The 113,505-nt window shown below is 69.1% G+C and carries 106 protein-coding genes and 4 pseudogenes (1 of these 110 cut by a window edge); 68 read left to right on the top strand and 42 right to left on the bottom strand.

All coding sequences use genetic code 11. The annotated features are described in order from the left end of the window. Positions 1-1,473, bottom strand: the 5' end (the start) of a protein-coding gene (locus AB0I77_RS10390) for a tetratricopeptide repeat protein (RefSeq protein ID WP_363282083.1). The gene continues 1,740 nt to the left of window position 1, outside the view; the window shows 1,473 of its 3,213 coding nt (coding positions 1-1,473); the start codon lies at positions 1,471-1,473; its stop codon lies off the left edge, out of view. Positions 1,474-1,686: 213 nt separating this feature from the next. On the opposite strand from AB0I77_RS10390, the gene AB0I77_RS10385 reads away from it, so the two are divergent. From AB0I77_RS10385 to AB0I77_RS10365, 5 genes are all read left to right on the top strand, one after another. After that, positions 1,687-3,720 (top strand): thioredoxin domain-containing protein, encoded by a 2,034-nt coding sequence (locus AB0I77_RS10385; protein ID WP_363281978.1) that lies wholly within the window; start codon positions 1,687-1,689, stop codon positions 3,718-3,720. Between the two features lie 238 nt (positions 3,721-3,958). Continuing rightward, complete coding sequence (locus AB0I77_RS10380) at positions 3,959-5,227, top strand: glycosyltransferase (RefSeq protein ID WP_363281977.1); 1,269 nt, start codon at positions 3,959-3,961, stop codon at positions 5,225-5,227. Continuing rightward, a complete protein-coding gene (locus AB0I77_RS10375; RefSeq protein ID WP_363281976.1) occupies positions 5,224-6,882 on the top strand; it encodes a phospholipid carrier-dependent glycosyltransferase in 1,659 nt (552 codons plus the stop codon). Before AB0I77_RS10380 ends, AB0I77_RS10375 begins: the two co-directional genes overlap by 4 nt. Then, positions 6,879-8,117 carry a glycosyltransferase family 2 protein gene (locus tag AB0I77_RS10370; protein WP_363281975.1) on the top strand — a complete coding sequence of 413 codons (1,239 nt, stop codon included), beginning with the start codon at positions 6,879-6,881 and terminating at the stop codon, positions 8,115-8,117. Before AB0I77_RS10375 ends, AB0I77_RS10370 begins: the two co-directional genes overlap by 4 nt. Further along, positions 8,114-10,543, top strand: coding sequence for a galactose oxidase early set domain-containing protein (locus tag AB0I77_RS10365; protein ID WP_363281974.1), 2,430 nt, complete (start codon positions 8,114-8,116; stop codon positions 10,541-10,543). The genes AB0I77_RS10370 and AB0I77_RS10365 overlap by 4 nt, the downstream gene beginning before the upstream one ends. A 23-nt stretch (positions 10,544-10,566) precedes the next feature. On the opposite strand, the gene AB0I77_RS10360 is transcribed toward AB0I77_RS10365, so the two are convergent. From AB0I77_RS10360 to AB0I77_RS10340, 5 genes are all read right to left on the bottom strand, one after another. Continuing rightward, positions 10,567-11,298: a Mut7-C RNAse domain-containing protein gene (locus tag AB0I77_RS10360; protein ID WP_363281973.1), complete on the bottom strand. Its 732-nt coding sequence runs from the start codon at positions 11,296-11,298 to the stop codon at positions 10,567-10,569. 147 nt (positions 11,299-11,445) lie between these two features. Beyond that, the gene (locus AB0I77_RS10355) at positions 11,446-11,700 is read right to left on the bottom strand and encodes a type II toxin-antitoxin system Phd/YefM family antitoxin (RefSeq protein WP_363282082.1); all 255 of its coding nucleotides are present in this window, start codon (positions 11,698-11,700) and stop codon (positions 11,446-11,448) included. A gap of 18 nt (positions 11,701-11,718) precedes the next feature. Beyond that, positions 11,719-12,333 carry a TetR family transcriptional regulator gene (locus AB0I77_RS10350; protein ID WP_363281972.1) on the bottom strand — a complete coding sequence of 205 codons (615 nt, stop codon included), beginning with the start codon at positions 12,331-12,333 and terminating at the stop codon, positions 11,719-11,721. 5 nt (positions 12,334-12,338) lie between these two features. Further along, positions 12,339-13,907 carry a DHA2 family efflux MFS transporter permease subunit gene (locus AB0I77_RS10345; protein WP_363281971.1) on the bottom strand — a complete coding sequence of 523 codons (1,569 nt, stop codon included), beginning with the start codon at positions 13,905-13,907 and terminating at the stop codon, positions 12,339-12,341. A 115-nt stretch (positions 13,908-14,022) separates the two neighbouring features. Next, a complete protein-coding gene (locus AB0I77_RS10340) occupies positions 14,023-14,727 on the bottom strand; it encodes a hemolysin III family protein (RefSeq protein ID WP_363281970.1) in 705 nt (234 codons plus the stop codon). A gap of 322 nt (positions 14,728-15,049) precedes the next feature. Here AB0I77_RS10340 and AB0I77_RS10335 point away from each other — a divergent pair, with 322 nt between their 5' ends. Further along, positions 15,050-16,882: a phosphoenolpyruvate carboxykinase (GTP) gene (locus tag AB0I77_RS10335; RefSeq protein ID WP_363281969.1), complete on the top strand. Its 1,833-nt coding sequence runs from the start codon at positions 15,050-15,052 to the stop codon at positions 16,880-16,882. 161 nt (positions 16,883-17,043) lie between these two features. Continuing rightward, complete coding sequence (locus AB0I77_RS10330) at positions 17,044-19,083, top strand: calcium-binding protein (RefSeq protein WP_363281968.1); 2,040 nt, start codon at positions 17,044-17,046, stop codon at positions 19,081-19,083. A 145-nt stretch (positions 19,084-19,228) separates the two neighbouring features. On the opposite strand, the gene AB0I77_RS10325 is transcribed toward AB0I77_RS10330, so the two are convergent. Next, a complete protein-coding gene (locus AB0I77_RS10325; protein WP_363281967.1) occupies positions 19,229-19,651 on the bottom strand; it encodes a hypothetical protein in 423 nt (140 codons plus the stop codon). An 88-nt stretch (positions 19,652-19,739) separates the two neighbouring features. After that, positions 19,740-20,951, bottom strand: coding sequence for a pyridoxal phosphate-dependent aminotransferase (locus tag AB0I77_RS10320; RefSeq protein WP_363281966.1), 1,212 nt, complete (start codon positions 20,949-20,951; stop codon positions 19,740-19,742). A gap of 126 nt (positions 20,952-21,077) precedes the next feature. Here AB0I77_RS10320 and AB0I77_RS10315 point away from each other — a divergent pair, with 126 nt between their 5' ends. Further along, complete coding sequence (locus AB0I77_RS10315; RefSeq protein WP_363281965.1) at positions 21,078-21,683, top strand: hypothetical protein; 606 nt, start codon at positions 21,078-21,080, stop codon at positions 21,681-21,683. Between the two features lie 122 nt (positions 21,684-21,805). Then, positions 21,806-22,663, top strand: coding sequence for a serine protease (locus tag AB0I77_RS10310; RefSeq protein ID WP_363281964.1), 858 nt, complete (start codon positions 21,806-21,808; stop codon positions 22,661-22,663). A gap of 3 nt (positions 22,664-22,666) precedes the next feature. Here AB0I77_RS10310 and AB0I77_RS10305 read toward each other — a convergent pair whose 3' ends face one another. Further along, positions 22,667-24,274 carry a D-aminoacylase gene (locus AB0I77_RS10305; protein ID WP_363281963.1) on the bottom strand — a complete coding sequence of 536 codons (1,608 nt, stop codon included), beginning with the start codon at positions 24,272-24,274 and terminating at the stop codon, positions 22,667-22,669. 13 nt (positions 24,275-24,287) lie between these two features. Continuing rightward, complete coding sequence (locus tag AB0I77_RS10300; RefSeq protein ID WP_363281962.1) at positions 24,288-25,556, bottom strand: amino acid deaminase; 1,269 nt, start codon at positions 25,554-25,556, stop codon at positions 24,288-24,290. A gap of 134 nt (positions 25,557-25,690) precedes the next feature. Here AB0I77_RS10300 and AB0I77_RS10295 point away from each other — a divergent pair, with 134 nt between their 5' ends. From AB0I77_RS10295 to AB0I77_RS10270, 6 genes are all read left to right on the top strand, one after another. Beyond that, positions 25,691-26,734, top strand: coding sequence for a sugar kinase (locus AB0I77_RS10295; RefSeq protein ID WP_363281961.1), 1,044 nt, complete (start codon positions 25,691-25,693; stop codon positions 26,732-26,734). Beyond that, positions 26,731-27,492 carry an IclR family transcriptional regulator gene (locus AB0I77_RS10290; protein WP_363281960.1) on the top strand — a complete coding sequence of 254 codons (762 nt, stop codon included), beginning with the start codon at positions 26,731-26,733 and terminating at the stop codon, positions 27,490-27,492. Before AB0I77_RS10295 ends, AB0I77_RS10290 begins: the two co-directional genes overlap by 4 nt. After that, positions 27,489-27,899 carry a RidA family protein gene (locus tag AB0I77_RS10285; protein WP_363281959.1) on the top strand — a complete coding sequence of 137 codons (411 nt, stop codon included), beginning with the start codon at positions 27,489-27,491 and terminating at the stop codon, positions 27,897-27,899. Before AB0I77_RS10290 ends, AB0I77_RS10285 begins: the two co-directional genes overlap by 4 nt. 117 nt (positions 27,900-28,016) lie before the next feature. After that, on the top strand, positions 28,017-29,471 hold the full coding sequence (locus tag AB0I77_RS10280; protein WP_363281958.1) for a gluconate:H+ symporter: 1,455 nt from the start codon (positions 28,017-28,019) through the stop codon (positions 29,469-29,471). A 184-nt stretch (positions 29,472-29,655) separates the two neighbouring features. Continuing rightward, on the top strand, positions 29,656-30,204 hold the full coding sequence (locus tag AB0I77_RS10275) for a hypothetical protein (protein WP_363281957.1): 549 nt from the start codon (positions 29,656-29,658) through the stop codon (positions 30,202-30,204). A gap of 146 nt (positions 30,205-30,350) precedes the next feature. Next, the gene (locus tag AB0I77_RS10270; RefSeq protein ID WP_363281956.1) at positions 30,351-30,947 is read left to right on the top strand and encodes a hypothetical protein; all 597 of its coding nucleotides are present in this window, start codon (positions 30,351-30,353) and stop codon (positions 30,945-30,947) included. 10 nt (positions 30,948-30,957) lie between these two features. Here the strand turns inward: AB0I77_RS10270 and AB0I77_RS10265 are convergent, their stop codons facing one another. Beyond that, a complete protein-coding gene (locus AB0I77_RS10265) occupies positions 30,958-32,310 on the bottom strand; it encodes a M14 family metallopeptidase (RefSeq protein WP_363281955.1) in 1,353 nt (450 codons plus the stop codon). Positions 32,311-32,630: 320 nt separating this feature from the next. Between AB0I77_RS10265 and AB0I77_RS10260 the strand changes: the two are divergent. Further along, a pseudogene (locus AB0I77_RS10260) lies at positions 32,631-33,527 on the top strand (AAA family ATPase); the annotation flags it as partial. Here AB0I77_RS10260 and AB0I77_RS10255 read toward each other — a convergent pair. Next, on the bottom strand, positions 33,483-34,646 hold the full coding sequence (locus AB0I77_RS10255; RefSeq protein ID WP_363282091.1) for a hypothetical protein: 1,164 nt from the start codon (positions 34,644-34,646) through the stop codon (positions 33,483-33,485). The pseudogene AB0I77_RS10260 and the gene AB0I77_RS10255 overlap by 45 nt on opposite strands. Here AB0I77_RS10255 and AB0I77_RS10250 point away from each other — a divergent pair. The 4 genes from AB0I77_RS10250 to AB0I77_RS10235 all read left to right on the top strand — a co-directional run bounded on the left by AB0I77_RS10250 (position 34,614) and on the right by AB0I77_RS10235 (position 39,014). After that, positions 34,614-35,954: a LuxR C-terminal-related transcriptional regulator gene (locus tag AB0I77_RS10250; protein ID WP_363282081.1), complete on the top strand. Its 1,341-nt coding sequence runs from the start codon at positions 34,614-34,616 to the stop codon at positions 35,952-35,954. The genes AB0I77_RS10255 and AB0I77_RS10250 overlap by 33 nt on opposite strands. A gap of 147 nt (positions 35,955-36,101) precedes the next feature. Continuing rightward, complete coding sequence (locus AB0I77_RS10245; RefSeq protein WP_363281954.1) at positions 36,102-37,001, top strand: MEDS domain-containing protein; 900 nt, start codon at positions 36,102-36,104, stop codon at positions 36,999-37,001. A gap of 109 nt (positions 37,002-37,110) precedes the next feature. Beyond that, a complete protein-coding gene (locus AB0I77_RS10240; protein WP_363281953.1) occupies positions 37,111-37,593 on the top strand; it encodes an ATP-binding protein in 483 nt (160 codons plus the stop codon). A gap of 107 nt (positions 37,594-37,700) precedes the next feature. Next, entirely contained in the window at positions 37,701-39,014 is a 1,314-nt protein-coding gene (locus tag AB0I77_RS10235) for an Nramp family divalent metal transporter (RefSeq protein ID WP_363281952.1), read from the top strand. Positions 39,015-39,046: 32 nt separating this feature from the next. On the opposite strand, the gene AB0I77_RS10230 is transcribed toward AB0I77_RS10235, so the two are convergent. After that, complete coding sequence (locus AB0I77_RS10230; RefSeq protein WP_363281951.1) at positions 39,047-39,661, bottom strand: helix-turn-helix domain-containing protein; 615 nt, start codon at positions 39,659-39,661, stop codon at positions 39,047-39,049. A 105-nt stretch (positions 39,662-39,766) separates the two neighbouring features. Here AB0I77_RS10230 and AB0I77_RS10225 point away from each other — a divergent pair, with 105 nt between their 5' ends. From AB0I77_RS10225 to AB0I77_RS10140, 18 genes are all read left to right on the top strand, one after another. After that, on the top strand, positions 39,767-40,189 hold the full coding sequence (locus AB0I77_RS10225) for an ester cyclase (RefSeq protein WP_363281950.1): 423 nt from the start codon (positions 39,767-39,769) through the stop codon (positions 40,187-40,189). Positions 40,190-40,460: 271 nt separating this feature from the next. Next, on the top strand, positions 40,461-41,795 hold the full coding sequence (locus AB0I77_RS10220) for a S8 family serine peptidase (RefSeq protein ID WP_363281949.1): 1,335 nt from the start codon (positions 40,461-40,463) through the stop codon (positions 41,793-41,795). Then, complete coding sequence (locus AB0I77_RS10215; protein ID WP_363281947.1) at positions 41,792-42,040, top strand: hypothetical protein; 249 nt, start codon at positions 41,792-41,794, stop codon at positions 42,038-42,040. Before AB0I77_RS10220 ends, AB0I77_RS10215 begins: the two co-directional genes overlap by 4 nt. Positions 42,041-42,270: 230 nt before the next feature. Further along, positions 42,271-43,200, top strand: a complete 930-nt coding sequence (locus tag AB0I77_RS10210; RefSeq protein WP_363282080.1) for a hypothetical protein — start codon at positions 42,271-42,273, stop codon at positions 43,198-43,200. A 98-nt stretch (positions 43,201-43,298) separates the two neighbouring features. Next, positions 43,299-44,006 (top strand): Flp pilus assembly protein CpaB, encoded by a 708-nt coding sequence (cpaB, locus tag AB0I77_RS10205; RefSeq protein ID WP_363281946.1) that lies wholly within the window; start codon positions 43,299-43,301, stop codon positions 44,004-44,006. A gap of 9 nt (positions 44,007-44,015) precedes the next feature. Beyond that, a complete protein-coding gene (locus AB0I77_RS10200) occupies positions 44,016-45,275 on the top strand; it encodes an AAA family ATPase (protein WP_363281945.1) in 1,260 nt (419 codons plus the stop codon). 2 nt (positions 45,276-45,277) lie between these two features. Next, positions 45,278-45,658 carry a TadE family protein gene (locus tag AB0I77_RS10195; protein ID WP_363281944.1) on the top strand — a complete coding sequence of 127 codons (381 nt, stop codon included), beginning with the start codon at positions 45,278-45,280 and terminating at the stop codon, positions 45,656-45,658. Between the two features lies 1 nt (position 45,659). Next, the gene (locus AB0I77_RS10190; RefSeq protein WP_363281943.1) at positions 45,660-46,112 is read left to right on the top strand and encodes a TadE/TadG family type IV pilus assembly protein; all 453 of its coding nucleotides are present in this window, start codon (positions 45,660-45,662) and stop codon (positions 46,110-46,112) included. Positions 46,113-46,121: 9 nt separating this feature from the next. Then, positions 46,122-47,459, top strand: a complete 1,338-nt coding sequence (locus AB0I77_RS10185; RefSeq protein WP_363281942.1) for a CpaF family protein — start codon at positions 46,122-46,124, stop codon at positions 47,457-47,459. 11 nt (positions 47,460-47,470) lie between these two features. Next, complete coding sequence (locus AB0I77_RS10180; protein WP_363281941.1) at positions 47,471-48,421, top strand: type II secretion system F family protein; 951 nt, start codon at positions 47,471-47,473, stop codon at positions 48,419-48,421. 66 nt (positions 48,422-48,487) lie between these two features. After that, a complete protein-coding gene (locus AB0I77_RS10175; protein ID WP_363281940.1) occupies positions 48,488-49,375 on the top strand; it encodes a DUF5936 domain-containing protein in 888 nt (295 codons plus the stop codon). 17 nt (positions 49,376-49,392) lie between these two features. Continuing rightward, the gene (locus tag AB0I77_RS10170) at positions 49,393-50,823 is read left to right on the top strand and encodes a histidine kinase (protein WP_363281939.1); all 1,431 of its coding nucleotides are present in this window, start codon (positions 49,393-49,395) and stop codon (positions 50,821-50,823) included. Beyond that, the gene (locus AB0I77_RS10165; protein ID WP_363281938.1) at positions 50,820-51,581 is read left to right on the top strand and encodes a response regulator transcription factor; all 762 of its coding nucleotides are present in this window, start codon (positions 50,820-50,822) and stop codon (positions 51,579-51,581) included. The genes AB0I77_RS10170 and AB0I77_RS10165 overlap by 4 nt, the downstream gene beginning before the upstream one ends. 133 nt (positions 51,582-51,714) lie before the next feature. Beyond that, positions 51,715-51,912, top strand: coding sequence for a hypothetical protein (locus AB0I77_RS10160; protein WP_363282079.1), 198 nt, complete (start codon positions 51,715-51,717; stop codon positions 51,910-51,912). Beyond that, the gene (locus AB0I77_RS10155) at positions 51,909-52,514 is read left to right on the top strand and encodes a pilus assembly protein TadG-related protein (RefSeq protein WP_363282078.1); all 606 of its coding nucleotides are present in this window, start codon (positions 51,909-51,911) and stop codon (positions 52,512-52,514) included. The genes AB0I77_RS10160 and AB0I77_RS10155 overlap by 4 nt, the downstream gene beginning before the upstream one ends. A gap of 34 nt (positions 52,515-52,548) precedes the next feature. Continuing rightward, positions 52,549-53,127 carry a hypothetical protein gene (locus AB0I77_RS10150; RefSeq protein WP_363281937.1) on the top strand — a complete coding sequence of 193 codons (579 nt, stop codon included), beginning with the start codon at positions 52,549-52,551 and terminating at the stop codon, positions 53,125-53,127. A 7-nt stretch (positions 53,128-53,134) separates the two neighbouring features. Continuing rightward, positions 53,135-53,779, top strand: a complete 645-nt coding sequence (locus tag AB0I77_RS10145) for an OmpA family protein (RefSeq protein ID WP_363281936.1) — start codon at positions 53,135-53,137, stop codon at positions 53,777-53,779. A 31-nt stretch (positions 53,780-53,810) separates the two neighbouring features. Then, positions 53,811-54,092, top strand: a complete 282-nt coding sequence (locus AB0I77_RS10140) for an Arc family DNA-binding protein (protein ID WP_363281935.1) — start codon at positions 53,811-53,813, stop codon at positions 54,090-54,092. A gap of 48 nt (positions 54,093-54,140) precedes the next feature. Here the strand turns inward: AB0I77_RS10140 and AB0I77_RS10135 are convergent, their stop codons facing one another. Both AB0I77_RS10135 and AB0I77_RS10130 read right to left on the bottom strand, forming a co-directional pair. Next, positions 54,141-54,350: a DUF397 domain-containing protein gene (locus tag AB0I77_RS10135; RefSeq protein ID WP_363281934.1), complete on the bottom strand. Its 210-nt coding sequence runs from the start codon at positions 54,348-54,350 to the stop codon at positions 54,141-54,143. 25 nt (positions 54,351-54,375) lie between these two features. Further along, complete coding sequence (locus tag AB0I77_RS10130) at positions 54,376-55,227, bottom strand: helix-turn-helix transcriptional regulator (RefSeq protein WP_363281933.1); 852 nt, start codon at positions 55,225-55,227, stop codon at positions 54,376-54,378. Positions 55,228-55,511: 284 nt separating this feature from the next. On the opposite strand from AB0I77_RS10130, the gene AB0I77_RS10125 reads away from it, so the two are divergent. Then, the gene (locus tag AB0I77_RS10125) at positions 55,512-56,165 is read left to right on the top strand and encodes an ATP-binding protein (RefSeq protein WP_363281932.1); all 654 of its coding nucleotides are present in this window, start codon (positions 55,512-55,514) and stop codon (positions 56,163-56,165) included. A gap of 146 nt (positions 56,166-56,311) precedes the next feature. Further along, complete coding sequence (locus AB0I77_RS10120; protein ID WP_363281931.1) at positions 56,312-56,590, top strand: hypothetical protein; 279 nt, start codon at positions 56,312-56,314, stop codon at positions 56,588-56,590. 263 nt (positions 56,591-56,853) lie between these two features. On the opposite strand, the gene AB0I77_RS10115 is transcribed toward AB0I77_RS10120, so the two are convergent. After that, a complete protein-coding gene (locus tag AB0I77_RS10115; protein WP_363281930.1) occupies positions 56,854-57,642 on the bottom strand; it encodes an SDR family NAD(P)-dependent oxidoreductase in 789 nt (262 codons plus the stop codon). A 70-nt stretch (positions 57,643-57,712) separates the two neighbouring features. Here AB0I77_RS10115 and AB0I77_RS10110 point away from each other — a divergent pair, with 70 nt between their 5' ends. The 3 genes from AB0I77_RS10110 (at position 57,713) to AB0I77_RS10100 (ending at position 60,035) form a co-directional block, all read left to right on the top strand. Further along, complete coding sequence (locus tag AB0I77_RS10110; protein WP_363281929.1) at positions 57,713-58,351, top strand: TetR/AcrR family transcriptional regulator; 639 nt, start codon at positions 57,713-57,715, stop codon at positions 58,349-58,351. A 91-nt stretch (positions 58,352-58,442) separates the two neighbouring features. Next, the gene (locus AB0I77_RS10105; RefSeq protein WP_363281928.1) at positions 58,443-58,922 is read left to right on the top strand and encodes a hypothetical protein; all 480 of its coding nucleotides are present in this window, start codon (positions 58,443-58,445) and stop codon (positions 58,920-58,922) included. 564 nt (positions 58,923-59,486) lie between these two features. After that, positions 59,487-60,035, top strand: coding sequence for a hypothetical protein (locus AB0I77_RS10100; RefSeq protein ID WP_363281927.1), 549 nt, complete (start codon positions 59,487-59,489; stop codon positions 60,033-60,035). A gap of 24 nt (positions 60,036-60,059) precedes the next feature. Here the strand turns inward: AB0I77_RS10100 and AB0I77_RS10095 are convergent, their stop codons facing one another. After that, a complete protein-coding gene (locus AB0I77_RS10095) occupies positions 60,060-60,422 on the bottom strand; it encodes a DUF192 domain-containing protein (protein WP_363282077.1) in 363 nt (120 codons plus the stop codon). Between the two features lie 176 nt (positions 60,423-60,598). On the opposite strand from AB0I77_RS10095, the gene AB0I77_RS10090 reads away from it, so the two are divergent. The 8 genes from AB0I77_RS10090 to AB0I77_RS10055 all read left to right on the top strand — a co-directional run bounded on the left by AB0I77_RS10090 (position 60,599) and on the right by AB0I77_RS10055 (position 66,733). Further along, on the top strand, positions 60,599-60,781 hold the full coding sequence (locus AB0I77_RS10090) for a hypothetical protein (RefSeq protein ID WP_363281926.1): 183 nt from the start codon (positions 60,599-60,601) through the stop codon (positions 60,779-60,781). A 329-nt stretch (positions 60,782-61,110) separates the two neighbouring features. Further along, a complete protein-coding gene (locus AB0I77_RS10085; protein ID WP_363281925.1) occupies positions 61,111-61,764 on the top strand; it encodes a hypothetical protein in 654 nt (217 codons plus the stop codon). Further along, positions 61,752-62,786 (top strand): hypothetical protein, encoded by a 1,035-nt coding sequence (locus AB0I77_RS10080; RefSeq protein WP_363281924.1) that lies wholly within the window; start codon positions 61,752-61,754, stop codon positions 62,784-62,786. The genes AB0I77_RS10085 and AB0I77_RS10080 overlap by 13 nt, the downstream gene beginning before the upstream one ends. Before the next feature lie 126 nt (positions 62,787-62,912). Beyond that, positions 62,913-63,230 (top strand): hypothetical protein, encoded by a 318-nt coding sequence (locus AB0I77_RS10075; RefSeq protein WP_363281923.1) that lies wholly within the window; start codon positions 62,913-62,915, stop codon positions 63,228-63,230. 53 nt (positions 63,231-63,283) lie between these two features. Beyond that, positions 63,284-64,588, top strand: coding sequence for a hypothetical protein (locus AB0I77_RS10070; RefSeq protein ID WP_363281922.1), 1,305 nt, complete (start codon positions 63,284-63,286; stop codon positions 64,586-64,588). 93 nt (positions 64,589-64,681) lie between these two features. Next, a complete protein-coding gene (locus AB0I77_RS10065) occupies positions 64,682-65,302 on the top strand; it encodes a hypothetical protein (protein ID WP_363281921.1) in 621 nt (206 codons plus the stop codon). Continuing rightward, positions 65,302-65,988 carry a hypothetical protein gene (locus tag AB0I77_RS10060; protein ID WP_363281920.1) on the top strand — a complete coding sequence of 229 codons (687 nt, stop codon included), beginning with the start codon at positions 65,302-65,304 and terminating at the stop codon, positions 65,986-65,988. Before AB0I77_RS10065 ends, AB0I77_RS10060 begins: the two co-directional genes overlap by 1 nt. Positions 65,989-66,160: 172 nt before the next feature. Continuing rightward, positions 66,161-66,733: a dihydrofolate reductase family protein gene (locus AB0I77_RS10055; RefSeq protein WP_363281919.1), complete on the top strand. Its 573-nt coding sequence runs from the start codon at positions 66,161-66,163 to the stop codon at positions 66,731-66,733. Here the strand turns inward: AB0I77_RS10055 and AB0I77_RS10050 are convergent. After that, positions 66,718-67,239, bottom strand: a complete 522-nt coding sequence (locus tag AB0I77_RS10050; RefSeq protein ID WP_363281918.1) for a DinB family protein — start codon at positions 67,237-67,239, stop codon at positions 66,718-66,720. The genes AB0I77_RS10055 and AB0I77_RS10050 overlap by 16 nt on opposite strands. 50 nt (positions 67,240-67,289) lie before the next feature. Here AB0I77_RS10050 and AB0I77_RS10045 point away from each other — a divergent pair, with 50 nt between their 5' ends. After that, positions 67,290-68,081: a methyltransferase domain-containing protein gene (locus tag AB0I77_RS10045; protein WP_363281917.1), complete on the top strand. Its 792-nt coding sequence runs from the start codon at positions 67,290-67,292 to the stop codon at positions 68,079-68,081. 55 nt (positions 68,082-68,136) lie between these two features. On the opposite strand, the gene AB0I77_RS10040 is transcribed toward AB0I77_RS10045, so the two are convergent. Continuing rightward, entirely contained in the window at positions 68,137-69,333 is a 1,197-nt protein-coding gene (locus tag AB0I77_RS10040; protein ID WP_363281916.1) for a winged helix DNA-binding domain-containing protein, read from the bottom strand. Between the two features lie 691 nt (positions 69,334-70,024). Here AB0I77_RS10040 and AB0I77_RS10035 point away from each other — a divergent pair. The 4 genes from AB0I77_RS10035 (at position 70,025) to AB0I77_RS10020 (ending at position 75,289) form a co-directional block, all read left to right on the top strand. Beyond that, positions 70,025-70,798: an isoprenyl transferase gene (locus tag AB0I77_RS10035; RefSeq protein ID WP_363281915.1), complete on the top strand. Its 774-nt coding sequence runs from the start codon at positions 70,025-70,027 to the stop codon at positions 70,796-70,798. A 550-nt stretch (positions 70,799-71,348) separates the two neighbouring features. Beyond that, positions 71,349-72,674, top strand: coding sequence for a PhoH family protein (locus AB0I77_RS10030; protein WP_363281914.1), 1,326 nt, complete (start codon positions 71,349-71,351; stop codon positions 72,672-72,674). A 416-nt stretch (positions 72,675-73,090) separates the two neighbouring features. Beyond that, positions 73,091-73,783, top strand: coding sequence for a transglycosylase SLT domain-containing protein (locus AB0I77_RS10025; RefSeq protein ID WP_363281912.1), 693 nt, complete (start codon positions 73,091-73,093; stop codon positions 73,781-73,783). A gap of 135 nt (positions 73,784-73,918) precedes the next feature. Beyond that, positions 73,919-75,289, top strand: a complete 1,371-nt coding sequence (locus tag AB0I77_RS10020) for an AI-2E family transporter (RefSeq protein WP_363281911.1) — start codon at positions 73,919-73,921, stop codon at positions 75,287-75,289. A 70-nt stretch (positions 75,290-75,359) separates the two neighbouring features. Here the strand turns inward: AB0I77_RS10020 and AB0I77_RS10015 are convergent, their stop codons facing one another. The 5 genes from AB0I77_RS10015 to AB0I77_RS09995 all read right to left on the bottom strand — a co-directional run bounded on the left by AB0I77_RS10015 (position 75,360) and on the right by AB0I77_RS09995 (position 80,202). After that, positions 75,360-77,705, bottom strand: coding sequence for an FtsX-like permease family protein (locus tag AB0I77_RS10015; RefSeq protein WP_363281910.1), 2,346 nt, complete (start codon positions 77,703-77,705; stop codon positions 75,360-75,362). Further along, positions 77,702-78,391 carry an ABC transporter ATP-binding protein gene (locus tag AB0I77_RS10010; RefSeq protein ID WP_363281909.1) on the bottom strand — a complete coding sequence of 230 codons (690 nt, stop codon included), beginning with the start codon at positions 78,389-78,391 and terminating at the stop codon, positions 77,702-77,704. Before AB0I77_RS10010 ends, AB0I77_RS10015 begins: the two co-directional genes overlap by 4 nt. Then, positions 78,388-78,912, bottom strand: coding sequence for a PadR family transcriptional regulator (locus AB0I77_RS10005; protein WP_363281908.1), 525 nt, complete (start codon positions 78,910-78,912; stop codon positions 78,388-78,390). The genes AB0I77_RS10010 and AB0I77_RS10005 overlap by 4 nt, the downstream gene beginning before the upstream one ends. A 94-nt stretch (positions 78,913-79,006) precedes the next feature. Next, the gene (locus tag AB0I77_RS10000; RefSeq protein WP_363281907.1) at positions 79,007-79,261 is read right to left on the bottom strand and encodes a hypothetical protein; all 255 of its coding nucleotides are present in this window, start codon (positions 79,259-79,261) and stop codon (positions 79,007-79,009) included. Beyond that, entirely contained in the window at positions 79,258-80,202 is a 945-nt protein-coding gene (locus tag AB0I77_RS09995) for an SPFH domain-containing protein (RefSeq protein WP_363281906.1), read from the bottom strand. The genes AB0I77_RS10000 and AB0I77_RS09995 overlap by 4 nt, the downstream gene beginning before the upstream one ends. A gap of 267 nt (positions 80,203-80,469) precedes the next feature. Here AB0I77_RS09995 and AB0I77_RS09990 point away from each other — a divergent pair, with 267 nt between their 5' ends. Next, positions 80,470-82,857: a transglycosylase domain-containing protein gene (locus AB0I77_RS09990; protein ID WP_363281904.1), complete on the top strand. Its 2,388-nt coding sequence runs from the start codon at positions 80,470-80,472 to the stop codon at positions 82,855-82,857. Between the two features lie 88 nt (positions 82,858-82,945). Here the strand turns inward: AB0I77_RS09990 and AB0I77_RS09985 are convergent, their stop codons facing one another. From AB0I77_RS09985 to AB0I77_RS09970, 4 genes are all read right to left on the bottom strand, one after another. Beyond that, a complete protein-coding gene (locus AB0I77_RS09985; protein ID WP_363281903.1) occupies positions 82,946-85,141 on the bottom strand; it encodes a SpoIIE family protein phosphatase in 2,196 nt (731 codons plus the stop codon). 298 nt (positions 85,142-85,439) lie between these two features. Beyond that, positions 85,440-86,135: a DUF402 domain-containing protein gene (locus AB0I77_RS09980; RefSeq protein WP_363281902.1), complete on the bottom strand. Its 696-nt coding sequence runs from the start codon at positions 86,133-86,135 to the stop codon at positions 85,440-85,442. 83 nt (positions 86,136-86,218) lie between these two features. Further along, positions 86,219-87,604 carry a class II fumarate hydratase gene (locus tag AB0I77_RS09975; protein ID WP_363281901.1) on the bottom strand — a complete coding sequence of 462 codons (1,386 nt, stop codon included), beginning with the start codon at positions 87,602-87,604 and terminating at the stop codon, positions 86,219-86,221. A 1,098-nt stretch (positions 87,605-88,702) separates the two neighbouring features. Next, positions 88,703-90,370 (bottom strand): fumarate hydratase, encoded by a 1,668-nt coding sequence (locus AB0I77_RS09970; protein ID WP_363281900.1) that lies wholly within the window; start codon positions 90,368-90,370, stop codon positions 88,703-88,705. A 215-nt stretch (positions 90,371-90,585) separates the two neighbouring features. Between AB0I77_RS09970 and AB0I77_RS09965 the strand changes: the two genes are divergently transcribed. Then, positions 90,586-91,230 carry a DUF1707 domain-containing protein gene (locus AB0I77_RS09965; RefSeq protein WP_363282076.1) on the top strand — a complete coding sequence of 215 codons (645 nt, stop codon included), beginning with the start codon at positions 90,586-90,588 and terminating at the stop codon, positions 91,228-91,230. A gap of 174 nt (positions 91,231-91,404) precedes the next feature. After that, positions 91,405-91,782, top strand: coding sequence for a WhiB family transcriptional regulator (locus AB0I77_RS09960; RefSeq protein WP_363281899.1), 378 nt, complete (start codon positions 91,405-91,407; stop codon positions 91,780-91,782). Between the two features lie 117 nt (positions 91,783-91,899). Here AB0I77_RS09960 and glpX read toward each other — a convergent pair whose 3' ends face one another. After that, positions 91,900-92,934, bottom strand: a complete 1,035-nt coding sequence (gene glpX, locus AB0I77_RS09955; RefSeq protein WP_363281898.1) for a class II fructose-bisphosphatase — start codon at positions 92,932-92,934, stop codon at positions 91,900-91,902. Positions 92,935-93,059: 125 nt separating this feature from the next. On the opposite strand from glpX, the gene AB0I77_RS09950 reads away from it, so the two are divergent. Further along, a complete protein-coding gene (locus tag AB0I77_RS09950; protein WP_363281897.1) occupies positions 93,060-93,581 on the top strand; it encodes a DUF4245 domain-containing protein in 522 nt (173 codons plus the stop codon). Between the two features lie 80 nt (positions 93,582-93,661). Here the strand turns inward: AB0I77_RS09950 and AB0I77_RS09945 are convergent, their stop codons facing one another. The 3 genes from AB0I77_RS09945 to xseA all read right to left on the bottom strand — a co-directional run bounded on the left by AB0I77_RS09945 (position 93,662) and on the right by xseA (position 95,864). Next, positions 93,662-94,252: a malonic semialdehyde reductase gene (locus AB0I77_RS09945; RefSeq protein ID WP_363281896.1), complete on the bottom strand. Its 591-nt coding sequence runs from the start codon at positions 94,250-94,252 to the stop codon at positions 93,662-93,664. Between the two features lie 139 nt (positions 94,253-94,391). Next, entirely contained in the window at positions 94,392-94,646 is a 255-nt protein-coding gene (locus AB0I77_RS09940) for an exodeoxyribonuclease VII small subunit (protein ID WP_363281895.1), read from the bottom strand. 9 nt (positions 94,647-94,655) lie between these two features. Beyond that, complete coding sequence (gene xseA, locus AB0I77_RS09935) at positions 94,656-95,864, bottom strand: exodeoxyribonuclease VII large subunit (protein WP_363281894.1); 1,209 nt, start codon at positions 95,862-95,864, stop codon at positions 94,656-94,658. Between the two features lie 45 nt (positions 95,865-95,909). Here xseA and AB0I77_RS09930 point away from each other — a divergent pair, with 45 nt between their 5' ends. Then, complete coding sequence (locus tag AB0I77_RS09930; protein ID WP_363281892.1) at positions 95,910-96,935, top strand: 4-hydroxy-3-methylbut-2-enyl diphosphate reductase; 1,026 nt, start codon at positions 95,910-95,912, stop codon at positions 96,933-96,935. A 29-nt stretch (positions 96,936-96,964) separates the two neighbouring features. After that, positions 96,965-97,711: a polyphosphate--glucose phosphotransferase gene (gene ppgK / locus AB0I77_RS09925; RefSeq protein ID WP_363281891.1), complete on the top strand. Its 747-nt coding sequence runs from the start codon at positions 96,965-96,967 to the stop codon at positions 97,709-97,711. Here ppgK and AB0I77_RS09920 read toward each other — a convergent pair. Further along, positions 97,708-98,277, bottom strand: coding sequence for a DUF6542 domain-containing protein (locus AB0I77_RS09920; RefSeq protein ID WP_363281890.1), 570 nt, complete (start codon positions 98,275-98,277; stop codon positions 97,708-97,710). The genes ppgK and AB0I77_RS09920 overlap by 4 nt on opposite strands. A 208-nt stretch (positions 98,278-98,485) precedes the next feature. On the opposite strand from AB0I77_RS09920, the gene ychF reads away from it, so the two are divergent. Next, the gene (gene ychF, locus AB0I77_RS09915; RefSeq protein WP_363281889.1) at positions 98,486-99,574 is read left to right on the top strand and encodes a redox-regulated ATPase YchF; all 1,089 of its coding nucleotides are present in this window, start codon (positions 98,486-98,488) and stop codon (positions 99,572-99,574) included. A gap of 960 nt (positions 99,575-100,534) precedes the next feature. Here the strand turns inward: ychF and AB0I77_RS09910 are convergent. Further along, positions 100,535-101,134, bottom strand: coding sequence for a helix-turn-helix domain-containing protein (locus AB0I77_RS09910; protein WP_363281888.1), 600 nt, complete (start codon positions 101,132-101,134; stop codon positions 100,535-100,537). A 94-nt stretch (positions 101,135-101,228) separates the two neighbouring features. Between AB0I77_RS09910 and AB0I77_RS09905 the strand changes: the two genes are divergently transcribed. Beyond that, positions 101,229-101,918: a nitroreductase gene (locus tag AB0I77_RS09905; protein WP_363281887.1), complete on the top strand. Its 690-nt coding sequence runs from the start codon at positions 101,229-101,231 to the stop codon at positions 101,916-101,918. A gap of 73 nt (positions 101,919-101,991) precedes the next feature. On the opposite strand, the gene AB0I77_RS09900 is transcribed toward AB0I77_RS09905, so the two are convergent. Together AB0I77_RS09900 and AB0I77_RS09895 are read right to left on the bottom strand one after the other, a co-directional pair. Beyond that, the gene (locus AB0I77_RS09900) at positions 101,992-102,534 is read right to left on the bottom strand and encodes a transposase (RefSeq protein ID WP_363281886.1); all 543 of its coding nucleotides are present in this window, start codon (positions 102,532-102,534) and stop codon (positions 101,992-101,994) included. Then, positions 102,531-103,070 carry a winged helix-turn-helix domain-containing protein gene (locus tag AB0I77_RS09895; RefSeq protein WP_363281884.1) on the bottom strand — a complete coding sequence of 180 codons (540 nt, stop codon included), beginning with the start codon at positions 103,068-103,070 and terminating at the stop codon, positions 102,531-102,533. The genes AB0I77_RS09900 and AB0I77_RS09895 overlap by 4 nt, the downstream gene beginning before the upstream one ends. A 101-nt stretch (positions 103,071-103,171) precedes the next feature. Between AB0I77_RS09895 and AB0I77_RS09890 the strand changes: the two genes are divergently transcribed. Beyond that, positions 103,172-104,113 carry a nuclease-related domain-containing protein gene (locus AB0I77_RS09890; RefSeq protein WP_363281882.1) on the top strand — a complete coding sequence of 314 codons (942 nt, stop codon included), beginning with the start codon at positions 103,172-103,174 and terminating at the stop codon, positions 104,111-104,113. On the opposite strand, the gene AB0I77_RS09885 is transcribed toward AB0I77_RS09890, so the two are convergent. Together AB0I77_RS09885 and AB0I77_RS09880 are read right to left on the bottom strand one after the other, a co-directional pair. Beyond that, a complete protein-coding gene (locus AB0I77_RS09885; protein ID WP_363281881.1) occupies positions 104,062-104,553 on the bottom strand; it encodes a transposase in 492 nt (163 codons plus the stop codon). The genes AB0I77_RS09890 and AB0I77_RS09885 overlap by 52 nt on opposite strands. 953 nt (positions 104,554-105,506) lie before the next feature. After that, positions 105,507-106,199, bottom strand: a complete 693-nt coding sequence (locus AB0I77_RS09880; RefSeq protein WP_363281880.1) for a restriction endonuclease — start codon at positions 106,197-106,199, stop codon at positions 105,507-105,509. 1,004 nt (positions 106,200-107,203) lie between these two features. On the opposite strand from AB0I77_RS09880, the pseudogene AB0I77_RS09875 reads away from it, so the two are divergent. Then, positions 107,204-108,437 (top strand): annotated as a pseudogene (locus tag AB0I77_RS09875) (IS110 family transposase). Positions 108,438-108,508: 71 nt separating this feature from the next. Here the strand turns inward: AB0I77_RS09875 and AB0I77_RS09870 are convergent. The 4 genes and pseudogenes from AB0I77_RS09870 to AB0I77_RS09855 all read right to left on the bottom strand — a co-directional run. Next, on the bottom strand, positions 108,509-109,048 hold the full coding sequence (locus tag AB0I77_RS09870) for a GNAT family N-acetyltransferase (RefSeq protein ID WP_363281879.1): 540 nt from the start codon (positions 109,046-109,048) through the stop codon (positions 108,509-108,511). Between the two features lie 525 nt (positions 109,049-109,573). Next, entirely contained in the window at positions 109,574-110,971 is a 1,398-nt protein-coding gene (locus tag AB0I77_RS09865) for an FAD-dependent monooxygenase (RefSeq protein ID WP_363281878.1), read from the bottom strand. Continuing rightward, entirely contained in the window at positions 110,964-112,154 is a 1,191-nt protein-coding gene (locus AB0I77_RS09860; RefSeq protein ID WP_363281876.1) for an MAB_1171c family putative transporter, read from the bottom strand. The genes AB0I77_RS09865 and AB0I77_RS09860 overlap by 8 nt, the downstream gene beginning before the upstream one ends. After that, positions 112,151-112,276, bottom strand: a pseudogene (locus tag AB0I77_RS09855) (toxin); the annotation flags it as partial. The gene AB0I77_RS09860 and the pseudogene AB0I77_RS09855, both read right to left, overlap by 4 nt. A gap of 216 nt (positions 112,277-112,492) precedes the next feature. On the opposite strand from AB0I77_RS09855, the gene AB0I77_RS09850 reads away from it, so the two are divergent. Continuing rightward, positions 112,493-112,657: a hypothetical protein gene (locus tag AB0I77_RS09850; RefSeq protein ID WP_363281875.1), complete on the top strand. Its 165-nt coding sequence runs from the start codon at positions 112,493-112,495 to the stop codon at positions 112,655-112,657. Between the two features lie 84 nt (positions 112,658-112,741). Further along, positions 112,742-113,107 (top strand): annotated as a pseudogene (locus AB0I77_RS09845) (ISAzo13 family transposase); the annotation flags it as partial. Between the last annotated feature and the right edge of the window lie 398 nt (positions 113,108-113,505).

The raw sequence follows: 113,505 nt of genomic DNA, 5'->3' as shown, positions 1-113,505 counted from the left end.
GGCCAGCAGGGCGGCCGCCGCCGCGGCGCCGAGCGAGGCGCGGCCGGCCAGCGCGAGGCGACGCAGCAGCCGGCGCGCGGTCTCCGACTGGTCGGTGTAGCGCAGCCACAGGACCCGCTCGGCAGGATCGACCGGGCCGTACGCGCCCAGGTCCGCGGCCAGCTGACGGGGTGAGCGCGGGCCCAGGGACGAGCCCGCGATGCGCAGCGCCAGCGGCAGCCCGCCGCACAACTGGCCGATCCGGTCGGTGGATTCGGCGTCGTAGGGCCCGGTGCTGTCCTGCGCTGCCGCGCCCAGCAGCTCCTCCGCGCCGGCCGCGTCCAGGGTCTCGACGGGCAGCTCGTGCACCCAGGCCGGCAGGTCGGCGGGCAAGGCCATGGGCTCGCGCGCGGTGACCAGGACCAGGCTGTCGGAGCGCTCGGGCAGGAGCGTGCGGACCTGCTCGGGGTCCGAGGCGTCGTCCAGGACGACGGTGACCGGCAGGCCGGTCAGATGCTGGTGGTACAGCTCGCTCAGCCGCTTGACCTGCTGGTCGGCGGAGGAACGCTCACGGAAGAGCAGTTGTTCGCGGGGTGCGCCGAGCCGGTTCAGCAGGTGCATCAGCGCGTCGCGGGTGGACAGCGGCTGCTCCTGAGCGCTGCCGCCGCGCAGGTCGACCACGCACGCCCCGCGGAAGTAGTCCTTGAGGTCGTGGGCGGCGCGCACCGCGAGGGTGGAACGGCCGCTGCCGGGCGCCCCGTGCAGGACGACGACCGTCGGCCGGGTCTCGGTGCTCGCACGGGCCGCCTGCACCCACTGCCGGATCCGCGCCATCTCCTCCCGGCGGCCCGCGAACGACCCGACCGGCTCGGGGAGTTGACCGAAGGACTGCTCGAGCACGCTCCGGCCGCGCGCCGCCGCGCTCTTGTCCGCCCCCTTCAGCCGCGGCCCCGTCTTCTTCGGCCCGGTGGAGGCGCTCAGCACCCGCTGCTGGTCCAGGAACGGCCGGATGCCGCGCACCTCCAGTGCCGTCAGCCACTGCAACCGCAGCTGCTCGGGGCCGCCGGGCTGGCCGATCGCGCCCGCGCGGTGATGCGCGGCGGGCAGATGGGAGCCGGCCACCTTCACGACGGTCGCCGTGGCGGCCACGACGCCCACCGAGACGCCCGCTCCCAGCGCCGTGCCCGTGTCGGTGCCGAAGGCCAGGTCGGCCACGACCGCGGCGACCGCCGCCACGGCCGCCACCAGCAGCGGAGTCCCGCCGCCCTCCTTCGCGTACCGCTGCCCGAAGGTGAGCTGACCGGCCTTCGCCTCGTCCAGGGCGCGGGTGTAGGCCTCGTACTCCTCGGCGGCGGTCTGCGCCATGGAGTCCAGCGACCCGCGCGCCCGCGACAGCAGCACGTTCCCGTCGGTGCGCCCGCCCGAGCGCCGCACCTCTTCCTCCACGGCCCGCGCCAGCAACCGCTCGGCCTCCGCGCGATGACTGTCCCGCATTGTCATGTCCCCCTCCGGCGCCTCGGCTCTTCCTCGATCGTTCGTTGGTCAAGTGTGCTGCGGACGGCGCATTGGGGCGAGGGGGCGTGCGCGCTCCGATCGCCTTTCGGCGGGCGGGAATTGGTGCGAAGGAGGGGCGCGGGAAAGCTCGAGGTCACCGTCCGGGACACGTCTGGGGCCTGACGGGATGGGTACTGCGGCAGGATGGACTCCATGCCGAACCGACTGGCGCACGAGACGTCCCCGTACCTCCTTCAGCACGCCGACAACCCCGTCGACTGGTGGCCCTGGTCGGAGGGGGCCTTCGAGGAGGCGGGCAAACGGAACGTGCCCGTGCTGCTCAGCGTCGGCTATTCGAGCTGCCACTGGTGCCATGTGATGGCCCACGAATCCTTCGAGGACCAGGAGACGGCCGACTACCTCAACGCGCACTTCGTCAGCGTCAAGGTCGACCGCGAGGAGCGCCCCGACGTCGACGCCGTCTACATGGAGGCCGTGCAGGCGGCCACCGGGCAGGGCGGCTGGCCGATGACCGTGTTCCTCACGCCGGAGGCCGAGCCCTTCTACTTCGGGACCTACTTCCCGCCGGCGCCCCGGCAGGGCATGCCCTCCTTCCGGCAGGTGCTGGAAGGGGTGCACAGCGCCTGGGCCGACCGGCGGGACGAGGTCGCCGAGGTCGCCGGGAAGATCGTCCGGGATCTGGCGGGACGCGAGATCTCCTACGGCGACAGCCGGGCCCCCGGCGAGGAGCAGCTCGCCGCGGCCCTGCTCGGGCTCACCCGGGAGTACGACGCGCAGCGCGGCGGATTCGGCGGGGCGCCCAAGTTCCCGCCGTCCATGGTGATCGAGTTCCTGCTGCGACACCACGCCCGCACCGGGGCCGAGGGCGCCCTCCAGATGGCTCAGGACACCTGCGAGCGCATGGCCCGCGGGGGCATCTACGACCAGCTCGGCGGCGGCTTCGCCCGCTACTCCGTCGACCGCGACTGGATCGTGCCGCACTTCGAGAAGATGCTGTACGACAACGCGCTGCTGTGCCGCGTCTACGCCCACCTGTGGCGGGCCACCGGCTCGGAACTCGCCCGCCGGGTCGCCCTGGAGACCGCCGACTTCATGGTGCGCGAACTGCGCACGAGCGAGGGCGGGTTCGCCTCCGCGCTCGACGCCGACAGCGACGACGGGACGGGTAGGCACGTCGAGGGCGCCTACTACGTGTGGACGCCGCGGCAGCTCGCGGAGGTCCTCGGAAGCGACGACGCCGAGCTCGCCGCCCACTACTTCGGCGTCACCGAGGAGGGCACCTTCGAGGAGGGTGCCTCGGTCCTCCAACTGCCGCAGCGGGACGTGGTCTTCGACGCCGACCGGATCGCGTCGGTCAAGAGCCGTCTCCTCGAGGCACGCGCCGAACGCCCCGCCCCCGGCCGTGACGACAAGGTCGTCGCCGCCTGGAACGGCCTCGCCATCGCCGCGCTCGCCGAGACCGGCGCCTGCTTCGACCGCCCCGACCTGGTCGAGGCCGCGCTCGGCGCCGCCGACCTCCTCGTCCGGCTGCACCTGGACGACCATGCCCGCCTCGCTCGCACGAGCAAGGACGATCACGCCGGTGCCAACGCGGGCGTGCTGGAGGACTACGCCGATGTGGCGGAGGGCTTCCTCGCGCTCGCCTCGGTGACCGGCGAGGGAGTCTGGCTGGAATTCGCCGGGTTCCTGCTCGACCACGTGCTCGTGCAGTTCGCCGACGAGGAGTCAGGCGCCCTGTACGACACGGCCGCCGACGCCGAGAAGCTGATCCGCCGCCCGCAGGACCCCACCGACAACGCCACCCCGTCCGGCTGGTCCGCCGCCGCGGGCGCCCTGCTGAGCTACGCGGCGCAGACCGGCGCCGAGCCGCATCGCACCGCCGCCGAAAAGGCGCTCGGCGTGGTCAAGGCCCTCGGCCCGCGCGTCCCCCGCTTCATCGGCTGGGGGCTCGCCGTCGGGGAGGCGCTGCTGGACGGGCCGCGCGAGGTCGCGGTCGTGGGACCCGCGCCGGACGACCCGGGCACCAGGGCGCTGCACCGTACGGCGCTTCTGGGCACGGCACCGGGCGCGGTGGTCGCCATGGGGACGCCGGGGAGTGACGAGTTTCCGCTCCTCGCCGACCGGCCGCTGAGCAACGGTGAGCCCACGGCGTACGTCTGCCGTAATTTCACCTGTGACGCCCCGACGACCGATTCCGACCGGTTGCGCTCGCAACTTGGCGGCTGACGACAGTCGACAACAGGGCGCTGAGCGGCCCTTATCCGGAGCGGAGGGCTTCGCTCAGGCTGCAAAAATGGGGTAGGTGTTCGGATACTTCCCGTTAGTCGTCCTACCGTTCGGAAACATGTTATTTATCAGAACACCTCCCGCACTTCACAGTTCCCCCCTAATCTCTGCACAGTGACGCGACGGAGGGGGCATTCCGTCGCGCCAGGGGGTTTTTCGGGGATCCTGGGGGGATCTGTTGCTGACGTCTGTCTTCATCGCTGCCGTTTCACTGGCCTTGTTCTGGATGGCGGCCTTCACGTTGTGGTGGCAAATGCACGCCTGGCGTACGCCAGAGGTGCTCGCTTCCACCCGCTTCCACCGACCGGACGGCGGGGAGAGCCTGTCGTTCTCGCTGCTGCTTCCGGCTAGGCACGAACAAGCCGTTCTCGATCACACCATCCAGCGGCTGCTGGAATCGAGCCACACCCACTTCGAGATCATCGTGATCGTCGGGCACGACGACCCGGAGACCACGGCGGTCGCCACGAACGCGGCCGATCGCGATCCGCGCGTCCGTGTCGTCGTCGACACCCACGAGAAGAAGAACAAGCCGAAGGCCATGAACACCGCGCTGCCGTACTGCCGTGGTGACGTGGTCGGAGTCTTCGACGCCGAGGACCAGGTCCATCCGGAGCTGCTCGCGCACGTCGACCACGCGTTCCGGACGACCGGGGCGGATGTCGTGCAGGGCGGTGTCCAGCTGATCAACTTCCACTCCAGCTGGTACAGCCTGCGCAACTGCCTGGAGTACTTCTTCTGGTTCCGCTCCCGGCTGCACCTGCACGCGCAGAAGGGCTTCATCCCGCTCGGCGGCAACACCGTCTTCGTCCGCACCGACGTGCTGCGGGAGGCCGACGGCTGGGATCCCGACTGCCTCGCCGAGGACTGCGACCTGGGCGTGCGGCTGTCCAGCGTCGGCAAGAAGGTCGTCGTCGCCTACGACTCCGACATGGTGACCAAGGAGGAGACCCCGGGCTCGCTGATGTCGCTGCTGAAGCAGCGCACCCGCTGGAACCAGGGCTTCCTCCAGGTGTACCGGAAGAAGGACTGGAAGCAACTCCCGGGCTTCGGGCAGCGGTTGCTCGCCCGCTACACCCTGATGACGCCGTTCATGCAGGCCTTCACCGGCGTCATCATCCCGCTCAACGTGGCGATCGCGCTCTTCCTCGACGTGCCCGTGGGCATCGCCTTCATCACCTTCCTGCCGCTCGTCACCGCCATGGTGACCTTCGTCTTCGAGCTCGTCGGACTGCACGACTTCGGCAAGCAGTACGGGCTTCGCGTCCGCTTCGTCCACTACCTCAAGCTCGTCGTGGGCGGCCCCTTCTACCAGGTCCTCCTCGCCGGGGCCGCCGTTCGCGCCGTGTGGCGTGAGCAACGCGGCCGCAACGACTGGGAGTTGACCACTCATGTCGGCGCGCATCTCACATCGTCCGAAGTGACCCGAGAGGACGTCCCTGCGTGACCTCCACCCTTTCCGCGGTGACCACTTCCAAGGTCCCCGCGCAGCGGCAGCCTGCGCCTGAAACCGGTTCGGCCGGTCGAACAACGCCGCCGAGCCGACTGCGTTCCTCCCGGTCCGACCTCCTGCTGTGCGGCGCGCTCCTCGTCGCGATCCTGGTCGTACAGGGCTGGAACATCGCCGACTACCCGACACTCAGCGACGACGAGGGCACCTACCTCGCCCAGGCCTGGGCGGTCCAGGAGGGCAAGGGCCTGGCCCACTACACCTACTGGTACGACCACCCGCCGTTCGGCTGGATCCAGATAGCCGCGCTGACCTGGATACCCTCCCTGCTCAGCCCCGACTCGATGACCGTCGGCTCGATGCGGGCGACGATGCTGCTGGTCAGCGGCATCAGCGCGATCCTCGTCTACGTCCTCGGCCGTCGCCTGTCGCTGCCGCGCTGGGCCGCCGGGCTCGGCATGGTGTTCTTCGGGCTCTCGCCGCTCTCCGTCGTCCTCCAGCGCGAGATCTTCCTCGACAACCTCGCGGTGATGTGGACGCTGGTGGCGTTCACCCTCGCCGCCTCGCCCAGCCGCCACCTCTGGCACCACTTCGGCGCGGGCATCGCCGCCGCCACGGCGGTCCTCACCAAGGAGACGATGCTCGTCATCCTGCCCGCCCTGCTGGTGACGATGTGGCGCCACAGTCACCGCGACACCCGCAAGTTCGCGGTCACCGGCGCCATCACGGCCTGCGCGCTGATCGGCCTCGCGTACCCGCTCTTCGCCCTCCTCAAGGGCGAGCTGCTGTCCGGCGGCGGCCACGTCTCCCTCTGGGACGGCGTCAAGTACCAGATGACCAGGCCCGGTTCGGGCTTCATCCTCGACCAGGGCTCCGGCTCCTACGGCGTCCTGCAGTCGTGGCTCTACTACGACCGCGTCCTGCCGCTCGGCGGCCTCGCCGGGGCGCTGTTGCTGCTGGTCACCTGGCGTTGGTCGGTCACCGCCCGCGCGCTGGCCGGACCGGCCCTGACGGTCGCGATCCTCGCCGCGCTGGCCCTGCGCCCCAACGGCTACCTGCCCGCGATGTACGTCATCCAGGCGCTGCCCTTCCTCGCCCTCGTCCTCGCCGGAGGCACCGCCTCCGTCGCCCACGCGGTGCTGCGCAGGCGGCGGCGGCCCGATGAGCGGCAGTGGAGGACGGGCGGACGGTACGCGCTCGCCGCCGTCCTCGCCGTCTCCGCCGGCGCCTACGTCGTACCGCGCTGGTACGACGGCGCCCACACCGCCGTCACCGTCGACGCCAACGCCCCCTACCGGGCGGCCTCGAAGTGGCTGAGCAGCGAGGTGGCGAACCCGAAGGACACCCGGGTCCTCGTCGACGACGCGATGTGGCTGGACCTGGTGCACGCCGGGTACCGGCCGGGTCTCGGCGTCATCTGGTTCTACAAGGCCGACCTCGACCCGGCGGTGACGAAGACGATGCCGCACGGCTGGAAGGACATCGACTACGTCGTCGCCTCGCCGACGGTACGGCGCGACGCGGCCGACCTGCCCAACGTCAAGGCGGCCATCCAGCACTCGAAACCGGTCGCCGTCTTCGGCACCGGGGAGGACCGGATCGAGATCCGGCAGATCCAGACCACCGGCACTGCCGCGGGAGGCGTCCGATGAGCCAGGAATCCATTGTCCCCGGAGGACTCGGAGATCTCGGAAAACTCGGGGGACTCGGAGAACTCCGCAAGCTCGACGATCCGGCCGTACGCGCGGCGGAGGTGCCCGAGCCGGGTGCCGTCACCATCGTCGTACCGACGTTCAACGAGTCCGCGAACATCCGCGAACTGCTGCACCTGATCACCGAGTCGGTGCCCACGCGGCTGCCCTGCGAGGTCGTCTTCGTGGACGACTCCACCGACGACACCCCCGAGGTCATCCACGAAGCGGCGAAGGACTGCCCCTTCCCGGTCACCGTCCTGCACCGGGACGAGCCGGTCGGCGGGCTCGGCGGCGCGGTCGTCGAGGGCATGAAGGCGGCCTCCTCCGACTGGATCGTCGTCATGGACGGCGACTGCCAGCACCCGCCGTCCCTGGTACCGGAGCTGGTCGCCACGGGGGAGCGGGCGAACGCCGGTCTCGTCGTCGCCTCCCGGTACATCAAGGGCGGCAGCCGCGCCGGACTCGCGGGCAGCTACCGCGTCGCCGTCTCGCGCGCCGCGACCTGGCTGACCAAGTCCCTCTTCCCGCGCAAGCTGCGCGGCATCAGCGACCCGATGAGCGGCTTCTTCGCGATCCGCCGCAGCGCGGTCACCGCGGAGGTGTTGCAGCCCCTCGGCTACAAGATCCTCCTCGAACTCGCCGTGCGCAGCCGCCCGCGCGGCGTCACCGAAGTGCCGTTCGTCTTCCAGGACCGGTTCGCGGGCGAGTCCAAGTCCAGCGCCCAGGAGGGGCTTCGTTTCCTGCGCCACCTGGTCGGCCTGCGCAGCGCCTCGCCGATCGCGCGCATGATCGGCTTCGGCCTGATCGGCGCGACGGGATTCCTGCCGAACCTGCTCGGCCTGTGGGCGCTCACCGCCGGCGGCATGCACTACGTACCGGCCGAGATCCTCGCCAACCAGCTGGGCGTGGCCTGGAACTTCTTCCTCATCGAGCATCTGCTCTTCCGGGACCGGCGCCGGCACCGGCAGTGGTGGGACCGCGCCGGCCGGTTCGCGTTGCTCGCCAACGCCGATCTGGTGCTGCGCATCCCGTTGATCGCGTTGTTCGTCCACCGATTCGAGATGGGCGTGCTGTCCGCCACCGCACTCGCGCTGGTGACGACGTTCCTCCTGCGCTTCGCCGGGACCGAAGCGCTGGTCTATCTGCCGCGCAGGGGGCTGCGCGGGAGCCGTACAGCTGGGAGAGCCGTATGAAAAGTCGTGTGAAAAGTCGTGTGAAGAGACGCCGTAGGAGATCCGCGCTGGTGGCGGTGGCGGCCCTTACCGGGGGTCTGCTGCTGAGCTCACCTCAATCCGCCTCCGCCGCCAACCTCGTCAAGAACCCCGGTTTCGAGACCGCGGGTCCCGCGGGCGCCGACATGCCCTACTGCTGGGAGAAGTCCGGCTGGGGCGACAACGACTTCAGCTTCACCACCACATCCGACGCCCACTCGGGCTCCAAGGCCATGAAGGTCGAGCTGACCCGCCGGGTCTCCGGCGACCGCAAGGCACTGATCACCGAGTCGACGGAGTGCGCGCCGGTCGTGACGGCGGGCAAACAGTACGACCTCGGGCTCTGGTACAAGACGACCACCCCGGACGCGTCCCTCACACTGTTCCGGCACGACGCCACGGCGGGCTGGCAGTACTGGACCGACCTCAAGACGCTGGAGATGTCCGCGGCCTGGACGCAGGCGAACGTCCGCACACCGGAGGTTCCGGCCGGCACCGACCGCATCACCTGGGGCGTCTCCGTCTACGGCACGGGCTCGGCCACCACCGACGACTACACCATGGACCAGGTCGCCGACCCGGTCCCCGACCCGGTGTGCACGGGCACCGCCGCGGAGTGCGCCAACGGCCGATGGGACGTGCTGGCCACGAAGAACCCGGTCCGCTCCATGCACTCCGTCGTCCTCAACAACGGCAAGGTGCTGCTGATCGCGGGCTCCGGCAACAGCGAGGAGCAGTTCAACGCGGGGACCTTCACCTCCGCCGTGTACAACCCGGCCACCGGCACCTACAAGGTCATCCCGACCCCGAAGGACATGTTCTGCGCCGGCCACGTCCAGCTCCAGGACGGGCGCGTGCTGGTGATGAGCGGCAACAAGGCGTACCCGGTGCCGGGCGGGCATGGCTACGAGGGCTACAAGGACTCGTACATCTTCGACCCGGTCACCGAGACGTACAGCAAGACCAACGACATGAACGACGGCCACTGGTACCCGTCGGCCACCGCCCTCGGCAACGGTGACGTCATCTCCTTCGGCGGGCTGAAAGAGGACTCGACCGGCTCGGTGACCGCCGAGCTGTGGTCGGACGCCGAGCAGCAGTGGCTGCCGACGTGGAAGGTCAACCAGACCTGGTCGTACTGGGGCCTGTACCCGTCGATGATCCTCATGCAGGACGGCCGCCTCTTCTACTCGGGCAGCCACACCTTCGGCAACAACATCCCGGGCACGGGAGCCGCGATCTACGACTACGACGCCAACACGATCACCGCCGTCCCCGGACTTCAGAACAAGGACGAGCGCGACCAGTCGGCCAGCGTGCTGCTGCCCCCGGCGCAGGACCAGAAGGTCCTCACCCTCGGCGGCGGCAACATCGACTCCAACCCGGACGGCAACCGGCTGACCGACGTCATCGACCTCAAGTCCGCCAACCCGTCCTATGTCGCCGGGCCGCCGATCCCGCAGGGCACGGTGGACCTCGGCAACGGCCCGGTCCCGCAGACCGGCAACCAGGGCAAGATGTACGTCTCCGCCGTACTCCTGCCCGACGGCAAGGTCCTGGAGACCGGCGGCGCGCTGCACAACCGGGCCAACCCCGTCTTCGAGTCGTCGATCTACGACCCGACGACGAACACCTACGACCCGGTGGCCGCCGACCCGCAGGCGCGCGGCTACCACTCGTCGTCGTTCCTGCTGCCCGACGGCCGGGTGATGTCGACCGGCGACAACCCGGGCAACGGCACCTGGAACCACAACGTGTCGATCTACACCCCGCCCTACCTGCTCAAGGGCACCCGGCCGGCGATCACCTCGGTGATCGACACCGAGTGGAACTACGGCGACACCCAGCGCATCACCGTCGACCGGCCCATCGCCAAGGCCGAGCTGATCCGCCCGGCCGCCGTCACCCACTCCTCCGACCCGAACCAGCGGTTCGTGGACCTGCCGCTGGCGGTGGACGGCAACAACGTCGACCTGAACGTGACGAGCAACCCCAACCTGGCCCCGCCCGGCTGGTACATGCTCTTCGCGGTCGACGCCAATGGCGTGCCGTCGGTGGCCAAGTGGGTGCACCTCCAGGGCCCTGGCGCGCTCAGCGCGACGGACGCCTCGGCGCACGTGCACTCCTTCGCCGACTCGCTCGAGGGCACCGTCACCAAGCCCGGCAAGAAGAAGACCTCGCAGAAGGTCAGCCCCACCATCTCCGGCTGCGACCGGCACTACGGCTCGATCAACGTCTGTGTGCCGACCACCTTCCCGGACGAGGTGAAGAAGACGACGGCCGCGCGGTGCGCCTGGCTGAAGGCGAACGACTACGGCCGCCTGAAGGTCAACGGCACTGACGACCCGCTGGGGCTCGACCGCAACAAGGACGGGATCGCCTGCGGAAAGGGTGATTTCAGGAGGTGACCTGAGGGAGACCTGAGGAAGCGTCAGCTTCCGGAGAACTCGGCGAGGGCGCGCTCCACGATGGCCACCAGCTGCTCGTGGTGCGCGCCCTTCCAGTACGCCCGCCCGCACTCCTGGCACTGCGCGAAGACGTCGTACGTCCGCTGCGTCCCGCCCCGCAACTGGTCCGCGACCTCCTCCTTGGTGGCCTCCTTGAGCAGGCCGTTGCAGGCGGTGCACCGGGTCCACGGCCGCAGCTCGGGCCGGAACCGGTCCAGGACGTCCCGGAGTTGCTCCTCGGGGCGGGTGCTGTAGATGAACCCTCCCGCCCACAGCTCGCGGCGGCGCAGCAGGCCCCGGTCCCGGCTGAGCATGACCCGCCGCTCGGCCGCCGAGCGGGCGGCGAGGGCCGGGTCGCCGATGTCCGTCGACTCGTACGCCGTGTCCACGCCGAGCAGCCGCAGCCGGCGGGCGAGCGTGCCGAGGTGGACGTCGAGGAGGAAGCGGAGCGGAGCGCCGGGGACCTGCTGGGGCCGTTCGACGGTCCGTACGCTCACCGACTCGCCCGCCGCCGGGACGTGCGAGACGGGTACCTCGCGGCCGTCCACGAGGAGGGAACCGACCTCGGTCAGCGGGACGCCGAGGGACTCGACGACATGCCCGAGAGTCGAGACACCGTCGGTGACGACCGGGGTGGCGCCGACCCGCCGTCCCTGCGGAACGAACAGGGTCAGCTCGGGGGCGAACTCCACGTGGATCTCGGGTGCTGCGCTCACCGGGTCAGGATGTCATGGGCTTGGTCGCCGGCTTCAGCGGATTTGCGGGGCCAGGCGGTGCTCACAGGTCGCGGTACACAGGGCCTTGATGTCGAGGACCGAGGTGTCGTTCGCGTCCAGGGCCTTCTGGAACGTACGCCATGGCGATCAGGCGTGGTGGGCGCGGAGTGAGGCAGCCATCTCTTCGAGCGAGACGGCCCCTTCGAGGCCCTCGGACTCCGCCTCGTCGGCCAGCCGGTTGAGCCAGGCATCCTCGGCATGTTCCGCCACCTCACGCAGGCGCTGGTATGCGTCGATGTCAGTCACTACAGCCTCCTGCTTGCCGCGCCGAGTGAGGATCGTGAGGATCTCGCCTCGGTGAGCGCGGTCCATGACGTCGGCCAAATGCCTTGCGGACGTCAGCTCGGGCCCAGCGACCCCTCAAGGCGCCAACCCCCGCTCGAAGACGTCCAAGGCGCGGTCGAGGAGGTCGCCCAGGTCGTCCTGGAAGTCGTTCTCCGCCCAGTACTGGGAGATCTCCGAGAGTCCGCCGACGAGGGACATCGTGTAGACCCGCACCTCCAGGCTGTCCGCCTCCCGGCCGGTACGCGCCGCGACAGCCGTGGCGAGCAGCTTGCCGGTGACCGACATGCTCTGCATCATGCGGGAGCGCACCGCGGGGACCTCGACCAGCAGCCGCGACCGCAACCGGCTGACCTCGGGCTCCTCGGTCGAGAGGCCGATGGCCCGGCGCATCACGTACCGCAGGGAGTCCATCCACGGCTCGTCCGCCGGCCTGACGCGCAGTTCCTCCAGCAGGAGCGCGTCGTACTCGTCCGTGAGGACGATGTCCTCCTTCGTCGGGAAGTAGCGGAAGACCGTGGACGGCGACACCTCGGCACGCTCGGCGATCTGCTCGATGGTGGTGGCGTCGTAACCCTGCTCCTCGATCAGCGCGTACGTCGCGTCGCGGATCGCCGTCCGGGTCTTGATCTTCTTCCGCTCACGAAGTCCCAGCTGGGGACCGTCAGGGGGAGAGGTGCGTGCGGGTGTCATGGGGATCATTGTCGGGCATCGGCCTGCGGCGCGACCATGCCCGGGGGGTCTTCCGGAGCCTCGGCCTCCGGTACGTCCTTCGGTACGGCCGGCGTGCCCGGCAGGAAGGCGGCGGCCAGCAGCGCGGAGACGAGGGCCCCGATGCCGCACACCAGCAGGACGATGCCCATGCCGTGGACGTACGCGCTGTTCGCCGAGGCAGCCAGGTCGGCCGAGCCGGCCTTCTCGGCGATCAGGTGCGCCGCGACGACGGAGTCCCCCGCGGTGTCCGCCGCCCGCGCGGGCAGCCCGGTCACATCGAGCCGGTCGCGGAACGTGCCGGCCAGCAGGCTGCCGAGCAGGGCGATGCCGATCGCGCCGCCGACCTGGCGCAGGGTCATCAGGAGCCCGGAGCCGCTGCCCGCGCTGTCGCGGGGCAGGGTACCCAGGGCGGAGTTCATCGCGGGGATGAGCGCGAGGCCGAAGCCGAGGCCGGTGATCGAGAGCCACAGCGCGGTGAAGCCGTAGCCGGAGTCGATCGTCGTACGGCTGCCGAGGAGCGCGGCGAAGGCCAGCACCACCAGGCCCCCGCTCACCGTCGCCCGGGCTCCGAACCGGGCGACGACCGGCGGGGCGATGCGCGAGGCGACCAGCAGACCGCCCATCATCGGCAGCAGCCGCACCCCGGTGCCGAGGGCGTCGTGGCCGAGGACGGCCTGGAGGTACGGCGGCAGCACGAAGAGCAGGCCGGACAGGACGAACATCACCAGGGTCGCGGCGATCGTGTTGAACAGGAAGCCGCGGTGGGCGAGCAGCGTCATGTCGAGCATGGGGCGTTCGACCCGGCGCTCGCGCAGCACCAGCCCGCCGATCAGCAGCACGGCCGCGGCCAGCGTGCCCAGCACCAGCGGGTCGCCCCAGCCGCGGGTGGGCGCCTCGATGATCGCGTAGACGAGGGCGCCGAGCCCGGTCGCGGTGAGCGCGGTGGAGAGGGTGTCGACCTTGGGGGAGGAGGGGTCGCGGGTCTCTGGGAGCAGGAACACGCAGGCGGCGATGCCGATCGCGGCCATCGGGACGTTGACCAGGAAGACCGAGCCCCACCAGAAGTGGGTGAGCAGCCAGCCGCCGATGATCGGGCCGAGCGGCATGCCGAGCGCCGAGGCCGCGGAGATGATGCCGACCGCCTTGGGGCGCTCGTCGGGCGCGAACAGCGTGGGCAGGACGGAGAGCGCGAGCGGGGTGACCAGCGCGGCCCCGATGCCCATCACCGCACGCGCGGCGATCACCGCGTTCACGTCCCCGGCCAGCGCTCCGACGACCGAACCGGCCAGGAAGATCCCGAGCCCGGCGATCAGCATCAGCCGCCTGCCGAACCGGTCGCCGAGCAGGCCCGCCGGGAGCATCAGCGCCGCGAAGACGACGACGTACGCGTCCGCCATCCACTGCTGTTCGCCCGTTGTGGCGCCGAGGTCGCCGGCCATCGTCGGCAGCGCCACGTTGAGGATCGTCGTGTCGAAGCCGAGCGTCAGCATGCTCGCGACCAGGGCGGCGAGGGCCCACCAGCGCCGGGGGTCAGGTTGAGTGACAGTAGCCATGAAATGAGAGTAACTCTCAAAAGGTGGAGACGGTCAATCAGTGGCGTCTGTCGGCACGCAAAAAATGGCCACGGCTTGAAAGCCGTGGCCATCTCCCGGAGGGGCGATCCGCGCGCTAGTACGCCACCAGCGAGATGCAGACGTAGTGCGCGATGAAGGCCGCCAGGGTGAAGGAGTGGAACACCTCGTGGAAGCCGAACCAGCGCGGTGACGGGTTCGGCCGCTTGAGGCCGTAGATCACTCCGCCCGCGCTGTAGAGGAGACCGCCCGTGATCACCAGGACGAGGACGGCGATGCCGCCCTTTTGCATGAAGTCGGGCAGGAAGAAGACGGCCGCCCAGCCCATCGCGATGTAGCACGGCGTGTACAGCCAGCGCGGGGCGCCGACCCAGAACACCCGGAAGATGATCCCGGCGGCGGCCGCGCCCCAGATGCCCCACAGCAGCCACTGCCCCTTGGCGTCGGGCAGGAGCAGCATCGTCAGCGGGGTGTAGGTGCCGGCGATGATCAGGAAGATATTGGCGTGATCCAGTCGGCGCAGGACGCCGTCCATGCGTGGGCTCCAGTCGCCCCGGTGGTACAGCGCGCTCACGCCGAACAGCAGGCAGGCCGTCAGGACGTAGATCGCGCAGGCGAGCCGGGCTCTGGGGGAGTCGGCGAGTGCGGTGAGCACCAGGCCCGCGACGAGTACGGCCGGAAACATGCCGAGGTGCAGCCAGCCGCGGAGCTTGGGTTTGGCCGGATGCGGCAGGGAGAGCGCCACGGGGCCCTGGCCGGCGGCCGGCGTGTCCGTGGGCGCGTCGGGGACGGACGCAGTCATGCGGCGCATCGTACCTACGGAACCGTAAGTTACGGGTCAGTGTGACCCGTTGACTGGACAAGAAGTGGCCATCGTCTCACGGCGGCGCGGGGTCGCTCAAAGGGACCTTCGGCTGAATCCCACGTAGACGCAAAGTGGCATTTCTACACGTGGCGATCCTCACTTCGCTCATCTGTATGGCCCTATGGACAGATGGGCGCACTCGTCGGATGATCAAATGAGTGCGGTCGGCACCGGATGAGCGCCAAGATCTCGCAGTGAAGCATCCGGGTCGCAGCCCCCACGGGGCCTCCAAACAAAAATCCCTCACCTAGGAGCAATCGTGGCGCGCGATATCGCGGCTCCCCCCGTCGTTCCCACCCACCATCAGGAACTGATCTCGTGGGTCAACGAGATCGCCGAACTGACGCAGCCGGACAGTGTGGTCTGGTGTGACGGATCCGAGGCCGAGTACGAGCGCCTGTGCGAGGAGCTCGTGGCGAAGGGCACCTTCAAGAAACTCGACCCGATCAAGCGCCCCAACTCGTACTACGCCGCCTCCGACCCGACCGACGTCGCCCGCGTCGAGGACCGGACCTTCATCTGCTCCGAGAAGGAGGAGGACGCCGGTCCTACGAACCACTGGAAGGCGCCCGCGGAGATGCGGGAGATCTTCCAGGGCTCCGATGGCAAGGGCGGCGTCTTCCGCGGCTCGATGCGCGGCCGGACGATGTACGTCGTCCCGTTCTGCATGGGCCCGCTGGGCTCGGACCTCTCCGCGATCGGCGTCGAGATCACCGACTCGGCATACGTCGCCGTGTCCATGCGCACCATGACCCGCATGGGCCGGCCGGTGTTGGACGAGCTGGGCTCCGACGGCTTCTTCGTGCGTGCCGTGCACACGCTCGGAGCCCCGCTGGAGCAGGGTCAGGAAGACGTCCCCTGGCCCTGCAACTCCACCAAATACATCTCCCACTTCCCCGAGACCCGAGAGATCTGGTCCTACGGCTCCGGCTACGGCGGCAACGCCCTGCTCGGCAAGAAGTGCTACGCCCTGCGTATCGCCTCCGTCATGGCCCGCGACGAGGGCTGGCTGGCCGAGCACATGCTGATCCTGAAGCTCACCCCGCCGCAGGGTCAGTCGAAGTACGTCGCCGCCGCCTTCCCGAGCGCCTGCGGGAAGACCAACCTCGCCATGCTGGAGCCCACCGTCTCCGGCTGGACGGTCGAGACGATCGGCGACGACATCGCCTGGATGCGCTTCGGCGAGGACGGCCGTCTGTACGCCATCAACCCCGAGGCCGGCTTCTTCGGTGTCGCGCCCGGCACCGGTGAGCACACCAACGCCAACGCGATGAAGACGCTGTGGGGCAACTCGGTCTTCACCAACGTTGCGCTGACCGACGACAACGACATCTGGTGGGAGGGCATGACGGAGGAGACTCCGGCCCACCTGACGGACTGGAAGGGCAAGGTCTGGACGCCGGACTCCGAGACCCCGGCCGCCCACCCCAACGCCCGCTTCACCGTCCCGGCCTCCCAGTGCCCGATCATCGCGCCCGAGTGGGAGGACCCCAGGGGCGTGCCGATCTCGGCGATCCTCTTCGGCGGGCGCCGCGCCAGCGCCGTACCGCTGGTGACGGAGTCCTTCGACTGGAACCACGGCGTCTTCCTCGGCGCCAACGTGGCGAGCGAGAAGACCGCCGCCGCCGAGGGCAAGGTCGGCGAGCTGCGCCGCGACCCCTTCGCCATGCTGCCGTTCTGCGGCTACAACATGGGCGACTACATGGGTCACTGGGTCGACGTCGCCAAGGACAAGGACCCGGCGAAGCTCCCGAAGATCTACTACGTCAACTGGTTCCGCAAGAACGACGCGGGCAAGTTCGTCTGGCCCGGCTTCGGCGAGAACAGCCGCGTCCTGAAGTGGATCGTGGAGCGCCTGGAGGGCAAGGCCGAGGGCGTCGAGACCCCGATCGGCATCCTGCCGACCAAGGAGGCCCTCGACACGAACGGCCTCGAACTGGCCGACAGCGACCTGGACTTCCTCCTCACGGTCGACAAGGAGGTCTGGCGCGAGGAGGCCGCCCTGGTCCCCGACCACCTCAACACCTTCGGCGAGCACACGCCCAAGGAGCTGTGGGACCAGTACCAGGCGCTGGTGGAGCGACTGGGCTGACGGACGGCACCGTCGTACAGGCGAGGGCCCCGCACATCGGCGTGCGGGGCCCTCGCCTGTACTGCCCGTGCTCACCCGCTCGGATGGATTCCTGCGTCCAGTGAGTGCAACGCCGCTCGTGGCCGCCGCCCGTGTGTGCGAACAGCGGGAGTCTGTCGCACATGCTCACACCTCATGTGCGACCGGCGCGGCGGCGAGACGGCGGGCCCCGCCGCCGGTCCGTCCTGGCCCGGGCCGGGACCGTCGCGGCCACCGTCCTGGCACTCGTCCTGACCCTTCCGGGCACCGCGATCGCGGCGCCGGGCGACCTGGATCCCACCTTCAGCGGCGACGGCAAGGTGCTCACCAACTTCGCCGACGACGATTCCGCCGGCGACGTGGCGGTGCAGTCCGACGGAAAGATCGTCTCTGTCGGCTCTTCCGCCGATTACTCGGTGGCGGAGAGCGACTTCGCGCTGACCCGCCACAACACCGACGGCACCTTGGACACCAGCTTCGGCGGCGACGGCACGGTGTCGACCGCCATCAACAACATGGGCCCGAGCTTGCAGTGGAGCGGGGCCCAGGCCGTGACACTGCAGGCCGACGGCAAGATCGTCGTGGTGGGCAGCAGCTGGCGGGAGTACGAGTACTGCTGCTGGTTCGTGGTGGCCCGCTACAACTCCGACGGCACCCTGGACAACGGCTTCAGCGGCGACGGCAGAGTCTTCGCCGACATCGGCGGCCCGACCGACGCCCTCGACGTGGCGATCGACTCCAGCGGCAGGATCGTCGCGGCCGGCTACTACGGGGGCGACATGGCCGTCCTCCGCCTCACCCCTGACGGCACCCCGGACACCAGCTTCGGCGGCGACGGCACGGTGACCGCCAATCCGGCGGGGCCGACCCTGCAGGAGGGCGGTGACGGCCGTGCCCTGGCGTTGCAGCCCGACGGGAAGATCGTCGTCGGCGGCCAGGTCGGTTCGACCCGTTTCGACTTCGCCCTGATGCGCTTCAACACCAACGGCAGCGTGGACACGAGCTTCGACGGCGACGGCATCGTCCGCACCGACTTCGGCGGCTACGAGTCCGTGGAGTCGCTGGCGGTCCAGCCCGACGGCAGGATCGTCGCGGCGGGCTCCAGCGACGGCCGGGCCGCGCTGGCCCGCTATCACACCAACGGCAGCCTGGACACGAGCTTCGACGGTGACGGCCGGGTCCTCACGCCCGCCGGCAGTGCCTACGACATGGTGCTCCAGCCGGACGGGCGGATCGTCACCGCCGGCGGCAGTGGCGGCAACTTCTCGATCCTGCGCTACCACACCAACGGCAGCCTGGACAGCGGCTTCGGCACCGGCGGCCAGGCGACCGCGGACTTCGGCGGCTCCGACACGGCGCGCGGCGTGCGGCTCGACTCCGCCGGCAGGATCGTCGCGGCCGGCGTGGGCGGGCCGGGCATCGACTTCGCCCTGGCCCGCTTCGAGGGCGGCGGCAGCACACCGCCACCACCGGTTGGCGCGGACCTGTCAGTCACCAAGAGCGGCACCGGCACGGTGACCATCGGCGACCGTGCCACGTACACCATGAGGGTCACCAACACCACGGCCGGCACCACGGCGACGGGTGTCACCCTCGCCGACACGCTCAGCGGCCCCGCCGCGTCGGTCGTCTCCGCCACCACCACCCAGGGCAGCTGCACGACCAGCGCCACCGGCGCCACCTGCAACCTCGGAACCCTCCCCGCCGATACCCCCGGCGTCACGGTGACGATCGTCGTGGAACCCCGCGCCACCGGCACCCTCACCAACCGGGCCACGGTCTCCGCCACCACGACCGACCCGAACTCCCCCAACAACACCGCCACCCAGACCACCACCGTCAGCAACTCCCGCGGCTGCACCCGCATCGGCACCAGCGGCAACGACACCATCACCGGCACCTCCGGCAACGACGTGATCTGCGGCCTCGGCGGTGACGACACGATCAACGCCGGCTTCGGCTACGACACCGTGTACGGCAACTACGGCAACGACCGCATCGACGGCAGCTACCACAACGACACCCTCAACGGAGGCCCCGGCAACGACAACCTGATCGGCAGTTACGGCAACGACCGGCTGAACACCGTCGACAACGTCTCCGGCAACGACACCGCCAACGGCGGCTCCGGCACGGACACCTGCACGACGGACGCGGGCGACATCCGCATCAGCTGCCCCTGACCCGCACGGAACACCCGCGACATCGGGCCCCCGCACGACGACGTGCAGGGGCCCGCGTCTGTTCGTCGCGTCTATGTGGCGCCCGGTCCGCGAGTCGCTGTGGGTGCACGCGGACCGGGGCCGCTCGGGGTGCCCTGCTTCGGGCTCAGCGGGACGCGAGTTCGCGGGGCTCCAGGGCCAGTGCGTGGGCGTCCATACGTTCGGCGGCGAGGATGGCCGCCGCGGTGTCGGCGCGGCTGGCCGCCACGACCAGGGCGCGGCCCGCGAGCGTGTGCGCCCGGCGGTGCAGGACCGCGAGGTTCGTCCGGGCGTCGACGGTGGTGAGCGGCGTACGGGCCGGCGCGCGGCCTCCCCGCAACCGGGTCACCTGCTGGGCGAGCCGGTCGGCCGCGGTGTCCAGATCGGCGGACGGCGCCAGGGCCCGCAGCTCGTCCGTGGTGGCGAGCAGCGCGGCGAGATGGCCCGCGAGCTGGATGTCCAGCTCTTCCTCACGGGAGCGGTGCGGAAAGTCCGAGGTGGGGCCGGCCATCGTGCTGTGGACCGACTTGGCGCGGATCGGCTCGTACATGGATGGCCTCCTGTGGTTCTCAGGAAACCATCCTAGCTTAGATTTCGTCTAAAGTTGAGTCTCCGCAAAATCCGCTACGGCTGGATCGCTACGGCTGGCTGTAGCCGTCCAGGAAGTTCCCGATCCGGGTGACCGCGTCCCGTAGATCCCCGACACTCGGCAGGGTCACCACGCGGAAGTGGTCCGCCTCCGGCCAGTTGAAACCGGTGCCCTGCACGACCATGATCTTCTCCTTCCGGAGCAGGTCCAGGACCAGCTGCCGGTCGTCCTTGACCTTGAAGACCTGCGGATCGAGGCGCGGGAAGAGATACAGCGCCCCCTTCGGCTTCACGCAGGTCACGCCCGGGATCTGGGTCAGCAGCTCGTAGGCGACATCCCGCTGCTCCTTCAGCCGTCCGCCCGGCAGCACCAGTTCGTTGATCGTCTGGCGCCCGCTGAGGGCGGCGACCACGCCGTGCTGGCCCGGCATGTTCGCGCACAGGCGCATGTTCGCCAGGATCGTCAGGCCCTCGATGTAGGAGTCGGCGTGGGCGCGCGGTCCGGAGATGGCCATCCAGCCGACCCGGTAGCCGGCCACCCGGTACGCCTTCGACATGCCGTTGAAGGTCAGCGTCAGCAGGTCCGGGGCCACCGCCGAGGTCGCCGTGTGCGTGGCGCCGTCGTACAGGATCTTGTCGTAGATCTCGTCGGAGCAGACGAGCAGGTTGTGGCGCCGGGCGATGTCCGTCAGCCCGCGGAGCATCTCCTCGTCGTACACCGCCCCCGTCGGGTTGTTCGGGTTGATGATGACGAGCGCCTTGGTGCGGTCGGTGACCTTCCGCTCGATGTCGGCGAGGTCGGGCATCCAGTCGGACTGCTCGTCGCAGCGGTAGTGCACGGCCGTACCGCCGGACAGGGACACGGCGGCGGTCCACAGCGGGTAGTCCGGGGCCGGGACCAGGACCTCGTCCCCGTCGTCCAGCAGCCCCTGCATCGCCATCACGATCAGCTCGGAGACGCCGTTGCCGATGAAGACGTGCTCGACGTCCGTCTCGATGCCGAGGGTCTGGTTGTGCATGACGACCGCCCGGCGCGCGGCCAGCAGGCCCTTCGCGTCGCCGTAGCCGTGCGCCGACGACACGTTGCGGAGGATGTCCTCCAGGATCTCGGGGGGACACTCGAAGCCGAACGCGGCCGGGTTGCCGGTGTTCAGCTTGAGGATGCGGTGCCCGGCCGCTTCCAGGCGCATCGCCTCTTCGAGAACCGGGCCCCGGATCTCGTAACAGACGTTGGCGAGCTTGGTCGACTGGATCACCTGCATGTCAGGGAGCTTACGACCCGGTAACGCTCCACGCGCCGTGTTATCCGCCACGTGAGACACGGCGGTTTGGGTGGATATCGCCGACGGGTGTCCCACAGGCCCCTCCCGTCTCTACAATGCGCCGCCATGTCGAACGTGTACCACCCCCGGTCGGGGCCGACTCCCCCCTACGAGGAGTACGCCGACCCCGCCGCCGCGCACGGCTGGGAGAACGCATACGACGAGACCCGCGAGATGCCTCCGGTGCGCGACGGCCATGAAGACGGCCGTGAAGACGGCCATGACGGGGAGAGCCGTACGAGCCGGCTCGCCCGCCGGAAGCAGAGCGCCCGGCGCTCGCGACGGGTGGCGCTTGCCGCCGGCGCGGCAGGCGTCGTGGCCGTGACCGCTGTGGTGGTCGGGTTCGCCGCCTCCGGGTCGTCGGGCGGAGCGCCGGGCGCGGGGGACCGTACGAGTCCGGCGACTGCCCGGGTGGCGGAGCCCGAGGCGCCGAAGTCCTCCGGCGGTCGGTCGGCCGCCGTCCCGCCCCCGCCGGCCGCCGTCGTCGAGCCGTCCGGTGCGGTGTCCCCGAGCGGCCGGGTGAGCCCCTCCGCGAGTGACAAGCCCGCGGTCAGGTCGCCTGCCGTCACCTCGGCCCCGGCCACGCCCACCGCCACCGAGAGCGCTGAGGCGCCGGGCAACTCCGACGGCAAGCAGGGGCGGGGCCAGGGCGGTTCGAAGGGGCCGAAATAATCCGCCAACTCCTGGCCTGAAACGACTCCTTGCCCTCACGCACCCCTCCATTGACAATGCGCATGACAAACGGTGGCCGGAAGATCTCCGGTCACCTCGTCGCATACAGAGGGGACCCCCACATGAGAAAACCTCTCATCGCCGCGCTCTTCGCCCTGGTGATCGCCGGGACTGGCGCGGCACCGGCGGTCGCGGCTCCCGCGCCCGCCGCACCGGCCGAAGACACGGCGACAGCGCCCGCCGTCCAGGCCGTCACCTTCGCCGGCACCGTCTCGCTCAGCAACTGCTCCGGCTCCGTCATCCGCTTCCCGGGCTCGGAGGACAACGACCCGGCGATGGTGATGTCCAACGGCCACTGCCTGGAGAGCGGCTTCCCGGCGGCCGGCGAGGTCATCGTCGACCAGGCCTCCACCCGCACCTTCGGCCTGCTCAACTCCGCCGGCACCCGGGTCGCGACCCTGCGCGCCAGCAAGATCGCGTACGCGACGATGACCGACACGGACGTCTCGCTGTACCAGCTCACCACCACATACGCGCAGATCAAGAGCTCGTACGGCCTCAGTGCGCTCACGCTCAACGACACGCACCCCACCGCCGGCACCGCGATCACGGTGGTCTCCGGCTACTGGAAGCGGACCTACGCCTGCAACGTCGACGGCTTCGCCTACCGCCTCAAGGAAGGCGCCTGGACCTGGAAGGACTCGGTCCGCTACACCTCCGCCTGCCAGACCATCGGCGGCACCTCGGGCTCGCCCGTCATCGACAACGCCACCGGCAAGGTCGTCGCCGTCAACAACACCGGCAACGAGGACGGCGGGCGCTGCACCGACAACAACCCGTGCGAGGTCGACGCGAACGGCACGGTCACCGTCCGCCAGGGCATCAACTACGCCCAGGAGACCTACCAGATCCCGGCCTGCTTCGGCCTCGACAACAAGCTCGACCTGAGCCGCAGCGGGTGCACCCTGCCCAAGCCGTAAGAGTCACGCGGTCCTGCGCACCGCCCGCCCCGCCAGTACGTCCGTCCGCCGCCCGTCCTCCATGACGAAACGGCCGTCGATCAGGACGTACGGGATGCCGGTCGGCAGCACCCGGGGCTGCTCGAAGGTGGAGCCCGCCGCGACCGTGGCCGGGTCGAACAGCACGAGGTCCGCCTTGTATCCCTCGCGGACCAGCCCGCGGTCCGGCAGTCGCAGCCGGGCCGCGGGGCGCGAGGTGAGGTGTGCGACGCAACTCTCCAGGGAGAGCACGCCCAACTCCCGTACGTACCGGCCGAGATACTGGGGGAAGGTGCCGTACGCCCGCGGGTGCGGCTTGGCGCCCTGGAGGATGCCGTCGGAGCCGCCGGTGTGGACGGGGTGCCGCATGATCGCCCGTACGTTCTCCTCGTGGCCGACGTGCTGGAGGATCGTCGAGCCCAGCCGGTCCTCGACCAGGAGGCGGTGGGCGGTCGTCCAGGGGGCCTCGCCGCGCAGGTCCGCCGACTCCTGGACCGTACGGCCGACGTGGTCGGTGAGCCCAGGATCCGTCACGCCGGAGATCTCGATCGTGTCCCACTCGACGGGTACGCCGTGGCAGCCGTCCGCGCCGACGACCTCCAGGTGGTGGCGGATGCGTTCCGCCGTCTCCGGTTCGGTCAGCCGTTTCAGGATCTCCTCCGGGCCGCCCTCGCTCGCCCAACTGGGCAGCAGGGCGGCGAGCGTGGTGGAGCCTGGCGTGTAGGGGTAGGTGTCCAGGCTGATGTCGGCTCCGGCGGTGAGCGCGTCGTCCAGCAGGGACAGCAGCTGTGGGGCCCGGCCCTTGTTCACGCCGAAGTTCATGGTGGCGTGCGCCAGGTGCAGGGAGCAGCCCGCCTCCCGGCTCAGGGCCACCATCTCCTCGTACGCCTCCAGGGCCCCGGCCCCGTAGGAGCGGTGGTGGGGGCAGTAGTAGCCGCCGTACGACGCCACCACCCGGCACAGCTCGGTCAGTTCGGCGTCCTTGGCGTACATGCCGGGCGTGTAGGTCAGCCCGGAGGACATGCCGACCGCGCCCTGCTCCATGCCCTCCGCGACCAGCTGCCGCATCCGGTCCAGCTCCTGGGGCGTGGCCTCGCGGTCCTCCCAGCCGACGGCGAGCGCGCGGACCGTGCCCTGGGGGATGAGGTAGGCCGCGTTCACGGCGATGCCCCCATCCAGCCGGGCGAGGTACTCGCCCACCGACCGCCAGTCGAAGTCGAGGTCGTCGCCGTACCCGTTCCAGCCGGTGATCGCGCGGCGCACCTCGGCGAGCGTACGGTCGTCGACCGGCGCGTACGACAGCCCGTCCTGGCCGAGGACTTCGAGGGTCACGCCCTGCGCGGCCTTGGCGCTGTGGTCGGGGTCGCGCAGGAGCGCCAGGTCGCTGTGGGCGTGCATGTCGATGAAGCCGGGGGAGAGGACGAGGCCCTCGGCGTCCAGCTCCCTGCGCGCCTCGGGGCGTTGGCAGCCCGCCGCCGCGGCCTCCTGGACGATCGACACGATCCGGCCGCCGTCGACGACCACATCGGCGCGGTACGAGGGGGCGCCGGAGCCGTCCACGACGTCCGCGTCCCGGATGACGAGCTCTTCCATGACCGGCCCTCTCCTAGAAGAACGTACGGATGTAGTCGACGACCGTGCCGTCCGCCTCGGCGAGGGGGATCAGCTGCCACTTGTCGAAGGACGTGCACGGGTGGGAGAGGCCCAGGCCCAGCCAGTCGCCGACTTCGAGGTCCGCCTCGGGGGCCGTCCGCAGCCAGGCGTGCTGGTCGGACAGGGCCGTCACCTCGATGCCGGTCGCCGGGCGCTCCACGCCGTCCCGGCGGACGACCTGGGCGAAGGGCAGGTCGAGGTCGTACGCCGCGTCCCGCTTGCCCGCGTTCACGAAGGCCTGCTCGGCCGACGGCCGGGACACCACCTGCGTCCACAGCCGGAAGGCCGGCTCCAGGGCGCCCTCCTCGGGGACCCGGTTGAAGGGGGTCAGCTTGCGGTAGTGGCCGTCGTCGTGCGAGACGTAGGCCCCCGAGCGCAGCAGCTTCAGGACGGGCGCGGACAGTTCGGGGATCTCGGCGAAGACGTCGGCCACCGCGTCGAACCAGGCGCTGCCGCCGGCGCTCACCACGATCTCCTCGGCACCCGCGAACCGCCCGGCCTTGTCGAAGTCCACTGCCATCGCCACCAGCCGCCGCAGCCACGCGTGCACCCGCTCCGGATCGGCGCGCGGGACCTCGCCCTCGTAGCCCGCGACACCGACGAGGCGCAGGGTCCGCGTCCCCGCCACCGCATCCGCCACCGCCGCGCACTCCGCCTCCGTACGGACGCCGGTACGGGCGCCCTCGCCGGCCGCGAGCTCGACGACGACGTCCAGGGGGCGGGCCCCGGCTCCCGTCAGTGCCGCGTCCATCAGCTCCACCCCGCGCACGGAGTCGACGTAACAGACGAAACGGAAGGCCTCGTCCGCCTCCAGCTCGGCGGAGATCCAGCGCAGCGCGGCCGGGTCGACCAGCTCGTTCGCGAGGAAGACCCGCTGGACACCGAAGGCCCGGGCCACCCGTACCTGGTGCGGTACCGCGAGCGTGATGCCCCAGGCGCCGTGCTCGATCTGGCGGTGGAAGAGCTGCGGGGCCATGGAGGTCTTGCCGTGCGGGGCGAAGGCGAGGCCGTGCCGGGTCGCGTACGTCTCCATGAGTCTCAGGTTGTGTTCCAGGCGCTCGGCGGACAGGGCGAGCACGGGCGTCGCGAAGCCGCCGGTGAAGAGGTTGCGGCGCTGGGCGGCCAGTTCGCCGACGGTCAGGCCGTCGGCGTCCGGGGGGAGGCCCTTGAAGCGGTGGTCGACGCGGTCCGCGGCGAGGCGGGCGAGGGCTTCGGTGGCCATGGAGCCTCCCTGATCGGGTGTGTTGCGCTATTTGCAACGCTCATTGCGTATATCGCTTACTGCTGTCTAACATCTCGGCCAATGCGGGGTCAACGGAGCCCCGCCCCGCACAAGGCTCAGGAGCTACGACGATCGTGACCATCACCGGACCTCGCGACGCCCCCGACGTCGTGGACGTCATCGCGCTCGGCGAGTCCATGGTCACCTTCCTGCCCTCCCGGCCGGGCCGCCTCGCCGACGTTCCGTCCTTCGAGCGGGAGATCGGGGGCGCGGAGTCGAATGTGGCGTGCGCGCTGGCCGCCGCCGGGCACTCGGTGAGGTGGGTCAGCCGGGTGGGGACGGACGGGTTCGGCGATCATCTGGTCGAGGCGATCGGTGCCCACGGCGTCGACGTGTCCGCCGTCCGGCGGGATGCGGCGCGTCCGACGGGCGTGTACTTCCGTACGGCGGGGGACCGGGCCACCGAGGCCCACGAGGTGGCGTACTACCGGGCCGGGTCGGCGGCCTCCGGGATGGCGGTGGAGAACATGGACTTGGCGGCGGTGCGGGCGGGGCGGGTCCTGCACCTGTCGGGGATCACGGCCGCGCTGTCCGAAGGCTGCCTGGGCCTGCTGCGGGAGCTCACCGCTCAGCGGCCCGGCCGCCCGCTGGTCTCCTTCGACCTCAACCACCGGGAGAGCCTGTGGCCCGACCCGGCCGAGGCGGGCGAGGTCCTGCTCGCTCTGGCCCGCGGCAGCGACCTCGTGTTCGTGGGGGAGGACGAGGCGCGGGACGCGTGGGGGTACGGCGCCGAGGAGCTGCGCAGGGCGCTGCCCGAGCCGGATGTGCTGGTCGTCAAGCACGGCAAGGGCGGCGCGACCGTGTACGACAAGCAGGAGGTCACCTTCGTCCCCGCCCTGCGTGTCGAGGTCGTCGCGGCCGTGGGAGCCGGTGACGCCTTCGCCGCCGGGTTCCTCTCCGCCACCCTGCGCGGGCTGCCCGTCCGCGACCGCCTCCGGCACGGCCACCTCTGGGCCGCCGCCGCCCTCACCGCCCCCGGCGACCTCGCCGCGCCGCCCGCCCGCGACCACGCCGACCGGCTGGCCGCCCTCGACGACACCGCGTGGGGGACACTTCGACTCGGTCCCGGCTGGACACAGGCAGCGGGCCGGGCCGACGAGGAGGTACGCATCCCATGAGCCAGACCGTCGACCGCGCGCTCAGCATCCTGCCGCTGCTCGCCGAGGGCCCCGCCGACCTGGGGCAGGTCGCCGACCGCCTCGGCGTCCACAAGTCCACGGCGCTGCGCCTGCTGCGCACCCTGCACGAGCACGGCCTGGTCTACCGCCAGTCCGACCAGCGCTACCGCCTCGGCGCCCGGCTCATCTCGCTCGCCCAGGAGGCGATGGAGAACCTCGACATCCGCGAGATCGCCCACCCCCACCTCGCCCGCCTCAACGAACAGTGCGGGCACACCGTCCACCTCGCCGTCTACGAGGAGGACGAGGTCCTCTACATCGACAAGGTGGAGAGCCGGTACCCGGTGCGGATGTACTCGCGGATCGGCAAGCCCGTCGCCATCACCGTCGCGGCGGTCGCCAAGCTGCTGCTCGCCGATCTGCCCGAGGCCGAACGCCGCGTCATCGCCGACAAGCTCGAATACCCCCTGTACACGGCCCGTTCGACGCCCAACGCCCCGGCCTTCCTGCGGGAGCTGGAGAAGGTGCGCGAACAGGGCTGGGCCACCGACCTCGGCGGCCACGAGGAGTCCATCAACTGCGTCGCCGCGCCGATCCGCGGTGCCGACGGCAAGGTCGTCGCCGCGATGTCGGTCTCCGCGCCGAACGTCGTCGTCACCGCCGACGAACTCCTCACCCTGCTCCCACTGGTCCGCCGCACCGCCGACGCGATCAGCGGGGAGTACTCCGGCAGAACCTCAGCGAAGGGCCCCGCATGACCGAGAAGATCGCGCTCGTCCCCAAGACCCACACCACCCCGCCCGCGAAGTTCTCGCACGGCGTCAGGAAGGGCAACATCCTCCAGGTCGCCGGCCAGGTCGGCTTCCTGCCCGCGGTCGAGGGTCAGCCCCCGACGCCCGCCGGGCCGACCCTGCGCGAGCAGACCCTCCAGACCCTCGACAACGTCAAGTCGGTCCTGGAGGAGGGCGGCGCCTCCTGGGACGACGTGATGATGATCCGCGTCTATCTGACCGACGTGGACCACTTCGCCGAGATGAACGGGATCTACAACACCTACTTCGAGGAGCAGGGGCTCACCGCGCCTCCGGCCGCCCGCACGACGGTCTACGTCGGCCTCCCCGCCGGGCTTCTCATCGAGATCGACGCACTCGCCGTCCTGGGCTGAGCCCGGCTGACGCTCCCTCAACTCCCGCACGCCGTACCCGGCATGGCGCCCTTCGGGGCGCCGTGCCGGGATCCCCCCTGCCCGAAAGCACTATGCATTTACCCAGAGGACCCCCAATTGTCCACGACGTCCCCACCCCACACCGGCGGACTGCTCCTCCTCATCGACGGTACGGCGGGCCTCCTGACCGTCGCCGCCATCGGCATCGCGCTCCTGCTCTTCCTGATCATCAAGGCGAGACTCCAGCCGTTCGTCGCGCTGCTCGCGGTCTCCATAGCCGTCGGCCTGCTCGCCGGTCTGTCGGTCACCGAACTCTTCGGCACGGTCCAGCGGTCGGACGCCGTGTCCACCATCGAGTCCGGCATGGGCGGCATCCTCGGCCATGTCGCGATCATCATCGGCCTCGGCACGATGCTCGGCGCGATCCTCGAAGTCAGCGGCGGCGCCGAGGTGTTGGCGTCCAGGCTGCTGAACCTGTTCGGCGAGAAGCGCGCCCCGCTCGCGATGGGCATGACCGGCCTCATCTTCGGCATCCCGGTCTTCTTCGACGTCGGCATCTTCGTCCTCGCGCCGATCGTCTACGCGGCGGCGAAGCGCTCCGGCAAGTCGATCCTGCTCTACTGCCTGCCGCTGCTGGCGGGCCTGTCGATGACCCACGCGTTCCTGCCACCGCACCCCGGCCCGGTCGCGGCCGCCGGCCTCCTGCACGTGGACCTCGGCTGGGTCATCCTCATGGGCATCGCCTGCGGCATCCCTGCCGTGCTGGCCGCCTGGGCCTACTCGGCGTGGGTCGGCCGCCGCATCTTCGTCGCCGTACCGCAGGACATGGTCGAGGCGGCGGAGGAAGCCAAGCTCGCCGTGATCAGCGAGCAGCGGGAGACGGGCGTGGAGCCCCGGGAGAGCCCCGTACCGCTCGGCACGGTCCTCGGCATCATCGGTACGCCGCTGATCCTGATCCTCGCCGCCACCTTCTCGTCGATCGCCCTGGACCCCTCCACCGGCCGCTCGGTGATCGAGTTCTTCGGCCACCCGTTCGTGGCCCTCACGATCGCCCTGCTGCTGGCGTACTACCTCCTCGGCATCCGCCGCGGCTGGTCCCGCAAGTCCCTGGAGACGGTGTCGACGGCCTCGCTGAAGCCGGTCGGCAACATCCTCCTCGTCGTCGGCGCGGGCGGCATCTTCGGCGCGGTCCTCAAGGCCAGCGGGGTCGCCCAGGCGCTGTCGGACACGTTCAACGACGTGGGCCTGCCGGTGATCGTGCTGTCCTACCTGCTCTCCGTGGTCCTGCGGGTCGCCCAGGGCTCGGCGACGGTCGCCATCGTCACCACGGCGGGCATCGTCGCCCCCCTGCTCGCCGAGGGCGACCACTCCCAGGCCTTCGTCGCCCTCGTCATCATGGCCATCTCGGCCGGCTCGATCTTCGCCTCGCACGTCAATGACGGCGGCTTCTGGATGGTGGCGAAGTACTTCGGTATCAGCGAGCGGGACACCCTGAAGACGTGGACCGTGCTGGAGACGGTGCTGTCGGTGGCGGGTTTCGTGGTGGCGGCGGTGTTGAGCGTGTTCGTTTAGCGGGTGCGTGGTGGGCCCATGTCGTCGCACGTCGTCGCACGTCGTCGCACGTCGTCGCCCGTGGGCCCACCACTCGAACGTACGTAACAGAATGCGCACATGCGAACACGCACTGTTTCACTGGCGCCGAGGCCGTCGGTCACAGGCGCCCTCTCCGAACGGCACGAAGGAGAGAAGAGACAGAATGAAGATCGAGCGCAGCACTTTGAAGCGAGCGGCCGTTCCGGCCCTGATAGCGGGTCTCCTCCTGCCCGTGTGCGCCACCCCCGCCGAAGCCCAGGAACCGCCCGGCCTCACGGCGGTCCGTTTCAGCGGCACCGTCTCGCTCAGCGCCCGGGTCGGGGCGACGAACACCGTCACGGTCTTCGTCACCAACAACCGCCTGCTCGTCAGGGACATTTCGGGTGTCGCGGCAGGCCCGGGCTGCTCGCGGCCGAATCCCAACGACGCCACGCTCGTCGACTGCGGCCCCCTCCCCGTCGCCCGGCTCAACGTCGTTCTGCGCGACCAGGCGGACAGCCTCCTCGTCGACGCCCCGGTCGGCGCCGTCGTCGACGCCGGGTCGGGCGCGGACACCGTACAGACCGGCAGCGGCAACGACACGATCAACGTGCGCGACGGCGGCGCCGGCGACACGGTGGGCTGCGGCGAAGCCCCGGGCGACTTCGACAGGGCGCTCGGCGACCCCGGAGACACCCTCACCACGACCTGCGAGCAGAGGGCCACTTTCTAGGCCGTCTTTCCAGGCCGTCGTAGGGCTGTCGTAGGGCCGTCGTACGTCGGGCGAACAGCGGCGCGGTCGGTGCCGGTTGTAGTCGTCTGATAACGAAGTAGGGGCTGGCTGTGTCCAACACAGGATTGTCGACCATACTGCCCGCTGTGGAGCAGCGCATAGGTTCGAGCAGCCAGCCCCTGGAAGGCGCCGGATTCGACCCGGCATTCATCCCCGGGCTCACGCCACCCGTGTCCGGCGAGCCGGCGGATGCCAAATCGCGGGACGCGGAGTCGAAGGACGCCGAGTCGGCGGACGTCGAGTCGGCGGAGGCCGAGGACACCGAGGCCGTGGACACGGAGGAAGCCGCCCCCGAGGGGTCCGCCCCCGAAGGGTCCTCGGAGTCCGAGGAGTCCGCGGAGTCCGAAGAAGAGGAGGTCGAGGAGATCCCCGACGGCCCCGTCTTCGAGGCCTCCGATCGCCGCGCGAAGATCGTCGCCGACCACAAGGGCGTACGCCTGATGCTCGACGACCAGCGGTGCGACTTCCGCTGGGACGAGATCGGCGCGGTCGAGACGGAGTCCCCCCGCTTCGGCAAGCGGTTCACCATCACGGTGCACACCCCTGACCGCCGCTGGTACCCGATCGAGATCGAGGCGACGGCCAGGAGCCGCTTCAAGGAGTGGGACGAGCAACTGGACGCGGTCCTGGACGCCTACTTCGACGAAGACGCCGAGGAAGTCGCCGAGGAAGTCGCCGAGTAAGGGGCGACCCCTAGCAGTACTGGGTCTGCTTCCCGATCGACCGGTACATGCAGTCCGCGTTCTCCAGCAACTGCAGCACCGCGTCCCGGTTCCGAGAGGTCTCCCGCTCGATCACCTCGTCGGGCGGGTAGAACCCCCCTCCGGAACTGGACGACGGGTACATCTCGAACGTGTAGCCGAAGATCTTGTGCGAACCCCAGAGGTAGTCGTCGATCGACCCGTCCGTGATGTACAGGTCGCTCGACTGCTCCGCCGTGTACCCGTTGCTCGCGGCCATCTTCCCCCCGACGGCCGCGAAGGCGTTCCGGTCGTCGGCCGTCATCCCGGTCGTCGTGTTCGCGGTGGTGTACCCGAAGGGCCACAGCACCAGCTCGCTGTACGTGTGGAAGTCGACGCCCGCCTTGATCTGCTGCACTCCGCCGACCACCCGGCTGCGCACGAAGTCGGCGACGACCTTGACCTCCGGCGCCGACTCCGCGGCCGTACCCCGGTACGTCTCCGAGGACGTCGAGCCCGAAGAACCGCCGCAGCAGCCCCACCGATAGGCCCAGTTGCGGTTCAGGTCCGTCCCGACGTACGAGGAACCGCTGTTGGGCTGCCGGTTCTTGCGCCACGAGCGGTACGAGCCGCTCGCGATGTCGTACTCGCCGCCGTCCGGGTTGAGGTCGGGCACGATCCAGATCTCGCGGTTGTTCACCATGCTGGTGACCCGGGAGTCGGAGCCGTAGCCCGCCCCGAGCTCGCGGATCAGGTACAGCGCCATCTCCACCGTCAGGTGCTCACGCGCGTGCTGGTGGTGGGTGAACAGCACCTCGGGCTCGGCCTCGTCTGTGGCCACGTTGTCGCTGATCTTGATGGCGACGATGTCCCGGCCCTGGTACGACTTCCCGATCACGCGCTTGCTCATGATGCTCGGGTACGCCGAGAGGCGGGTGTCGATCTCCGCGTTCATCTCGGCGTAGTTGTGGTAGCGCGAGTCGGCCGAGGGGAAGTCGAGGAGCCGTACGCCGCCCTCGCCGCTCGACCGGTCCGGGGCCGTGCCCAAGGCCGTCACCTGGTAGCCGAGTTGCCGCAGCCTGCTGATCTGGTCCGCGCGGCCGGAGACCACCACCGTCTCCTCGTCGGCCTCGTCGACGGTGACTCCGGTCCGCTGAATGGCCGTACGGGTCAGGGGAGTCGTGTGCTGGTGGATCTCGTACTGGCGGACGTCGCCCACGGACGGTGCGGCCTTCTGGGCGCTGTCGGCGTTCGCGGAGTCGAGGTTCGCGGAGAGCGGGGCCGCGAGGGCGAGGGCGAGGACGGCGGCCAGAGCGGCGTAGCGTCTGCCGCCACGGGCGCCTGAGCCTCGTATGCGAAGTCGCATGAAGTCTCCTAGTTTCTCCAGGAATTCCGGGATCTCCGGAACGGGGAGTGCCGCTCATCGTCGATGTATGGCATGAGCAGGTCAAGAGTGACTCAGGGCGCGGTGGCGTGAACCGAGCGGTGAACGGCCGGGGTGAACGGCCGGGGTGAACGGCCGGGGTGAACGGCCGGGGTGAACGGCCGGGGTGAACGGCCGGGCAGTGTACGCGGGCCCCTCCCCGGCAGGGTGCCCTCGGGCAAAGTGCACCCGGTGGTGTGACCGTCGCGTGCATATATGCCGTGCTCCGGAGAGGGTGAGGGTTCGGCAACGGGAGGCTGATCATGGGCGGATCAGCGCCACGACGGGACTGTCACCTGCCGGTCGAGACGACCAGCTTCGTCGACCGGCGCCGTGAACAGGCGGAGGGCCGCGAGCTGTTGGCCCGGGCCCGCCTGGTCACGCTGACCGGCCCGGGCGGCGTCGGCAAGACGCGCCTCGCCGTACGCATCGCGGCCCGCGTCGAGCGCGCCTTCCCGGACGGCGTGCGCTTCGTGCACCTGGCCGGCCTGCACGACCCGGCGCTCGTCCCGCTCGCCGCCGCCGACGCCCTCGGCCTCCACGACCACTCCGTGCAACCGCCGTTGGACGCCCTGGTCGAACAGCTGCGGGACCGGCGCCTCCTCCTCGTCGTCGACAACTGCGAACACCTGCTGCCCGCCTGCGTCGACCTCGCCGCCGCCCTGCTGCGCGGCACCACCGGTGTCCGGATCCTCGCCACCAGCCGCCACCGCCTCGGCCTCACCGAGGAACACCTCCTCGAGGTACGGCCGCTGCCCGTGCCCGACCCGGACGGCGACCTCGTCGCGGCCGACGGCTATCCGTCCCTCGCCCTCTTCGCCGACCGCGCCGCCGCCGTCGTCCCCGGCTTCCGGCTCACCGCCGACAACCGCGCCGCCGTGGCCCGCCTGTGCCGGCGCCTGGACGGCCTCCCCCTCGCCATCGAACTCGCCGCCGTCCGCATGCGCGTACTCAGCGTCGAACAACTCCTGGAACGCCTCGACGACCGCTACCGCCTGCTGTCCGCCGGCAGCCCCGCAGTCCTGCCCCGCCACCAGACCCTGCGCGCCGCGATCGACTGGAGCCACGAACTGTGCACCGAGCGGGAGCGGTTGGTGTGGGCCCGGCTGTCGGTTTCACCCGGCGGCTTCGACTTGGAGACGGCTGAGGCGGTCGGTGCGGATGGGGTGGGGGATGGGGGTGGTGAGGTCGGTGAGGCCGGTGAGGTCGGTGAGATTGGCGCGGTCGGGACGGCAAGCGTGGATGGCGAGGTGGGTGTGGGCGGCGGGGGCGGTCCGGTCGGAGCAGTCGGTCCGGTTCGCGCTGGCGGAGCCGCCGGGGCGGGCGGTGCGGTTGGCGTGGTAGGCGCCGGCGGTGCGGACGGAGCAGTTGGCGCTGGCGACGGGGCCGGTCCGTTCGGAGTAGTCGGTGCGCTTGGCGCTGGCGACGGGGTCGGTCCGTTCAGAGTGGTCGGTCCCCCTGGCGCCGGCGGTGCGGTCGGTGCAAGCGGCCCGGTCGGAGCGGACGGAGTAGTCGGTGCTGGCGGTGCTGGCGGTGCTGGCGGAGCATTTGGTGCTGGCGGCGGTTGCGGTGCGGACGGTGCTGGCGGAGCAGCCGGGGCCGATGGTGCAAGCGGGGCGATTGGCGTCGGCGGTGCGGAGGGAGCAGCTGGCGTGGTAGGCGCGGGCGGTGCGAGCGGCCTGGACGGAGCGGACGGAGTAGACGGTTCGGGCGGCGCGGTCGGCGAAGGCGGTCCGGTCGGCGCGAACGATGCGGGCGGCGGGGTTGGTGTGAATGGTGCGGGCGGAGCAGTTGGCGTGGTTGGCGCGGGCGGGCCGGTCGTCCCGGTCGCTGCGGGCGGTGCGGTTAGCGCCAACGGTCCGGTCGGTGCGGGCGGCGGGGTTGGTGTGAAGGGTGCGGGCGGAGCAGTTGGCGCGGGCGGGCCGGTCGTTCCGGTCGCTGCGGTCGGTGCGGTTAGCGCCAACGGTCCGGTCGGTGCGGGCGGCGGGGTTGGTGCGGACGGAGCAGTCGGCGCAGGGGGCCCGGTCGGCCCGGTCGCCCCGGTCAGCGCGAACGGCGCGGACGGCGCGGGTGGAGCGCTCGGCGCAGTCGGTGAGGGCGGCACCGTCGGCGCGGGCCGCACCGTCGGCGCGGGCCGCACCGTCGGTGCGTACCGTGAGCGGATTCAGTCGTACGACGTCCTCGAAGCCGTCGCCGGGCTCGTCGACAAGTCCGTCCTGTGCCGGGAGTCCGGACCCGACGGTGGCGTGCGCTACCGGCTTCTGGACACCCTGCGGCACTACGGCCTCGACAAGCTGCGGCAGCTGGAGGGGGAGGAGACCGCTGCCCGACGCCGCCACCGGGACCGTATGCAGGCCCTGGCCGCCGCATGCGAAGCCGCCTGGTTCGGGCCGGGCCAGCGGGAGATCGTCGCCCGGTTGCGGGCCGAGCAGGACAATCTGCGCGCGGCACTGGACTTCAGCCTCACGGGGCCGGGGGAGGCGCTCGCCGGGCTGCGTCTCGCCGGCACCCTGTGGTTCTACTGGCACGCCTGCGGCGCCCCCCGCGAGGGCCGCTATTGGCTCGACCGCGCCCTTGAGGCCAACCCCGAGCCGACCCGCGAGCGAGCCCGCGCTCTGTGGGTCGCCGGGCTCCTCGCGGGCTGCCCCGCGGACCTCGCCCGGGGTCGCCGCCGCGCCGAGGACGCCCGCGCGCTCGCCCACCGTCTCGGCGACGCGGCCGAGGCCGCCCACGCCGACTACGCCGTCGGCGTCATCCGGCTGTTCACCGACGACCTCCCGGCCGCGCTGGCCCACTTCGAGGCCGGCGTCGCCCGCGGCCGCGTCCCCGGCGAGCACCTCAGCATCGTCGGCCTCGACCAGGTCGAACTCGCCTGCGCCCTCGGCTTCCTGGGCGAGGCCGACCGGGCCGTCGAGGTCTGCGAGAAGGCCCTGAGCCTCTGCGAGGAGCACGGCGAGGAATGGGTGCGCTCCTACGTCCTGCGGATGCTCGCCCTGGCCCACACCGTGAAGCGGGACTGGCCCCGCGCCGAACGGCACGTCCGTGCGGCCCTGCGCCTCAAACTCGCCCTCAACGACGTCCTCGGCATCGCCCTCACCCTCGACCTGGCCGCGCTCATCGCCACCGAGGGCGGCGCCCACGAACGCGCGGCCGTACTGATAGGCGGCGCCGACCGCGTCTGGACCGCCGTCGACCGCGACCGCTGGGGCTCGAAGGCCCTCAACGCCACCCGCGGGGACAGCGAACGGCACGCCCTCGACGCCATCGGACGGTCCCCCTTCACCCAGGCCTACGAGCGCGGCGCCGGCCTCCGACTCGCGGAGATCGTCGGATACGCCCTCCAGGAGACCGGCCTGCCCGAACACCCCGACACCGAAGGGCCGGTGAACTGCGCGCCCGAGATCCGCCTCACCCGCCGGGAGGCCCAGGTCGCCGAACTCGTCGCCGAGGGCCTCGCCAACCAGCAGATCGCCGACCGCCTGGTGATCGCCCGCCGCACCGCCGAAGGCCATGTGGAACGCATCCTCAGCAAACTCGGCTTCAACAACCGCAGCCAGATCGCCGCCTGGGTGACGGCACAGCGCTGACGGCACCCGCGCTGACGGCACCCGCGCCGCCGCGGGCAGTCGTGCCGCGCACCACCGAGAACCCAGAACCCAGAACCCAGAACCCAGAACCCAGAACCCAGAACCCAGAACCCAGGAACCAGAACCCAGGAACCCAGGGGAATCCGCATGCCCAACGACACCTTCGACCACCGTATGGCGGTCTTCGGCACCGACGACGCATTCGTGGCCGCCGCCCTCCCCTTCCTCACCGAAGGCCTCATCGCGACGGCGACCGGCGAACCCGCACCCGTGGCCATCGCCGCCCCCGACAAACTGGACCTCCTGCGCGACACCCTCGCCGCAGACGCCGAGAACGTCACCCTCATCCCGCACACCGACTGGTACACCGGCTCCGCCGCCAACGCCGTGGCCCAGGCCGCCGGTTACCTCACCGCGCACGCCGGCCCCGGCGGCCGTATCCACCTCCTCATGGAGCCCGTCTGGAACGGCCGCGCCGGTCGCTCCCCGCGCGAAACCGCCGAGTGGATCCGCTACGAGGCCCTCGCCAACCTCCTCTTCGCCCCCTTCGCGACGACCGTCCTGTGCGCCTACGACACCCGCACCGCCGGCCACGCCGTCATCGCCGCGGCCCGCCGCGCCCACCCCGGCACGGGCGTCCACGAGCCCCCGGCACGCATCGCCGCCGAGCTGGACGCCGTACCCCTGCCCTCGCCTCCCGCCGACGCGGAACCACTCGAACGGCCGGACGCCGACGTCGTACGGCAGCGGGCGCGGGCCCGTGGACTGGCCGTCGCGGACGCGGAGTTGTTCGCCACGGCCGTCGCCGAGGCGGCGGCATCCCTCGGCCCGCTCACCGGCGCCCTGCTGTGGGGCGAGGGACCGGCCTGCGTCTGCGAACTGCGCTCCACGCGCCACGTCACCGACCCGCTCGCCGGCTTCGTCCCGCCGCCGACGGCCGCCGAACCGGAGCCGGGCCAGGGCCTGTGGTACGCGCGGCAGGTCTGCGCGTACGTCGACGTCCGCGACGACGTACGCGGGGCGACGGTCCGCCTCCAGTACGCGTAGCGGCAAGAGCCGTACAGGTACGGGCAGGTCCGGGCAGGTACGGGTACAGGTACAGAATCGGGTAGTCCTCCCCGTTCAAGGCGGGCCGGGGGAGGACACCCTGAAAGACATGCTGCGACTTTCCGGGGGAGCCCTCCCGGACCCCGACCCTCGATACGGCGCCTACCCACAACCGCCCCTGGGCGCAGGCCATCTGAGCGTCGAGTACGACCCACGTCCGTCCGCAGTCCGCGAGGCCCGCGCCGAGGTCCGCAGACATCTGGAGGGATGGGGTCTGGCCGACCGGGAGGAGGTGCTGGACGCTGCGGAACTGCTGGTCAGCGAGCTGGCCACGAACGCCCTGCTGCACTCCGCGAGCCGCTTCAAACTCACCCTGACCGCCGCACACGGCGTCCTGCGCTGCGAGGTCGCCGACTCCGGCCGCCGTACCCCGCAGGTCCTCGCGGCGGGGACCTCGGAGAGCGGCCGGGGGATGTTCCTGGTGGACGCGCTCGCCCTGCGCTGGGGCTGCCACCAGGACGGACCGGGCAAGACCGTCTGGTTCGAACTCGGCACGTGCGCGGTCGAGGGCTGCGGCCGGCGACAGCGGTAGTGCCCGCCCCAGCACCGGTTGAGCACCGGTTGAGTACCGGTTTCCAGCGGGTTCCTTCACCGCACGCCCTCTTGTGCCCCCGTCCTCTTTACGCTTTCTTGATCGGCATGGCGGACACCACGGACAACGCAGCGACAGGGACGGCGCCCACCTCGGTACCCCGAAAGTCCAGTTGGAAGTACATCGGCCCGGGAATCGTCGTGGCCGCGACCGGCGTCGGCGCCGGCGACCTCGTCGCCACGCTCATCGCGGGCAGCAACTTCGGCTACACCCTCCTGTGGGCGGCCGTCATCGGCTGCCTGGTCAAGATCTCCCTGGCCGAGGCGGCCGGCCGCTGGCACCTGTCCACCGGCCGCACCCTCTTCGAGGGCTGGGCGAGCCTGGGCCGCTGGACGACGTGGTTCTTCGTCGTCTACGTGGTGATCTGGGGCTTCGTCTACGGCGCCGCGGCGATGTCGTCGAGCGCACTCCCCCTCCAGGCCCTGTTCCCGGACGTCATGGACCTGAAATCGTGGGGCATCGCCTGCGGCCTGGTCGGCCTGGTGTTCGTCTGGTTCAACAAGTACGCGGTCTTCGAGAAGGTCATGACGGTCCTGGTGGGCGTCATGTTCGTGGTCACTGTCTACCTGGCGATCAGGGTCACCCCCAACCTGGCCGACGCCTTCGCGGGCCTGCTCCCCGTCCTCCCCGACGAGAAGGACTCGATCCTCAACACCCTGGGCCTGATCGGCGGCGTCGGCGGCACGATCACGCTGGCCGCGTACGGCTACTGGGTCAACGCCAAGGGCTGGACGAACACGGGCTGGATGAAGGTGATGCGCCTGGACAACCGCGTCGCCTACGCCACGACGGGCATCTTCGTGGTCGCGATGCTGTTCGTGGGCGCGGAGTTGCTGCATTCGGCGAACGTGTCGATCGCGAGCGGCGACAAGGGCCTGATCCAGCTGAGCGACATCCTGGAGGACAAGTACGGCACGGCTACGGCGAAGTTCTTCCTCATCGGCTTCTTCGCCACCTCCTTCACGTCCCTGATCGGCGTCTGGCACGGCGTGAGCCTGATGTTCGCGGACTTCGTGGCGCGCTACCGCTCGCGCGGGGAGGCAGGGGGCGAGGAGGTCGCGTCGGGCGAGCGTGAGAAGTCCTGGCCCTTCCGCGCCTACCTGCTCTGGCTGACCTTCCCCCCGATCGTCCTGCTCTTCCAGGGCCAGCCCTTCCGCCTGGTCATCCTGTACGGCGTACTGGGCGCCGCTTTCCTCCCCTTCCTGGCCGGCACCCTGATCTGGCTCCTGAACTCCGCCCGCACACCGAGGGAGTGGCGCAACGGGGCACTGAGCAACGGCATGCTGGCGATCGCGGGCCTGCTGTTCCTGGTCCTGTGCGTGAAGCAGGTCTGGGATCAGCCGTGGTCGGAGTTCTTCTAGTACTCCAGTAGTACTCCACCAGTACTCAAGTTTCAGCGGATGCTGTCGTCCGGTGCCGAAGGAGTGTCCGTGCCCTGTCTGACAAGGAGGACGAGTCGCTCCGCTTGAGTAGCGTCGGTGGCGGTCAGAGCGATCCCGTTGGCCAGGGCGAGTAGCTCCGAGGCGTCGAGGTCGGAGCGGACAGCACCGGCGCTTTGCGCCCGGGTCAGCAGCGCGGACGCGGCTGTGTGCATCGAGTGGTGCCAGCGGTCGAACAGCGCGGAGCGCTGCCCGGTGCGGTCGTCGGTGATCGACAACGCCAGTTCCCGCTTGGCTGCCACGTGTGCGATGAAGTCCTGAAGCCAGCCGAAGAGGGCATCGCCGGGAGGATCCTCGGCGAGCAGGGACTGGCCTCGGGCGCAGAGTTCGGCCACTTCCCCGGAGTAGACGGCGACGATCAGCTCGCGGCGCGTCGGGAAGTGCCGATACATCGTGGCGTTGCCGACGCCGGCCCGGCGGGCGATGTCGTCGAGTGGGGCGTCGACGCCGTGATGGTGGAAGACGTCCCTGGCAGCGGCCACGAGCAGGTCGTAGTTGCGCTGGGCGTCCGCGCGACGACGACGCTGGGGTTCCGGACGCGGCGCGGGTCCGGCGCTCTGCGATGGCATGACCCTCCTTGTTAATCGGGGACTTCCCCGGTTACGGTAGCCGAACCTGGCGAACGGGGAGGTCCCCGTTTTCCGCTCAGGTGTGACCAGCAGGGGAGACGCAGCATGTCGCAGGGAACGGAAGACACCGCACACGCAGGACCAGGAGAGATCCACCGGCGCACCGTCGAGAGCTACGCGCAGATCCTGGAAGGCCGACTCGAAGACGCCCTGACACTGGTCGATCCGGAGGTCGTCGACCACCGGGGAGGCACGGAGGGCGATCACCGTGGACGCGACGCCTGGCGTCAGAAGTGGGAGTCGGTGAGCGCGGGCAGTGCATTCCACGACGTCTCGGTGACGATCGAACAGAACCTCGTCTCCGGCGACACCTCCGCCAACCGGTACACCCTCCGGGGCACCCACACGGCCTCCGGCCGACGCTACGAGGTCCTCGGCATGGACATGGTCCGGGTCCGCAACGGCCGAATCGTCGAGCACTGGGCCCTGCGCGACGCGGACGCGATGCGCGACCAGTTGGGTCCGTGAAAGAACATCCTTCCCCTGGCGGCCAGATGGTGACCGCCGCACCTCGAAGCCCCCTCCCGCGGACAGCGGCGCCGTGTTGCGGGCCCCCGTGACCGGTGCGACGGTGAACGAGGGAGGGCAATGCCGACGGCCCGGCAAGGGACTGCCTTGCAAGGGACGGCATCACGCGTCGATCACGGCTGAACCGCGCCCCACCACTCTTGGCGCCTACACGCGGTGAATTGGCGCGCGTCCACGAACCGGGGGAAGCACACAGAAAGTGGGAAATTCAATGGCGAACGGCCCCATGGACAGGCGCGCCTTCGGCGAGCAGCCCAATCGGCCCAGTGGCCCCGTCGGAGGACAGGGCTCGGAGTACACCGGTCGGTACGTGATCCTGCTCGACCCGAGTAACCAGGAGAGCGGACTGAACGCGCTGCGTTCCTCCGCCGACATCGCGTCCGTCGAACGTGTCCGGGGAACCGAGACCGCGAACGTCGCCGAACTCCTCGAGCGCCCCGACATCTCGGTGCACTTCGAAGACCTCGCCGCCGCCGTCGTGGAAGTGCGGCCCGAGCAGCGCCACGCGCTGGTGACCACGGCCGAGACGGAGAACTCGATCATCGCGGCGGAGCCGGAGCGCATGGTCTACGCCTCGCCGATCACCGCCCCGCAGCAGGCGCCGACCGAGTTCTTCCCGGCCTACCGCAGCGACGAGGAAGTGGTCGCCCGGCAGAGCAAGGCCGAAGCCGCCGCGTTCCAGGGCCCTGCCTGGGACGAGCAGAACACGACCTGGGGCCTCCAGGCGATCAGGGCCAACATCTCCGGCATGACCGGACGCGATGTGAAGATCGCCGTCCTCGACACCGGTGTGGACACCGACCACCCGGACCTGATCAGGTGCATCGAGGAGACGGCCTCCTTCGTGCAGGGCGAGAGTGTCGAAGACGTCTTCGGCCACGGCACGCACTGCATCGGCACCGCCGCCGGTCCGGCCAAACCCCAGACGGGGCCCCGCTACGGCGTGGCACCCGACGCGCGGGTACTCGCCGGAAAGGTACTCGACAACAACGGCAGTGGCACGGACGGCCAGATCCTGGCCGGCATGGCCTGGGCGGTCGCCCGCGGCGCACGCGTGATCTCCATGTCGCTCGGCGCTCCGGTCAAGCCGGGTGAGCTCTTCCCGCAGGTGTACGAGATCCTGGCCCGGCGTGCGCTCGAACGCGGGACACTGATCGTCGCCGCCGCGGGCAACGACAGCCGTCGGCCCGGGAGGATCGACCCCGTCAACCGGCCCGCCAACTGCCCCTCCATCCTCGCGGTGGGCGCACTCGACAAGGCGATGCAGACGGCGTTCTTCTCCTGCGGAGGCATCAACAGCCAGGGTGGCGAGGTCAACATCGCCGCGCCGGGCGTCGACGTGCACTCGGCCGCCCCTGGCGGCGGGTACCAGAGGTTCATGGGCACCAGCATGGCCACGCCGCACGTCGCGGGCGTCGTCGCGCTGCTCGTCCAGGCGAACCCCAACGCCTCCGCGGCCGAACTCAAGGCCAGTCTGCTGTCCAGCGCCTTCCCGCTGATGCAGCCCATCAGGGACGTCGGCTCGGGCCTGCTCCAGGCCCCGTGAGCGAGTCGTCCCACTCCGAGCCGGTCGGGGTCATCCTCGCGGTCGACCCCGACCGGTTCGCGGAAGTGGTCGAGGCCCTGCGGCGGGCCGGGCTGACGGTCACGGGCGAGCAGCCCGTGCTCGGCACGCTGTCCGGCACCGTCGCGGAGGACCGGATTCCGGCCCTGGAAGCGGTCGACGGCGTCGAAGCCGTCGACCGGGAGCGCATCATCCGGCTCCCCCCGCCCGACTCCCCGATCCAGTGAGTCCAAGGAACGCCCCGGGCCCGAGCCCGGGGCGTTTCTGGTCACGGCACCTTGTGCCCGCGGTCCAGCTGCCCAACTGCGCCTGAATCCTCCCCTTTTGACCCACGGAGAACGGAAGGAAGTCACAGAAACGCTGTTCTCCGGTCACAGAGGCGTGGATACAGTGCTCAGGTAGTCACGCAGTGAAGTCGACCGGGTGCGCCGGAGTGACGCCGGACGGGCCCACGGGCATGGGATTCGGGGAGCTGCGCGTGCCAACTGCCATTGCTGTGACCAGCGCCGACATGGCGCTGTCGCCACAGGACGAGCGAACCGTGCCCGCCGCGGTCCTGCCGGACCTGGACCGCCGGCCGCTCGACCAGTCGGTGGCCGCACTTCAGTCGCTGATCGACGTGCACGGGCATGTGATCGTCGTGTGCTCGCAGGCCGTCCCCCGGGAGGTCGAGCGACGGCTGCTCACCGTGCGCTCCCTCCTGGAGAGCGACCGGATCGCCCTGTTCCGTCCTGATCTGCCGCCCCTCGGACTCGCCGTGCTGGCCCGCCAGTTGAGGCAGCTCGCCTCCTGCGACCTGAGCCCCGGCGTGCTCGCCTCGGCCGCCCGGCTGCTCACCCACTACATCCACGCCGGGGCGCTGCTCGGCTCCGTCGCCAAGCTCGACCGTGTTCCCGTGGGCCTCAAGTCGCACGCCAAGTCCTGGGTGCCGGGCAGCCAGTTCGGCGTACTCGCCCACCCGCAGCCGCAGCTCGTCCGCATCGGGCCCGGCGCCACCCTCGCGGGCCCCGAGTTCGCCACGTCGATGCTGGTCGCCCGGGGCCAGCTCGAGTCCGACTGGGTCACCGCCACCCTGGCCAAGTCCTGGAGCGTGCAGGGCCTGCGCGAAACCGCGCTGCCGGCCGAGTCCGCGCAGTGGTGGGGGACCGGCAAGCTGATCGAGTTCTGCACCTTCCTGCCCGACCTGTCGGTCCTCTACCAACTGGTCACCTCGGTACGGCAGAGCACCTGCCACTGGTGCGGCATCGACGTCATCGGCGACCGCTGCGTCTTCTGCTCCGCGACCTCACCCGAGTCACCGGGTTCGCCCGCGCACCAGCCAGCTCACCAAAAGGCCCTCGCGTACGACAGCGCACCCGGGCATCGGAAACAATTGCCCGCCGGGTGAGCCCGAGGAAACAATTGCCCGCCTGGTGAGCCAGAAGAGCCCGCTCCATCATCCGACTCCGCTCGACCCAACCCCCCCCCGATGAGGTTGTACGGTTCATGAACTCCCGTCAGCGCCGCGGCGTGATACTCCTGCTCCTGTCGGTCCTGTGCGCCCTCGGCGCCTTCGCCGGCGTGCTGTCCGTCGTCAACGACGTGAAGTCCAAGGTCGGCCCCGAGGTCGAGGCGTATCAGCTCAAGGCCGACGTGGCGCCCTACACCAGCCTCACCGCGGGCCAGTTCGAGAAGATCGAGATGCCGGAGCGGTGGCTGTCCGGCAACGCCGTCACCAACCTCGCCGAGATCCGCGGCAAGGTCGCCGTGACGACGCTGAAGGCGGGCTCCCTGCTCCAGAGCGACATGATCGTCGACCAGCCCGCGCTGCGGCCCGGGGAGCAGGAGGTCGCCATCATGATCGACGCGGCCACCGGGGTCGCCGGCAAGATCACGGCGGACGCCAAGGTCAATGTGTACGCCACCTTCGAGGGACAGCGCGAGGGCGACCCCGACCAGTCCAAGATCATCGTCACCAACGCCAGGGTCCTCGACGTCGGCAAGCTGACCGCCCTTCGGCCCGACGAGGACGACAACACCCGGCAGGACACCGACGCCGTCCCCATCACCTTCGCGCTCTCCACCGTCGACGCCCAGCGCATCACGTACGCGGAGTCGTTCGCCAAGGAGGTCCGGCTCGCGCTCGTCGCGCCCGGCACCGACACCGCCGTACCGGAACAGGACCGCACCTACGAACTCGCGAAGGACAAGTGAGACGCGGCCATGCCCACGAGGATCCTCCCGGCAGTCGGCGACGCGGACGCGATCCGGTCCCTCACCACGCTGCTCAGCCAGCTTCCGGACGCCGAACCGGTGGCACCGGTGGTCGACTCCACCCAGCTCATCGACACCCTCGGGCGCCTGGCCGCCGAGTCGATCGACGAACTGCCCGAGGTCGTCGTCGTCCATGAGCGCATCGGCCCGGTCCCGGCTCTCGAACTCATCCGGGAAGTCGCCCTCCGCTTCCCCTCCGTAGGGGTCATCCTCGTCACCTCCGACGTCAGCCCCGGCCTCTTCCAGGCCGCCATGGACTACGGCGCCCGCGGTCTGATCTCGCTGCCCCTCGGGTACGAGGAACTCGCCAACCGCGTCCATGCGGTGGCCCAGTGGTCGATCGGCGTACGGCGTCATCTGGGCGCCGGCGGCGACGTGTTCACCGGCGTCGGCGGCACCGTCGTCACGGTCAGCGGGGCGAAGGGCGGCGTGGGAGCGACCCTCACCTCCATCCAGCTCGCCCTCGCCGCCCAGGCGTCCGGCCGCAACGCGGCCCTGGTCGACATGGACCTTCAGACCGGCGACATCGCCGCCTACCTGGACGTCCAGTTCCGCCGCTCGGTCGTAGACCTCGCGACCATCACCGACATCTCCCCGCGCGTCCTCGCCGACGCCGTCTTCCGCCACGACACCGGCGTCGCGCTGCTGCTCGCCCCCGGCGAGGGCGAACGCGGCGAGGAGGTCACCGACCGGGCCGCCCGCCAGATCGTCGGCGCCCTGCGCTCCCGCTACGAGGTCGTCGTCGTCGACTGCGGCGCCCAGCTCAGCGGCGCGGGCGCGGCCGCCGTGGAGATGGCCGACACGGCCCTGCTGGTCACGACCCCGGACGTGGTCGCGGTCCGGGGCGCCAAGCGCACGGTACGGATGTGGGACCGGCTCCAGATCCGCAAGGCCGAGGAGACGACGGTCGTCGTCAACCGCCACACCCGCGGTACGGAGATACAGCCGTCGCTCATCCAGAAGATCACCGGCACGGGCATCGCGGCCACGGTCATCCCGGCCAACTTCAAGGAACTCCAGGGCGCGGTGGACGCGGGCCGAGTCCACGAACTCGACAGCAAGGGCACGGTGAAACAGGCCCTGTGGGGCCTCGCGGGTGAGTTGGGGCTGATCAAGGGCGCCGAGGGGGCGGGCCACCGCGCCGGCCGGTTCCGGGGCGGCGACCGGGGGGCGATCGGATTCCGGCGGCGCAGAGAGATCGGGGGGTAGCGATGCGGGCATCCTCCATCGGGCGACGGGACCAAGGCCAGGTCACCATCGAGTTCCTCGGCATGACCCCGCTGATCATCCTGACGCTGGTGCTGATGTGGCAGTTCGTGCTGCTGGGATACACGTACACGCTCGCGGGGAATGCTGCGGACGAGGCGGTACACGCGGCGACGGTGGCGGAGCCGGGGGAGCGGCTGGGAGCGTGCCAGGCAGCGGGCCTGGACAAACTCCCGGGCGCGTGGACCGGCACGGTGGACTGCAACACGGCCGACGGCTATGTCACAGCCGATGTTCATCTCGAGGTCCCGGTCCTCTTCCCCGGCTCGATCGGCTTCCCGTTCACAGTGGACGGCCACGCGGGCGCCGTAGAGGAGGCGAAGTGACATGTCGAGTGACATGTCGTACGACGGTGAGGGGCGCGGGTCGTACGACGGTAAAGGGCGAGGGCGCGATCGGGGGCGGGACCGGCGGGGGCGCGACCGGAGGCGCGATCGGAGGCGCGATCGTGGCCAAGTCGCCCTCGAGTACCTCGGGTTCATCCCGATCCTGATCCTCGTCGCGATGGCCGGCGTGCAGATCGGGCTGATCGCGTACACCGCGCAGCAGGCGGGGACGGCGGCCAGGGCGGGGGCGCGGGCCGCCTCGCTCGAGCCGGGTGCCGCTCAGGAGGGCTGCCAGAACGCGGTCAGCTCCTGGCTGGCGGACCAGACCGAGTGCACCGAGGCGCCCGGCGCCGAAGAGGTCACGGTCACCGCCCGGATCGCGATCCCGCAGTTCGTCCCCGGGTGGGACTTCGGCGACGCCCAGAAGACCGCCACCATGCCGCTCGACCACTGAGGATCCACCATGAGCCTGCGGTCACGCATCAACTCCCCCGAAGACAACGGCAACCGGGGCGAGGACGGCCATCTGGTCGCCTCCTACCGGGCCAAGCTCCTGGAGGAGATCGACCTCGCGGAGATGAGCGCGCTGGCCGCGGCCGAGCGCCGGGCCCGGCTGGAGCGCGTGCTCGGGCACATCATCAGCCGTGAGGGCCCGGTCCTGTCGACGGTGGAGCGCTCCCAGCTGATCCGCAGGGTGGTCGACGAGGCACTCGGTCTCGGCATCCTGGAGCCGCTCCTCGAAGACGCGTCCATCACGGAGATCATGGTGAACGGCCCCGACGCGATCTTCGTCGAACGCGGTGGCCGGGTCGAGCAGCTGCCGCTGCGCTTCCCCTCGCACGACCAGCTGATGCAGACCATCGAGCGGATCGTCTCGACGGTCAACCGGCGGGTGGACGAGTCGAACCCGATGGTCGACGCCCGCCTCCCCTCCGGCGAGCGCGTGAACGTGATCATCCCGCCGCTGTCGCTCACCGGCGCCATCCTCACCATCCGCCGCTTCCCGCGCTCCTTCACGCTCCAGGAACTGGTCGGCTTCGGCTCCCTCGACGAGCACATGCTGTACCTGCTGGCGGGCCTGGTGCAGGCACGGTTCAACATCATCGTCTCGGGCGCGACGGGCACCGGAAAGACGACCCTCCTCAACGCCCTCTCCGGCCTCATCCCCGACACCGACCGCATCATCACCATCGAGGACTCGGCCGAACTCCAGCTCCAGCAACGGCACGTGGTCCGGCTGGAGTCGCGCCCGGCGAACGTCGAGGGGCAGGGCCGTATCACCATCCGCGACCTCGTCCGCAACTCGCTGCGGATGCGCCCCGACCGCATCGTCGTCGGTGAGGTCCGCGGCGGCGAGGCCCTCGACATGCTCCAGGCGATGTCGACGGGCCACGACGGCTCCCTCGCCACCGTGCACGCCAACAGCGCCGAGGACGCGCTGATGCGACTGAAGACCCTGTCGTCCATGTCCGAGGTCGAGATCCCCTTCGAGGCGCTGCACGACCAGATCAACAGCGCCGTCGACGTCATCATCCAGCTCACCCGATTCGCCGACGGCGTCCGCCGCATCACCGAGATCGCCCTGCTCGACAGCCACGGCGGAGAGCCGTACCGACTGGCCACGGTCGCCCGCTTCGACGCCCAGCCGATGGCCGCCGACGGCCGGATATACGGCCACTTCCAGCACTTCCCCCTCCCGCGCCGCACCGCCGACCGCCTCTACATGGCGAGCCAGCCCACACCCCAGGCCTACGGCGTGGCCCAGTCCGCAGGCCAGCTGACCATCCGAGAAGCCAGGTAGGAACCGCCCCCATGGACCCAGATATCCAGAACCTCGTCACGCTCACCATCGGCGTCACGCTGCTGACCTGCGTGCTGGCCGTCCTGGGCGTGCACACCTACGCCAAGGGCAGGGCGCAGCGGGCGGCCCTCGTCGACCGCCTCGCGTCCGCCGGCCAGATACCCGTCACCGGCCGACAGCGCCACTTCCGCGACCTGGACCGCCGACTGCGCCGTACGAAACTGGGCCGGAAGCTGGAACTCCGCCTGTCGGCCACGGGCCTGGACGTGACCCCGGGCGAGTTCTTCGCCGCGATGCTCGTCGCGGTCGCCGGCCTGTGGCTGATCGGCCAGGCGACCCTGGCACCCTTCTTCGGACCGATCGCCGGGCTGCTGGGCATCTGGGCGGCGGTCCAGTTCCTCAACTGGCAGCGCCAGAAACGCATCGAGAAGTTCATCAACCAACTCCCCGAGATGTCCCGCATCCTGGCCAACGCGACCCAGGCGGGCCTCGCCCTGCGCACGGCGATCGGGATGGCGGCGGAGGAACTGGAGGCACCGGCGGGCGAGGAACTCGCCAAGGTGGACAGCCAGTTGGCGATGGGCGCGACGATGGACGACGCCCTGGGCGAAATGGCGGACCGGCTGCCGTCACGGGAGCTGGTCGTCCTGGTCACGACCCTGGTCCTGTCCAACCGGGCGGGCGGCCAGGTGGTGAGCGCGCTGCGGAACCTGACGGAGACCCTGGAGGAGCGCAAGGAGACCAGGCGCGAGGTCCGCACCCAGCTGTCCCAGGTCAACATGACGTCGTACGCGGTGCCGGTCCTGGGCGTGGGCTCGTTGTTCCTGATGAACGGGGTGAAGGACGGCGCCCTGGACCGCATGACGGGCTCGCCGGCGGGCCAGGCGGCGGTCGTCATCGCGTTCGCTCTCTACGCGGTGGGCTTCGTCCTGATACGCCGCCTGTCGCGGATCGACGTATGAGCGGCTGAGAGGGATTGCGAAGAGGGACTAGGGACTGAAGAGGGACTGAGGAGAGGGGCTGAGGAGATGGCACTCCTGCTGGCACTGCTGATGGGCCTCGCCGTCTGGGGCGCCTTCACCGGCATCCGCATGTACCGGGCGGACGCGAAGCTGCCCAGCGACCTGGCGCTGGCCCTGGAGGTCGGCGCCACCCGCACCGGCGCGGTGGACTCGCTGATCGACCGCATGGGCATGCGCTACGCCCCGGCGGTCCTGCGTCTGATGGGCCCCAAGCAGGTCGCGAAATACCGCCGCAAGATCGACCTGGCGGGCAACCCCGGCGGCCTGACGATCGACCGCTACGCGGCCCGCCGTGCGGTGTACGGCGCCCTGGGCGGGGTCGGCTTCCTGGTGTTCCTGCTGCGCGGCAACGTACTGCTGGCCTTGCTCCTGCTGGCCTTCGGCGCGTTCTGGACGGAGGTCGGCATATGGTCGGCGATCCGGATCAGAAAGGACGTGATCGAGCGCACGCTGCCGGACTTCCTGGACGTACTGGCGGTCGTGGTGAGCGCGGGGCTGGGCTTTCGGCAGGCCTTGGACCGGGTGGCGTCGAAGTACGAGGGCCCGTGGGCGGACGAACTCCGCATCACGCTACGGCAGATGGACCTGGGGATGAGCCGGCGGCAGGCGTTCGCGGAACTCCGCCGTCGCAACGACTCGGAACAGGTGGCGATGTTCGTGACGGCACTGCAACAGGGGGAGGAACTGGGCGCACCGATCGTCGACACGCTCGTCTCCCTGGCGAAGGACATGCGCCGCACGGACGCCCAGAACGCCCGCCGCAAGGCCGCCCGGGCGGTGCCCAAGGCCACGATGATGATCACGACGTTCATGGTTCCGGCCACGATGATCCTGCTGGGGGCGGGGCTGCTGCTGGGGTCGGGGACGGACTTCGGGTCCATTACGGGGGAGTAGGGGGTTGGGGGATGGCGATGTCGACGGTGAGGACGACGAGGAAGGGTCGCCGGTCGGGGCCGGGGTATGGACGCGCGGCCGCCGACGGCGATCGAGCCCCACAGGGGCCACCCGCACTCGACAACGAAAGTAGTACGGGTGGTGCGGGTGGGAACAAAAACCCGGCCGAAGGCCGGGTGCACTCAGACGTACCCGCACCCGCGATCCCAGTTCAAATCAACGCCCTACAGGCAATGTGCCGCCAGGTATTCGGCTTCCGCCTGGCAATGATCGCCCTGGCAACCCCCTCCGCCCTCCTCAACGCCACCCCCGGCCTCGGCGTCCGCCTCGTCGGCGCCGCCGTGGTCGTCACTTTCATGGGCTCGTACGTCCTCTTCAGGGACTGGGAACGCTTCGGCCCCCTCCTCCTCCGCCACCCCACCCTCCTGGCCGTGGACACCCTCTTCGGCTCCCTGCTCCTGATCTCCGCGGGCCCGGACACCACCCTCGCCTACGTCAGCGTCTGCACCCCGCTCCTCGCCGGCATCGTCTACGGCTGGCGCGGAGCGGCCGTCTTCGCCTCCCTCCAGTCGCTGATCCTCCTGGTTGTCCACACGGCCCTGAAGGACACCGGCGGCGACGTCGCGGAGTCCTTGCTCCTCCCCGGCCTGTGCGTCATCACGGGCGCGGTCGGCTCGACCCTGCGAGGGTTGATGCTCCGCTTCGGCGCCGCGACCCAGGCCCTGACCACCGTCCAGGCCCGCCTCGCCGTCGCGGAGGCGGTCGGCGCGGAACGGGCCCGTCTGGCCCGCGAGATGCACGACTCCGTCGCCAAGACACTCCACGGCGTGGCCCTGGCCGCCGACGGCCTCGCCAACTCGGCGAGCGCGTCCGACATGGACCCGGCCCTCATCAAGCAACAGGCGGAGCTGGTGGCCCGCTCGGCGCGCAGGGCCGCCGCCGAGTCCCGCGAACTCCTGTCGGACCTGCGTCGGCAGTCGGCCCCCGACGCACCCGAAGGCACGGACATACTCACGGAACTGGCGATCCGCACACAGGACTTCAGCACCCGCACCACACTCCCGGCGACCTACCACCAGACGGGGCCGCCGCCCCCGATCCCACCCACCGTGGCCCGCCAACTCCTCACCATCGCCGGGGAGGCCATGGAGAACGCCCACCGCCACGCGTCCGCGACCCGCGTCGAGGTACGCGCGGGAGTCGAGGGCGACCTGCTATGCATCAGCGTGTACGACGACGGAAGCGGCCTGCCTCCCGACACCACCCTCGAACAGCTTCGCAAGTCGGGCCACTTCGGCCTGGTCGGCATGGTCGAGCGCGCGGAGTCGATCGGCGCCCGCATCCGCATCGGCAGGGGGGCCCATCCGAGTGGCACGGAGGTCCTGCTGGAACTCCCCTTGACGGCACTGCCCTCACCCCCCACAACACGAGAGAAGGCCTGGCGATGAGAGACCACTCCACTCCTACCCCCGGCCTACGGGTCGTCGTGGCCGACGACAACCCGGTGGTCCGAGCGGGCCTCACCGCCCTGCTCTCCGGCCGCGAGGACATCACGGTCGTCGCGGAGGCCGTCGACGGCCGCCAGGCCTGCGAGGCGGCCGACCGCCACCGCCCCGACATCGTCCTTCTGGACGTCCGCATGCCCGGCGTGGACGGCATCTCGGCACTCCCGTACCTGGTGCGGATCGCCCCGGTGATGATGCTGACCTACAGCCAGGAGACGGAGATCGTCCAGGAGGCCCTGCGCCGAGGTGCCTGCGGCTACCTGGTCCACGGCGAGTTCACGGCGGACGAACTGGTGACGGCGGTGCGGGCGGCGGCAGCACAGAAGAGTGCGACTGCATACGAATATGTGGAGGCTCTCCTTCCACAAGCGCATCGCGACCTGTCCGCTCCACCAGGGCATTTCACCGTGCGGGGCATTCCCGCACCCCCCAATTCCTCCAAAGTGCTTTCGCAACTGCAACCAACTGTGGGACAGTCGTCGAGGTTGCGGTTCCAACTGAGCACGAGGGAGGCGGAGATCATGGACCTCATCGCATCGGGGATGAACAACCAGCAGATCGCCGCCACCTGCTTCATCAGCGAGAAGACGGTCAAGAACCACATCAACCGCATCTTCGCCAAGCTCCACAGCACAAGCCGTTCCGAGGCCGCGGCGAAGTGGCTGGGCACGGCGCCGAGTTCACTCCGAGGGCTGGGGTGAGCCGTGGTGACACGAGGGGGGAGCGGCCGGGACCGTCGCCGGGCCCGGAATTGGGCCCTGGGGCCCTGTGCCGAACGGGGCCTTCGGGCGTACGTTGCGCATGCCGGAGGCGACGACACCCGAGGGGCACACCATGAGCAACTGGATCAACACGACCGTCTCGTACCTTCAGTCCCGCGCCGCCCGGAACGACAAGGGGCAGACCGCGGTGGAGTATCTGGGGATCATTGCGGTGGTGGTGGCGATTGTGTTGGCGATTACGGGGACGGACATCGGGCAGACGATCTACAACGCGATCACGGACAAGATCACCGAAGTCACCGGCGGCTGACGCGGTCATCGTCTCGTAGGTGCAGTGACGCAGGGCAGGCCTTTCCCATCTACATCACGGTGGTGGCGGGCCTGCTCTTTCTGGCGTTCGCGTACCTTGCTGTCGGCCAGGCAGCGGCGAATCGGAACGGCGCCCAGACGGCAGCCGACGCGGCGGCACTCGCGGCGGCCCTGGACACCCGGGACCAACTCGCGGACCAGTGGGTGAAGGACGTACTCGACCCGACGAAGTGGCAGGCCATCTTCAATGGCAACGGGGTGGAGTTCGACGGCTGCGGGCGCGCATACCAACTGGCCGCGCAGAACGATGCCGGTGTGAACGACTGCTGGTCGCCGGAGCCCTTGTACTACAAGGTCGAGGTGCAGACCGACAAGACCGTCGGAGACTCGATCGTTCCTGGTACGGACGACATGAAGTCAACGGCATCCGCCACCGCCGAGATCGAGTCGCTCTGTACGTTCGAGCTCCCCGGCGAGGACGCGGGGGACGACGTACTTCCGGCGCTCACCTGCAAGGACGACCGGACCTGGGAGCTGGATCCGGACGACCTCACCGATCTTCCGGGACCCGAGGACCTCTTCGACGTCCATCTGGCCGACTGACGAGCGAATGACGAGTTATGAAGGAAGCGAAGAGATGAGCATTCGGTTCACTGCGAAGGCCCGCAGGGGGATGGTCGCGTTGGCCGTTGCGGCCGGTCTGGCCGTCGGTGTGGCCGGCTGCGGGGGAGGCGGCGACGACAAGAAGCCGGAGGCGTCGGCGTCGGCTTCCGAGGGTGACGGAACTCAGCCGAGTGCTCAGGAAGGTCAGTCGGAAACCCCCATGGCCGAGTTGAAGGGGCCCGACGGGTTGATGCTTGAGATCACCTCGGCCAACCGGGATTCCGGCGGCTTCGTCACGGTGGGCGGCAACCTTAAGAACGATAGCGACAAGTCGCTTACCATCCCTGCGCAATTGAGCGGCAGCGAGACCGAGATCCTGAGAAACGGTCGTTCCTTCGGAGGAGCCACGTTGGTGGACTCGAAGGGCAAGAAGCGCTACTACGTCCTGCGTGACACCGATGGTCGGCCCCTTACCACGACCGGGGTCTCGACGATCAAGTCCGGCGAGTCCATCCCAGTGTTCATGCAGTTCCCCGCGCCGCCCAACGAAACGTCCGAGGTGTCCTTCCAACTGCCCATGTTCGCTCCTGCCGACATCACGATCTCCGGGTGAGGCCACTATGACCGACACCTCGCCCCGATCCACGCCTCCACGTCTCACCCTCATCCTCACCGCCGCCACCCTGATGGCCGCCACCATCCTCACCGCACCCCCCGCCCGCGCCGACGATTCCCCCAGCGTCCCCCCCGGCACCGAACCCACCGCCTCCGCCCCCGTAACCGTCGACGCCAACGACCCCGACCTCAAGCTCCCCGAGGGCGGAACCCTCGCCGAACCCAAGGTCCTGGACATCAAGCAGGTCGTCGAAGACCAAAGCGGCGACGAACGGCGCGAGGACACCAACGCGGACGTGAAATTCGCGTTGCAGGCCGAGGTCCTGTTCGGCAAGGACAGCGCGAAACTCAACGGCGAGGCGAAGGCCCGGATCTCCGGGATCGCGGACGAGATCAAGGCCCAGAACGCGACGCAGATCCGCGTCTTCGGTTTCACCGACAACCTCGGCTCCTCGGCCCACGGCGACGTCCTGTCCAAGCAGCGCGCCAACGCCGTAGAGGACGTCCTGGCCCAGGAGCTCAACGACTCGGACATCACTTTCGAGGTACGCGGCTACGGCGAGGAGTACCCGATCGCCTCCAACGCGACGGAGGCCAGCCGCAAGAAGAACCGCCGGGTCGAGGTGTCGTTCCCGCGGGGGGAGAGCTGAGCGTACGCGTCACGTCACGCATACTCATGCCATGCCCGATGCCGTGATCCGCGTGCCCGCCGAAGTCCGCGACCAGCTCGCCGCCGTGGCGGATGCGAGGGGGATCAGTCTTCGTGCCCTCATGCAGGAGCTGGCTGCTCAGACCCTGACGCCCCGGCAGATCAGAGAACGGGCCGACCGCACCCGCGCTGTCCTTGCCGAGCACTTCGGGCACTACGTGACGGACGAGGAGTCGGCGGAGATGCGCCGCAAGATGCGAGAGGCCACCGCCGCCCACAGGGCCGTACTCGCGAAGGTGGAGTCGCCCCGTTGAACCTCACTGGCCGCCCGCTTCTTTGCCAGTGTCGCGCCTTCCGGACGCTCAGCTCAGTGGCCTGACCCGCTCGGGGGCCACGGCGCCTGTCTTCGCTCCGCGTATGAGTGACAGCAGCGCACCTCGATCCGTCACCAGAAGCTCGGTCGGGCTCTCGCTCTCGCGGATTGCCACGCCGTTGCTCGTGGCGGCGACTTCGACACAGTTGTTGCCGCCGTCCCCGGAGTAGGACGACTTGAGCCAGTGCAGCTCAGGCAAGGTGTGCCCCCTCTTGCATGTCCTTTTACATTTCCTTGGCGATCCGACGGATGAACTCCACCGACTTCTTCGCAGTCAACGCCGTCCGCTCGGCCAGGTCCAGCCGAAGGCGGAAGTTTTCCAACTGGGTTGGTGAGTCGAAGAACAGCGCACCCGCCGGCGAGTCCATCTGCACAGTGTCCAGGTGCGGGTTGGCGGCCACCGCGTACAGGATGGAATCCCCCGCCATGGGAAAGCCACCATTGGCGAAGGGGATCACCAGCAAGGTCACGTTGTCACGCTCGTTCTGCTCAAGCAAGTGTTCGAGTTGTGTCCGAGCGATCTCTCGGCCGCCGAACTGCATCCGTAGGGCGGCCTCGTGGATGATCCCCGTGTACGGGACAGGGGCGTCGCGCGTGATCACCGTCTGCCGGGCCAGCCGGTGCGCGACGCGGAGTTCCACTTCAAGCCGAGGCAGCTTGGGCACGACGAGGTCGAAGATCGCTCTTGCGTGCTCCTCCGTATGAAAAAGCCCCGGTAGATGCGAGGTCTGGACGGTGCGAAGCCGTACCGCGTAGTGCTCGATCTCGGAGATGTCCAGGTGATCGGGCGGGACCTTGCCCCGATATTCGTCCCACCATCCTGGCTTGCGTCCACCTGTCATTGAGACCAGCGTCTCGACCAGGGCCTCGTCGTTGCACTCGTAGATGCTGGCCAACCGACGCAGCCGTTCTTCGCCGATGCCGTAACGGCCGGCCTCGATGTTCGAAATATTCGTGCGGTCCGTACCCAGCGCGCCGGCTGCCTGTGGCGCGGACATGCCTGCTGCCTCTCGTAGTCGACGCAGCTCAAGCCCGAATCGGCGCTGGCGGATGGTGGGGGTGCTGCTCGGTGCCATCAGGACTCTCCTCGCTCGCGCACAGTGTGCCGACAGCAACTGGCGTGGTCCACTTGCGAGATGAATTTAACCCGTTCTGATTGCTTCGATGGCACGGGTTAAATCCATGCTCTACGGTGTGACCCGTGCCACTCGCTTCCCCGCTGGAACCGGAAGCGCACCGCCCCCTCCTGCCCGCCCGGGACGGCAGGCGCGGCGCGGCAGAGCCACCGGGAAACGCAGCTGAACAGCCTGTGGCGCACGTCCACTTGAAGGTCACGACCGCGCACCCCAGGAGGTGCCACGTGAGTACAGACCGCGACCAAAACCAGAGCCGGCATCGAAACCCACGCCAGATCCCGACCGCGCACGAACCCCCAACCCCCGCCGCGCAGACCCTGAACCCGCCCCCACCGCAAGCAACCACCTATCTCCTCCCGTCCCTCGACCCCCTCACGGGCCTCCCGCATCCCCCACCCCTCCCCTTCAACGCCCCCTGGCACTACGAACTCCACTTCCCCTGCGACCCCCGAGGTCCCGGCATCGCCCGCCTCACCCTCCGGGCCGTCCTCGCCGCCCACGGACTCGCCGAACTCACCGACCGCGCCGAGCTGTTGACGTCGGAGCTCGCGACCAACTCCGTACGGCACACCAAGGGCCCCGCCTCCGTACGGCTCCAGTGGCTGCACCCCGTACTGCGCGTCAGCGTCTGGGACATGAGCCCGGATCTGCCCGCGCTGCCTGGCCCGCTCGGGGCGCTCGGGGCGCCGCCCGCCCCGGCCGGGGTCTATGCCGACGGCGGTCGCGGGCTGCTGATCCTGGGCGTGGTCGCCGACCGATGGGGTGGCTGCGCCATAGGCGATGAACCGTACGGGCCGGGTGGCAAAACCCTCTGGTTCGAGCTGAACCTGCCCGTTCCGCCGCCGGACGGCAGCCCGGCGTCCGCGCTGGCCGCCTGACGCGTCGGGCTGATCCGGAGCGTGGGCTGCCTCCGCGCTCCGGATGCGCTCCGGCCCCGGGGCGTCCGGCCATGCAGACCGCTCCCATCGCTCCCACCCATCACCGACATATAGAGTCGTAACACCTGAAACCGAGGGAGTATCTGGTGATCTCGGCAGCAGACGACGCGGCCCCGCCGCCCGAAGAGCCACAGCCGATCCAGGCCCGCGTCACGGTCTCGGGCACGACGGCCGGCATTCTCCGCGATCTCGCCGCCCTCGACGGGCGAACCCCCGAGGCGTTGGCCATCGAGTGGGCGGCGGGGAAGCTCGTCATCCCCGAGGGAACCGTCGGTGACGTCGTCGACGACTGGGGCCTCTTCGACGGGCCGCCCGACCTCGCGAGCCGCGTGCACGAGTATCTGCGGGGTGGGAGCGCCGCGTGACCGGCCCCGTCACCCTCGCGGTGGCCGACACCAGCGTCCTGCTCGCTCGACTCCAACCTGGAACGTCAGGAGGCGACAGTCGCGCAGGTTCTTCCAGCTCTTCATACGGGCGCTGTCCAGGACGACTGGACGCCGTGATCACACCCGCCACAAACCGTCGTCATCGCAAGGCAAGTTCGCTTAGCCTTGAACGAGTTCGTTGAGGCGGGCGCCCGCGACCGCACGCTCCGTAGCGCAATGCCAGCTGAAGCTGCTCGAGCTGCTCAAGCTGCGACGTCGGCTTCGGGCTGGAGGGCAGGGCCGAGCAGCAGACCCCCGTCCAGGACGAATTCCGAGCCCGTGGCGAAGGACGCGTCCTGGGAGGTGATGAAGAGCAGCAGGCGGGTGATGTCGGCAGGTTCGGCCAGGCGGGGGATGGCGAAGGGGTCGGGCGAGTAGAAGTCGGCGATGGCCGGCTGGCCTGCGACGGTGGGTTCATTGATCAGCGGTGTGGAGACGACACCGGGGTGGATGGAGTTGACCCGGATGTTGTCCCGTCCCAGCTCCAGCGCGGCCGTCTTGGTCAGCCCGCGCACGGCCCACTTGCTGGCGGTGTAGGGGGCGTAGAAGGCCGTGCCGATGTGGGCCATCGTTGAGGCGATGTTGACGATGGTTCCGCCACCGCCCCTGCGCATCGACGGAGCCACAGCCCTGATGCCGAGGAACTGGCCGGTGACGTTGACGCTGAAGGTGTGCTCCCAGGCACGGAGTTCGGTGTGCTCGATAGGGGCCGCCGGGTGCTGGACTCCCGCGTTGTTCACCAGGATGGTGACCGGCCCGAAGTGGCCTTCGACGTCTCGCACCGCCGCCGCCCAGTCGTCCTCGCTGGCGACATCCAGGTGAACGGACAGAGCCCGATGACCGAGCTGAGCGGCGAGGTCGCGGGCGGCGTCGTCGTCGCGGCCGGCGATGACGACGTTGGCTCCCTCGGCGTAGTAGCCCTGCACATGGCTGCTGCCCATGCCCCCGCTGCCGCCCGTGACGATGACGGTCTGGCCCTCAAAGCGTCTCAAGGTGCGTCCTTCCAGTTGGATTCGTGGTGAGCCGAGTGACTCACCTCGTTGTGAGAGGGATACTGAGGACATGACGGCAAAGCCCTCGGAATACCACCGGCGCGTGGCAGCGCAGAAGCGGACGTCCATCATCGAGGCAGCGACGAAGCTGTTCCTCGACTCCGGCTACGACGGCACCTCACTGGCCCGCATCGCCGAGGCGGCCGGAGTGTCGAGGGCGACTCTGTTCAAGCAGTTCACCACCAAGGCGGCCCTGTTCGAGGCGATCGTCACCGAATACTGGAAGGTCGACGGCGAGGAGGTGTCACTTCCCGAGCCAGGGAACCTCCGCGCAGGGCTTGAGATCATCGGACGCCGGTACGTGGCGCTTCTCACCCAGCCCGGCATGGCCGCCCTCTTCCGCATCGTCATCGCCGAGGTACCGCGCTTCCCGGAGCTCGGCGAGACCCAGTTCAAGCTCGGCAAGATGCCCTACTTCGAATCGGTCCGCCGCTACCTGGCAGCGGAAAACACCGCCGGTACAGCCCTGCTTGACGATGCGGAGATGGCAGCGACCCAATTCCTCGGGATGATCTCCCACTACGTGTTCTGGCCGCGGATGCTGCTCGCCCGCTGGGAGCCCGACGACTCCTCCGTCATGAACGCGGTCGATCAAGCAGTGCTGACCATGCTCGCCCGATACGGCGCGCCGGAGACTCACGCCACCTGAGACACGAGCGCCCCGGCGCCGCGGTCGATCGAAGCCAAAGACCTCCTACGGGTGATGGCGGGGCGATGAATTTCGAAGTACTTTCAAAGTCATGGCAACCGAGAACGCCGCTGTGAACTTCTCCGAGCTGGTGAACAAGAACAAGCAGACGCTTGCCAGACTCAAGGAATCGTCCCGCCTGCTGCTACATCGCAGGGACGGCGAGGATCTCGTCCTCACCACCGCCGCCCGGGCCGAACAGGACCAGACGGTGGTGTCGGCCGCCACCCGGATGCTGGCCGCGATGGCGCGCCGGGAGCCCGGCAGCATGGAACTGCTCCTGGATATCCTGCCAGAGGCCTTCCCCTGGGTCCGCTTCCTGCCCGAGTCCGACCTCCACGCCTTCGCCGTCGAGCTGGTGGACACCATGCGGGCCGCCGACTCCCTCGGCAACAACGCGTCCGTCGCCCAGATACTCATCGCCTGGCAGCACACCGCCGAGGTCTACTCCGACCCCGAACTACTGGCCGCGCTGACGAGGGACAACGCCGAGGACTACGGCACGGCGCCGGACCCGCGAGAGATCGCATGAGCGCGGGTCGCGGTGATCGCGCCGCGCCACCGGCACCAGCAGACCACTGGGAAGTCCGCTGCGCGGACGCGGCTTCAGCCAAGGGCTGGGAAAGCCTCGCCCAGCAGGCACGCGAGAACACCTACCGCGCTTGGGTCATCATGCGCACGGACCCCAGGCCGGCCGTCGAAACGCCCCGGCATCACCGGCTGAAGGGCGGACTGGCGCACGGAACCCACCGGGGGCAGACCTGTGAACAGTGGCAGATCGAGGTGACCGGAGGCGGACGCGTTTGGCATTTACTGGATACCGCCCGCGACACGTGTTGGATCACCTTCGCCGGTACAGGTCATCACCCTCGCGCTACGGATGGCTGCTGATGCTGCTGAGTCAGTACGGCCAGGCGAGGCAAAGGCGTCCATGACGAGCCGCCACCCGATGACCTGAGGTAGGTCACGCCATGCGCCGTGAGGAACGCGATCACCGTCTGGGCGAGGGCAAAATCCGAGGAGGGGACCGGCAGCGTCCACCTACCATCGGGACCCGCTCCGCCGTCCTCGTGACCCAACCCCCGGAGAAGCAACGGTGACCCTGGCAGCCGTCCCCTGGACCGACGTCGAGAAAATCCTCCGACAGCGTTGCGTCACCGATGTCCTCGTCGCCGGCTACATCGAACGGGACGGCGGACTCCCGCAGTTCAAACCGGCACCGGTCGTCGTCTTCGTCCTCCTGAACGGAGGCAAAGAGGCACTGCGACTCGAAGCCGACGACCAAGAAGCTCAGTTGGCCGTGAGCATCGTCGAGAACGTCACCTTGAAGGGCGTCCGACTCTTCGACCTCTTCGAGGAGGAGACAGGCGACGAACCAGCCCTCGCCTCCCTCAGCGACCAGCTCCTCGGCGACGGCTGGACCCAACTCCGCTGCACCGCCACCCGCGCCTTCACCGACGCCCGTTCGTCACCGGAGTCAGGGGTGCTCAAGAGCCTCGCCCTCGAACTGGACTCCCGCCACTGGCTCTTCTTCGACCCGACGTGGGTGTTCGGAATCAGGATCGGCAAGGCGGAGGACCTGCATAGCTGGGAGCGGGACTACGGCGGGGAGGGGATGGCGGAGCAGCCCGAGGCAGCCAGATAGCGCCCCAGAACGACACCACCACCGCTATTCCACCTCCACCGCCACCCGCACCCCGACCCGCACCCCCCACCCAGCCATAGCCCCGGCCTCCGCCTCCAGCACATGTCGGGACCGCACCCGAGGCATCCCCAGGCGCCCCGGCCTCATGGTGTGCACGGCGATCACATTGAGGCCCCGATCCAGATAGGCGACGTCGATGGGGATACGCATCCGAAAGGTGTGCACGCTGCTGGCAGGGGACAGCAGAATCGCCCCGTCGACGGAGTCCCGCCCGAGCAGCCCTTTCGTGCGGGCCCGGTACGACGCGGCGATCTCCAACGGAACGGAGACATCCCTCGACTCCCCCTGAACGACCAGCTTCCCCTGCCCGTCCGACCAGCGCCGCATACCGAAGCCGCCTCCCACCCCTGCCACTTGCTGTGTGACCGAAGATACAGATCGGGTGGTACACCGGTCGCCCAGCAGGCTGATAAGCCGCAGCCCTCTATAACGTTGCTTCGCCCAGCACGTACATCGGCGGAGGCGATACGTGGGTCGGGGAGATCCGGTACTTCAACCGCAAGGTGACCATCTCCGGGGACAACGGCGCCTACGTCACCTACTGCTCCGATGAGAGCAAGGCCTACATCAAGAACAAGAAGACCGGGAAGGACGACAGGGAGCCGGAGACCGCGAACTCCTACGTGCTGTACAGCACCGAGCTCACCAGGAACGCCGACGGCGTTTGGCGGACCACAGACGTCTGACGTTTCGTCGAACCGAGGGGACAAGGCCTGCCAGCTGTAAAGATTTCGGCATGGATCGCAGACAAGTCTCGCTGTGCGATCAAGAGAAGTCCGGCCGGTTCAACCGGTGGCACTTCTCCTTTGCTTGTTCATAAGTGGAACGGTCTGTTCGCCGCGCCGGGGGCGAGAAAGGCGCCGCGTTACGCAACCGTTATGGGCCAACAGGGGCTGCGAACGGCTGATTTGGGCTCATACGCCCCGCCGGTTGACAGGCTTCACCCTGGTGCCGCCGGAGGCTCCTGGATAGCTTTGGTTCGCTCAAGAGAAGCCTCGTCGACCGGGAGCCGACTGTGAACCGCCGCCCCACCTTGCTCGCAGCGATCGCGCTGACCGCCGCTGCGGCACTGTCGCTGTCCGCGTGCGGGAGCGATGACAGCTCCAAGGACAACGACAAGATCGTGGGAGCCGATACAGGGAGTGAGACGGCGGCATCGCCGACCGTTTCGCCCTCGACAGCGTCCGATCGGCCGAAGCTCGAGCTGCCGTCAGATCTGACGTACACGTTCGACTGGCCCAAGACGGGCGACGCGGACAAAGACGCGATCCTGTCGGACAGTGAGCAATTCATCAAGGCCGTCGACATGGCCATCGCTGAGCAGGACCCGCTCAGTAAGGCATACCGCTATTACTCCGAGGGCGTGGCAGCGGCAGGAAGCCAGAAGTTCATTCAGGAATTCGTGGACTACAAGGACCGTATAACCGGGGCCAAGCGCTATTACAACGCCAAGGTCAAGGTCAACGATGAGGGAACGGCCGGCTTCGTCTACTGCGAAGATCAGAACAAGGCATACAACAAGAGTCTCAAGACCGGCAAGACCGAGCTGACTCCGCAGTCCAAGGACAACTACGTCCTCTACAGCAGTCGACTTCGGGTCAACAAGCAGGGTGTGTGGATTACCGAAACGCTGACATCGCAACGGGGGAGCGTCGCATGCCAGTCCTGAGGCACCGGAACGCGGCTGTAGTTACCTTCGCCACGGTAACTGCCCTGGCCCTGTGTTCACCCCAAGCGTTCGCAGGCTATGGACACGGTGATAGCACCAACGGTTCGAAGGCCCAGGTCAAGGGCGATCGGAACGATGAGAACCTCTCTGCGAGCGTCGTCGTCTTCGACCGTTCCAAGAACGGCGCGGGTGAGTCTACCGGCGCCGTCACTTCCACCAGTTCGTGGAGCCCTCCACCCTGCTACTACGCCCCGAAGTACACGCCTGAGCAACTCCAGAAGTACCTGGAACCGACTTGGGAGTCCGAGTCGACGGGCTACGAGTGGGACGCCAAGCAGCGTAAACGCTACGAGGGCGGCGAGCCCTACACGGACTTCAACAAGGACAAGACCGGCGAGGGATTCTGGTGGGATTTCTACATCCCGGAGAGTCAGGTCGGAAACCCGGGTTCGCTCGACTGCACCAAGGACATCTTCTGGGTGGACAAGGGTGACCCGCCACCGGCGGACGTACCCGAGGCGATCACACCCGAGATGCTCGCCCAACTCGCCTACGCCGAAATCCGCGTCCCCTCCACGAAGGTGGATCTCGCTCCGGAGGGCACCACGAAAGTGAACCTTCCGACCTGGGCATGGTTGGACGCGGCGGAGTTCAAGCCGGTGTCTGTCACCGCAAGCGTCCCGCTTCTGAACATCACGGCGACGACCACCGCTGAGCCGGTCTCGGTGAAGATGGACCCGGGTACGGGGGATGCTGTGACCTACCCTGCCTCCGGCGTCTGCGAGATCAGCAACGGCCGCATCGGTGAGCCCTACGCCAAGGGCAAGGCCGATGAGACCCCACCCTGTGGAGTGAAGTACCTGCGTTCTTCGGGCGACGGCTCCTACCAGCTGAAGGCCACAGTCACCTGGAAGATCCATTGGACGGGCACCGGCGTTGACGGCGTACGGCCCCTGCCTGACGGCGCGTTCGGCGCAGAGCAGGATGTGGTCGTACAGGAGATCCAGGCGGTCAACCGCTGACGTCCTCGGGTTCTGTGGTCGGGCGGCTGCTCTCCTCGGGAGGCGGTCGCCCGACTTGTCTGACAGGGGTCGTGGATAGAGTCGCTGGTTCGTGCAAACGGCAGGGGACGGGGAGAGGGGAGACGCATGGCGGAGCGGCTGGCTGTCGACGGCGATGAGCTCGGGAATTTCATGAAGATGCTCAACAAGTCGACCGATTCGCTCAAGGGCGTCCGCAAGGCGTTGTCCGATGCGACCATCACGGGGCTGGGCACGGATGATCTCGACTCCGCCTGCGAGGAGTTCCAGGACGACTGGAAGTACGGCTCGGAGGAGATCGGCAAGCAGACCGAGGACCTCGCCGAGATCATCGGTAAGAGTCGGGACAGTTATCGCGAGGTCGACAAGGCGCTTGAAGAGGCGCTGAAGAAGGCCAAGGACGGTAAGGGCGGGGACAAGAAGTGACGCATAGCCCTGGTGTCGAACCACGGCCGGGTGCGCCCCTCGACCCCCAGTACGTGGCCGACCGCGGCAAGCCTCAAGGACTCAAGTCCGCCCCGCACATCCCGAACCCTGACTATCCCCACCTGGGTTTCAACCCCGTGCCGGGCAGTACCGAGACCGTAAGTGGACTGCACAAGAAGCTCGCCGGCTGTGCGAAGGTCCTCGAAGACACGCGTGACCTGGTCACCAAGTTGATGGACGGCAGTTACTGGAAGGGCGACGCGGCCGTCGCATTCCGGGAGCAGCTCGACGGCGGTCCGCTGCCGCTGAACCTGAAGAACGCCGCGCACTCCCTGCGTAAGGCGGCCAAGCAGCTGAAGCTCTGGGAGGGCGAACTCGACGACTTCCAGCGCCGCGCCAAGCGCCTGGACGACGAGGCGAAGGACGCTCGTGACGCGATCGTCACCGCCAAGGGCAATGCGACCACGGCGGGCGACGATCCAGCCCTGGAAAAGAAGAAAGGCGCCGCGCACGACGACGCGCAGAAGGCGCTGACCCGTGCGAACACGGCCGTGGACGAGGCGGAAGCAGACCTCGAGAAGATCCTGGGCCGGGCTCGGCGACTTGCCGAGGAGCATGAGAAGCAGGCACATTACCGGGCGGGCAAGATCCGGGACGCGACGAAGAAGCTGGCGCCGCAGGAGCCAGGGTGGTTCGACTCGGCGATGGACTGGCTTGGCGAGAACCTGCCGGACATTCTCAACTTTGTGGCGGGGGTCGTCGGGTTGGTGGCGATCATCTTCGCTGGGCCGCTGGGGGTGGCGATGGTGGCAGCGCTCATGCTCACGGCCTCGGCGTTGAGTGCGACAGCGTTGGGTTTTCGAATCGGCCAGGACCCCGAGCTGTGGGCGTCGTTGAAGGATGGCTTCACCAAGGGTGAGTTCGACGCTGACTTCTTCAGTGGCCTCGTCACTGTGGGAGGCGACGTCATGGGCGTGCTTCCGGGGCTTGGAGCAGCAACGGTCGGAACCCGAGGAGCGGTAAACGCCATTCGTGCCGGAAGTGAGACCCTCTCATTTGGACAGAAGGCCGGCGTCGTCGGTTCCAAGATCATGGAAGGGGCGCAAGGCGTCTCCGGCCTGAACAATCCGCTGACCGGATGGCTGGTGCGCGGTGCGAGTGACACCGCGAAGGCGGAGAGAGCAGTAGCCGCCACGTCAAGCTCGATTGGTGTGGGCACTAGTGGCTTCGGTCTGGTCAACAGCCTGGTGGATGCGGACGACGACGGAATCAAGGATGGCTCTGTTGCCGGAATTGACGGGACGCGGCTCATCCTCGACAACGGTGGAATCCTGAATCTTGTTCGCCACGTCTTTTGACTTTCCCTCCGGAGAAAGAGCGCGCCAGTGACTCCTGCTGACTACACCACCGCCTGGGAACACCCGCCTACCCACCGGGCCTGGGCGGGCCACATGGCCATGAACATCTTCGGTCTCATCGGATGGCTTGCCGCGTGGATTGGTCTGCTGGCCGTGCTGGTCGTATTCCTTTCTCCAGGGTTTTCCTTCCTGTTCGTTCCCTTTCTGATCTACTCCCTGTACCGAGCTGTGCTCCAACTGCGTTACTTTCCCCCGGCGTTCCGGATGCGGCGGATCTTGCAAACGTACCCATGGCAAATTCTCCGTGGCGTACCTTCGGGGCTGACTAAACATCCAGAGGTTCTGGGCAGGCAGTACGGATGGTTCGAACTCCCCAATCCGGCCCGCCCGGAGCAGCGACTGCCGTTGGTGTTCCCCCAGCATCTGCGCACGGAGTGGTGGAGCCGCCGCTTGGCCCCCCGTGCCAAACCCGGGTTGAAGGCGCAGATCGAGGTCGTGTGGTTCGCCGGCGACCCACGCTTCATCGGACTCATTGCCGCGCCCACTCCGAACGGTGAGGCGCCTCGCCGCCTCCATGTCCTTCAGCAGCAGTCAGGAGCGGATGACGGCCGCAGTTTCGCGGACTGGGGCGCTACACCTGAAGACATCGAACGCGGCCGACGTGTCGGGATCCACCCCAGCCAACCTGATACGCGTCGGGGAAAGACGTCCTGATGACCATCCCCAGCTTTACGCTCCACGACTCCGCCAAGGATCCCACCACCGAAGTCTGGTTCGCCGAACCCCCAGGCTTCACGACTCTGCCTCTCGACGCCCTGTTGCCCGCGCCTGAATCCCCGGCTGCCGACGTGCTGCGTACTGCCCTCGCCCCGTTTCTCGATTCGGCGCCTGATGACATGATCCGTCAGCAGTTCATCGCCCAATTCGCGAAGAGCCAGCAGTTGTTGGGCGCTCTACGCGAGGTTGGCACCGCCCATTTTTCGGTCGGCCTGCATCGTGACGACATCGATGACACAGGTAACAACAGCAGTCAGCCCTTGCTCTCCTTCTTCACACTTTCCTGGCGCGACACGGCCGTGGCCCCACGGGCGGTCACCGCTGCCCGCGCCGTGACTTCAGCGGAGGGTCACACTCGAATCGAATACCTCGAACTTCCCTGCGGCCCAGCAACTCTCAGCGAGACCGTACTCACGCCCTCGATGGACAGCGGCTTCCCTCAGGCACCCCTTATCCAGATCCACGCCCACCTGCCTCACCCGGACTGCAAACGCCTGGTCGTCCTCACGCTGAGCACGACGGCTGTGGCCCGCCGCGAGCAGTACCGCGCGATCCTTCAGCAGGTCGCGGAAACGGTCAGCTTCGACAATCCGCTGGAAGCGGGAACGAGTGAGGCAGGTTGAGCGCGGGGCTCGGCGGGGCTTATGGGTTCGCGGTCACAGCTGGTCCTCCGAGCTCCTCCTGACGGGTATCAGAGTTGATCTCGCGGGTTCACGCGAGGCCAACAACGGCACACGGGAGCCACAATGGCTCGGACGGTGCGGTGGCTTGGTGATCTCGAGAGGTGTCTGCCCCATGCGAAAAGTCGTTCTGATGATGTCGATCTCCCTCGACGGCTACATCGAGGGCCCCGGCCGTGACATCAGCTGGCACCGGGTCGACGACGAGTTGCACGCGTACTTCAACGAGACGATCTCGCGGATGGGTGGGCTCCTGAGTGGCCGGGTGACGCACGAGCTCATGGCCGCGTTCTGGCCCACCGCTGACTCCGACCCCGAGGTCCCGCCGGTGATGGCCGAGTTCGCCGGGATCTGGCGGGAGATGCCGAAGATCGTGTACTCGCGGACGTTGGAGCGCGCCGACTGGAACACCACGGTCGTGCGGGATGTCGTCCCGGATGAGGTCAGGGCACTCAAGGAGCAGCCGGGGGGTGACCTGGGGCTCGGTGGGGCCGAGGTCGCCGCGGAGTTTCTGCGGCATGGTCTCGTGGACGAGTTCCATGTCTGCGTTCATCCGGTTCTCGTCGGCCGCGGCAAACCTCTCTTCCCGCAGGCCGACACGCTCACCTCCCTCCGGCTCACCGAATCCCGCACCTTCGGCAACGGCGTTGTACTCCTGCGTTACGAGCAAGCTCACTCCGGCCGATGATCCCCCGTCACCCCATCGATGAGCTCCCGCAAGATGTCCATGTGCCCCGCATGTCTCGCCGTCTCCTCGATCATGTGGACCAGGACCCAGCGCAGGGAGACGTCGTGCCGTCGCCATGCCGGGTGGCCCATGATGTCGAGTGGCAGTTCCGTGATTTTGCGGTCCGCGGCGGTGCGGGCGCGGGTGTAGAAGTCGACGATCCTGGGGGTCGTGTCGTCCTTGTCCGGCCGCAGGTCCTCATCGGTGTACGGGTCGAACCACAGCGGTTCCACCTTGCCGCCGAAGGTCTCCACGAACCAGGCGTACTCCACCGACGCCAGGTGTTTGACCAGGCCGAGCAGACTCGTGCCGGACGGTGTCATGGGGCGGCGCAGTTGCTCGTCGTCCAGCCCTTCCAGCTTCCACAGCACCGCGTCCCGGTGCCGGTCGAGGCTCGCGTGCAGGGTTTCCTTCTCGGCGCCCGCGTAGGGCATGCCCGTGATACCCGGGGCCGTGGTCTCTTCCATGCCAGGAAAATTAGCAGCGGGCACTGACAACGGCCTGCGACGATCAGCTCATGACCTCCCGACACACTCGCACGTTCGAGGACCTCCTCGCCGAAGGCGCCGCCGTCCCCACCGAAGGATGGGACTTCTCCTGGTTCGAGGGACGGGCCACCGAGGCGCGGCCCGCGTGGGGGTACGCGCGGGCGATGGCCGGGCGGCTGGCCGGGGCCACCGCCGCGGTCGATATCCAGTCCGGGGGAGGGGAGGTCCTGGACTTCGCCCTCGGTGCCGCCGGTCCGCAGGCGCCCGCGCTCACCGTCGCCACGGAGGGCTGGCCGCCGAACATCGCCAAGGCCACCGCCCTGCTTCGCCCGCGCGGAGTCGCCGTCGTCGCCTCGCCCGAGGACGCGCCGTTGCCCTTCGCGGACGCGGCCTTCGACCTGGTCGTGAGCCGGCATCCCGTTCGGCCCAACTGGCCCGAGATCGTCCGTGTGCTTGAGCCCGGCGGTACGTACTTCGCCCAACACGTCGGTCCCCGCAGCGTCTTCGAGCTCGTCGAGTACTTCCTCGGGCCTCAGCCGGAGCAGCAGAGCAGCGACCGCCACCCCGACCGGGAACGCGCCGGCGCCGAGGCCGCCGGGCTGGAGATCGTCGACCTGCGCGCCGAGCGGCTCCGGATGGAGTTCTACGACATCGCGGCCGTCGTCCACTTCCTGCGCAAGGTGATCTGGATGGTGCCCGGCTTCACCGTCGAGGCGTACGAGCCCCGACTTCGCGCGTTGCATGAGCAGATCGAGTCCGAGGGGCCCTTCGTGGCGCACAGCACCCGCCATCTCTTCGAGGCCCGCAAGCCGTCGCACTGACACCAGCACCGACACCGACGCCAATACCAGCACCGGCATCCGCACTGGCCGCCCCTCAGGCGTGCGCCCCAGCAGTCACCTCCCCGATCACCAACTCCGCCCGCGCCTCCAGCACTTCCCCCACCCGCTCCACCTGCTCCCCCAACTCCCGCTCCTGCCGCGGCGTCAGGGGCCCGAGCGGCTCCACCGTGACCGTCGTACGGCGTCCCTGGCGCCGTTGGTGCCAGACGCCCGCCACCACTCCGTCGACCAGCAGTACGGGATAGTTCCCGGCCTGGCCGCCCGCCAGCGCTCTTCGGTAGGCCGCTCCGGGGAACAGGAGCTCGCGCGGCTGCGCGGCGATGCCGTACGCGTCGAAATAGGGCAGCAGCCGCACTCCCCGGACAGGTCCGTCCGGGAAGGTGGTGTCTCCGGACGCCACCCACGCAGGGGCGCCCTCGAAGGAGACCTCCTCGATCTCCCCGGCCTCGCTCAGCTCCCCGAACAGCCCGGTGGCCCAACCGCCCGGCGCCGCCAGCCACTTGGCGAGATACGCCGGCGTCGACGGACCGTACGCGCGCAGATATCGCCGTACGAGCTCACGTACCGCCTCCCGCGGCGGCAGCGGGTCGAAGTGCGGCGGGCGGGTGTACGTCACCTTGCGGCCCCGGTTCGGGCCGAAGCACAGGGCGCCCGACTGGCCGGCCCGGTGCATCACCTGCCGCCAGCGCGGCCACAGGTCCTGGAAGGCGGGCATCACCGGGTCACCGGCCCAGGGACCCGTACGGGCGACGACCTCCTCGCCCAGCTCCTCGACGGTCAGGCACACACCTTCGAGGGCGTCGCCGATCGCCGCCACGATCTGCCCGGCCTGCTCCTCGGTGACCCGGACTGCGGGCGGGAAGGGGCTCCTGCCGGACGGAACGGCAGGCAGTGCCGCGCACCACAGCGGCAGGTCGCGGGCGGCGTGCAGATGGACGGTTCCGCGCGGGCCGTGTGTCTTCACCAGCGAACCGCCCGAACCACCCGAACCACCCGCACTGTCCGAATCGTCATCACTGTCCTCCGACAGCGCGGCCCGTACGTCCGCCCGGGTCGTCCCGGCCGCCCGCATCCCCACCGACACCTCCGCCGCGGACAGCACCTGCGCGTGCGCGGCGAGCATCGCGCCGACGACATCGGCGACCGGCGTACCGGGCTCGGCGGGCGTGGACAGGAACTGCCGCTCCAGTCGCCGTGCGCTTGCCTGGTCCCAAGTGATCTTCAGGGTCATGGACCGACGGTAGAGCCGAAAGAGGTCAGATTCTGTCCTCTTTCTCGAACATGTGCCGCCCCAATGTCACTCCCCGTGCTGGCCTCCATGTCACTCCCTGTATATCCATGGCACCGTGCGGGCTCCGCATTGTTATCGCAGGCGGCTCTCCTCCGCTCGGCCCGTCACCTAAGTTCAGACCAAGGTAATTCGCGTGAGCAAAGCTGCGCGGGCGGTGCCGCGCAGTGGAGGGGGCTGCGCGGTGCCGTGCCCACCCGCCCCGCCAACAAGCGTCAAAGCGGCGACCGCGGCCGGGTTCACCCGGAGGAGGGAACCGATTCGTCGGGGACCGTCGGTGCCCGTCAGCGAAAACCTTGGGTTTCCCTTGGGATTCCCTTGGGGAACCCGCCACCGCGCCGTCGTCGCCCGACTCCGGAGAGTAGTTTTGGCGAGCCGATGCACGCAGCATCACTTACGAAGGGTTATGGTGGAAACCCCCCCTCGGGCCGGTCCGTATCCCCCCCACGGACCGGCCCGTTTTTCTGTCCAGGGCAATCCCGAGCCATCCCGGGCCATCCCGGGCCATCCCGGGGGCGGCCCCCGAGGCGGCCAGAGAGGGCAACCCTCGACGCCCCCGCCCAAGGCGCCAAGCCCGCGCAGCGGTACGCTTCCGCCGCGGGGACCGCCACCGCACGGAGGGGCTGACAATCACGTGAACCTGCGCGACACACTGCGCAGCCTGCTCGTCAGGCTGTACGCACGCCGGGTGGAAGGCCACCTGGACCACGCTCAGGTGCCCAAGCACATCGGCGTCATCATGGACGGCAACCGACGCTGGGCGAAGGCCGCGGGTTCGACCACCGTGCACGGTCACCGGGCGGGTGCCGAGAAGATCGAGGAGTTCCTCGGCTGGTGCAGCGAGACGGACGTCGAGGTCGTCACCCTCTGGCTGCTGTCGACGGACAACTTCGACCGGCCCCAGGAAGAACTCGGCCCTCTGCTCGGCATCATCGAGGACGTCGTCCGCACCCTCGCCACCGACGGCCGCTGGCGCGTGCACCACGTCGGCACGCCCGACATCCTCCCCGACCGGATGCAGACCGCGCTGAAGGAGGCCGAGGAGGGCACCGCGCACATCGACGGAATACTCGTCAATGTCGCCATCGGCTACGGCGGTCGCCAGGAGATCGCCGACGCGGTCCGCACGATGATCCTCGACGCCGCCGACAAGGGCACCTCGATGGAGGACCTCGCCGAGTCCGTCGACGTCGACATGATCGGACGTCACCTCTACACCGGCGCCCAGCCCGACCCCGACCTCGTGATCCGTACCAGCGGCGAACAGCGCCTGTCCGGATTCATGCTGTGGCAGACGGCCCATTCGGAGTACTACTTCTGTGAGGTCTTCTGGCCGGCCTTCCGCAAGGTCGACTTCCTGCGTGCCATGCGCGACTACGCGGCACGCCACCGCCGTTTCGGCGGCTGACCCGAGCCCGCCCCGAGCCTGGTCTGCGGCGGCCCAGAGCCTGCCCTGCGACTGACCCGAGCATGACTTCCAGCGGCCCAGAGCCCGCCCTCCGGCGCCTCAGGGCCCGCCCCGCCGCAGCCCCGAGCCTGTCCCGCGGCGGCCCAGAGCCCGCCCTGCGACGGCCCCAGAGCCCGCCCCGCCGCAGCCCCGAGCCCGCCTCGCGGCAGTCCCGAGCCTGACCTGCGAGGCGGCCCCGAGGGGTGCCCCGCGCGCCCCCGCTGGGACGGAAGTAACAAGGAGTTCACCAGCGCGCCGTCATATGCACTGGCATGGCGGCGCATGTTCGAGGGCATAAGCCAAGCAGGCCGACGCCCGAACCACGGGTGTCGGATCTCAGCGGGCGGCACGGGGCCGTCCGCCCGGGAGGCCCTTTGCACCAGCTCGACCGTGCGGTCTCAGCACGGAAGAAGCAGTGGAGGGCCGGTCCCCGGCCCGTGCATCGCGGCCGACGACCGGTCCAGCTCCACTCCGTCGCTCCCCGACCTCATCCGAGGGGGTACGTCCTTCCGTGGTGACCAGCACAAAGCGCCACAAGCCAGACCGGCGCACCTATGTTCTCGACACCAGCGTCCTGCTGGCCGACCCGCGCGCTCTGAACCGCTTCGACGAGCATGAAGTAGTGCTGCCGATCGTCGTGGTCACAGAGCTGGAGGCCAAACGGCACCATCCCGAACTCGGCTACTTCGCCCGGCAGGCCCTGCGCCTGCTCGACGAGTTCCGGGTCCGGCACGGTCGCCTCGACGCCCCCATTCCCATCGGGGAGCTGGGCGGGACCGTCCGTGTCGAGCTCAACCACTCGGACCCCAGCGTGCTGCCCAGCGGCTATCGCCTGGGTGACAACGACTCGCGCATCCTCGCGGTCGCACGCAATCTGCAGGCCGAGGGATTCGACGTCACAGTCGTGTCGAAGGACCTTCCGCTCAGGATCAAGGCGTCCTCCGTCGGTCTCCTCGCCGAGGAGTACCGCGCCGAGCTCGCCATCACGGACGCCTCCGGCTGGACCGGAATGTCCGAACTGACCCTGCCCGGCGAGCAGGTGGACATCCTCTTCGAGGAGGGGCATGTCTTCGTGCCCGAGGCCGCCGAGATGCCGGTGCACACGGGTCTGATGATCCAGTCGGAGCGCGGTAAGGCGCTCGGGCGGGTCACGCCCGAGGGCAATATCCGGGTGGTGCGCGGCGACCGGGAGGCGTTCGGCATCAAGGGCCGCAGCGCCGAGCAGCGGATCGCGCTCGATCTGCTCCTCGACCCGGACATCGGCATCGTCTCGATGGGCGGCCGGGCCGGCACCGGCAAGTCGGCGCTGGCGCTGTGCGCGGGGCTCGAGGCGGTCCTGGAGCGCCGCCAGCACCAGAAGGTGATGGTCTTCCGGCCGCTGTACGCGGTGGGCGGGCAGGAACTCGGCTATCTGCCCGGCTCCGAGTCCGAGAAGATGGGCCCCTGGGCGCAGGCGGTCTTCGACACGCTGTCCGCCGTCACCAGCCGCGAGGTCATCGAGGAGATCACCGCGCGCGGGATGCTGGAGGTGCTCCCGCTCACCCACATCCGCGGCCGCTCGCTGCACGACGCGTTCGTGATCGTGGACGAGGCGCAGTCACTGGAACGGAATGTCCTCCTGACCGTTCTGTCCCGAATCGGCGCGAATTCACGGGTAGTTCTTACCCATGACGTGGCGCAGAGGGACAATCTCCGGGTCGGCCGCTACGACGGTGTCGTCGCCGTCGTCGAGAAACTGAAGGGGCATCCGCTCTTCGCGCATGTCACGCTGACGCGGTCCGAGAGGTCCCAGATCGCGGCCCTTGTGACCGAAATGCTCGAAGACGGGCACATCTGACCGACCTGCCCAAGTCCATAGGGGTTACGCGACAGTTGGCGCCGTCCGAAAGGCAGTGAGCCTAGCCGGGCGGCGCCTTCGCGCGTGGAGCTTTCTCGAAATCGCGGGGGCCAAACGAGATGTGAGCTTTCACACGCAACGCAGAATTGCCTCCCGGCGTCCGGTTACGGCAGAGTCTCATTCCTGTCAGGCCCCGCATACGACACACCTGTACCCCCAGCGGTACGGCACAACAGAAGTGAACGATCAACTCCATAGCGTTGTCGTATGCCGCCCGAGTCACCACACGCCGCTCCCGCAAGGGAGTTGCCCACCGGGCCCGCGCCTCCGTGACCCCGTTGTTGGGAGGCCAGTGCACAGGGGCACGATTGCGTCCGCCAGGGTCACCGAAGCGGACGATGCTGGAAGGAAACCGTGTGAGCCCGATTTCGGTCCGGGGATTCGCAGTGGCCTCGGCCACGGCGGTCACCGCTGTCGGAAGCGTCGTCGGTGTTGCCTCGGGCAGCACCACGCAGAACCTTGACGACGCCGAGACGACGGCAGCCGACTCGACGCTCCTCGCGGACATACCCGCGGGTCAGCAGGCCCAGGTGGAGACCGCCACCTCCCTGACGCAGCAGGCCGACTTTCAGGCCATCGCCGCGGACGCGAGCGCCAAGAAGGACGCGGAGGAAGCGGCCCGCAAGGCCGCCGCCAAGATCGCGATCGAGAAGAAGGAACTCGCCGAGAAGGCGGCACAGGCAGCCAAGGAGCGCGCCGAGGCCGAGGCCAAGGCGAAGGCTGCCAGGAACTCCAGCTTCCCTGTACAGAGCTCGTACTCCATCGCGCAGATCCAGTCGATGGCGCGCCAGGTGGTGTCGAGTGGGCAGTTCCAGTGCTTCAGCAACATCGTGGACCACGAGTCCAGCTGGAACTACCGGGCGGTCAACGCCTCCTCCGGGGCCTACGGCCTCTTCCAGGCCCTTCCGGCCTCCAAGTACACGTCCGCCGGCTCCGACTGGCGCACCAACCCGGGGACCCAGATCAAGTGGGGCCTCAACTACATGAACAGCCGCTACGGCAGCCCCTGTGAGGCCTGGTCGTTCTGGCAGGCCAACAACTGGTACTGAGCCTCGGGCCGTCGGCCCCGTACTCAACCTCGCACAGCCCCTCCCCGTCCTAGGGGGAGGGGCTGTCGCCATGTACGGTCGGACCGAATGACTCCGGGGGGAGTGGTGGGGAGAGACGGGGGAAGAGGACGGATCATGTCGCGAGTGCCAGGGTGGCTCGGTCGGCTCGGTGCCGGACTGACCGAGATGGGGGAGCGGTTGCACGAGCGCCGCGCCGAGATGGAGCGGGAGAACAGCGAGAACGGGGCGAGTCCCCAGGCCGCACCGGCCCCGCCCGCCGCCGACGGCGCGCCGCCGCCGACCGACCACGTTCCGCCGCCGCCGCACCACGCGCCCGCGATCGCCGCTCGTCCGGATCCCGTGCAGGCCGTGCCGTGGGGGGTGCGGGTGGCGGCCGAGGCCGGCTGGCGGCTCCTGGTGCTGGCGGGCACGCTCTGGGTCCTGATGCGGGTCATCAGCGCCGTACAGCTGGTGGTGCTGGCGTTCGTGGCCGCGCTGCTCATCACGGCGCTGTTGCAGCCCGCGGTGGCGCGGCTCATGCGGCTGGGCTTTCCGCGCGGTCTGGCCACCGCGCTGACCGCGGTCCTGGGCTTCGTGGTGATGGGCCTGATCGGGTGGTTCGTGACCTGGCAGGTCATGGAGAACATCGACAACCTCTCCGACCAGGTCCAGGACGGCATCGACGAGTTGCGCAAGTGGCTGCTGAACAGCCCCTTCCACGTCACGGACAGTCAGATCAACGACATCGCGGAGAACCTGCGGGACGCGGTCGGCGCGAACACCGACCAGATCACGTCGGCGGGCCTGGAGGGCGTCACGGTCGTGGTCGAGGCGCTGACCGGCATCCTGCTGGCCGCCTTCTCGACGCTGTTCCTGCTCTACGACGGCCGGCGCATCTGGGAGTGGACGCTGAAGCTGGTGCCGGCGGCGGCGCGGCCGGGGGTGGCGGGCGCGGGTCCGCGGGCGTGGCGCACGCTGACCGCCTATGTGCGCGGCACGGTGATCGTGGCGCTGATCGACGCGATCTTCATCGGCCTGGGCATCTACTTCCTGGACGTCCCGATGGCCGTTCCGCTCGCGGTGTTCATCTTCCTCTTCGCCTTCATCCCGCTGGTGGGTGCGGTCGTCTCGGGTGCGCTGGCGGTCGTGGTGGCCCTGGTGACGCAGGGCGTCTTCACGGCGGTCATGACGCTGGCGGTGGTGCTGGCGGTCCAGCAGATCGAGGGCCACATCCTCCAGCCGTTCATCCTGGGCCGCGCGGTCCGGGTGCATCCGCTGGCGGTGGTGCTCTCGGTCGCCGCGGGCGGCATGGTCGCCGGGATCGGCGGTGCGGTGGTGGCGGTGCCGTTGGTGGCGGTGACCAACACGGTGGTGGGTTACCTGCGGTCGTACTCCCAGGGGACGGCCCCGGGAACGGCCCAGGAAACGGCTCTGAAGCAGTCGCCGAGGCCGAGGGGCGCTACGGCGATGGAGGCGGCGCCGGGGGACAGGCCCCCGGCGTCCTAGCTCGCGCACCAGGGGGCTCCGCCCCCTGGACCCCCGGCCTATGCCCACCACCAGCACCGACACCGCGTGGCTACTCCGTCCGCAACCCGTCCGGGCGCATCAGCCGCAGCAGCGGTGGCAGGCTGAGCAGCGTCACGACGAGGACGACCGCGGCGCCGACGCCGGTCATCGACAGCACGCCGGCCCAGTCCACCCGCACCGCGGTGCTCGTCATCCGCAGCAGGACCGCGCCCAGCGTCAGCCCCACCGCCGAGGCCAGCAGCAGACCCAGGGCGATCGGGATCGCCGTCTGCCACAGCACCGACAGGCTCAGCGTGCGCCGTCGGGTGCCGAAGGCGACCAGGGCCGACAACAGCCTCTTGCGCTCGCGCAGTTGCTCCAGTTGCGACACCAGCAGGCTCGCCCCGATCAGCGCCAGCACACACGTGGCGCCCACGAACAGTCCGGTGCGGATGGCGGTGTACTTGCCCGCCCGCTCGACCGACTGCCAGACCATGGGTTCGGCCCTGGGGTCGATGGTCGCCGCCGTGTTCCGTACCAGCTCGCGCACGTCCGGCACGGACTCGTCGAGCTTCAGGTAGACCTGTCCGCTCAGCGCCGGCGCGACCGCGGCGGGCAGCGCCTTCGGGGTGATCAGGAAGCCGCCCCTTTCCATGCCGGTCGGGTCCTGGCGGGCCCGCGCCTGCTTCAGGTCCGCCGGCAGCACCCACGCGCCCCCTGTGGTCTTCGGGCCGTCTTCGTAGGACGGGTCGAGATACAGCGTGCGGCCGGCCTTCGCCAGCTTCGGGGTGTCGGTGTCGTACTCGGTGCCCCGCACGGCGAACACGTCGCCGTCGCGGCACGAGGGCAGGTCGGCCACCTCACGCAGCGAGGCGCAGTTCCCGACGGTCACCTGGGCGCCGAGCAGCGGATCCGCGCGCCGCTCGCCGAGGTAGCCCTCGGAGTAGGCGTAGACCTGGCGCACCCCCTCGGTCCGCTCGAGCTTGTCGGCGGCACCGGCGAGCGGCACCTCCTTCGGCACCGTCACCTGCATCTGGGCGCGCGAGAAGTCGTAGCCGGTGTTCTCCGTGTAGTCGCCCTCCACTCCGGCGAACAGCATCTGGAGCGCGATCGCCCCGGCCACCGCGACCGCGATGCCGTTGACCATGCGGGCCGCCGTACCGCTGCTCAACTGGAGCCTGCGTACGGCCAGTTGCCAGGCCACGCCGCCTCCGTCGAGCCGGCCGACGACCGTCTCGACGATCCACGGCAGCAGCGCCGTCACACCGATGAGCAGCAGGACGACGCCGCCGGTGACGAGGTACTGGTTGAAGTCGCCTTCGTCACGCCCCTGCCCGACCATCGGGTAGAGCATCGCGAGGCCGGCCAGCGGCAGCAGCAGCCGCCACCACAGCCGGCGCCGCGCGGGCTTCGCCGTGCGCACCACGCCGAGCGGCTCGATCACCACGCGGCGCAGCGTGAACAGGGTGACCAGTACGGCGGCCGTCGGCACGGCGAGGGCGACCAGCAAGGCCAGCGCGGGGGAGGGGTTGAGGTAGCTCGGGAACACGCTGATGTCGAAGGCCTCGACCGAGCCCGCCACTTGGCGGCCGATCAGGAAGAAGCCCGCCCCGAGGACCAGCCCGAGCACCGACCCCGCGAGCGCCTCGCCGGCGGCGATCCGCCGGGTGGCCCGGCTGTCGGAGCCGACCAGCCTGAGCGCCGCGAGCCGCCGGTCGCGCCGCTCGCCGCCGAACCGTACGGCCGCGGCGATGAAGACGGCGACCGGCATCAGCAGGACGACGAAGACGACGAGGATCAGCAGGAGCAGGACGGGGTCCATCGCCGACTCCCCGGACGTCGCCCCGGAATTCCCGAAATGATCGATCCGGGCCACCCCGCCTCCGTCGAGACCCTCGGCGAGGCCCTGGCCACCCCGGTAGAAGGCGAGTTCGGCCGAGCCGATCAGCCCGCTCTCACCGATCGTGCCGACGATCCGCTGCGGCAGCCGCTCCCGCAGCAGCTTCCCGGAATCGGACTCCAGCAGGTCCTTCAGCGGTGGGGAGACCACCATCTCGCCCGGCGCCGGGAACTTCTCCAGCCCCCGCGGCAGCGGTGCCCGCGGCCCCTCCCGCTCCAGCTCCCGCCCCCGGATGTTCTTCTCGCGGAAGGTCGTACTGGCGGTCGCGATCAGGAGCGAGTGGTCCGACTTGGACACCTTGGTGTCGGTGTCGCCGTAGTTGAGGTCGCTGCGGGCGTTCTCCCGGTCGCTCCGGGCCGCCAGTGCGCTCGGCACCGCGGTCGTCAGCAGCAGTAACGCCACCCCGAGCCCGACGCCGACGGCCGTCAGCAGGGCCCGCACCCACCCCTCGCGCCCGCCGGCGAACGCGAAGCGGATCCCCATGGCGAGGTCCCTCGACCAGTGCCGCACACTCATACGACCCGCTCCATGTCCCGGGACTTGCCGTCCCGTACGACGATCTCGCGGTCGGAGTACGCGGCCACCCGTGCCTCGTGCGTGACCAGCACCACGGCGGCGTTGGTGGACCGGGCGGCGTCCGTGAGCAGCTCCATCACGCGCTCGCCGTTGAGCGAGTCGAGCGCGCCGGTCGGCTCGTCGGCGAACAGCACGCGCGGACTGGTGACCAGCGCCCGGGCGACGGCGACCCGCTGCCCCTGACCGCCGGACACCTCTCCGGGCCGCTTCTTGCGCACGTCGTCGACCTCCAGCCGCTCCATCCAGGACAGCGCGGTCCGCTCTGCCTCCTTGCGGGAGGTGCCGTTCAGCCGCAGCGGCAGGGCGACGTTCTCGACGCAGGTCAACTCGGGCACCAACTGCCCGAACTGGAAGACGAACCCGAACTCGCTGCGCCGGAGCGCGCTGCGCTGGGCGTCGCTCATGGTCGCCATCTCGCGCCCGTTGTACGTGATCGACCCGGAGTCGGGCGGCACGATCCCGGCGAGACAGTGCAGCAGCGTCGACTTGCCGGACCCGGACGGGCCCATCACGGCGACGATCTCACCGGGGTGGATGGAGAACTCGGCGCCGTCGAGCGCGAGGGTCGGGCCGTAGGCCTTGCGCAGCTCCTCGGCCGCGAGCAGGGAACCAGGGGGAGGAGTCACTTGGTCACCACCTCGGCGAGCTTCTCCAGCCGTGCGGCCGTCAGTTCCAGCCAGCGCAGATCGGCCTCCAGATGGAACAGCGCGTGATCGCAGATGAGCTGGTCGGCCAGGTCGCCCTTGCGTTTGCGGTCGGTGAGGATCCGCATCATCCGCAGGTGCTCGGCGCGCTGGGTGTCGAGGATGTCGCCCGCGTCGCGCCGGGTGAGCAGCGCGAGGACGACCTTGGTGTACAGCGTGGACTGGAGGTAGGGCTCGGGCTTCTCCGGCGTCGCGAGCCACCGCTGTACGTCGGTGACCCCGGCCTCGGTGATCGCGTACCGCTTCCGCTCCGGCCCGCCGCCGGATTCCATGCCGTCGACCTCGACGAGCCCGTGCTTCAGCAGCCGGGACATCGTCGAGTAGACCTGGCCGTAGTGCAGCGGCCGGTCGTGACCGAACTTTTCGTCGAAGGCCCGCTTCAGGTCGTAACCGTGACGGGGGCCGGACTCCAGGAGCCCTAGGAGGGTGTGACCGATGGACATGGAAAGGACTGTACATGGGGTGTATACGCCGCATGTATACGTCGAGTGTGTAGACCGTGGCGGGGCGTACGGGACCGCAGGTAGGGGCCTGTTGTCACGGTTCTGCTACAGGCCCGGAGCCTCCAGGCGGACGACCGCGCCGGGGAAGCGGCCCGGCCTCGCCCGGCAGGCGGCCGGCATCCGCCAGAGCCTTCCGCAGCAGGAACTCGATCTGCGCGTTCGCCGAGCGCAGCTCGTCCCCGGCCCACCGGGCCAACGCCTCGTACACCGCGGGGTCCAGCCGCAGCAGCACCTGCTTGCGCTGCTGCGGCCGACGCTGAGGGGCCTGCCCCTCGGAGGAATCCGTCACTGGTAGAGCGTCCCGGTGTTGAGGACCGGCTGCGGTGCCCGGTCGCCGCACAGCACCACCATCAGGTTGGAGACCATTGCCGCCTTCCGCTCGGAGTCCAGCTCCACGATGTCCCTCTCGTTGATCCGCGCGAGCGCCGCCTCGACCATTCCTACCGCCCCGTCGACGATCTGCCGCCGCGCCGCGACGACCGCCCCGGCCTGCTGCCGCTGGAGCATCGCCGAGGCGATCTCGGGGGCGTACGCGAGGTGCGTGAAGCGTGACTCGATGATGTGCACGCCGGCCGCCTCCACGCGCGCGTGCAGCTCGACCCCGAGCTTCTCGGTGATCTCCTCGGCGTTGCCGCGCAGCGAGAGCCCGCCCTCGTCGTGGGCGTCGTACGGGTACTCGATGGCGATGTGCCGCACCGCGGCCTCGGTCTGCGTGGAGACGAACTCCAGGAAGTCGTCCACCTCGAAGGTGGCCCGGGCGGTGTCCTCGACCCGCCATACGACGACCGCGGCGAGCTCGATCGGGTTGCCGTAGGCGTCGTTGACCTTCAGGACGGCGGTCTCGTGGTTGCGGACGCGGGTGGAGATCTTCGTGCGGGAGGTGAGGGGATTCACCCAGCGCAGCCCGTCCTGCCGGATCGTCCCCCGGTATCGCCCGAAGAGCTGGACGACCCGGGCCTCGCCCGGCGCCACCGTGTTCAGGCCGCACATGGCGATGAACGCGGCGAGGGCGACCAGGATGCCGACGACGATCAGGGCGGCCTTGGCGCCGGTCGTGGCGACCGCTGTGGCGCTCACCACCATCCCGACGCCCAGCAGCAGTCCGACCAGGCCCAGCAGCAGCGCGAGCCCGCCGCCGATGCTGTGCGCGGTGAACTCCCGTACGCGTGGGGCGGGCATCTCGGGTACGTCGGCGGTGGGTGTGGAGTCGTTCGAGTCGTTCGTGGACATGGGTGGGTCCCCCGTTCTCGTACTGCGCGGCTCTGCTTACGTCCAGTCAGCCTAGCTTAGATCTATCTAAGTGATATCACTTTACCCCGCCATGGCAACCCTGAGCCCCTCTCGGCGGTCAGGTTCCATGGATACGGGTGCCGATTGTCACGTCCGTAAAAGACTGGATCGAACGTCCTTTGTCACATCAAGCGGTGTTAACTTTCTGAGCTGACCTGGGCCACGAACCTGTGGGACAGCCGAGAACGAAGCGGAGCGAACGGACTCATGGGACGAGCGGAAGAGAGACGAGCGCGGCAGCGCGGCGGCCACCGCGCGGCGCCCACACGCTCGTCCGCGAGCCCGTCGGCAGGCGTGGGCACGGATGCGGGCCCAGCTGCCGGCGGCCGGGCCGCGGCTCGCAGGGCGGCCAAGGGCAAGTCCGGGAAGCCGGGGAAGAACGGGAAGGCCGGCAAGGGCCGCATACGCCGGCTGTTCACCTGGAAGAAGATGCTCGGCACCTTCTTCGGCCTCTGCCTGCTCGGGATCGGCGCGTTCGTCGCGCTGTACATGATGGTGAGCGTTCCCAAGGGCAACGCGGCGGCGCAGGCCGCGCAGTTGCAGAGCAACGTCTACAAGTACAGCGACGGCACGGTCCTGGCGCGCAAGGGCACGGTCAACCGCGAGATCGTGGACCTGTCCAAGGTGCCCAAGGGCGTCCAGTACACCTTCGTCGCGGCCGAGAACAAGACCTTCTACAGCGACTCGGGCATCGACCTCAAGGGCACGGCCCGCGGCCTGTTCAACACGCTCAGCGGCAAGGGCGCGCAGGGTGGTTCGACGATCACCCAGCAGTACGTCAAGAACTACTACCTCAGCCAGGAACAGACGGTCTCGCGCAAGCTCAAGGAGATGATCATCTCCCTGAAGGTGGACCGCCAGATGAGCAAGGACCAGATCCTGGCGGGCTACATCAACACCAGCTATTACGGCCGCAACGCCTACGGCATCCAGGCCGCCGCCCAGGCCTACTACCGCGTCGACGCCCAGAAGCTCACGGTCGCGCAGGGCGCCTACCTCGCCGCTCTCCTCCAGGCCCCGAGCCAGTACGACTGGGCGGTGGCGACCGACACCGGTAAGGAGATGGTGAAGGCCCGCTGGAACTACGTCCTGGACAACATGGTCGGCGAGGGCTGGCTGGACAAGACCGAGCGGGACTCCATGAAGTTCCCGGTGCCCAAGGAGCCGAAGGCCGCCTCCGGTCTGGAGGGCCAGAAGGGCTATCTGGTCGACCTCGCCAACACGCAGCTCGAGAACCAGCTGATGAAGCAGCAGGGCATCTCGCGCTCCCAGGCGGAGGCCCAGGTCATCGACAAGGGCTGGACCATCACCCTGAACATCGACAAGAAGAAGCAGGCCCAGCTGGAAAAGGCCGCCAAGGCGCAGCTGACCAGCAAGCTGGACCCGAAGAAGCGGCCGGTCGACGCGGACGTCCAGGCCGGCGCGGTCTCCGTCGACCCGAAGACGGGCAAGATCGTCGCCCTGTACGGCGGGGTGGACTACTTCAAGCACTACCAGAGCAACGCGACCCGAGCGGACTACCAGCCCGCGTCGACGTTCAAGCCGGTGATCCTCGCCGCCGCGTTCGACGAGAACGCCAAGACGCAGGACGACAAGCCGATCACCGCGAACACGATCTACGACGGCACCAGCAAGCGCCCCGTCAAGGGCAGCGCCATCGGCTTCGCGCCGGAGAACGAGGACGACCAGAACTACGGCGACGTCACCGTCCAGACGGCGATGAACAAGTCCATCAACTCCGTGTTCGCGCAGCTGGGTGTCGACGTCGGCATGGACAACGTGCTCCAGGTGGCGGCCAAGCTCGGCATGGACACCGGCGACCTCAGGGCGGTGCCCGCGCAGACCCTGGGCACGATGGGCGCGAGCCCGCTCCAGATGGCCGGTGTCTACGCCACCCTCGACAACCACGGCAAGAAGGTCACACCGACCATCGTCAAGTCGGCCGAACACGCCACCACCTCGGTGGAGATGCCCAACCCGATCGGCCAGCAGGTCATCAGCCGCGAGGCCGCCGACTCGGTCACGTCGGTCCTGACGGGCGTGGTCGACGACGGTACGGCCAAGCAGGCCGTCCAGGAGAACCCCGAGCACGACGGCCAGAAGGTCGCCGGCAAGACGGGTACGTCCGACGACAACAAGTCGGCCTGGTTCACCGGCTTCACCCCGGACCTGGTCACCTCGGTCGGCCTGTTCGGCGAGGACGTCAAGACCCGCGCCCAGGTCCCGATGTACAAGGCGGGCGGCTTCCCCCGGGTCAACGGTGGCGGTTTCCCGGCGGAGATCTGGGCGGCGTACATGTTCGGAGTGACCGAAAAGGACGCCAAGTTCGACCTGGACACCGACCAGGGAGCGGCGGTCAAGCCGACCAGGAAGGCGACGCCCAGCCAGACGCCGACCTGGACGCCGACGCAGGAGCCGACCACCCAGCCCCCGACGTCTCAGGCGCCGACGACCACGAAGCCCCCGACGTCCGAGCCGCCCAGCGAGACCCCGACGACAACGCCGCCGACCACACCGACGACGACACCGACGACGAGTCCTCCGGCAACGGGCACGACCCCGGAGAACCCGTTCAACCCGGGGGACGATCAGTAGCGGCACATGGCCGAGCAGTAGCGGCACATACAGGAAGGGCGCCCGACGTCGGTCGGGCGCCCTTTCCCGCATGTCAGGTCGGTTTCGCTCACCCTCGGTTGAGCTCGAACCAGACCACCTTGCCGGTGCTCAGCCGGGTCGCGCCCCACCGCTTGGCGAGCTTGTTCACCAGGTACAGCCCGCGCCCGCCCTCGTCGGTGGCCCGCGCCTGCCGCAGCCGCGGCAACTGCGGCACGTCGTCGCCCACCTCACACCGCAGGACGTCCGTCCGTAGCAGCCGGAGCGTGATCGGCCGGGACGCGTAGCGCACGGCGTTCGTCACGACCTCGCTGACGAGCAGCTCCACCGAGTCGCTGAGCTCCTCCATGTCCCAGCGGGCCAGCGCCCGCCGGGCCAGCCGCCGGGCCCGCCCAGGGGCCATCTCCTCCGGCTCCAGGAACCAGTAGGCGACGTCGCTCGGCGCGATCCCGTCGAAACGGGCGGCGAGCAGCGCGATGTCGTCGTCCCGGTCGCCCGGGCCGAGCATGTCGAGGACCTCGTCGCACAGCGCTTCGAGGGGCGGCGGATGGTCCGGCCCGGTCAGCTGCGCGGTCGCGGCGAGCTTCTCGCGCAGCTGCTCTATCCCGGTCCATACGTCCCTGAGGCGCGACTCGACCAGCCCGTCGGTGTAGAGGAGCAGGGTCGCCCCGGCCGGGGCATCCAGTTCGACGGCCTCGAAGTCGACGCCGCCGACACCGATCGGCGCGCCCGGGGGCACCCGCAGCACCTCGGCCCGGCCGCCCAGGTGCAGCAGGACGGGCGGGGGATGGCCGGCGTTGGCGATGGTGATCCGGTGCGAGACCGGGTCGTAGACGGCGTACAGGCAGGTCGCCATGCGGTCGGTGCCCAGGCGCTGCGCCTGTTCGTCGAGGTGGTGCAGCACCTCCTGCGGCGGCAGGTCGAGTCCGGCGAGCGTCTGGGCCGTCGTCCGCAGCTGGCCCATGATCGCCGCGGAGGTCATGGAGTGGCCCATGACGTCGCCGACGACGAGCGCGACCCGGCTGCCGGGCAGCGGGATGGCGTCGTACCAGTCGCCGCCGACCCGCGCGGTCTCGGCGGCGGGCAGATAGCGGGACGCCAGCCGTACGCCCGTCGGCCGGGGCAGGGTCTCGGGCAGCATGGTGCGCTGGAGCTCGTCCGCGATGTACGCCTCACGGCCGTACAGCACCGCCTTGTCGATGCCGAGCGCGCTGTGCGTGGCCAGCTGGGCGGCGACGAGGAGGTCGTCGGGCTCGAAGGCGAGCCGGTCCGGGCGGCGCAGGAACAGCGCGGCCCCGATGACCCGGCGCCGGCCGCGCAGCGGGGCCAGGATGGCGCGCTGGGCGCTGGGCACGATGAACTCGCCGCCCTCGCCCAGGAGCTCGGACAGCGCGGCGCGGACGTCGGGCGTGTCCGTGAAGACCGGCCGTACCCCGCGCAGCACCTCGGCGAGCGCGCTGCCGGGCCGTACTTCGCACCGCTCGGTGCCGATCGTGTCCAGCTCGGGAGGCTCCGGCAGCGTGGGGACCGGCAGGATCCCGTCCTCCAGGTCCCGCTCCTGCGGGATCCGGTCGGTCCGGCGCAGCCGCAGCACCAGGGGCCCGGTGGGCCGCTCGTCGCCCACCGGCAGCGGGTCGCGCAGGTACACGAGGATCGCGTCCGAGAAGGTCGGCACGGTGGCCCGGCACAGCCCCATCACGATCTCGTCGAGGTCGATGCCGCGGGCGATCCGCCGGGTCGCGGCACCCACGAAGCGCAGCCGGTCGCCGTCCCGCCGCATCGGCGCGGGCCGGCCGGACGGCAGTCCTTGTCCGGTACGGCGTTCCTGGCCGGCGGAGCTGATCTGCTCGGTGCCCGGCTGGGCCGGGATGCCCTCCGGCACGGGCCGCGGACGGTGCGCGTCGGGCTCCGCGGAGGCCGCGGGCTGGGAGTGCTCGGGGTCGGTACCGACGGGTTTCGTTTCCTTACCGCTGGGACCGCTCGGTCCGCCGAGTGGGGTCGGACCGGGCGTCGTGGTGCCTGGCGCCGCGGTGCCGGGCGTCGTCGTGCAGGGGCCGGCGGCCGGTGTCTCGCCGGCCCGCGCCTGAGCCACTGAGGCGCCCGCGCCGGGCGCATGCGACGGCGTATCGGCGCTGGGGGAGTGTGACGCCGTATCGGCGCTGTGCGGGTGCACGGGCGTCGCCGAGGTAGCCAGGGGCGCCCCGCGGGGATCCGTGGGGTCCACGCCCGGCTGGGGGCGTTCGAAGGAGGTCGGCTGCTCCGTCACGCGTGTCGAATCCATCCGTCGTCCGGGGCTGCGCGCCGCGCGTGCAGTTCGTCCCGCCGAAGACCCGATACCCGGAATACATGTCCCTGGAACGGATTTCCCGCGTGGTCAGAGGCTGTTCCTGTGCCACCGGCGCACCGTTCACGGTCCGTTCCGGTGTTGCCCTCGTACCCCTCGCTCACGTCCTGCCGCCCCTCGGTGACGATTGGTCAAGCCCAGCGCGTGCTCCCGTAGTTGCCACTTCGCGCCCTTGCGGAGGACGATCCTACGTTTACAGCCCGGGGGCGCATCAAGGGTCTCATGAGGACATGTGCGCGGGCGTACGAGCCCAGTCCGAGGGCAAGATCGGGACGGACCAGGACGGATCGGGGCGCCAGTGCTGCCAGCCGTCCGAGAACGGCGGTCCCCAGGCGCGGATCACCTCCACGGCGGACCGGCCGGCCTCGCGGACCTTCTGGGCCAGTTGGGCGTCCATCAGCCCGTCCCGCTGGGCCTGCGCGAACTCGTCCTCGTCCCGCCACCGCCAACTGCGGTCCGGGTCCACGGTGATGTCGAGGAAGTGGTCCTCCGAGTCGACCCCGCCGGCCCAACGGACCAGCGGTTCTTCCAGATTCACGTACCAGTTCTTGAACTGCCAGCCCGGCTCCCAGAACAGCCATACCGACCACGGCTCGGCGGGCCGCGCGAGCTTCAGCACGCCCGTCCCGAACCACCGGTCGCGCTGTACGGTCCGCGGCTTGGTGTAGCGGGTCTCCAGCGGCTCGACGTGCACAGAAGTTCCGTCGGCGAGCACAGGCTTCACACATTCGGTGCCGGGCGCCATCCATACGGCGAGCAGTTCGCTGTCGTCCCGTACGACGGTGACGGGACGCGCGATGTGGAAGCGCGCGCCGCCGTTCTCCCGGTAACGCCACAGGATCTGACTCCCGGGCGCCCAGTAGACCGCCGACCCGCCCGCTTCCCTGTCGGCTCTCACCGCTCCACCGTCTGCCATGGACAGATATTAGGTGCCATAGGCATACGACGCTGCGGCGCGCGTCACGGTTCACGCCGTGGGCATGATCGGTACGCGAGTGGTTACGGACGCGTCATCCGCAGGACATCCAGCGCCTCGTCGAGCTGCTCGACGCTGAGGTCACCGCGCTCGGTGTAGCCGCCTTCGACGACGACCTGACGGATCGTCTTCCGCTCGGCCAGCGCCTTCTTGGCGACCTTCGCGGCCTCTTCGTACCCGATGTACTTGTTGAGCGGAGTGACGACGGAAGGTGACGATTCGGCGTACTCGCGCGCCCGCTCCCGGTGGGCGACGATCCCGTCGACGGTCTTGTCAGCCAGCAGCCGGGACACGTTGGCGAGCAGCCGGATCGACTCCAGGACGTTCTTGGCGATGACCGGGAGCATCACATTGAGCTCGAAGTTGCCGGCGGCTCCGGCGGTGGCGACCGTGGCGTCGTTCCCGACGACCTGCGCGGACACCATCAGAACGGCTTCCGGAATGACCGGATTGACCTTGCCGGGCATGATCGAGGATCCCGGCTGGAGGTCGGGCAGGGAGATCTCGGCGAGCCCGGTGCGCGGTCCGGAGGCCATCCACCGCAGATCGTTGGCGATCTTCGTCAGTCCGACGGCGATGGTCCGCAGCTGCCCGCTGGTCTCCACGATCCCGTCCCGGGCACCCTGCGCCTCGAAGTGGTCGCGGGCCTCGGTGAGCGGCAGTCCGGTGGTGCGGGCGACCTCCTCGATCACGGCGGCGGAGAAGCCGGGGGGCGTGTTGATGCCGGTGCCCACGGCGGTGCCGCCGAGGGGCAGTTCGGCGAGCCGGGGGAGGGAGGCCTGGAGCCGCTCGACGCCGTAGCGGATCTGTGCCGCGTATCCGCCGAACTCCTGCCCCAGGGTCACCGGCGTGGCGTCCATGAGATGGGTACGCCCCGACTTCACCACGTCGGCGAACTCCTCGGCCTTGCGGGCGAGGGAGGCGGCGAGGTGGTCGAGGGCCGGGACGAGGTCACGGGTGACGGCGGCGGTGGCGGCGATGTGGATCGAGGAGGGGAAGACGTCGTTGGACGACTGGGAGGCGTTGACGTGGTCGTTCGGATGGACGGCCCGGCCCAGCCGCTCGCTCGCGAGGGTGGCGATGACCTCGTTGGTGTTCATGTTGGACGAGGTGCCGGACCCGGTCTGAAAAACGTCGATGGGAAAGTGCTCGTCCCACCGCCCCTCGGCGACCTCGCCCGCCGCGTCCTCGATAGCCTCGGCGATCTCCTTGTCGAGCACCCCCAGCTCGGCGTTCACCTTGGCGGCGGCACCCTTGATCCGCGCCAGCGCCTCGATGTGCGCCCGCTCGATGCGCTGCCCGGAGACGGGGAAGTTCTCGACGGCACGCTGGGTCTGGGCCCGCCATTTCGCGCCTGCGGGGACGCGGACCTCGCCCATGGAGTCGTGCTCGATGCGGTAGTCGCTCATGCCTGGTAAACCGCCGGGACCGGCGCACATGTTCCCGAACGCACCGAATTCCGCCCGTCCGGGGGAGGGTTGCACGAGACCCGGGCTTGGGCTCAGGTTTGCGCTCGGTACGGGAATGTTGCACGTGTTCGTCCGACGGCACCACTCGGTTCGTCCGGTTCGTCCGGTGTTCGAGGGGGAGGCTGTTCGGGCTGGAGGGGGCGGAGCTGCGGTGGGGGTGGAGGTCCGGCGGGGGCGGAGGTCCGGCGGGGTGTGGGGGCGGAGGCTCGAGGGGTGCGGGGGATGCAGTGCTTGGCGGGGGTGCAGGGGTGGAGATTTGTGAGGGGTGTGGGGTGGGAGGTCCGGCTGCGTGTGGGGGCGGAGGCTCGAGGGGTGCGGGGATGCAGTGCCTGGCGGGGGTGCAGGGGTGGAGGCCTGTGAGGGGCGTGGGGGTGGAGGCTCGGCGGGGTGTGAGGGCGGAGCCCTGGCGGGGTTTCAGGGGCGGAGGTCTGCGAGGGGGTGCGGGGGACGCAGCCACGGCACGGACGTAGTCCCGAGGGGGTGCGGGGGGTGCAGTCTTCGGCGGGGTTTCAGGGGTGGATGCCTGTGAGGGGTGCGGGGGCGGAGGCTTGGCGGGGTGTGGGACGTAGTCCCGAGGGGGTGCAGGGGATGCAGTCCCGGCGGGGTTTTAGGAGTGGGGGGCCTGTGAGGATTGAGGGGGACGGAGTCCCCGCCGGGTGCGGGGCGGCGCTGCGAGGGGAGCGGGGGTGCAGTCGCCTGGCGGGGGTGCAGGGGTGGAGGCCTGCGAGGTGCGGGGGCGGAGGCTCGGCGGGGTGTTAGGGACGGAGTCCCCCGCCGGGTGCGGCGCGGCGCTCCAAGGGGCTGCGGGGGGGTATGCCGCCCCCTGCCGGGGGTGCACGGGTGGAGGCCTGCGAGAGGTGCAGGGGACGTAGTTCCGAGGGGGTGCGGGGGATCCAGTGCCTGGCGGGGGTGCAGGGGTGGATGCCTGTGAGGGGTGCAGGGGACGCAGTCCCCGCCGGGGTCGAAGGGGCGGAGCCCCTGGGGATGGGACGGGTAGGGGCGGCGGGGGCGAAATCATCCCCCGCCGCGCCACAGGCACTACGCCAGCCCAGGCCCCCGCACCGGGATCGAAGTGAACGTCGGCGCCGGGGCGGGATCCTGGAAGAAGTCGTTGCCCTTGTCGTCGACGACGATGAACGCCGGGAAGTCCTCGACCTCGATCTTCCAGACGGCCTCCATGCCGAGCTCCTCGTACTCGACGACCTCGACCTTCTTGATGCAGTCCTGGGCGAGGCGAGCGGCGGGGCCGCCGATGGAACCGAGGTAGAAGCCGCCGTGCGCGTCGCACGCCTTGGTGACCTGCGCCGACCGGTTGCCCTTGGCGAGCATCACCTTGGAGCCCCCCGCCGCCTGGAACTGCTCCACGTAGGAGTCCATACGACCGGCCGTCGTCGGACCGAAGGACCCGGACGCGTACCCCTCGGGCGTCTTCGCCGGACCCGCGTAGTACACCGGGTGGTCCTTCAGGTATTGCGGCATCTCCTCGCCCGCGTCCAGCCGCTCCTTGATCTTGGCGTGCGCGATGTCACGGGCCACGACCAGCGGGCCGGTCAGCGAAAGCCGGGTCTTGACCGGGTACTTGGTCAGCTCGGCGAGGATGTCGTCCATCGGCTGGTTCAGGTCGATCTGCACGACGTCCCCGGCCTCGTCGAGGTGATCGTCGGTCGTCTCCGGCAGGAACCGCGCCGGGTCCGTCTCCAACTGCTCCAGGAAGACGCCCTCGGCGGTGATCTTCGCCACAGCCTGACGGTCGGCGGAGCAGGACACCGCGATGGCCACCGGGCAGGACGCCCCGTGTCGCGGCAGCCGCACCACCCGCACGTCGTGGCAGAAGTACTTGCCGCCGAACTGCGCCCCGATGCCGATCTTCTGCGTCAGCTCGAAGACCTTCTCCTCGAGGTCCTTGTCCCGGAAGCCGTGCCCGCGGGGCGAGCCCTCGGCGGGGATCTCGTCCAGGTAGTGCGCGGAGGCGTACTTGGCGGTCTTGAGCGCGTACTCGGCGCTCGTACCACCCACCACGATCGCCAGGTGGTACGGCGGACAGGCCGCCGTACCCAGCGAACGGATCTTCTCCTCCAGGAACTTCATCATGGAGGCCTCGTTCAGGACGGCCTTCGTCTCCTGGTAGAGGAAGGACTTGTTGGCGCTGCCGCCGCCCTTCGCCATGAACAGGAACTTGTAGGCGCCGCCGTCCGTCGCGTACAGCTCGATCTGCGCCGGCAGGTTCGAGCCGGTGTTCTTCTCCTCCCACATGGTGACCGGAGCCATCTGCGAGTACCGGAGATTGAGCCTCGTGTACGCGTCGTAGATGCCGTGGGACAGGGCCTGCTCGTCCTCACCTTCGGTGAGGACGTTCTGTCCGCGCTTGCCCATGACGATCGCCGTACCGGTGTCCTGGCACATGGGGAGCACGCCCGCGGCCGCGATGTTCGCGTTCTTCAGCAGGTCCAGCGCCACGAACTTGTCGTTGCCCGACGCCTCGGGGTCGTCGATGATCCGGCGCAGCTGGGCCAGGTGGGCCGGGCGCAGATAGTGCTGGATGTCGTGGATGGCCTCTTCGGCGAGCTTGCGCAGCGCCTCCGGCTCCACCTTGAGGAAGGTCCGCCCGTCGGCCTCGAAGGTGGAGACACCCTCGGCGGTCACCAGCCGATACGGAGTGGTGTCTTCTCCCATGGGGAGCAGATCGGTGTACTCGAACTCAGGCATCGGTGCCCATTCCTCACTCGACAGACGCGACGGCGGCCTCCATTGGCAGCGCTCACCAGCGTAGAACCTGCCCGGGACGGTGGGCTTGTGAGGTAAGGCTCAGTTGGCGGGTCAAAGTTGTCCACAGCCCCTAGTCGCGATCTATCGCGTTTGGGTACGCTGCTGCCGTGGACCTTCACAAGCACACCGAACCGCAGGTGCAGTCCCCCTCCGGAATGCGCGCATCGGACGCCGAGCGCGACCGCATCGCCGACATGCTGCGCGAGGCCCTCGCCGAGGGCCGGCTCACCGCCGACGAGCACGCCGAGCGCGTCGAGGGAGTGCTGAGCGCCAAGACGCTCGGCGAGCTGGAGGTCTTCATCCAGGACCTGCCCGCCGCCCACGAGCGCCGCGCGTCCCCCGCCTACATCCCGGCCCCGAATCGCCCCACGGACGCGATACCCGCGGACCCGGACGACAATGTGGTGGCCGTCCTGAGCAGCGCCGTCCGCAAGGGCCGCTGGCGCGCCGGGCGCCGCATCCACGCGTACTCGATCCTGGGCACCGTAGAGATCGACCTCAGCGAGGCGATCTTCGAGTACCGGCAGGTCGTGATCAAGGCGGTCTCGGTCCTCGGCAACGTCGAGGTCCGCGTCCCGGAGAACGTGTCGCTGCGTGGCACCGGCGGCGGCGTACTCGGCAACTTCGAGGTGGACACGGTCGATTCGACCGATGCCGACGCGCCGGTCGTCTATGTGGAGGGGTGGTCCGTCCTCGGCAACATCGAGGCCAGGCCCAAGCGCGGCAAGCTCGTCGCCGACATCCTCGACCGCGTGAACCGCAAGGTCGACAAGACTTTGCGCAAACATCTGGATCGTTGACGGTTGTGAATTCGACCGCGTGCGAAGCCGATCGATCCGTCCGGCCTTCGCGCCCATCGGCTCACGGAAGCCCTCGGAATCCAGCGGTTGGGAACTCAGTGCATAGGCGCACGCACAGCGGGTAGGCCTTGCTGCATCGTCTCTCGCTCGCGAAGCCGTCGTCAGGAGTAGACCGTGCTGCAACCGCCGCATTCGTCCCTGCAGGTAGCTGCCGTTCCGGCCCAGCGGGAGCCAGTGCGGGACAGGGACCAAGACGCTCCATGGCACACCGAGGCTGTGTGCCGGCGCGACGAGGCAGGCCTGTTCTTCGCCCCCTCCAAGGAACCCACCGCCGCCCGGCTCTCCCGAGAGCAGGCCGCGAAGCGAGTCTGTGCCGGCTGTCCGGTCATGGTCGAGTGCCGAGAGCACGCGCTCCTGCAACCAGAGCCGTACGGCGTCTGGGGCGGCCTCACCGCCGCCGAGCGCCGCGTGGTCCTGGCCCGACGCCGCCGCCGCGACATGGAACTGAAAAAAGCGGCAAGGGCGTCGGGGCGCATAGCGGCAGCGGGCTAGCCAGGCCCTCCGTACGTCAAAAGGGGCGCCCCCACCGCACCGGGGGTGCCCCTCCCTTTGACGACGCGGCACGGTGACCCACCTAGGCCGCGGGGAACTCCCCACCCTCAGGCGAACCTACTTGGCCCGATCGAAGTCAATCGCGCTGTACGCCCGCAGCTTGCTGAGCCGATGCTCGGAATCAATCCGACGCACCGTCCCCGACTTCGACCGCATCACGATCGAGTCGGTCGTGGCGGTCTCCGACCGGTACCGCACGCCCCGCAGCAGCTCCCCGTCCGTGATCCCGGTCGCGACAAAGAACACGTTCTCGCCGGAGACCAGGTCGTCGGTGGTCAGCACCCGGTCCAGATCATGGCCCGCGTCGATCGCCCGCTGCCGTTCCTCGTCGTCCTTCGGCCACAGCTTGCCCTGGATGGTTCCGCCCAGGCACTTCACGGCGCAGGCCGAGATGATGCCCTCCGGGGTGCCGCCGATGCCGAGCAGCATGTCCACGCCGGTGCTCTCGCGCAGGGCCAGGATCGAGCCCGCGACATCGCCGTCGGAGATCAGCTTGATGCGCGCGCCGGTCTCCCGGATCTCCTGGATGATGCCTTCGTGCCGCGGCCGATCCAGGATGACGACGGTGACGTCCTCCGGCGTGGACCGCTTGGCCTTGGCGACCCGGCGGATGTTCACGGACACGGGCGCGTCGATGTCGACGAAGTCGGCGGCATCGGGGCCGGTGACCAGTTTGTCCATGTAGAAGACGGCGGACGGGTCGAACATCGACCCGCGGTCGGCGGCGGCCAGCACCGCGATCGCGTTCGTCATGCCCTTGGCGGTCAGCGTGGTGCCGTCGATCGGGTCGACGGCGATGTCGCACTCCGGCCCGGTCCCGTCGCCGACGCGCTCCCCGTTGAAGAGCATCGGGGCTTCGTCCTTCTCGCCCTCGCCGATGACGACGACGCCGTTCATCGACACGGTGTGGACGAGGGTCCGCATGGCGCGTACGGCGGCACCGTCGGCGCCGTTCTTGTCGCCGCGTCCTACCCAGCGGCCCGCGGCCATCGCCGCGGCTTCGGTCACCCGGACGAGCTCCAGGGCGAGGTTGCGGTCGGGGGCCTCCGAGGGAACTTCGAGTTCGGAGGGCAGATGATGATGCTCGGTCATCGGTGCGCACCTTTCTGATACGACGACGGCCGGATGAGGGTGTGGCCCGACTCTATCGTCAGGCAGACAAAATGAGCAGGGGGCCCCACGGATGAGCGGACCGGGTACCTGCGACGATAGGAGGCGTGGCAGGTTCGAGCGGCAAGCAGAAGACGGTCCGGGACATGATCCTTTCCCTGGGCCTGATCGGGATCATGGCGGGAGTCATCTACCTCTTCATCCCGCACGACGACTCCCCTCCGGACGTCAAGAAGGTCGACTACCGCGTCGAACTGCTCACGGCGCGCCGTGCGGCGTCCTACCCGGTGGCCGCGCCCGAGGGGCTGTCGGGCAGCTGGAAGGCGACGTCCGTGCGCTTCCAGGGCGACGACTTCGACGCCTGGCACCTGGGCTTCCACGCCCCCGACGGTGAGTACGTGCAGATCGAGCAGTCGACTCAGAAGCCGTCGACGTTCATCGACGAGGCCAGCCAGGGCGGGACGGCCACGAAGACCACCCAGGAGATCGACGGCCGGACCTGGACGCGGTACACGGGCGGTCGCTACGACGCCCTCGTGCACGAGGGCGACGGCGCGACGACCGTGGTGGCGGGCACGGGCTCGTTCGAGCAGCTGACTCAGATGGCCGGGGCGTTGAAGCTGGCGTGAGACCGGCGCACGCAGGAGGCCCCCGGCCGTGCTGCCGGGGGCCTCTTTCTGCTTGTTGTCGTCCACTGTCCGCTGTCCGCTCAGACCGTGGTGATGACCTCGTCGTAGGCCAGGCGCGGGGAGCGCGGGAACCAGGCGTCCTCGCCCGGCTTGCCGATGTTGACGACCATCAGCGGGGTGTGGTCGTCGTCGAGGAACTCCTTGCGGACGCCCTCGAAGTCCACGCCGGTCATCGGGCCGGCGGCGAGGCCCGCGGCGCGGACGCCGATGATGAAGTACGCGGCCTGAAGGGCGGCGTTCAGCGAGGCGGCACCCTCACGGGCGGCGCGCTCGGCGAAGAAGACGTCCTTGGCCTGCGGGAAGTGCGGGAAGAGCTCCGGCAGCTCCTCGTGGAACTCGTTGTCCGCGGCGAGGATCGCGACCAGCGGGGCGGTGGCGGTCTTCGGCTGGTTGCCCTCGGCCATGTGCCGGACCAGGCGCTCACGGCCCTCGGCGGAGCGGACCAGGGTGATGCGCAGCGGGGACTGGTTGAAAGCGGTCGGGCCGTACTTGACCAGGTCGTAGATCGCCTGCACCTGCTCGTCGGTCACCGGCTCGTCGGTGAAGGTGTTCGCGGTGCGGGCCTCGCGGAACAGCAGGTCCTGGGCGGCGGGGTCAAGAACGAGTGACATACGTGAACCTTCTCGGGGATGTGCGTCGAGTCCGGGGGAATCGGACCGGCTGATGTCATCGACCGTACGCGAAGGAAGTTCAATCTTCAACGAAAATCAGGGCGTCGTGATCCGCTTCACAGCTGAGCCGTTCCCCGCGCTACTCGCCGTCCGCGGCGGCCTCCCGGCCCTTTGTCTCCGCGTCCGCCTCGTCCTCCTGCGCCAGCGCCGCGTCCAGCCGCGCCCGCGCCCCCTCCAGCCAGCGCCGACACACCTTCGCGAGCTCCTCGCCGCGCTCCCAGAGGGCGAGGGACTCCTCCAAGGTCGTACCGCCCGCCTCCAGCCGTCGTACGACCTCGATCAGCTCGTCCCGCGCCTGCTCGTACCCGAGCGCCTCATCCGCCTTGCTGGTCATTCGCCCACCTTATGCATCGACTCGAACCACGAACTCACCCTCGGCCACCCGCGCGCGCAGGACCTCGTCGCCCGTGACCTCGCCGGGGTCGCGGACCACATGCCCGTCGGTCTTCTGCAACACGGCGTACCCCCGCTTCAGGGTCGCCGCCGGGGAAAGGCCCACCACGCGCGCGTGCGTGTGCGTCAGTTCCGAGTCGGCGCGGTCGAGGAGGTGCCCCAGGGTGCGGCGCCCGCGGTCGAGCAGGGAGCCGACCTGGTCGGCGCGCTCGTCGATCATCCGGTGCGGATCCTCTATCGACGGCCGGGCGAGCGCATGGGCGAGCCCGCGCTCCTCCCGTTCGATGAACGCCTCGACACACCGGCGCGCCCGATTCTGCAGCAACCGCACGCGCTCGTACTCCTCGCCGACGTCCGGTACGACCTTCTTGGCGGCGTCGGTGGGGGTGGAGGCCCGCAGGTCGGCGACGTGATCGAGGAGTGGATTGTCGGGCTCGTGCCCGATGGCGGACACGACGGGTGTACGGCACTGCGCGACAGTCCTGATGAGCTGCTCGTCGGAGAACGGCAGCAGATCCTCCACGCTCCCGCCTCCACGGGCCACGATGATCACGTCCACGTCGTCGATCGCGTCGAGCTCCTTGACGGCCTGCACGACCTGCGGCACGGCGTGCACACCCTGCACGGCGACGTTGCGCACCTCGAAGCGGACGGCCGGCCAGCGGTGCCGGGCGTTCTCGAGGACGTCCCGCTCGGCGGCGGAGGCCCGCCCGCAGACGAGCCCGACGAGCTGGGGCAGGAAGGGCAGCGGCTTCTTCCGCTCCGCCGCGAACAGCCCTTCGGCGGCAAGGGACTTCTTCAGCTGCTCGAGCCGCGCGAGCAGCTCCCCGACCCCCACGGGCCTTATCTCGGCGGCCCGCAGCGACAGTTGCCCCCGCGGCGCGTACCACTCGGGCTTCGCCAGTACGACGACCCGCGCGCCCTCGCTCACGACATCGGCGACGGCGTCGAACACCTGCCGATAACAGGTGACGCTCACGGAGATGTCGTACGACGGATCACGCAACGTCAGAAACACGACCCCCGCACCGGGCCGCCGCGACAACTGGGTGATCTGCCCCTCGACCCACACGGCCCCGAGCCGGTCGATCCAGCCCCCGATGAGCCGGGAGATCTCACCGACGGGCAGCGGCGCTTCGGGGGACGTGTTGACAGCCATGCCGCGAGGGTAACGGCCGGGTATGACAACCCCGGCACCCTTACGATGGTTCCCATGACTGCTTCGCCTGGCCGCCGTGTCCTGCTCGCCGCCCCCCGTGGCTACTGCGCGGGAGTGGACCGCGCCGTGATCGCCGTCGAGAAAGCCCTGGAGCAGTACGGCGCTCCGGTGTACGTCCGGCACGAGATCGTCCACAACAAGTACGTCGTGCAGACCCTGGAGAGGAAGGGCGCCGTCTTCGTCGAACGGACGGAAGAGGTGCCCCCGGGCAACATCGTCATGTTCTCCGCGCACGGCGTCGCACCCACCGTCCACGACGAGGCCCAGCAGGGCCGGCTCGCCACCATCGACGCGACCTGCCCGCTGGTCACCAAGGTCCACAAGGAGGCCGTCCGCTTCGCCAATGACGACTACGACATCCTCCTGATCGGGCACGAGGGCCACGAGGAGGTCATCGGCACCTCCGGCGAGGCCCCCGACCACATCCAGCTCGTCGACGGCCCCGAGGACGTCGCCAAGGTCGAGGTCCGCGACGAGTCGAAGGTCGTCTGGCTCTCCCAGACCACCCTCTCCGTCGACGAGACCATGGAGACCGTCGACGCGCTCAAGGAGAAGTTCCCGCAGCTCATCTCCCCGCCCAGCGACGACATCTGCTACGCCACGCAGAACCGCCAGCTCGCGGTGAAGCAGATGGGCGCCGAGGCCGAGCTGGTGATCGTCGTCGGCTCCCGCAACTCCTCCAACTCCAAGCGGCTCGTCGAGGTCGCCAAGCTCGCCGGCTCGCGCGAGGCCTACCTCGTGGACTTCGCCGACGAGATCGAAGAGGCCTGGCTGGAGGGCGTGTCCACGGTCGGCGTGACCTCCGGCGCCTCGGTACCGGAGCTCCTGGTCGAGCAGGTTCTGGAGTGGCTGGCGCAGCGCGGCTTCGAGGACGTCGAGATCGTCAAGGCGGCCGAGGAGTCCATCACCTTCTCCCTCCCGAAGGAGCTGCGCCGCGACCTGCGCGAGGAGGCGGCGGCGCTGGTGGCGGACCGCACCGGAGCCGGCCCCGAGGGCACCTCGCAGCAGTGACTGTCAGTCCACCGTCGTAACGTAGGGCCATGCAGATCTTCGGCGTGGACATCGGTGGATCCGGGATCAAGGGCGCCCCTGTGGACCTGGACAGGGGCGACTTGGCGGAAGAGCGTTTCAAGGTGCTGACTCCGCACCCGGCGACACCGGACGGGGTGGCGGACGGCGTGAGACAAGTCATCGACCACTTCGGCTGGACCGGACCGGTCGGGCTCACCTTCCCGGGCGTGGTCACCGGCGGAGCCACGATCCGTACGGCGGCGAACGTCGACAAGAGCTGGATCGACACCGACGCGCGCGTGCTGTTCGGCGACCGCCTGGGCGGCCTCCCGGTGACGGTGGTCAACGACGCGGACGCGGCGGGCGTCGCCGAGATGAGCTTCGGCGCCGGCCAGGGCCGCCGGGGCACGGTGATCCTCCTCACCTTCGGCACGGGCATCGGCAGCGCGGTCTTCGTCGACGGCGTCTTGGTCCCCAACACCGAGCTGGGCCACCTGGAACTGCACGGCCACGACGCGGAGAAGCGGGCCTCCAGCAAGGCCAAGGAGGACGAGGACCTGACCTGGGAGCACTGGGCCCACCGCGTCCAGAAGTACCTCGCCCATGTGGAGATGCTGTTCTCGCCGGAGCTGTTCATCATCGGCGGCGGCGTCAGCCGCAAGTCGGAGAAGTTCCTGCACTACATCGAAGGCATCAAGGCGGAGATCGTCCCGGCGCAGCTTCAGAACAACGCGGGGATCGTGGGGGCGGCGATGCAGGCGACGAAGGGGGACTAGGACTGGCGGTTCCCGCTCGGTCGGCGGTTCATGAGGCGGATCTTCCGTACCGTCGCGATGGATCCGGCGACCAGAGTCCCCCCGTACAGCCACCCCGCCTGAGTGGCGAGCGCGGTGAAGATGCCCATCAGCCGGCCGAAGAGGCCGCCACTGCTGTCGGCCACGGGGAAGAGCCCCACGGCGAAGGCGATCGGCACGACGACGGGGGCGGTCACCAGATCGCCTCGCCGGATCCAGCGGGCGGTCAGCGCGCACACCGGGATGAACAGCACGCCGTAGACCGTCAGCGACGACCCGAACAGCAGGGCGTCGACGCAGCCGAGCAGGAACATCAGTGCCCCGCAGAACAGTCCGCTGCCGAGCCCGGTCAGCCGTGGGTTGGGCAGCCGTCGTACGGCCTGGACCGGCGGCCGGACGCGCGCCGGTCCTGGCCGGCTGGTTCCGCCGGGCTTCGCGGGCCGCGCCGGGCGGCCGTTCGCGCCCCGTGCCGCCTGCGGCGGCAGGGGTGGCGGGGGCGTATCGCGTCGCGTTCCGTACTGCGGGGGGCGCGTCCTGTATTGCTCCACCGGACCAACTTAGGTCGGTTTATGTGTCGAATCGCCCCTCAGACACGCCGTCGGGCAGACCTTGGCCAAGCGTTCGAACAGCTCGCCGGGACGGGGCCGGGCACGCCGTAGACTGGTGGATCGGCCCCAGGCCTGACCCAGGGCCGCCCCAGCTCTCACCCTTTCTCTCCTCTCTCACGCCAGCCCTCTCACTCCGGGAAGTCGCAACGTGTCGCTCACGATCGGAATCGTCGGTCTGCCGAATGTCGGCAAGTCGACCCTGTTCAACGCCCTGACCAAGAACGACGTGCTGGCGGCCAACTACCCGTTCGCCACGATCGAGCCGAACGTCGGTGTCGTGGGCGTCCCCGATGCGCGCCTCACCAAGCTGGCCGAGATCTTCGGTTCCCAGCGCATCCTCCCGGCCACGGTCGACTTCGTCGACATCGCGGGCATCGTGAAGGGGGCCTCGGAGGGCGAGGGCCTCGGCAACAAGTTCCTGGCGAACATCCGTGAGTCGGACGCGATCTGTCAGGTCATCCGCGCCTTCAAGGACGAGAACGTCGTGCACGTGGACGGCAAGGTCTCGCCGAAGGACGACATCGAGACGATCAACACCGAGCTGATCCTCGCCGACCTCCAGACGATCGAGAAGGTCCTGCCGCGCCTCCAGAAGGAGTCGCGGATCAAGAAGGACATCGCTCCGAAGGCGAAGGCCGTGGAGGAGGCGCAGGAGATCCTGGAGAAGGGCGACACCCTCTTCTCGCACGGGATCGTGCAGGGCAGCGAGCGCGCGGAGCCGTTGCACGACCTGCACCTGCTGACGACGAAGCCCTTCCTCTACGTCTTCAACGTCGACGAGGACGAGCTGATCGACGAGGACTTCAAGACCGAGCAGCGCGCTCTGGTCGCCCCCGCCGAGGCGATCTTCCTCAACGCCAAGCTGGAGGCCGACCTCGCCGAGCTCGACGAGGAGGAGGCCCTGGAACTCCTCCAGTCCGTCGGCGTCGAAGAGCCCGGCCTCGCCACCCTCGCCCACGTCGGCTTCGACACCCTCGGCCTCCAGACCTACCTCACGGCCGGCCCCAAGGAATCCCGCGCCTGGACCATCAAGAAGGGCGCCACCGCCCCCGAGGCCGCAGGCGTCATCCACACCGACTTCCAGAAGGGCTTCATCAAGGCCGAGGTCATCTCCTTCGCCGACCTGGTCGAGACCGGTTCGGTGGCGGAGGCGCGGGCCAAGGGCAAGGCGCGTATGGAGGGCAAGGATTATGTGATGCGGGACGGGGATGTGGTGGAGTTCCGGTTCAATGTATAGGCCACGCATTACCGTGGATCCAGTGAATTAGCAAACTGCCAGGTCAAACGGGGTCGATCCGAATCTGGGTCGACCCCGTTCGCGTACCCGTGGCTGGATTTTGGCTGGATGATCTGACGCTTCGTCACCTGTCGTCATCCGTCGTTCTCCGCACGCTGGCTGGATCGCGGCTGGATGTAGCTGAACGGTGAGTCAGTTCGGAGGGCCGCGCGTATGCCCGCGTGGGCCGAGCGTTTCGGGTAGCCGCGCCCTGGGGGCCTGGATGGGGTGAACGGCCCTGTAGTCGCCCGCGAGGGCCGGTTGGCCGGACGCCATGGCGGTCCCGCGGCCGCGCTGGCCGCAGGTTCGAGTCCTGGGCGAGAGTCGCAATCAAGGGATGGTCGTGACGCACTCCCCGTGACCTGCGGAGATTCGCTCGCCGTCACATGTCGGCGGTTCTGCCGAAGAAGCGTGTCGGTTGACCGTGGTGATCGCGCTTCTGGGAGCTGGCTTGCACTGCGCAGGTTGGAGCCCCCGGCGGGGGACCCGGAACATGGGAAAGGGGGGAGTCGCCGGTCGGGGGCGGGCAGCTGGTGATCGAGACGGTTGTCCTGCCAGATCCATAGATCGTTGGCGATTGGCCGCAGGTTCGAGTTCCCCAGGAGCCACGAAACTTGACTGGTCGTGGACAAGTCGCTGAGTTGCGGATTTGTGCCACGGTGATGGTGGAGGGGTGTCCGGTCGACCCTAGGTGGGCCGGTGAATTCTTCAGGCCTTCATCGACGTTCTCATACCGGTCTGCTGATTTCGGCGTTTAGGGTCTGAGTAGTCGACAGTACCGACGCGGACGTAGTCGTCGCGGCCGAGGCGGACGCGGTGGTTGATCCCGAATGACGTAGTCGGAGCAGGAAGCGGCCGCCACGGAGCCCTACGCACCTGGCCTGGCTTTGGCCGCAGGCGGCGTTCGTCTTCGTTGGCAAGTCAGCGTCTTGAGGGAGGCGTGAGTGCCTGTTCCATCAGGGTCTTCGCGGCCGCGCGCGCGTGCTGGCCGTAGTCCGCCTGGTTCAGCACCATGGCACGGCTGGCTGCTCCGTCCGCGAGGGTCACCAGTTGCTCGGCGAGTGCGGCGGGTTCACTGCAGCCCAGTTCCGTCACCAGATCGGTGACCAACTGCACCATCCGGAGCTTCTGTTCGCGGGCGTAGGCGTGGATCGGATTCTTCGGATCGGGGAACTCTGCCGCTGCGTCGATGAAGGGGCACCCTCGCACCGAAGGCGTGTCCGGGGTGGGTTGATCGAACAAGCGAAGAATCCGCTCGCGAGGGCTGAGGTCCTCACGGATCAGCACACCCTCCATGGTGTTCCCCGACGAGGCCAGCGCCTGCAGGTAGGCAATCGCCAGTTCGTCCCTGGAGCGGAAGTGGGCGTAGAGGGTCCGCTTGGACACCGGTGCCGCCTCTGCGACCTGCTCCATGCCGGTCCCAGCGATCCCTTGATCCGCGAACAGTCGGGCGGCGGCTGCCAGGATGCGTTCCCTTGCGCCTCGCCCTCCTCGCCGCGTCGTGTCACCCATCGTGCCCATGAAGGAAGCATACGGTCGCGTTTACTTTGCTCGGGGCGCGGGGCTACTATCTCACCTCAAGTAAACGGACACGTTTACATCGATGAGGAGTCCCATGAGTTGGTCCGACCACACCGAGCTGAGCAGCTACGCGGAGAAGCTGATCCGTGCCCGACGTGCGACGCGGGCTTTCCGGCCCGAGCCCGTGCCCAAAGAAACGATGCACACGATGTTCTCGCTGGCTGGAGCGGCGCCGTCCAACTCCAACGCGCAGCCGTGGCGGGTGGAGGTCGTCAGTGGCGCGTCGCGCGACCGTCTGGCGGCGTCCCTTCAGGAGGCCCACGCCGCACGGCGCGTGTCGGTCGACTTCCCGTACAGCGATGACCTTTACTCGCCGGTGCAGCAGGAGCGGCGGGTCGCCTTCGGCGGCCAGCTCTACGGGACACTGGGCATCGGCTTTGACGACCATGCGGCGCGCGCGGCATATGACGCCGAGAGCCTGGGGTTCTACGGTGCACCGCATGTCGCGTTCCTCTTCGTCGCCGAACAGGACAACGCGCGGCTGGCTGCCGACGTCGGCGCCTACATGCAGACGCTACTTCTGGCGATGACCGCGTATGGCGTGGCCAGCTGCCCGCAGGGACTGCTGAGCTTCTACGCCGACGAGGTACGCGCCGAACTCGGCGTCACCACAGGAAAACTGCTCGTCGGGATCTCGTTCGGATACGCCGACGACGCCGCACCGGTAAACCACATCATCACTGAGCGTGCCACGCTGAGGGAGACCACAACATTCCACGGCTGACAGTGAGGAGTGACCTGGGCGTAGCCCGGAGCTCGACGCTTCGGCTGTCCGTGGGTTACTGACTTCGGCGTTTTCAGGGTCGGTCCGGTCTGTCGAGAGTGAGGCCCGTCCCGGCGAGGAATCCGCCGAGGACGCGGTGCCGGTACTGCAGCGTCTTGAGCCGTCTGCGGAGCAGAGTCTCCAGCTCGCCGAGGGTGCGGGCGGCCAGGTTGGCCAGGCTCCTTTTGATATGCGCCCACATGCCCTCGACTGGATTGAGGTCGGGCGCATACCCGGGCAGCAGGACCACCGTCAGCCAGTCCCGCTCGGCCACGAGCGTCTGCATCGCCTTGGAGATGTGGGTGCTCAGCCGGTCCCACACCACGATCAGCGGGGCCTTCAGCAGGTGGTGGGCGCCATCCAGCAGGCGGATGTAGTCCCTCTCGCCGAGCGAGCGACGCCCGCCCTTGCGGCCGGTATGCCGGCGCAGCCGGTAGCACAGGCGGGCGGGCAGGCCGGGCCGGTAGCACAGCAGCCCGGCCACCGACAGCCGTCCACGGCCACGGCCGGAAACGCGCACCGTCGGGGTGATGCCGCGCCGGCCCCAGGTGCGGCCCTTGGGCGGACGGCCGGTCACGCCCGCTTCGTCCTCGAAGCAGACGAACGCGCCGGTCGCCGCCCGGAGGGTTTTACCTCCTGCCAGGTCACCTCCCGCCATGCGGTGATGGCGTCCTCGTCACGTTCGGCGGCGGGCCGGGCGGGCATCTGCACGCTGAAGCCCATCCGGTGCAGCAGCCGGGTGACACCGGAGACGCTGTAGGAGATGTGGAACTTCCGCCCGATCAGCGTGCGTACCCGAGCGGCGGTCCACACCTGGTCGTCCGTCCAGCCGTGCGAGGCCGGCCCTTCTTCCAGCCAGGCGGCGAGTTCAGCCTGCAGGCGGGGGCCGAGCCGGCAGTCGTAGCCCGGGGGCCCCTTGGAGCACAGCGCTTGCCGCCCGCCGGCCTCCCAGGCGCGGCGCCACTGGTAGACCGACTTCTCGCTCACCCGTAACTCCCGGGCGATGCACAGTACTTTCACGTCCTCCCCGAAGAGGTCAGCGGCCCGCAGGCGTACCTCTTCGCGGCGCGTGCGCTGATCGGCGGTCAGCCCGCCCCCGTCTGGATACCGCATACTTCCGGGCTACCAGCCACGACGAACCCTGTCACCAGACCCGACAAAGCCCCAGACGCCATAACGCCGAAGTCAGTAATACTCGGTCGGGGGCACGGAATATGAGGAGAGGACAAGCCGTTGATCATTTCATGCACCTGGAGGGGAATGAGGGTGAGGGAGCCACCCGAAGCAGATCGGGAGCCCTGAGTCGTCTGCGTGCATGGCATGCCTGTGGGAGCCCGGAAAGGATAGGGGAGGGGCCAATGGAGATTTTCCTATGGGTGTTTGGTGCCTGGGTTGTCGTAGCGGTACTCGTGTCGCTTCTCGTGCCCGCCCAGCGCAGAGGGGAGCGGCACGTGCACCACCGCGTAAGGCCCCGCACCCGGAGCCCCAGTAGCCCACGTCCGCCGAATCGCCCGCCGAGGATCAGTACCCCTCGGTCACATCCCCGTGGCCATGGCTTACCCGCAGTGCACGACCTTGCACGGAATGAGCCCGGTGAAGCGCTGGTCAGGCAGGCCATTGCCGAGACCGGTGGGGCACTGGGGAACTCGTCTTGGCACAAGGGCATCGAGGGCGAGGAGAGGATGGCCGACCTTCTGCTCCTTTTGGAGGAGCGGGGCTGGAAAGTGTTGCACTCCGTTCCGTGCCCCGTGGGCGGGGACATCGACCATCTGGCCATTGGACCTGGAGGTATCTGGGCGATCAACACCAAGAACCGGCCTCGGAAGCGGATCTCTGTTACGTCCACCGGTGTGACGGAGAGCGGTGCACCATCTGATCCGGAGTTGCTGCAGCGCAGCGGGAGTGAAGCCGAGAGCGCGGCCGAGGTGCTATCGCATTCGTTGCGACGCGACGTCGAGGTCCGGCCCGCGCTCGCCTACGTTGGTGTTTCAGCCGTGGTGGGGGAGCACCGATCCGAAGGTGTCTTGATCATGGAGGGGACCCGACTTATTAACGAACTTGACTCGGCGGACGTGGAATTTGGCCCGTCGGAGGTGGCAGATATTTACGCGGTGGCTCGCGATGCCCGCCACTGGTTGCGGCTCAATGGCACATGACGGGGCCCCACACGGAGTGCGAGTCGCAATCCTGGGGCGCTGTGGCTTGGCGTCACAGCCGGCCCCTTCCAGGGGCGCTCTGCGTAGGTGAGGATCTCGCAGAGCGACTCCGGCGAGTGCCTCGGCGTCGGTCGGGTCGGACTTGCCCCGCTCGCGGGCAGAACGCCGGCCGCGAGCCTGCGCAGGATCTCGCGCTCCTCCTCCAGCTCGCGGACCTTCTTGCGCAGGGCCGTGTTCTCCGCCTCCAGGGACGTGGCCGGCTCGGCAGATATCTCCGCCCGGCGGCCCCGGGGCCGACTTGCCCCGGCAGCCCGCACCCAGTTCCGCAAAGTCTCCGGGTTGGCCCTCAGATCAGCGGCAACCGACCTGATCGTCGCTCCCGGGCGGGACTGGTACAGCGCGACCGCGTCCGCCTTGAATTCCGGCGGGTAGTGCTTCATGACCACGAGATGTCCGTTCTCAGATCCTCAAGATCTAGTGTCTCGTGTGTCCAGGCTCAGGGGTCAAGCCCCGTTCCTTCCTGCCCCGCTCGACCACATCCAGGAGTTGAGCCGGCTGCGTAGCCGGCGGCAGCGGGGCGTCGGCCACCAGATCGACGGTGCTCCACTCAGTGTCCAGCCATCGCTTCCGGCTGCTCGTCCGACGCCCCCGCTTCCCGATGGCAGTGCCGCCGTCGGAGGGAAGAGCTTTGGCCTCCTATCGAGATGAAGTTCCGGCTGGAGAACTTACGGACGTCGTCGGCTGCTTGGCCGATCCGTCCTGGGAGCCCGTCCCGCTGCCGCTCAGGAGCGCCAGCACAACGAGCAGGATTAACAGGCCACCACCTCTCACGGCCGCCGCCACGGCAGCAGGAGTGCTGATGCGGCGGTAGTGAGGCCGGACATAGGAGCCGTTGCGGTAGTGGCCCCGCACGCGTGTCGTCGCGCTTGCCGGAGCGGGTCGAGTGGGCACGGTCGTGCCGACACGGGAGTAGGTGCCAGGGCGGGTGGAGGAGGAGGTACGGGTCGACCGCCTGGAGCGGCGGTGGTGCGGCCGGACATAGGTACCGTCCCGGCGGTAGTGCCCACGAACGTATGGCATCAGGGATTTCCTCGGGTGAGTCAAGCAGGAGCGGAGAGTAGGCCCAATTCGGGCGGAGTACGACGGTACAGGCGCCCACTGACAGTCGACGGGCGCCAACTCCTTTGATCTAGAGGGGGTGTAGCGCTGTTCGCCCCCGTACGGGCTCGCCGAGGCCGCCCAGGCGTTCGCCGGCCGGGGCCTGGCTGTAGTGCGCCGCGTACCTCCGCCTCGTCGGCGGCGAGCCATGCACACGCCACCGCCCGGCACGGATGGAGCCGGAAACGGCCCGCTCGGCTCCCGTAGCAAGTCACCAATTGGCGACAGCCCATCCTCACGACAGAGCAGACCCCTTCGGGGGCGGAGGGAGCTGCCTCAGCAGATCCCACAGCGGACGTGAGCCTGGCGCCCACTCGCTCAGCAGGTGCCGGTCCACCAGGTGCAGCCCCAGCCGTGGGGCCAGCGGAGCGCACTTGGAGGAGAAACGGCCGTTCGTCACCAGCACGACGACGTCCGCGCCGTGCAGCTGACGGCCCGTGCCGCTCAGCACATGCAGGTCCGGGGTGCCGACTGCCGAGCCCGCCAGCCCCGCACGACGGTGCTTGCACTGGATCACCCAGCGCCGCCCGAAGGGATCGGTGGCCGTCACGTCCGCGCCGTTGTCGCCGGTGCCGCCGACCTGGGCCGCGTCCTTGCAACCGTCGCGGCGCATCAAGTCCCGGACCGCGTACTCGAACTGCCGGTGATGCAGCGCGTCAAGCTGGGGCAGCGTGTACCGCAGCCCCTCCGCCCGCACCTGCTCCCAACGGGCCCTCTGCCTGCGCTGATACAGCCACCCGCCGCCGAGAGCAGCCGCCACGATGACCAGCAGCACCAGCACCCACCAGTTCTCCACCAGCCAGTTCACCAGGGCCACGAACAGCGAGATCGCCACGGCGGATGCCAGCAGCACGGCCCCGAGTTCCCCGCGCTGGGACTTCCTCGTCCGCCGCCGTCCACTCCGGCGCCGTGCTGGCCGCCGCGTCACCGGTCACCCCGATCCCACGGGATCGGATAGGAGACCGTGGGCGTCGGCAGCGGCCGCGGCTTCCGCTCCGTTCCCTCAAACCGGACCGGATACGACACCGTGGGCTTCGGCGCCGGCCGGGCCGCCTGCTTCTCTAATCCAGTCCACTGGATCGGGTAGGACGTCGTGGGCCGCGGCCGGAGAGACGTTCCACTCCCGCCAGCGGCAGACCCGCCGCTCCCTCCCAGGACTACGACCGCTACGGCCACCCCGGCTAAGATCGCCATCTGGCCCCGCGCACCTGGCGCCCAGCGGTAGTGCCCGCGCACCCACGTTCCGTCAGCCTTCACGTACGGGTCAATCCAAGGCACTGACGCCTCCCCCTCAGTCGTCGATCCCCACGCAACAGGCCATGCTGACACCCGGCACTGACAACACGTCACCCTTAGATCACGACAAGTGATCGACGTGGCAGAAAATCATCGCCCATTGGCGACGGGCGATTGGGCTGCGGGTCAGGACTACGCGGGGCTCCGTCCCACACCCCGGCCCTCTCTAATCCAGGGTGTAGGCAGCTCGGTCCGGCCCCCGCAAGGGACTGGCGAGCTGCTTGCGCGGGGACGGCGGACGCCTTCGGCCCTCACGGTCCTTGAGACCCGCTTTGAGACCGGCGCCGCTGTCCCTCCCTGCTCGTGGCGGTGACGTGGGCGCCGGGTTACGCCTGTGGTCAGCCTGGCCCGCGAGGCCTCCCGTTAGACCGGCGGCCCGGCGCCTTCGCACCACCGCGAGACCTCGTAATCCAACGCCCGGCCGGTCGCTGACCGTTACGGCGCGAGCCCGCCCCAGGGCCGACCCCTCGTTCCATCCGCGAGCCCGCGAGCTCTGCATACAGACCGGGGCCCCTGGGGTGCGCTGGTGTCGCGAACGGCTACTGAGATGGCGGACCGACGAGTCCTTGGATTAGGGCGCCGCGTGACCCGCATGTGCTCGTGACCTGCATAAACGGACTGATCTAGGAGGACAGCTTGACCGTGTTCTGCGGGCGGCATCGACTGGGCCGAACGCCACCACGACATCGCTCTCGTCGACGACACCGGCACCCTGCTCGCCAAAGCCCGCGTCAGTGACGACGCGGCCGGCTACAGCAAGCTGCTGGACCTCCTGGCCAGCCACGGCGACAGCCCGGACAATCCGATACCGGTGTCCATCGAAACCAACCACGGCCTGCTGGTGGCGGCCCTGCGCACCGGCGGCCGCAAGGTCTTCGCGATCAACCCGCTCGCCGCCGCGCGCTATCGCGACCGGCGCAGCGTCAGCCGAAAGAAGTCCGACCCGGGCGACGCCCTGGTCCTGGCGAACATCCTGCGCACCGACATGCACGCCCACCGGCCGCTGCCCGCCGACTCCGAACTCGCCCAGGCCATCACCGTCCTGGCCCGAGCTCAGCAGGACGCCGTCTGGCACCGGCAGCAGGTCGCCAACCAGGTCCGTTCCCTACTGCGCGAGTACTACCCGGCCGCCCTGCATGCCTTCCAGGGTAAGGAGGACGGCCTGACCCGCCCCGACGCCCGCGTCATCCTCACCCTGGCCCCGACCCCGACCAGGGCCGCGAAACTGACCCTCGCCCAGTTACGAGCAGCTCTCAAGCGCAGCGGCCGCACTCGTTCCTTCGACAGCGAAACCGAGCGTCTGCGAGGCATCTTCCGCTCCGAGTACGCCCGCCAGCTCCCAGCTGTCGAGGACGCCTTCGGCCACCAGCTCCTGGCCCTCCTCAAACAGCTGGACGCCGCCTGCCAGGCCGCGGACGACCTCGCGGCAGCCGTCGCCGAGGCCTTCCGCCAGCACGCCGACAGCGAGATCCTGCTCAGCTTCCCCGGCCTCGGGCCCCTGCTCGGGGCACGTGTCCTCGCCGAGATCGGCGACGACCGCAACCGCTTCTCCGACGCCAGAGCGCTGAAGTCCTACGCGGGGTCCGCCCCGATCACCCGTGCTTCCGGCAAGAAACGCTTCGTCGGCCGCCGCTTCGTCAAGAACAACCGGCTCATAAATGCTGGCTTCCTGTGGTCCTTCTCAGCTCTCCAGGCCTCCCCCGGAGCCAACGCCCACTACCGGCGCAGGCGCGAGCACGGAGACTGGCACAACGCCGCCCAGCGCCACCTGCTCAACCGCTTCCTCGGCCAGCTCCACCACTGTCTCCAGACCCGACAGCCGTTCGACGAACAACGCGCCTTCGCGCCACTCCTTCCAGCGCCTGCATGACCCGCGAACCCGCCCGGCTTCGTCAACGAGAACAACGGCACTTCGACAGATCCACGCTGTCGAGCGCGAACTCAATCGGAGGGCGTGACCGGGGCCCGCAGGCCGAGCCACTGATCGGCGTCCCAGGCCCGGAACCGCTCTACTTCGGTGAACCCCAGCTTTGCCGCGAGGCGCATCGAGCGGACGTTGGCGGTCTGCGTGGCGAGCACCACCGGCTCACCGGGAAGGACGCCTTCGAGCCAGCCAAGTGCCGCCGCGCACGCCTCGGCGGCATACCCGAATCCCCACGCCCGCGGCAGGAAAAGGTAGCCGAGATCGACCTTCCCCACGGCAGCGGGGCAATGGTGCTCCGTTGCTCTCCTGAGCAGGATCTGGCCGATCATCGCTCCGTCGAGATCGACGACGAAACTCCCGGGCCGCCGCCCGGGCACCTCGGGCATCTCGCTCTCAAGCTCGTCACGCGGGCGGGGACCGCCGAGGTAGGTGTGCACCTCCGGCGAGGCGTGCAGCTCGACGAACGCCGAACGGTCCGGAGCCTCGGGCTCACGCAGCACGAGCCTCTCGGTCTTGATCGGTGCAGGCGGCCACGCAACGGGTCCGAGATCATCCATGTCGGCCAGCCAATCAGTGGCATCAGTAGCGATCAAGACTCGTGGTCCCTCTTGACTTCTTATCCCCCTGAGATGCCTCGGAGGGGCAGGGCGGGGGACACGGGGCATGGGAACGGGGGGAAGTCGCCTGGCGGGGGGCGGGCAGCTGATGACCGAGACGGTTGTCGCTGAATCGGTAGATCGTCGGCGACTGGCCGCAGGTTCGAGTCCTTGGCAGGAGCCGCAATCAAGGGCTGGTCGTGACACACCCACTGTGACCCGCGGAGATACGCTCGTTGTGACCATTTCGGTGTATCTGCCGAAAACGCGTATTTGCAAGCCTAACTAATCAGGCTTCTCCGGCACCTCCAGCGCTATGCGGGTTCGAACCGTCGCAGTTCCAGAGGTGCGCGATGCGTCGCGCCTCGGGGGGCGGAGCTCGAGAACATCGGAAGGGTCTGATCAGATTCCCGCCGGTGGGACGAGCCGAGGGTCCCGCCTGCTTTGGTCGCGTGCGGGGGCCTTGATCGGCAAGTCTGACGGCGGTTAGCGAACGGCGGCCTTCCGCTCTGCCTCGGTCAGAGGCGGCCCCTGCAGGTGCTGCTTTTTCGGGCCGAAGAGAATGGGGATGAGCATGTCTGGCGAGAAGAGGCGGGTTGCCGGTTTCTCAAGGCTCATCACGTCCAGAAGGGCACCCATGGCACGCGGGTTCCTGGCTCCGGTGGCGACAGCCCGATCGACAAACCGTGCGAGGACTTTCTCCACCGTGGTGGGCGGGGTGTCGGTGGCACCGGGGTAGAAGGCATCTTGCCCGATGGCCAAGTCCCACGCGGCAGCGACGGGATGCGAGGCAGCGCGCTGGAGACGGCGTGCTGTGCCGGTGGCTGTGAGGTCAGTGGAGCGCAAGACATCCCGGATGGCAACGGCGCCCTGGGCGGCGACGGTCAGGCCATGTCCGTAGACGGGGTTGTAGGCGGCAACGGCGTCACCGAGGACAGTGAAGCCATCGGGCCAGCGCTTCATTTTCTCGTAATAGCGGCGGTGGTTGGCGGTGCTGTGGGTGGTGACGATGTCGCTGATGGGCTCGGCGTTCTGGATAAGCTCGCCGATTATGGGGTCCCCTAGGTTTAGCGCGAAGGCCACAAAGGCGTCCGAGTTGGCGGTGGGTTCGCCACCGCGGGTGCCGCCCAGAGTGACGAGCCACTGGTTATTCTCGATGGGCAGGATGATGCCGCCCTGGCTGGGTGGACTGGCGGGGTTGGCCTGCACGTTGATGAGTGGGAAGTCGCTGCTGGCGCTGGCTGGGGCCTTATAGAGGCGTGTGGCGTATGTGATGCCTGCGTTGACTTCCCGTTCGGTGACTTTGGCGAGGCCCAAGTCGATGAGCCATTGAGCGGCGCGGGAGCCGCGGCCGGAGGCATCGACGACGAGGTCGGCGCTGATGGTGAGTTCTTCTTCGCCACTCCTGACCCGGAGGCCTGTGACCCGGGCGGCGTCGCCTTTGAGGGACAGTGCAGTGGTGTTCTCACGGAGAATGATTCGCGGGTGGTCAAGAACGCGGTCTCGTATCACGGCGTCGAGCAGATCGCGGGAGCAGACCACGTTGCGGTGATGGGTGGCAAGGAAGCGGCGGAACCACACTTCGTTGGGGGCGCGGGAGACCATGTCGGCCATGATGTGGGCCATGCGCCCACCGCGGGCGACGACGTCATCGGTGAGGCCAGGCAGCAGAGCGTTGAAGGCGAGAACGCCGCCGCTCCATACTAAGTGGGCGTGCCGGGCCTGGGGGACTCCGCGACGAGGTTCGGGTCCGTCGGGCAGGTGGTCGCGTTCGATGATCACGACATTGGCGAACTCGCTGAGTGCTGCGGCCGCGAAGAGTCCGGCAGCGCTGGCGCCGATGACGAGTGCGGTGGGCCGGCCTATGGTGACGCTGTCAGGCATGTGTGTTCAGGTTTTCTGTGTTGGTCACCCGCTGGCGGAGGCTGTCGAGTGAGCGAGGACGGTAGAGAGCGACTGAAATAGCGGCAATGTGGTTGGTGATTTCGGGGCCGATTTGCGGGGGCTCTTTGCTGGTGTGGGTAGGCGTGCTATTGCGGTAGGAGGCGATCGCGTCGAGGATGGCCGCGGCACCTGCGATCACGCGGGCCTTAGCCTCATTGTGGGTGGTCACCGCCTCTGCGTACGCCTTGTGGTAGAGGCCTGAGTTGAAGTACGGGGCGAGGATGCGCAGTGCGTCATGTATACGCTGTTGGCGTTGCATCACGCGCAGGTCGAGAGGAACCCAGAAGCCAAAGCGCGCGGGCGCGGCGGCTGGGATGAGCCCGCGCACTGCTCGCCACAACGGCCAGAGCCGCAGATATTCGCTCTGGTCTCGGCCCCAGCGCTTCAGAGCGGGACCTGTCTGAGGAATGATGAAGCGGACAGCCGCGAGGACTGCCTGCATCAGGGCGAAGGGCGGTGCAGCTTTCGTGCTGAGCCAGTCCCAGTTGATTCCGAACCAGCGGGCTGTGACTGCAGTCAGTTTGGCTGCGTCGAAAACTAGGCCAAGTGCAAACCCGACCTGGAGGAAGACAACGCCTGTTTTCAACCAAGGGTTTTCTACCTCCTGGAACCACTTCCACAAAATGGAAGACGCAGTGAGGCATGAACCCAGGTGCGCGACGAGGTAGAGCAGGATGTTTTCGCGCATCCAGGGCGTGTTGGCGTAGTAGGTGTCAAGGTCGTAGATGCGCGGCTCCGGCACACTGGCCAGGAAGAACGTCACCCATAGAGCGGCGATGATGCCAACGTAGATCCAGTAGATGCGTCGGATCTTGCGGCGGCGCCGCTCGGACGGTTCCTCTCTCCAGCGCATGATCATGGTCAGGCCGGTGGCGCAGGAGGCGGTCAAGAAGGAGTAGGCCCACGGGGTCGCGATGTTCGGGATGCCCGTCAATTTGTTGAGCCGCTCGATGTTGACCGGGATGATCACGACGAGGGCTGACGTGGCCCAGAAGAGCAGCAGGGTGGTTGCCCGCACTTCAGGATCGCGCCAGGCACGGACGAAGGTGGGGAGTTTGAGGAACAGCGCGAGCGCCAGCAGCACGGTCGGGACTGCGTAGGGGATATGGAAAGAGGGGGTCATGAGAGTATGCGACCGCCCCGGCTGGTGAGAGAGACGTTGATGCGTCCCTCAACTGTTGACTGGTTGAGTGGGCCTTCGGCGTACCGGCCTTTCATCCAGGTGCGGACTTCACGGCCGAATAGCGCGGACGGACGCGGTAGCGGAGGCAACCCGTGGATCGTCGATCCGCCAGTACCAGTGATCGGTGACGGTCCTGCTACCCGGCCGGCGGGTGTCGTGCACTGTGACGACAACAGCACCGGAATCCTCGACAACATCACGCCGCAGGGCGTAAGACCGAAAGTGCCCTGGGCCGCTCTCTCGGCGGCTCCGGGCACGCTACTGGTAAGGAGTCAATCGTGGGCGCGGGCATCCTCATCCTGCCGCTGACCGTCTACGTCGTCCTAGTGACGATATTGTGCGTCAAGGTCGGCGACAAGACCTCATGGAAGGTCGGCTGGCTCATGGCCGCGGCCGTCGTATTTCTGCCGGTCGGCGTCGTTATCGCCGCCGCTGTTCCTTGAGGCCGGCCCGGCCGGGCGCAGCTGGCCTAAGGGCGTGCAGATCTTTAACTCGTGGCTTCCCGCTTGGTGGGTCGTTGCTCCGGTATGGGTGGGCTGGAAGTGCAACGGGCCGTGCTGGCAGCGAAGTTCGGGGCGATTCTGCCGCATCTCGACGAGCGGCAGCGTCGTCTGTTGATAGGGGCGGAGACCCGGTCATTCGGCCACGGCGGGATCAGGGCGGTCGCCCGTGCCGCCGGTGTCCGGGAGGGCACGGTGTCGCTCGGGGTGCGGGAACTCGACTCTGGCGAAGCTCCGTTGGGACGGGTCCGCAGGGTCGGCGGCGGCCGTAAACGCGTCGTCGACCTGAACCCGGCCCTTCGGAAGGCGCTCCTCTCCCTGGTCGAACCCGATGTCCGCGGGGACCCGATGTCGCCGTTGCGCTGGACCACCAAATCCACCCGGAAGCTCGCGGAGCGGCCGCTGGTCGGGGGCGGCTCCTCGGATGGGGGTGGTTCGTCGGCTGGCAGGGGTTCGCTTGCTGGGAGTGGTTCTTCGGGCGGGGCCGGTTCGCCAGTTGGGAGTGGTCCTCTGGGCGGGGTCGGCTCGCCCGCCGGGAGCGGTTCCCCGGCCGGGAGGGGGTCGTGGGCCGGGGGCGGTTCGTCGGCCGGCAGCGGTTCGCCCGGCGGGGGCGGCTCCTCGGTGGGTCTGGTTGGTTGGATGGCAGGGGTTCGCCAGTTGGGAGTGGTTCTCCGGCCGGGTCCGGTTCGTCCGCCTGGAGCGGTTCCCCGGCCGGGAGGGGGTCGTGGGCCGGGGGCGGTTCGTCGGCCGGCAGCGGTTCGCCCGGCGGGGGCGGCTCCTCGGTGGGTCTG

The organism is Streptomyces sp. NPDC050619 (assembly GCF_040654815.1).
In the GTDB taxonomy this organism is placed as follows: domain Bacteria; phylum Actinomycetota; class Actinomycetes; order Streptomycetales; family Streptomycetaceae; genus Streptomyces.
The sequence above is the reverse complement of the archived record's forward strand: the minus strand, read 5'-3'. Positions and strand labels throughout refer to the sequence as shown.

Excerpts from the sequence above, each read along its gene's own strand:
- AB0I77_RS10385 (WP_363281978.1), top strand. The coding sequence starts at position 1,687 with ATGCCGAACCGACTGGCGCACGAGACGTCCCCGTACCTCCTTCAGCAC.
- AB0I77_RS10370 (WP_363281975.1), top strand. The coding sequence starts at position 6,879 with ATGAGCCAGGAATCCATTGTCCCCGGAGGACTCGGAGATCTCGGAAAA.
- AB0I77_RS10365 (WP_363281974.1), top strand. The coding sequence starts at position 8,114 with ATGAAAAGTCGTGTGAAAAGTCGTGTGAAGAGACGCCGTAGGAGATCC.
- AB0I77_RS10350 (WP_363281972.1), bottom strand. The coding sequence starts at position 12,333 with ATGACACCCGCACGCACCTCTCCCCCTGACGGTCCCCAGCTGGGACTT.
- AB0I77_RS10345 (WP_363281971.1), bottom strand. The coding sequence starts at position 13,907 with ATGGCTACTGTCACTCAACCTGACCCCCGGCGCTGGTGGGCCCTCGCC.
- AB0I77_RS10340 (WP_363281970.1), bottom strand. The coding sequence starts at position 14,727 with ATGACTGCGTCCGTCCCCGACGCGCCCACGGACACGCCGGCCGCCGGC.
- AB0I77_RS10330 (WP_363281968.1), top strand. The coding sequence starts at position 17,044 with ATGCTCACACCTCATGTGCGACCGGCGCGGCGGCGAGACGGCGGGCCC.
- AB0I77_RS10325 (WP_363281967.1), bottom strand. The coding sequence starts at position 19,651 with ATGTACGAGCCGATCCGCGCCAAGTCGGTCCACAGCACGATGGCCGGC.
- AB0I77_RS10320 (WP_363281966.1), bottom strand. The coding sequence starts at position 20,951 with ATGCAGGTGATCCAGTCGACCAAGCTCGCCAACGTCTGTTACGAGATC.
- AB0I77_RS10315 (WP_363281965.1), top strand. The coding sequence starts at position 21,078 with ATGTCGAACGTGTACCACCCCCGGTCGGGGCCGACTCCCCCCTACGAG.
- AB0I77_RS10310 (WP_363281964.1), top strand. The coding sequence starts at position 21,806 with ATGAGAAAACCTCTCATCGCCGCGCTCTTCGCCCTGGTGATCGCCGGG.
- AB0I77_RS10305 (WP_363281963.1), bottom strand. The coding sequence starts at position 24,274 with ATGGAAGAGCTCGTCATCCGGGACGCGGACGTCGTGGACGGCTCCGGC.
- AB0I77_RS10300 (WP_363281962.1), bottom strand. The coding sequence starts at position 25,556 with ATGGCCACCGAAGCCCTCGCCCGCCTCGCCGCGGACCGCGTCGACCAC.
- AB0I77_RS10290 (WP_363281960.1), top strand. The coding sequence starts at position 26,731 with ATGAGCCAGACCGTCGACCGCGCGCTCAGCATCCTGCCGCTGCTCGCC.
- AB0I77_RS10285 (WP_363281959.1), top strand. The coding sequence starts at position 27,489 with ATGACCGAGAAGATCGCGCTCGTCCCCAAGACCCACACCACCCCGCCC.
- AB0I77_RS10275 (WP_363281957.1), top strand. The coding sequence starts at position 29,656 with ATGAAGATCGAGCGCAGCACTTTGAAGCGAGCGGCCGTTCCGGCCCTG.
- AB0I77_RS10265 (WP_363281955.1), bottom strand. The coding sequence starts at position 32,310 with ATGCGACTTCGCATACGAGGCTCAGGCGCCCGTGGCGGCAGACGCTAC.
- AB0I77_RS10245 (WP_363281954.1), top strand. The coding sequence starts at position 36,102 with ATGCCCAACGACACCTTCGACCACCGTATGGCGGTCTTCGGCACCGAC.
- AB0I77_RS10240 (WP_363281953.1), top strand. The coding sequence starts at position 37,111 with ATGCTGCGACTTTCCGGGGGAGCCCTCCCGGACCCCGACCCTCGATAC.
- AB0I77_RS10235 (WP_363281952.1), top strand. The coding sequence starts at position 37,701 with ATGGCGGACACCACGGACAACGCAGCGACAGGGACGGCGCCCACCTCG.
- AB0I77_RS10230 (WP_363281951.1), bottom strand. The coding sequence starts at position 39,661 with ATGCCATCGCAGAGCGCCGGACCCGCGCCGCGTCCGGAACCCCAGCGT.
- AB0I77_RS10225 (WP_363281950.1), top strand. The coding sequence starts at position 39,767 with ATGTCGCAGGGAACGGAAGACACCGCACACGCAGGACCAGGAGAGATC.
- AB0I77_RS10220 (WP_363281949.1), top strand. The coding sequence starts at position 40,461 with ATGGCGAACGGCCCCATGGACAGGCGCGCCTTCGGCGAGCAGCCCAAT.
- AB0I77_RS10210 (WP_363282080.1), top strand. The coding sequence starts at position 42,271 with ATGGGATTCGGGGAGCTGCGCGTGCCAACTGCCATTGCTGTGACCAGC.
- cpaB (WP_363281946.1), top strand. The coding sequence starts at position 43,299 with ATGAACTCCCGTCAGCGCCGCGGCGTGATACTCCTGCTCCTGTCGGTC.
- AB0I77_RS10200 (WP_363281945.1), top strand. The coding sequence starts at position 44,016 with ATGCCCACGAGGATCCTCCCGGCAGTCGGCGACGCGGACGCGATCCGG.
- AB0I77_RS10195 (WP_363281944.1), top strand. The coding sequence starts at position 45,278 with ATGCGGGCATCCTCCATCGGGCGACGGGACCAAGGCCAGGTCACCATC.
- AB0I77_RS10190 (WP_363281943.1), top strand. The coding sequence starts at position 45,660 with ATGTCGAGTGACATGTCGTACGACGGTGAGGGGCGCGGGTCGTACGAC.
- AB0I77_RS10185 (WP_363281942.1), top strand. The coding sequence starts at position 46,122 with ATGAGCCTGCGGTCACGCATCAACTCCCCCGAAGACAACGGCAACCGG.
- AB0I77_RS10180 (WP_363281941.1), top strand. The coding sequence starts at position 47,471 with ATGGACCCAGATATCCAGAACCTCGTCACGCTCACCATCGGCGTCACG.
- AB0I77_RS10175 (WP_363281940.1), top strand. The coding sequence starts at position 48,488 with ATGGCACTCCTGCTGGCACTGCTGATGGGCCTCGCCGTCTGGGGCGCC.
- AB0I77_RS10170 (WP_363281939.1), top strand. The coding sequence starts at position 49,393 with ATGTCGACGGTGAGGACGACGAGGAAGGGTCGCCGGTCGGGGCCGGGG.
- AB0I77_RS10165 (WP_363281938.1), top strand. The coding sequence starts at position 50,820 with ATGAGAGACCACTCCACTCCTACCCCCGGCCTACGGGTCGTCGTGGCC.
- AB0I77_RS10160 (WP_363282079.1), top strand. The coding sequence starts at position 51,715 with ATGAGCAACTGGATCAACACGACCGTCTCGTACCTTCAGTCCCGCGCC.
- AB0I77_RS10150 (WP_363281937.1), top strand. The coding sequence starts at position 52,549 with ATGAGCATTCGGTTCACTGCGAAGGCCCGCAGGGGGATGGTCGCGTTG.
- AB0I77_RS10145 (WP_363281936.1), top strand. The coding sequence starts at position 53,135 with ATGACCGACACCTCGCCCCGATCCACGCCTCCACGTCTCACCCTCATC.
- AB0I77_RS10140 (WP_363281935.1), top strand. The coding sequence starts at position 53,811 with ATGCCCGATGCCGTGATCCGCGTGCCCGCCGAAGTCCGCGACCAGCTC.
- AB0I77_RS10130 (WP_363281933.1), bottom strand. The coding sequence starts at position 55,227 with ATGGCACCGAGCAGCACCCCCACCATCCGCCAGCGCCGATTCGGGCTT.
- AB0I77_RS10110 (WP_363281929.1), top strand. The coding sequence starts at position 57,713 with ATGACGGCAAAGCCCTCGGAATACCACCGGCGCGTGGCAGCGCAGAAG.
- AB0I77_RS10105 (WP_363281928.1), top strand. The coding sequence starts at position 58,443 with ATGGCAACCGAGAACGCCGCTGTGAACTTCTCCGAGCTGGTGAACAAG.
- AB0I77_RS10095 (WP_363282077.1), bottom strand. The coding sequence starts at position 60,422 with ATGCGGCGCTGGTCGGACGGGCAGGGGAAGCTGGTCGTTCAGGGGGAG.
- AB0I77_RS10080 (WP_363281924.1), top strand. The coding sequence starts at position 61,752 with ATGCCAGTCCTGAGGCACCGGAACGCGGCTGTAGTTACCTTCGCCACG.
- AB0I77_RS10075 (WP_363281923.1), top strand. The coding sequence starts at position 62,913 with ATGGCGGAGCGGCTGGCTGTCGACGGCGATGAGCTCGGGAATTTCATG.
- AB0I77_RS10065 (WP_363281921.1), top strand. The coding sequence starts at position 64,682 with ATGGCCATGAACATCTTCGGTCTCATCGGATGGCTTGCCGCGTGGATT.
- AB0I77_RS10060 (WP_363281920.1), top strand. The coding sequence starts at position 65,302 with ATGACCATCCCCAGCTTTACGCTCCACGACTCCGCCAAGGATCCCACC.
- AB0I77_RS10055 (WP_363281919.1), top strand. The coding sequence starts at position 66,161 with ATGCGAAAAGTCGTTCTGATGATGTCGATCTCCCTCGACGGCTACATC.
- AB0I77_RS10050 (WP_363281918.1), bottom strand. The coding sequence starts at position 67,239 with ATGGAAGAGACCACGGCCCCGGGTATCACGGGCATGCCCTACGCGGGC.
- AB0I77_RS10045 (WP_363281917.1), top strand. The coding sequence starts at position 67,290 with ATGACCTCCCGACACACTCGCACGTTCGAGGACCTCCTCGCCGAAGGC.
- AB0I77_RS10040 (WP_363281916.1), bottom strand. The coding sequence starts at position 69,333 with ATGACCCTGAAGATCACTTGGGACCAGGCAAGCGCACGGCGACTGGAG.
- AB0I77_RS10020 (WP_363281911.1), top strand. The coding sequence starts at position 73,919 with ATGTCGCGAGTGCCAGGGTGGCTCGGTCGGCTCGGTGCCGGACTGACC.
- AB0I77_RS10015 (WP_363281910.1), bottom strand. The coding sequence starts at position 77,705 with ATGAGTGTGCGGCACTGGTCGAGGGACCTCGCCATGGGGATCCGCTTC.
- AB0I77_RS10005 (WP_363281908.1), bottom strand. The coding sequence starts at position 78,912 with ATGTCCATCGGTCACACCCTCCTAGGGCTCCTGGAGTCCGGCCCCCGT.
- AB0I77_RS09995 (WP_363281906.1), bottom strand. The coding sequence starts at position 80,202 with ATGTCCACGAACGACTCGAACGACTCCACACCCACCGCCGACGTACCC.
- AB0I77_RS09990 (WP_363281904.1), top strand. The coding sequence starts at position 80,470 with ATGGGACGAGCGGAAGAGAGACGAGCGCGGCAGCGCGGCGGCCACCGC.
- AB0I77_RS09980 (WP_363281902.1), bottom strand. The coding sequence starts at position 86,135 with ATGGCAGACGGTGGAGCGGTGAGAGCCGACAGGGAAGCGGGCGGGTCG.
- AB0I77_RS09975 (WP_363281901.1), bottom strand. The coding sequence starts at position 87,604 with ATGAGCGACTACCGCATCGAGCACGACTCCATGGGCGAGGTCCGCGTC.
- AB0I77_RS09970 (WP_363281900.1), bottom strand. The coding sequence starts at position 90,370 with ATGCCTGAGTTCGAGTACACCGATCTGCTCCCCATGGGAGAAGACACC.
- AB0I77_RS09965 (WP_363282076.1), top strand. The coding sequence starts at position 90,586 with ATGCGCGCATCGGACGCCGAGCGCGACCGCATCGCCGACATGCTGCGC.
- glpX (WP_363281898.1), bottom strand. The coding sequence starts at position 92,934 with ATGACCGAGCATCATCATCTGCCCTCCGAACTCGAAGTTCCCTCGGAG.
- AB0I77_RS09945 (WP_363281896.1), bottom strand. The coding sequence starts at position 94,252 with ATGTCACTCGTTCTTGACCCCGCCGCCCAGGACCTGCTGTTCCGCGAG.
- AB0I77_RS09940 (WP_363281895.1), bottom strand. The coding sequence starts at position 94,646 with ATGACCAGCAAGGCGGATGAGGCGCTCGGGTACGAGCAGGCGCGGGAC.
- xseA (WP_363281894.1), bottom strand. The coding sequence starts at position 95,864 with ATGGCTGTCAACACGTCCCCCGAAGCGCCGCTGCCCGTCGGTGAGATC.
- AB0I77_RS09930 (WP_363281892.1), top strand. The coding sequence starts at position 95,910 with ATGGTTCCCATGACTGCTTCGCCTGGCCGCCGTGTCCTGCTCGCCGCC.
- ppgK (WP_363281891.1), top strand. The coding sequence starts at position 96,965 with ATGCAGATCTTCGGCGTGGACATCGGTGGATCCGGGATCAAGGGCGCC.
- AB0I77_RS09910 (WP_363281888.1), bottom strand. The coding sequence starts at position 101,134 with ATGGGCACGATGGGTGACACGACGCGGCGAGGAGGGCGAGGCGCAAGG.
- AB0I77_RS09905 (WP_363281887.1), top strand. The coding sequence starts at position 101,229 with ATGAGTTGGTCCGACCACACCGAGCTGAGCAGCTACGCGGAGAAGCTG.
- AB0I77_RS09895 (WP_363281884.1), bottom strand. The coding sequence starts at position 103,070 with ATGCGGTATCCAGACGGGGGCGGGCTGACCGCCGATCAGCGCACGCGC.
- AB0I77_RS09890 (WP_363281882.1), top strand. The coding sequence starts at position 103,172 with ATGAGGAGAGGACAAGCCGTTGATCATTTCATGCACCTGGAGGGGAAT.
- AB0I77_RS09885 (WP_363281881.1), bottom strand. The coding sequence starts at position 104,553 with ATGAAGCACTACCCGCCGGAATTCAAGGCGGACGCGGTCGCGCTGTAC.
- AB0I77_RS09870 (WP_363281879.1), bottom strand. The coding sequence starts at position 109,048 with ATGGATGATCTCGGACCCGTTGCGTGGCCGCCTGCACCGATCAAGACC.
- AB0I77_RS09865 (WP_363281878.1), bottom strand. The coding sequence starts at position 110,971 with ATGCCTGACAGCGTCACCATAGGCCGGCCCACCGCACTCGTCATCGGC.
- AB0I77_RS09860 (WP_363281876.1), bottom strand. The coding sequence starts at position 112,154 with ATGACCCCCTCTTTCCATATCCCCTACGCAGTCCCGACCGTGCTGCTG.